We start from the raw sequence: 115,343 nt of genomic DNA on the forward strand, positions 1-115,343 counted from the left end.
GGCGCGACCGCTACCTCGCCGAGATGGACACGGTGCTGGCGCAGGTGGCGGGGATCGTGGGGACGCAGCTGGGCAAGGCCCACGCAGCGGTGGAGCGCGGGCGGAAGCGGATCGCGGACGAGGTGGCGAAGCAGCCCGCCGAGCTGCGGAAGGTGGCCGAGGAGGTGGCGGGCGAGGCGCAGGGCAAGTTCGACAGCCTGGAGCAGACGATCGACGCGAAGCAGCAGGAGCTGGTGGACCACCTGGCGCAGCAGTACACCGAGCAGGTGCAGGCGCTGGACAGCGAGCTGGACGCGATGAAGGCGGCGTCGAAGGGCTGGCTGGCCAAGGCCGGGGACATGATCGGCGGAGTGATCAAGACGATCCAGGAGCTGCGGGCGATGCTGGAGGGGGTGCTGCGCAACGGCGCGGCGGCGATCGGCGCCATCCTCCAAGACCCGATTGGCTTCCTGGGCAACCTGCTGAGCGCGGTGGGCCAGGGCCTGCACCAGTTCGGGGCGAACATCGGCACGCACCTCCAGGCCGGGCTGATCAGCTGGCTGACCGGGACGCTGTCGGCGAGCGGGATCCAGCTGCCCAAGGCCTTCGACCTGGCGGGCATCTTCAACATGGTGCTGCAGATCCTGGGGCTGACGTATCCGCAGGTGCGCACCCAGGTGGTCAAATCGCTGGGGCCGAACGGCGAGGAGATCGTGGGGGCTTTGGAGAAGGGCTGGGAGATCTTCCAGATCATCCGCACCGAGGGCCTCGCAGGCCTCTGGGCCTACATCCAGGATCAGGTGGGCGACCTGAAGGCAATGGTGATCGACCAGATCAAAGAGATGGTGATCGGGCAGGTGATCAAGGCGGGGATCGAGTGGCTGGTGGGCATCCTGGGCGGGCCAGCGGGCGCGTTCATCAAGGCGGTGCAGGGCATCATCCGCGTGGTGACGTGGTTCGCGAACAACGCGGCGCGCTTGGCCTCGCTCATGAACTCGATCTTCAGCTCGATCAGCGCGATTGCGGCGGGCAACATCGGCGGGGCGGCCAACTTCATCGAGCAGTCGCTGGCCACCGCCCTTCCCACCGTGATCTCGTTCCTGGCGGACCTGCTGGGCTTGGGCGGCATCTCCAAGAAGGTCCAGGGCATCATCGAGAAGGTCCAGGCCCCGATCAAGAAGGCCATCGACTGGGTGGTGCAGAAGGCCGTGGCCATGGGCAAGAAGCTCTGGGCCATGATCAAGGGCATCGGCAAGGGCAAGGGTGGGGATGCACCAGACAATCAAGCTGCCAATGCTCCCAAGCAGGAAGAGGATAAAGCGCCTGGAAAGTTAGAAGATGGTGAGGTCGGCGAACGATTAACATTCACGGCTGGAGGTGAGCAGCATTCGCTCTGGATTGCGACCAATGGTGGCAGCGCAGAGGTTATGGTTGCCAGCACTCCATCACCTGTGGAGTCGATGTTGGGTAATGCTGCGGTGACAAAGTGGGCAAAAGCATCGCCTGATAATGCCAAAACAGTAAGTGAGGCTCGTGGCCTTGCCTCAACTTCTAAGGTTGATGCCCAGAATGTCCTTTCGGCGCTGAGCTCTGGAGAACCAGCGGAGAAGATTGATAAAAAAGATCAGACCGTTGAGGGGAAGGAGAAGCAGCTAATATCGCTTATTAAGCGTATCTTTGATGGTATCAGCGAGCAAGAGAAGATTGCTGCAGAGGCTGATCTTTTGAAGAAGGTGTGTGAGACTATTACGAGTCGAGCTGATCGCGTTATGAAGGCATTTAACACGATGAGCGAAAAGGAGCGTACTCAGAAGATGTATGTAAGTGATTATATTGCTGATATTAAAAGGAGGAATGCGGAAAATATAGAGCTGATTGATATCGTTGACTCCAGGAGTGAGTATACTGAGTTACAGGCATCGACTCGGCGTATTGATGAAGAGCTTAAATCTGTAGAACGAGATGTATCTGTTGCTGATCCTGATCAAGATAATCAGGGTAGTGATCTGAAATCATTTAATAAGGTAATTCAGAGTAATACTCTGAGTTTCTATGAACATGGGAAGAAGCATTTTAACGGTCCTGTTTCTGATCGGCAGAGCGCTGCCAGGAAAACCGGGGAAGGCCAGTATAAATTTAATCACCCGGAAGCAATTCAGATGGAGCGAAGCGTAATTAGTGCTGCGCAAGCTGGAAATCACAACCTGGAACCGCATGGAGGCATATTCTTTATTTATGCTCAATATCCGGGTGTAGGATTTGTTGGTGGAACTGGTGAGCTAAATACTATTATTCGTGTTGAAGTCACCGGGAATGGCGTGGTTCATTCGCACCCTGAATAGGAGCAACGGCATATGGTTCTATATCCGCTCATGCCACTGAAGATACCTTCTGGCTGGAAAGTTATCTCGAATACTTTCTATGATATAGATGCTACTGAAGAGTATCGAGAGAGGCGGCTTTTTTCTGAAAATATGCTCATTATTGAGCGAGATATACCATCGGAACGAAAAGACAAATACATTATTGATCTAGGATGGCTACCTTCTCATAGCCCTGATGGTAGATATCGTATCACTGTAGTAGCTGGAGACTTTGAACATGTGCTTAAGCAGTTTGAACATAAGGATAGAGGTGAAATTCAATCGAAGATAGATCTTTACCTGCAGATATTAAGCTCGTTTTTGAGTCTCGAAGAGGTACCAGCCGCTTTAAGTGCTGTATAATATTCTTTTGAGAAGGTTTGCAGCACGATCGTGTGCGGGCAGCGCACTCGCCCCTACTGCAATTCTCTCCAGATCCTACTCGCGGGGCCGCGGCGAACCGCGTGCCCCGCGAGCTTTTGAAAAAGCAGGTGGCCTATGACCCATGGGCTAGGTGGCTTTCCTGCCGGGCGCTTCTTCTGCCGCTTTCTCGCCGCGCGGCCAGCAGATCCCGATGCGCTGATTGATGATCCATTTTGGGGTGAGGATGATCCGCCGCTGCGATTGCGGAATATTGCCGATATGGTAGAGCGCTCGGCCTTGCCGCTGATCGAGCTGCACGGCGCGCCTTTTTCCTCGTGGCTGCTGGCGCGGCTCTGGCTTCTGAGCACTGGTGCGATAGGCGCGGCGCTGGGCGTCGATGGGCTCGGCCGGGGTCTCGCCGACGGTGGGACGTATAGTGGGTTTGCGGCGGTGGAAGATGCGCCCGGCCATGTGGCTGCGGTGCTGGCGCTTGAGGGCAGGCCCGTGTATACCCTTATGGTACTCTCCGCCCGTTCAGCCCAGGCCGACCCCGCCGAGATCATCGATGCCTTGGTTGCGGCAATCTGTGCGCCGCCGCATGCCCTAGCTCTGTGCCATATTGCCATTGCCGACCCCGAGCGACCAGGGCGCGTCTGCGCGTATGGCTGGGATGGCCAGCGCTTGCTGGGCAAGGCATGTGAGGGGCATGATCGAAGGGCTTGGTGAGACAGTCCTTGGCTCTGGGTGTTGACGTGAGGGCTTGCGCTGCGGGGCGGGCGTGCTATGATGCGTAGCAACCTTCCGCTGTGAAAGGAAGCGCGATGCGCCTAGAGACCGCCCGCCTCGTCCTGCGCGATCTCGATGCTGCCGACTGGGAGGCGGTGCTCGCCTACCAGAGCAGCCCGCTGTATCTGCGCTACTACTCGTGGGCCAGCCGCACCCCTGAGGATGTGCAGGAGTTCACCCGCCGCCTGGGCGCGCTTAACCGCGACCGCCCGCGCCGCTGCTACAGCTTCGCCATCACCCTGCCCGAGAGCGACCGCGCCATCGGCCTGGTGAGCCTGCGCCGCCGGGTGGGCGATCCGCATCAGGCCGAGGTCGGCTACGAGCTTGCGCCCGAGCACTGGGGCCAAGGGCTGGCCACCGAGGCGGCCTGCAGGCTGGTAGGCCTGGGCTTTAGCTCGCTGGGGCTGCACCGCATCACCGCCACGTGCGTGGCCGAGAACACCGGCTCGGCGCGGGTGCTGGCCAAGGTGGGCATGAGCCTGGAGGGCCGCCTGCGCGAGAACGAGTATTTTAAGGGCCGCTGGTGGGACACGCTGCTGTACGGCGTGCTGCGGCACGAGTGGGGCGGCGAGCGCTGTGGCCAGGGTACCGCCGCTGTTGCCTCACTGGAGTGAGCTGTGCTGGATGAGCTTGCCGACCTGATCGCCTTTCTGGATGCGCGCGGGCCGACCGCCTTGTGTCGCTGGAGGATGTGGCGTGTGGCTCCGGTAGCTGGCGGTCAAAACAACCGAATCTACCGTGCCACCAGCGACAGCGCCGACTACGCCATCAAGCTGACCATCCGCGACGAGCGCGACCGCGCCGGGCGCGAGCACGCCGCGCTGCGCGCCGTGGCCAGCGTGGGCGGGGCGTTTGCGCCGCGCGCGGTGCGGATGGAGCGCGAGCGCTACCGCCAGCCCATGGTGGTGCAGTCGTGGGTGGATGCGCCGGTGCTCGCGGCCCCGCCAGCATCCGCCGCCGACTGGCGCTGCCTGCTCGACCTGTTCTGCGCCACCCACCAGATCTGCCCCGAATCGACGCCTGTCGAGCTGCCCGAGGCCACGCTCAACGCGGCCTCTGCCGCCGCTGGCCGCGCGCTGATCGACGCGCACCTGGCTATGATCCCGCCCGAGCACTACCCGGAAGGCCTTGCGCCGCTGCTAGAGCGCCTAGCGCGCTGGGATGCGCCCACGTGGCCCGAGCCGCCGCGCGGGCTGTGCCGCGTGGATAGCAACTGGCGCAACTTCCTGCGCGGGTCGCAGGGCTGGGTGGCGATAGACTGGGAGAACGCTGGCTGGGGCGACCCGGCCTTCGAGTGGGCCGAGCTGGCCACCCACCCGGCCTACGCCGTTGTGCGTGCGCCCTGGGCCGAGCTGCTGCCCGCCTATGCCGCGCGCATGGGCGACCAGACCGCGCCGCTGCGGGCGCAGGTCTACACCACGATCATGCGGGCGTGGTGGGCGGTGCGCTGGGCTAGGTATCTCTACGAGGTGCCGCGCGGGCGGGATGCGCGCCTGGTGGAGCGGCCTGCTGGCTGGCTGGATGATGCGCGGCGGATGTATGCGCAAGCTGTTGATGTGGCGATGGCTCAGCTGGATTCGAGCAGTTGCTACCGGTGGTCGTTGGGTGAAGCGACCATCATATCGTTGGGGTAGATTCAACACAACTTTCTGCTATACTCATGCCCAGCAATCGTAGTGTGGAGGCAGAGCATCATGCAGAACCATCTTCCCGACCGCCCTGAACGCGATCTTGCAGCAAGCTGGCTGCTCTTCGCCCCCATCCGCGAGCGCTTTGTGCGCCCCGGCGTCGAGCGCGGCGGCTGCCCCCGCCACGGCCTCACCCCGGTCTACGCCCGCAAGCTCGCTGGCCACGCCGAGGCGATCTTCCCAGGCTTGAACGGCGTGGAGTCCTCCTTCACCGAGCCGCAGCTGCACGCCGTCACCGCGGCCATCGTGGCGCTGCGCCGCCACATGGATGGCCACACCGCCCCGCCGCTGTCGGCGTTGATCGTCAGGCATTTCCAGGGGGGCGCGGGGCCGTCGTTCCTGCGCGCCCTGCTGCGCAGCACCGAGGATCTGCTGGACACCTGCATGCGGGCCGAGCCGCAGCATATCGCCGCGATCGACGCGCTCTTCCGGGTGGCGGGCGGCGAGGGTTTCCGCGACCTCATCCAGCACTACGAGGCCCGCGCGCTGGCCCAGGCCATCGCGGGCGAGGATGTAGTCTTCCCCGACATCCTGGCCTTCGTCAACATGCACGAGCGGCAGGCGCGCGATGCGCAGGGCCAGTGGCGCACCGAGCGCTACGAGGTCTGGTGCCCCGGCTACGATTTTGCCAAAGCCTACCACCAGCAGTGCCGCGCCGCCGCCCGGGAGCTGGCCGCAGGCGGCGTGATAGTCGCGCTGCCGCTGGAAGAGGAGATGCTATACATGCCCGAGAACCTTGTGGCTCACTTCACTCACTTTGCCACGGGGCTGGCCCTCCAGCTGCTATCGGTTGCCCCAAAGGCGCGGCATAATTCATGATATGATGTGCCTATCGATAAGATTCTTCCAGCGTATCTACGAAGGAGCGATATATGGCTACCCGATGCCCTGAGTGCGGCGCGTCGTTCTCATCTGGCGAGACATGCCAAGATCACTTTAACACCACCCAGAGCCTGGAATTTGAGAACCCCGACTACTTCGCGGCCCACCACCTGAGCGTGCCCAGCTACCTGCTGCAGCACCACCACTACACCCGCGAGGGCTGGATCGCCACGCGCAGCCTGCTGCATAGCTTCATCACCCAGGGCGTCAGCGCCGAGGAGGCCCGCAGGCAGACCCAGGATTTCTCGGGTGGCCTGCGCCCCTGGAAGTGGGCCGGGGGCGGCCAGCCGCTGGAGGAGACCCGCAATATCATGTGGTCGCGCACCATGGCCGATGTGCGCTACGACACCCCCGAGCAGTACCTGGCCGACGTGCGGGCCTGGGCCGAGGCCATCCTGGCCGATACTGAGGATCTGGTGCGCTCGTTGGGCGCGAGCTAGCGCCTGCAACTCGCTCGGCGCTGCTGCGTATATGCATGCAGAGCCGTTCAAACGGGGCATGCCCCGAGCGAGGAACCATGTCTGCACCATCGTTTGCTACAAGCGAGCTGGCAGTGCGCGAGGAGCTGGCCGCGCTGCGCGAAGAAGTGGCCGCCTTGCGACAGGAAGTGGCTGCCCTGCGCCAGCGCGCCGACGACCAGGGCCTGCGCCTCGCGGCCCTGCGCACCCAGGTGACGCCGACGGCGCGACGCAGGGCGACCTCGGATGAGCCGCCCGTGCAGCCGCCCCTGCAGCGGCCCATGGACTACTGGGCCGATCACGTGCCCGACTTCGGCGACGACCTGAGCGAGGCCGAGATCCAGCGCCACCTAGCCCGCCCCGTGCGGCAGGCCAAGCCCCCGACCACCCAAGAGCTGCGCGCCAGCATGCCCCGCCCTCGCTCCAAACGTGTGGCCTACCAATGGTCGCGGCGGGATGCTCCGGGGCTTGCCTTGATGCTCTCTTTCCTGATACTGCTAGCCCTTTTTGTATTTGCTGTCTCGGGCAGCCTTTCGTTTCTTTTGCGCTGAGCCTTGTTTCCGTGCTGCTTGAGGCGGCGCGGGATATGGGGTGCTGATTCGCCCATACCCCGTGCCGTCTTCTCGCTGCCCAGCTAGGCCTGGAGCTGCGCGACCAGCGCATCTGGCTCGGTGACGGGCATCTGGCAGGCGTAGCTGCGGCACACGTAGGCCGTTGCGCGGCCCCCGAGCTGCTCGCGCCCATCCAGCAGCGGCGATGCGATGGTGGGCGCGGCCTCGTCGGGGCGGCGTAGCACCAGCACCTTGTTGGGCAAGAAGCGCGTGGCGATCACCTCGCGCAGGGCCTTGGTATCCTCTGCATCGGGGTCGCCCACCAGCGCGATCTCCTGGGTGGGGGCCAGCGCGAACTCGGCGGCGGCTAGGTAGCGGCCAAAACCCGTGGGGTACTGGCCCATCAGCTGGGCCATGCCGCCCAGCACGGCCATAGCCCGCTCGCGATAGCGCGGCTGGTCGTAGATCACGGCCAGCTTGAGCAGCAGCTCGGCGGCGGCGGCGTTGCCGGAGGGCGTGGCGTTGTCGCCGGTGTCGCGCGGGCGGGCGATCAGAGCCTCGTGGCGGGCGGCGGTGTCGTAGAAGCCGCCCAGGTTGTCATCCCAGAACTCGGCCAGCATCACCTCGGCCAGGGCGCGGCACTCGGCCAGCCAGCGCGGGTCGAGCGTGGCCTCGTAGAGCGCCAGCAGGCCGTCGGCCAGCAGCGCGTGATCCTCCAGGAAGCCCGGCGTCGCCCCGGCTTGCCCATCCTTCCAGGCCCGCAGCAGCCGGCCCTCGGCGTCGCGCATGTTCCCCAGCACAAACGCCGCGCAGCGCTCGGCGTGGGCCAGGTAGTCCTCTCGCCCAAACACGCCCGCCGCCTGCGCGAAGGCCCGCAGCGCCATGCCGTTCCAGCTGGCCAGCACCTTGTTGTCCAGCCCTGGGCGGGGCCGCCGCTCGCGCAGCTCGAACAGCGTGCGCCTGCCGCGCCCCAGCAGCGCCGCGATCTCGTGCGGCGGGATGCCCAGCGTGCCCGCCACCTCGTCGGGCTGGCGCAGCACATGCAGGATGTTGCGGCCCTCGAAGTTGCCCTTCTGGGTCACATCGTAGGCCGCCGCGAAGGCCATGGCATCCGGCCCCAGCGCGGCCCGCACCTCATCCAGCCCCCACACGAAAAACGCGCCCTCCTCGGCGTGGCTGGCCTGCGGCGTGGGCAGCGAGTCGGCGTCCTGGGTGGAGTAGAAGCCGCCCTCGGGGTGGCGCAGCTCGCGGGCCACGTAGTCCAGCGTCTGCTCGGCCACCCGGCAGTAGAGCGGGTCGGATGTGGCCTGGTAGGCCTCGGTGTAGACGCGGGCCAGCAGCGCGTTGTCGTAGAGCATCTTCTCGAAGTGCGGCACCAGCCACTGCCCATCCACCGAGTAGCGGTGGAACCCGCCGCCCAGCTGGTCGTAGATGCCGCCCTCGGCCATCTTGTGCAGCGAGAGCGCCAGCATATCCCAGGCCAGCCGCGTGCCGGTGCGCTGGGCGTAGCGCAGCAGGAACTCGTAGGTCATAGGCTGGGGGAACTTGGGGGCGCGGCCAAAGCCGCCCTCGTCCTGGTCGAACTGGCCGTGCAGGCTGGCGTAGGCGTCATCCAGCAGCGCGGGCGTGATCGGCCCCTCGGGCATGCGGGCGGCGGTGGCGCTGCGCAGGTGGTCGGACAGGGCCTGGCTGTTCTGCTCCACCTCGTCGCGGCGGCGCTGCCAGGCGTCGGCCACGCCCAGGATGACCTGGGTGAACGAGGGCATGCCGTAGCGCTCCTCGGGCGGGAAGTAGGTGCCGCCGTAGAACGGTACGCCCTCGGGGGTGAGGAACATGGTCATCGGCCAGCCGCCGCTGCGCGTCATGGCCTGCAGCGCGGTCATGTAGATGCTGTCGATGTCGGGCCGCTCCTCGCGGTCGACCTTGATGTTGATGAAGTGGGCGTTCAGCAGGGCGGCGGTGCGCTCGTCCTCGAACGACTCGTGGGCCAGCACGTGGCACCAGTGGCATGCGGCGTAGCCCACGCTCAGGTGGATGGGCCGATCCTGCTCGCGGGCCAGGGCCAGGGCCTCTGGCCCCCACTCGTGCCAGTCGACCGGATTATGGGCGTGCTGGCGCAGGTAGGGGCTGGCGGCGTGGATGAGGCGGTTGGTATGCCTCGGCGCGGCGTCGCTCTCCATAGTGTCTCTCCTCCTCCTCGCGCCTCGCTGGCGCGCTGGCATGAAAAAGGCGCGCCGCGCGGATATCTCCTCCATCCGCGCGGCGCGCCCGCTTGGCGCTTCGGTAGGGCGCTAGCGCGACCGCTGCAGCCGCGTGACCCCATCCAGCCCAGCGGCGAAGGCCACGCTGGCCATGCCGATGAACAGGCCGTGCTCGACCACGCCGGGGATGGCGTGGATGTCGGCATCCAGCCGCTCGGGGTCGTCGATCTGCTCGAAGCGGCAGTCGAGGATGCTGTTGCCCTCGTCGGTGATGAAGGGCAGGCCGGATGCGTTGCGGCGCAGCACGGGCGCGCAGCCCAGGGCGCGCAGCCGCTGCTCGACGGGCCGCATCCCGAAGCTGATCACCTCTACCGGCACGGGCGTATGCTCGCCCAGGCGGCCCACCACCTTGCTGGTGTCGGCCACGATGCAGAATCGCTGGCCCACCGAGGCCACGATCTTCTCGCGCAGCAGCGCCCCGCCCAGCCCTTTGATCAGGTTGAGCTGCGGGTCGATCTCGTCGGCCCCGTCGATCACCAGATCCAGCTCGTGCTGCTGGTCGAGCGTGGCCAGCGGGATGCCCAGCGAGCCAGCCAGCTTGGCCGTGGCCTCGGATGTGGGCACGCCCACGATGTCGCGCAGCCGCCCGTCGCGCAGGCGGGCCGCCAGGCCCTCCACCACATAGCGGGCTGTGGAGCCTGTGCCCAGGCCTAGCCGCATCCCGCTCTCCACGCCGTCGAGCGCCCGCTCGGCGGCCTGCTGCTTAAATGGCTCTAGATTGTGTGTCATGGTCGTGTCCCCATATGCGAGCGGCCATCGCCCGCAGAAACAGCCCCGTTGCCGTCGATGCGCGCTTGGGGCTTCCTTGCGCGCTCGCCCACCCGCTGGGGCGTAAAACATACCCCATTGTACCAGAAAGCACCTGCCAATTTGCTAGGCGGGCAAAGCGGGCGGGCACGACGAGGGCGCGCGGATGTGAGGGAGTTGGGGGGCGGGCCGACCGGGTGCGGCCTTGAAGATGATGGTGGCGTGTGGATGCTTGGTGCGTGCCCTGCGCGGGCGGCGTCCGGGGGCCAGCCCTCCGGAACCCCCGCCAGGGGCGATGCCCTCAACAGGTGTCACTTTTTTGTTTGGGGCTTCTCAATGCGGCATATGACGAAAGAGCGCGTGCCAAGCTATGCACCGCATGTGAGATTGAGAATCTCATCCACCTGGCCCATGCGGCGAAGGTGCCGGTGATGTTTTGCTGGCCCTATGCACGAACATGAGCTGCTTGATTTCGGCAGAGGAATACTACAAATTGGGGTTCCAAGGGGCTACGCCCCTGGCGGGGTTCCAAGGGCGCGAAGCCCTTGGTGCCGCCCGCACAGGGCATCCACCACCATCCAAGAACACCCACTATTCCACGAAGGCGCACCCAAGCCAAACTGCCGTTTCGCTAAAACGGCCTCGGAACACCCGATAAAGTGACACCTATTGAGGGCATCGCCCCATGGCGGGGTTCACAGGGGCTGGCCCCCGGACGCCGCCCGCGTAGGGCACGCACCCACCAACCAAGAGCTACTATCTTGAATGGCGCACTCCACTAAGCCGACGGGTGCAAAACGAGGATCGACTATTTCAGCCCTGTTCTCGTTCCTCATGAGCGTGGTTGTGTCGATGTCGATGTTCGTCCTGCGCGTGCGGCGCATAGGAGGGGCCAGCTTTCAGCAGGTGTCACGTTTATGTTAGCGCTGGGTCTGTTCCACATAAACGATGGCGGTGGTGCTTGGTTGGTGGGTGGATGCCCTGCGCGGGCGGCGCCTAGGGGCCAGCCCCTCGGAACCCCGCGAGGGGGTATAACCCCCTTCGAAACCCCCAATTTGAAGCATTCCAATGCCGAATGCTGGCGGCTGGTGTTCGTGCATATGGCCAGCTGGCCTGAGCGGCACCTTCGCCGCATGGGCCGGGTGGGTGAAATCGAGAATCTTACATGCGGTGCATGGCCTGGCACGCGTTCTCTCGTCATGTGCCGCATCCGAATGCTCCGCCCAAGAACGTGACACCATGTGAGGGCGTTGCCCCTTCGAATCCCAATTTGGAGCATTCCAATGCTGAATGCTGGCGGCTGGTGTTCGTGAATATGGCCAGTAAGACCTAAGCGACACCTTCGCCGCATGGGCCAGGTGGGTGGGGCTGGCTTGGCACTCTTCTCTAGATCTTTTCTCCCCTTGGAGTCTTAGAGCCTTGGTGGTAAAACATGCTGCCGAACGATCGCGCACTGCCCGCGCCGCTGGCCCCCATCTTGCCCAGCTATGGTATAGTGTACTGCCCGTAGATCGACGAAGTCTGTTCGGGAGGCTCTCTGTGCGAGTTGTAGCAATGCTCCTAGCTGGCGGCGAAGGCACGCGCCTCAGCGTGCTCTCCGAGAAGCGCGCCAAACCATCCGTCCCCTTCGCTGGAAAATATCGGATCATCGACTTCACCCTCTCCAACTGCGTCAACTCCGGCATCTTCGATGTGGCCGTGCTGACGCAGTATCGCCCGCATTCGCTGAACGCCCACATCGGCAATGGCAAGCCGTGGGACATGGACCGCAGCCGGGGCGGTGCGCAGCTGCTGCAGCCCTACCAGGGCCGCCGCGACGAAAGCTGGTACAAAGGCACCGCCGACGCCATCTACCAGAACCTTGACTACATCCGCGCCAGCCGCGCCGACACCGTGCTGATCCTGTCGGGCGACCACATCTACAAGATGGACTACAGCCGCATGCTGGACTACCACCAGCAGCGCGGGGCCGACCTGACGGTGGCCGTGATGCACGTGCCGCTGGATGAGACCGACCGCTTCGGGATCATGACCACCGACGACGAGCAGCGCATTGTCGAGTTCACCGAGAAGCCCAAGGCCCGCGACAAGGGCACGCTGGCCTCCATGGGCATCTACGTGTTCAGCGCCGAGGCCCTGCGCCGCCGCCTGGGCGAGGGCGCGGACGGCAGCTCGCGCGTAGACTTCGGCAAGCACGTCATCCCCGCCATGATCGCCGAGGACCAGGTGTTCGCCTACCCGTTCGAGGGCTACTGGGTGGACGTGGGTACCATCGACTCGTACTGGCAGACCAGCATGGATCTGCTGGACCCCGAGAACGGCCTGAATCTCTACGAGCCGGAGTGGGTCATCCACACCCGCTCCGAGGAGCGCCCCCCGGCCAAGATCGGCCCGCAGGCGCGGGTGGAGCGCAGCATGGTGTGTAACGGCTGCATCGTGCGCGGCCAGGTCGAGCGCTCGGTGCTCTCGCCGGGCGTGTATGTCTCGCCGGGCGCGGTGGTGCGCGACAGCGTGGTGATGAACGACACCTGGATCGGGCCGGGGGCCGTGCTGGACCGCGTGATCGTGGACAAGGATGTGGTGATCGGCGCGGGCGTGCGGCTAGGCCACGGCGACGACCTGACCACCCCCAACAAGGCCCAGCCCGACAAGCTGAACAGCGGGATCACGGTTGTCGGCAAGGGCGCGCATATTGCGAGCGGGATCACGATCGGGCGCAATGTGGTGATCAACGCCGACAGCGACGAGGAGGACTTCACCGGCGATGTCGTAGCCTCGGGCGAGACGATCTGATTGGCAGGAGAGAAACTATGCTGCGCACCCTAGCGCTCATCCTCGCGGGCGGTGAAAGCCCCGCGCTCAGCGTGCTGACCGCCGAGCGGTCGGAGGCGGCGGTGGCCTTCGCGGGGAAGTACCGCATCATCGACTTCACGCTCTCGAACTGCGTGAACTCTGGCATCTACAACGTGGGCGTGCTGACCCAGTACCGCCCGCGCTCGCTGATCGCGCACATCGGTGTGGGCAAGCCGTGGGATCTCGACCGCCGCATCGGCGGCGTGCGCATCCTGCACCCCTACATGACATCCGAGGGCGGCTCGTGGCAGCGCGGCAACGCCGACGCCCTGCGCGCCAACCTCGACTTCATCGCCGAGCAGCCGTGCGACGCCGTGCTGGTGCTGGCGGGCGACCATATCTACAAGATGGACTACCGCCCCATGATCGAGGCCCACCAGGAGCGCGACGCCGATCTGACCTTGGCCGTCCACTCGGTCAGCCCGCACGAGGCCAGCCGCTACGGCATCGTGACGGTGGACTCCGAGGGCACGGTGAACGAGTTCCAGGAGAAGCCGCGCCGCACCCGATCGAGCCTGGCGTCCATGGGCATCTACGTGTTCCGCAAGAGCTTCCTGCTGGATGTGCTGGCCCACTCCACCGAGCAGAACATCGGGCGCGACCTGATGCCCCAGCTAGTGCAGCGCACTCGGGTGCGCTCGTACCACTTCCAGGGCTACTGGGCCGATGTGGGCACGGTGCAGGCCTACTACGAGGCCAACATGGCGCTGCTGACCGAGACCCCCGCGCTGGACATGTACGACCCCGAGTGGGTTATCCACACCAAGAGCGAGGAGCGGGCCGCCCTGGAGATCGGCGGGGCCGCGCGGGTGGCGGGCAACCTGCTGTGCGACGGCTGCCGGATCTACGGCTCGGTCAGCCGCTCGGTGATCGGCCCAGGCGTGGTGGTGCGCGAGGGCGCGGTGGTGCGCGACTCGATCATCCTCACCGACACGGTGATCGAGTCGGGCGCGGTGGTGGACCACTGCATCCTGGACAAGGGCGTGTACGTGGGCGAGAGCACGCAGCTGGGCAGCGGCGAGGACAACACCGCCAACGAGCGCACGCCCGACCTGCTGAACACCGGCCTGACCCTGGTGGGCCGCGACGCCCACATCCCCTCGGGCGCGGTGGTGGGCCGCAATGTGGTCATCCGCCCCCACGTGGGCATGGCGGCCTTCGGCCCCGATGCGGCGGTGGCCAGCGGCGCGACGGTGGAGCTATAGCGCGGGCTGGCGTTGCGCAGCCGAGGTGGGGCCGGGGCAGATGCTGCTCCGGCCCCTGCTGTTTTCTTTGCTCCACGCCCTCGCGTCTTCGTGGAAACCATTTTTTGTCTCCTTGGTGCCTTGGAGTCTTGGTGGTAAAATTTTTCAGAGCGAAAGGGAGAACCTATGCCAAAGAACTACCTGAGCGATATGGATGGCGTGCTGGTGCGCGGGTCGGATCCCGTGCCCGGCGCGAACGAGTTTATCGACCGGCTGCAGGCGGCGGGCGCGAAGTTCCTGCTGCTCACCAACAACTCGATCTACACCCAGCGCGATCTACAGGCTCGGCTGGCCCGGATCGGCCTGAATGTGCCCGCCGAGTCGATCTACACATCCGCCATGGCCACCGCGCGCTTCCTGCACACCCAGCGCCCTGGCGGCAGCGCCTATGTGGTGGGCGAGTCGGGCCTGACCACGGCGCTGCACGACATCGGCTATGTGATCACCGAGCACCAGCCCGACTATGTGGTGGTGGGCGAGACAACCTCGTACAGCTTCGAGCGGATCACCCGCGCCTCGCGGCTGGTGGCGGCGGGCGCGCGCTTCATCGCCACCAACCCCGATGTGTCTGGCCCGGGCGACGGCGGCATGGTGCCCGCCACAGGCGCGGTGGCCGCGCTGATCGCCGCCGCCACGGGGGTGACGCCCTACTTCATTGGCAAGCCCAACCCGCTGATGATGCGCACCGCGCTGCGCGCCATCGACGCCCACTCCGAGGACTCGGTGATGATCGGCGACCGCATGGATACCGATATCATCGGCGGGGTGGAGAGCGGCATGGAGACCATCCTGGTGCTCACGGGCGTCACGCGGCGCGCGGATGTCGAGCGCTTTCCCTATCGCCCCTCGCAGATCGTTGAGTCGGTGGCCGATATTGTGGTGCGCTGATCGGGGCAGATCTGGCCGCCTGGTCCAATTTTTATGCCCATTTGTAAAGATTTGGTAAAGAAAATGTACAATCCGAGGGGGTACAACTTCCTCGGATTTCTTGCTATAGCGATCAGTATAATCTATCTTCTTTCAATTCATTGCAGTACACGTTTTGAAACCGCTCCCGCTTAAACAATTGACGGATGTTAAACAATAGAGTATAGTAACCCCATCCTAGCAATTCATTAAACATCTCCTACTACATCATCTACGACATATGGTTGTTAGGTGACGAGCGCTTCCCTATACCGTCGTATCTTCTGATGGCACTGCGCATTGGCCCCAAAGCGTAGGGAGAGCTGTGTCACGCGTCCGCTAGGCAGCCTCGCCCCGCCGGGCCAGAGAGGAGCACCACCGCGCCCAAAACCCCAGATCGTTGATGCGAATGCGTATCCGTTCCGGCAAAGAAGCCCCCTAACCCTATGAGGAGTAGGTTTCGCATGAGTTCACACGATGAGGTCGAGCATCTCGCCCGCCCCGCCGCACCAGTCGCCCCAGCCTGCGCTATCAACATCGCCGCCACCTTCACCGCCGAGCCGCTTGAGCCGTCGCTGTGCTTCTGGATGCGCGAGCTAGCCATTGCGGCTCGCATCTCCTTTGCCCCGCTCTACCAGGTCTTCCAACAGCTGCTTGACCCCACCGGGTTGCTCGCCACTAATCAGAGCGGTGTCAACATCCTGCTGATCCGCCCCGAGGACTGGCTGCGCTACATCACCGATGTGAGCGACTGGCCCGAGGTTGAGGCCGCCACCGAGCGCACCAGGGCCGATCTATGCCAGATCGTGCGGCAGTTTACGGCGCGCTCGCGGGTGCCGCTGCTGATCGCGCTGTGCCCGGCCTCAGGGCTAGCCCAGGGCGAGCCGCGCCGCGCCGCGCTGCTGGCCCAGCTGGAGGCCGATCTGCTGCGCGATCTGGCCGATCTGCCTGGCGTGGTGCTGCTGCCATCCGCCGAGCTGCTGGAGCTGTACCCCGTGCCGCAGTACGACAACCCCTATGGCGACGAGCTGGGCCAGATCCCCTATACCGAGGAGTTCTTCGCCGCGCTGGGCACGCGGCTGGCGCGGGCGATCCGCGCGCTGCTGGCCCAGCCCTACAAGGTGATCGCGGTGGACTGCGATAACACGCTGTGGGGCGGGGTGTGCGGCGAGGATAGCGCGCAGGGCCTGCAGATCGGGCCGGGCCATCGCGCGCTGCAGGCCTTCCTGGTGGCCCAGCAGCAGGCGGGCATGCTGATCTGCCTGTGCAGCAAAAATAGCGAGGCCGATGTGCAGGCCGTGTTCGATACCCGCGCCGACATGCTGCTGCGGCCCGAGCACCTGAGCCTGCGCTACGTGAACTGGGATGCCAAGTCGCAGAGCCTGCGGGCGATCGCCCAGGCGCTGGGGGTGGGCCTTGATAGCGTGCTCTTCTTGGACGACAGCCCGCTGGAGTGCGCCGAGGTGCGGGCGTCCTGCCCGCAGGTGCTGGCGCTGCAGGTGCCCGCCGAGCCGCAGCTGGCCGCGTTTGTGCGCCACCTGTGGCCCGCCGACCGCATCCGCGTGACCGAGGACGACCGCCAGCGGGCCACGCGCTACCACGAGCAGGCCCAGCGCGAGCGGTTCCGCCAGGAGACGACCAGCCTGGGCGATTTTATCGATGGTCTGGGGCTAGAAGTAACCATACAGCCGCTTGAGGTCGCGCATCTGGATCGGGCGGCGCAGCTGACCCAGCGCACCAACCAGTTCAACCTTACTACCGTCCGGCGCACCTCGGCGGAGCTGGCAAGCCTGCTGCGCGAGGGCGTGGGCGCGCAGGTGGTGCACGTGCGCGACCGCTTTGGCGACTACGGGCTGGTGGGCGTGCTGATCTATGGGGGCGATGGCGACGCGCTGCTGGTCGATACCTTTCTGCTCAGCTGCCGCACCCTGGCGCGGGGCGTGGAGCACCAGATGCTGGCATGGCTTGGGCGCGAGGCCCAGGCGCGCGGCCTGGCCCAGGTGGCGCTGCCCTTCATCCCCACGGCCAAAAACCTGCCCGCGCGGCGCTTCCTGGATGGGCTGGGCGAGGTGGCGTGCGCCCAGGTGGGCGGCGCAGCGCGCTACCAGCTGCCAGCCAGCGCGGCGGCGGCGGCTAGCTACAGCCCCGAGCAGCACGAGACCCCCGCGCCCGCTGACCTCGAGGGTGCGGCCCCCGCGCCGCAGGGCGTGGCGCTGGCCACGTGGGAAGTGTTTCAGCGCATCGCCACGCAGCTGCACGCGGTGGGGCCGATCATGGCGGCCCTCCGCCAGTCCCAGGCCGATCAGGCCCAGGCCCCGCAGCGCTACGTGGCCCCGCGCAGCGAGACCGAGCAAGCGGTGGCCGCCATGTGGGCCGAGCTGCTGGGCGTGGAGCGGGTGAGCGCCGATGCGCAGTTCTTCGATGTGGGCGGGCACTCGCTGCGGCTGGTGCAGTTTATGGTGCGGGTGCGCGATAGATTCGGCGTCGAGCTGCCGATGCAGGTGCTGATCAGCGGGTCGTTCACGATCGTGGATGCCGCGCAGCTGATCGAGCGCTGCCGGATCGAGCAGGCCGACGAGCAGGATCTTGAGGCGCTGCTGACCCAGCTTGATGGCCTTTCGGATGAGGAGATCGCGGCGCTGCTGGCGGAGCAGGGGTAGGCTGGTTGTTGGTTGCAGCGCAGTTAGGTTGAAGATCGCGCCTGGGCATCGCGTTCCAGGCGCAGCACCATCCCAGGTCGCCGCTGGGGGCCACGCGCGCCCCGATCCGCACCGGCGACCAGCGTACTAGGAGAGTTCGCATGTCCAGGATGCTACTGGCGACCCACGGGACCAACGGCGACGTGCTGCCGTTTATCGCCCTCGGGGCCGCCCTCCGCGCACGCGGCCACGATGTCTCCCTCATGACCCACGCCCACTACCAGCGGCCCACGCTCGACGCCGGGCTAGCGTTTCTGCCACTGGATACCGCCGAGCAGTACGAGCGCCAGCTTGACGACTCGCACCTGCTGATGAACCCGCTGCACGACCCGCAGTCGCTGATCCGCTTCTACCAGCGCAACCGCCAGTTCGAGCAGATGCACGAGGAGTTCCAAGCCCTGCGCGCGCTCGTGGTGCCTGGCGACACGGTGATCGTGGCCCGCCACACCTCGGGGCTGGCCGCGCTGATGCTGGGCGAGGCCACCGGCGCACCGGTGGCCTGGGTGGCGCTCTCGCCCAGCCAGCTGATGACCCTGCCGGTGACCAGCTACATGTACGGCCAGGTGCTGTCCGGCGGCATCAACCAGCTGCGCCAGGGCCTGGGGCTGCCGCCGGTGCGCGACTGGCGGCGCTGGCTTGACTCGCCCCAGGTGCAGCTGGGCCTCTGGCCCGAGTGGTTTGCGCCGCCCGAGCCAGAGTGGCCGCGCTCGCTCGCGCCGGTGGGCTTTGTGCTGCACGATGCGGCGGAGGATGGCGAGCTGCCGCCTGAGCTGCGCGAGCTGCTGCAGCGCCACCCCCACCCGGTGCTGATCACGGGCGGCACGGGGCAGCTGCTGCACGCCGAGTTCTACCGCGCCGCCGTGGAGGCCTGCCACCGCGCCGGGCTGCGCGCCCTGCTGGTCACGCGTCACCGCGAGCTGGTGCCCAGCCCGCTGCCAATGAATATACACTGGTTTCCCGCCCTGCCCTTCCGCACCCTGATGCCACAGGTGGGCGCGGTGCTGCACCACGGCGGCATGGGCACGCTGGCCCGCGCCCTGTGGGCTGGCGCGCCCCAGCTGATCCTGGCCGATGGGGCCGACCGCCCCGACAACGCGGCGCGGCTGCACCGGCTGGGGCTGGCCCAGTGGGCCGCGCCCGAGCGCTGGTCCTCGCCCGCTGTGGTCGAGCAGCTGGCCAGCCTGGCCACGCCCGAGGCGCGGCAGCGCTGCGCCAGCTGGGCCAGCCAGATCGCGCCCGCCCAGTCGCTGGCCGCCGCCTGCGAGCACCTAGAGGCGCTGCTGCGCCCCGAGCAGCTGGCCAGGGGTGCGGCCCCGCTCACGCCAAACGACGACCCAGGGCTGCGCGATCGGCTGCGCGGCCTCACCGCCGCGCAGCGGCAGGCGCTGGCCACGCGGCTGCGCCAGGGCGCGGCTAGCGCCCAACCGACCCCCATAGAGGAGCAGCTATGAAGATTCTGCTGGCGCAAAATATGTTCTACGTGCCCGCCCACGGCGGCGCGGTGAAGGCTAATCGCCTGCTGATGGAGGCGCTGGCGGCTAGAGGCCACGAGTGCCGCGCGATCGTGACGATCTCCGGCGGCCAGGGCAGGCGCACCGTCGCCCAGTTTGTGGATGAGCTGGCCGCGCGCGGGATCGCGGCGGATGCGGTGGAGCAGGATGCGGTGCGCTTCCGCCTGATGGGCGTCGAGGTGCACGCGGTGCTGCAGATGGCGCAGCTTGGCCAGCGGATCGCCGCGCAGGGCCGCGAGTTTCAGCCCGATGTGGTGCTGGTGCCCACCGACGAGCCGGGCATGATCACGCTTGCGGCGGCGCTGGAGGCCTGCCCTGGCCGCGTGATCGTTCTGGCCCACACGGTGCAGCACCTGCCGTTTGGCCCGCGCTCGTTTTTGGCCAACGAGACCGGCACGGCGCTGCTGCGGCGCACAGCGGGGATCGTGGCGGCCAGCCGCGCCATCCGCGACGAGATCGCGCGCGGCAGCGGGATGGATGCGGCGGTGCTGCCCTTCCCGGCCTATGGTACTGGCCCCTTCCCCAACCTCGGCTCGTTTGGCGCGGGCTACGTCACGCTGATCAATCCCTGCGCCTACAAGGGCCTGCCGATCTTTCTGGGCCTGGCGCGGGCCATGCCCGATGTGCCGTTCGCCGCCGTGCCAACATGGGGCACCACGCAGGCCGATCTAGATGCGCTGGCGGAGCTGCCAAACGTGGCGGTCCTGCCGCCAGCGGATGCGATCGACGAGATCTTCGAGCAGACACGGGTGCTGCTGGTGCCCTCGCTGTGGGATGAGACCTTCGGCCTAGTGGTGGTGGAGGCCATGCTGCGCGGCATCCCGGTGCTGGCCAGCGATGTGGGCGGCCTGTCCGAGGCGGCGCTGGGCGTGGCTGGGCTGCTGCCGGTGCGCGCGATCGAGCGCTACCAGAGCGGTGTGGATCAGAAGCTGATGCCGCTGCCGGTGGTGCCCGAGCAGGATCTGGGGCCGTGGCAGGAGGCGCTGGGCTGTCTGCTGGCCGACCAGCGGGTGTATGAGCGGACAAGCGAACTTTCTCGTTCAGCCGCCGAACATTTCGTCTCCTCCATCGGCGTCGAGCCGTTCGAGCGCTACTTCCGCGAGCAGGTGCGCCACGCGCCCAGTGTGGATCAGCCGCCTAGCGCGGGCGACCAGAGCGATCTGCGCAGGCGCGTGGATGGCCTCTCGCCCGAGCGCCAGGCGCTGCTGGCCCGCATGCTGAAGCAGAAGGGCGGCGCGGCCCCGCGCGGGCCAGACATCCCGGCCCTGCCGCGCAGCGGCGAGCCGCAGCTCTTCCCGTGCTCGTCGGGCCAGAAGCGGCTCTGGCTCATCCAGCAGCTCGACCCCGAGGGTGTGGCCTACAACTCGGTGATCGCCTACCGCGTGGCGGGCGACCTAGATGTCGGCCTGCTCCAGCGCAGCTTCGACGCCATGATCTGCCGCCACGAGAGCCTGCGCACCACCTTTGTGGAGCGCGACGGCGAGCCGATGCAGCAGGTGAATGCGCCATGGCATATGCACATCCGCACATTCGACCTGCGCGCGCTGCCGCCCGCGCTGCGCGAGGCCGAGGCGGGCCGGATCGCCCGCGAGGTGAACAGCCAGCCCTACGCGCTGGCCGAAGGCCCGCTGACCCGCGCCGCCGTGTTCTCCCTGGCCGAGGCCGAGTGGGTGGTGATGTTTGGCATCCACCACATCGTGAGCGACGGCTGGTCGATGGGCACCTACCAGCGCGAGCTGTGCGAGATCTACAACGCCTACGCCGCCGGTCGCCCGCTGGCCCTGCCGCCGCTGGCGCTGCAGTGCGCCGATATCTCGGTGTGGCAGAACGAGCAGATGCGCAGCCCAGCCATGGAGCCGCACCTCGACTACTGGATGCGCAAGCTGGCAGCGCCCCTGCCCGTGCTGGAGCTGCCCACCGACCGACCGCAGCCCGCGTTTCCCACCCAGCGCGGTGCCTTCCAGCTGCACATGCTGCCGCCCGAGCTGGTGGATGCGGCCCAGCGCCTGAGTCGCCAGGAGGGCGCCACGCCCTTCATGACCTTCCTGGCCGTGTTCAAGCTGCTGCTGGCCCGCTACACCGGCCAGGAGGATCTGGTGGTGGGCACGGTGATGGCGAACCGCACCCACGCCGCGCTAGAGCCGGTGATCGCCTTCTTGGCCAACACGCTGGTGCTGCGCACCGATCTGAGCGGCCAGCCCAGCTTCCGCGAGCTGCTGGCCCGCGTGCGCACCATGGCCAGCGAGGCCTACCAGCATCAGGATGTGCTGTTCGCGCTGCTGGTGGAGAAGCTCAACCCGATGCGCGATATCAACCGCCAGCCCTTGTTTGACGTGACCTTTGGTTTTCATAATGTGCCGACGCAGGATTTCCGCCTGGATGGCATGGATGTGACCCCCTGGGCGGTGCCGATGGAGTCGAGCAGCATGCCGATCTCGTTTGACCTGACGATGACGCCCAACGGCGTGCAGGCGCAGATCGAGTACAGCACCGAGCTGTTCGACGGGGCGACGATCACGCGCCTGTTTGGCCACTACGTGACGCTGCTGGAGGCCGCGCTGGCCGACCCCGACCGCCCGATCGCCGACCTGCCCATGCTGACCGCCGCCGAGCAGGCCACGCTGCGCGGCTGGGCGGGCGAGGCCCCCCGGCTGGCCCCGCTGCCGGTGCACCGCCTGTTCGCGCAGCAGGCCGCCGAGCGACCCGATGCGCCCGCTGTGGCCAGCGGCGACGAGACGCTGAGCTACGCCGCGCTCGACCGCCAGTCGAACCAGCTCGCGCGGCTGCTCCAGCGGCGCGGCGTGGTGCCGGGGGCGCATGTGGGCATCTGCCTGGGCCGCAGCCCGCGCCTGCTGGTGGCGGTGCTGGCGGTGCTGAAGGCGGGCGGCGCGTATGTGCCGCTTGACCCCGAGCAGCCGCCCGAGCGGCTGGCCTTCCTGGCCCAGGATGCGGGGGCGGCCCTGGTGATCGTCGAGCGGGCCACGGCGGGCGCGCTGGCCCTGGCCTCGGCGCGGCTGCTGGGGCTGGATGAGCACGCCGCCGAGCTGGCGGGCCTGCCACCCACGGCGCTGGCCCACAGCGTCGCGCCCGAGGATGCCGCCTACATCATCTACACATCCGGCTCCACCGGCGCTCCCAAGGGCGTGGTGGTGACGCACGGCGGCCTGGCCAACGCCTACCAGGGCTGGGAGCAGGTCTTCCACCTGCGCGAGACCGCCAGTGCTCACCTGCAGATGGCCAGCGCCACCTTCGATGTGTTCACCGGCGACTGGGTGCGGGCGCTCTGCTCGGGGGCGCGGCTGGTGCTGTGCCCGCGCGACCTGCTGCTGGAGCCGCCGCGTCTCTACGCCTACATGCGCCGACACGGCATCGACTGCGCCGAGTTCGTGCCGGTGGTGCTGCGCGAGCTGATGCGCCACCTGCGCGACAGCGGCCAGCGGCTCGACCACATGCGGCTGCTGCTGGTCGGCTCGGATGCCTGGCTGGTGCGCGAGGCCCAGGAGCTGCGCGCGCTCTGCGGCCCCGAGACCCGCGTGGTGAACACCTACGGCCTGACCGAGGCCACGATCGACAGCACCTACTACGAGATCCCACCCTCGGCGGAGCCGACCGAGCGCATGGTGCCGATTGGGCGGCCCTTCCCCGGCACCCAGGTGTATGTGCTGGATGCGATGCTGCGGCCCCAGCCCGCCACGGTGCCCGGCGAGCTGTACGTGGGCGGCGCGGGTCTGGCGCGCGGCTACCTGGGCCGCCCCGACCTCACCGCCGAGCGCTTCATCGCCAGCCCGTTTGGCGCGGCCCCCGACGAGCGGCTGTACCGCACTGGCGACATGGCCCGCTTCCTGGGCGATGGCACGCTGGAGCTGCTGGGCCGCGCCGACCAGCAGGTGAAGCTGCGCGGCTACCGGATCGAGCTAGGCGAGATCGAGGCGGCGCTGCGCCAGCACCCCGACGTGGAGGAAGCGGTGGTGCTAGCCCGCGAGGATGTGCCCGGCGACCTGCGGCTGGTGGCCTACATCACCGCCGCCGCGCCGCCCGCCTGGGGCGAGCTGCGCGCCTTCCTGCGCTCGCGCCTGCCCGAGTACATGATGCCCGCCGCCTGCGTGGCGCTGGCGGCCCTGCCGGTGTCGGCCAACGGCAAGATCGATCGGCGCGCGCTGCCAGCGCCCGATCTCACGCCTCAGGATGCGGCGGAGACCTTTGTCGCGCCGCGCAGCCTAGCCGAGGAGACCGTGGCCGAGATCTGGGGCGAGGTGCTGGGGCGCGAGCAGGTGGGCGTGTACGATAACTTCTTCGCGTTTGGCGGGCACTCGCTGCTGGCCACGCGGCTGATCGTGCGCCTGCGCGACGCCTTCGAGCTGGATCTGCCGCTGCGCATGGTGTTCGAGATGCCCACGCCCGCCGAGCAGGCCGAGGCGATCGAGGGCATCCTGATGGCGGAAATTGGCGATATGGATGAGACCGAGGCCGAGCGGCTCGCAGCTTCTCTTTAAGGAAGGGACCCAACGTGTCACAGCAAGAACTCACCCATCGCGAGCTTTCGACCGCCAAACGGGCGCTGCTGGAGCAGCGCCTGCGCGGGCGCGGCACCCGCGCCCAGCCCGAGGCCATCGCGCCGCGCACTGGCGCTGGCCCCGCGCCGCTCTCGTTTGCCCAGCAGCGCCTGTGGTTCCTCGACCAGCTGATGCCCGGCAGCACCTCCTACCACATGCTAGAGGCGCTGCGCCTAGAGGGCGAGCTGAGCGTCCCCGCGCTGCAGCAGGCCATCGACGGCCTGATCGCCCGCCACGAGAGCCTGCGCACTAGCTTTGCCAGCGTGGATGGCGAGCCAGCCCAGGTGATCGCGCCCGCGCTCGCCCTGCCGCTGGAGCAGCACGCCGCCGCCAGCGAGGAGGAGGCGCGCGCCGTCGCGCTGGGCCTCACCAGCCGCCCCTTCGATCTGGCCAGCGGCCCGCTGCTGCGCGCCGCGCTGGTGCAGATCGCGCCGCAGCTGCACGTGCTGGTGCTGGTGCTGCACCACATCATCGCCGACGGCTGGTCGGTGACGCTGCTGCTGAACGAGTTGGCCGCGCTCTACGCGGCTGCGGCCCAGGGGCGGCCCGCCCCGCTCGCGCCGCCCGCGCTGCAGTATGCCGACTACGCGGCCTGGCAGCGCGGCTGGCTGGATGCCGAGCGCATGGCCGCGCAGCTGGGCTTCTGGCGCGGCCAGCTGGCAGGCGCACCGCCCCTGCTGACTCTACCGACCGACCGACCGCGCCCGCCGATGCAGCGCTTCCACGGCGCGGCCACCGATTTTGTCATCCCGCCCGCCGTGGGCGATGCGCTGCACGCCCTCACGCGCGCCGAGGGTGCGACGCCGTTCATGACCATGCTGGCGGCCTTTGGCCTGCTGCTCGCGCGCCACAGCGGCCAGACCGATGTCTGCATCGGCTCGCCCGTGGCTGGGCGGCAGCGCGCCGAGCTGGAGGGGATCGTCGGGCTGTTTTTGAACACGCTGGTGTTCCGGGTGCGGCTGGGCGAGAACCCCAGCTTCCGCGAGCTGCTGCGCCAGGTGCGCTCGACTGCGCTGGATGGCTACGGCAACCAGGATGTGCCCTTCGAGAAGCTGGTTGAGGAGCTGAAGCCCGAGCGCAACCTCAGCTACTCGCCGCTCTACCAGGCCATGCTCATTTTCATGAACACGCCCGAGGCCACGCTGGACATGCCGGGGCTGAAGGCTAGCTTTGTGGGTGTGGATGTTGGGTCGACCAAGTCGGATCTGTCGGCCTACTTCTACGATGGCGACCACGGCTTTGGCGGGACGCTGGTCTACAACACCGATCTGTTTGACGCCGCGACGGTCGAGTCGCTCAAGGGCCGCTTCCTCACGCTGCTGGCCGACATCGCCGCCCACCCCGACCGGCGGATCGCCGATCTGGCTCTGGTGCGGCCTGCCGAGCGCGAGCAGCTGCTGCATGCCTGGCAGGGCGATACCGTTCAGCCGCCTCAGGCGCAGGGGTTTCACCAGCTGGTGGAGGCCCAGGCCGCCCGCACGCCCGACGCGGTGGCCATCACCTACGGCGCGCAGCAGCTGACCTACCGCGAGCTGAACGAGCGCGCCAACCAGCTGGCCCACGCGCTCACCCGATTTGGCGTGGGGCCAGAGGTGCCGGTCGGCGTCTGCCTAGAGCGCTCGCCCGAGCTGCCGATCGCGCTGCTGGCGGTGCTGAAGGCGGGCGGAGCCTATGTGCCGCTCGACCCCAGCTACCCGACGGTGCGGCTGGCCTTCATGCTCGACCAGACCAAAGCGCCGCTGCTGCTGACGCGCGACGAGCTGCGCGCCCGCTTCCCCGGCTTCGCGGGCGAGGTGCTGGCGCTTGAATCGGGCGGGGCGCAGTTTGCCTCGCTGCCGCGCGAGAATCTGCCCGCGCGCACCATCCCCGATCAGCTGGCCTACATCGTGTTCACATCTGGCTCCACCGGCCAGCCCAAGGGCGTGATGAGCCTGCACCGTGGGGTGATCAACTACCTGGGCTTCCTGGCCCGCGCCTACGGCCTGAGCGCCGCCGACACCGTGCTGCAGGTCGCCTCTAGCTCGTTCGACGCCTCGGTGCGCGACATGATCGGGCCGCTGACGGTGGGCGCGCGCGTGGTGCTGGTGCCATCCGACGCCGCCCGCGAGCCTGCCGAGCTGCTGCGGGTGCTGCGCGACGAGCGCGTGAGCTGCGTGCTGAGCGTGGTGCCCACCATGCTGCGCGCCCTGGCCGAGGTGGGCGAGGGCGGCGCGCATCTGGATGCGCTGCGCCTGATGCTGGTGAGCGGCGAGCGCCTGCCGCTAGAGGACGGCGCGCGGGCCAGGCGGGTGTTTGGGCCGGGCCTGCAGGTGGTGAACCAGTACGGCCCCACCGAGTGCACCATGACATCCAGCTACTACCCGCTGCCCGCCGACGATGCCGCGCGCGGCACCGCGCTGGTCGGTCGGCCGATCGACAACGCCCGCATCTACATCCTGGATGCCCAGCGCCAGCTGGTGCCGCCCGGCGTGGTGGGTGAGGTCTACATCGGCGGGCCTGGGCTGGCGCGCGGCTACTTTGGCCGCCCCGACCTCACCGCCGAGCGCTTCGTGGCCGACCCGTTCGCGGGGGGAGAGCGGGCGCGCATGTACCGCACCGGCGACATGGCCCGCCACCGCGCCGACGGCAGCATCGAGTTTTTGGGCCGTGTTGACCACCAGATCAAGGTGCGCGGCATCCGCGTCGAGCCAGCCGAGATCGAGGCGGCGTTCAGCCGCCTGCCTGCGGTGCGCCAGGCTGTGGTGGTGGCCCGCGAGGACGGCGCGGGCAGCATGGGCCTGGTGGCCTATGTGGTGCCCAGCGGCCCGATGCCCAGCGCCCACGAGCTGCGCACGGCGCTCAAGGAGCACCTGCCCGAGGCCATGATCCCCTCGGCCTTTGTTGCGCTGGAGCAGATCCCGCTCACGCCCAACGGCAAGGTCGACCGCGCAGCGCTGCCCGCGCCCGCCGCGCCCAGCGCCAGCGCCAGCCCATCCAGCGCGCCCCGCACCTCCGTCGAGCAGCGCCTAGCCGAGATCTGGGCCGAGATCCTGGGCCTGCCCGCCGTTGGGATCGACGACAACTTCTTCGACCTGGGCGGCGAGTCGTTCAAGGCCATCCGCATGACCCACCGCTTCGGCCCGCCGCTGCGCGTGATCGACCTGTTCAAGTTCCCCACCATCCGTGGCCTGGCCGAGCACCTGGCGGCGGGCGCGCAGCCCGAGGGCGCGCTGCTGCACGAGCTGACCGCGCCGCAGGCCCAGCGCACGCTCTCGGTGGTGTGCATCCCCTACGGTGGCGGCAGCGCCATCAGCTACCAGCCGCTGGCCAAGGCTATGCCGCCGGGCTGCGCACTCTACGCCGTGGCCCTGCCCGGCCACGACGACGCCAGCGAGCCGCCGCTGCCGCTGGAGCAGGTGGCGCGCATGCTGGTGGATGAGATCAAGCGCAGCATCCAGGGCCCGGTGTCGCTCTACGGCCACTGCTCGGGCAGCGCGCTGGCGGTGGAGACCGCGCGGCTGCTGGAGGTCGAGGGCGTGGCGCTGCGGGCGGTCTACATCGGCGGGGCCTTCCCCAACCCGCGCCTGCCCGGCAAGGTCTCCGACTTCCTGGCCCGCACCGGGGTGATTGACCGGCTGTCGAGCGACCGCACCTTTAAGCTGTTCTTCCGCTCCATGGGCGGCTTCTCCGACGACCTCGACCCCGAGGAGGTGCGCCGCGTGGTGCGCAACCTGCGCCACGACTCGCGCGACGCCGAGGAGTACTTCACGCGCCGCCTGGCCCACGCCGACCACGCCCCATTGGCCGCGCCGATCGTGTGCGTAGTCGGCGAGCGCGACCCGCTGACCGAGTACTACCAGGAGCGCTTCCGCGAGTGGGAGCTGTTCAGCGGCCAGGTGCGGCTAGCCGTGCTGCCGCGCGCCGGGCACTACTTCATCAAGCACCGCGCCGCCGAGCTGGCCCGCATCGTCACGGGCGGCAGGCTCTCCGCGCCGCCCGCCGACGCCGCAGCGTGGCAGCCCGCGCCCCAGGCCAATCGCCAGCCCCGGCCCGGCATCGGCGTGTTCCTGCTGGTGGCGCTCGGCCAGCTCATCTCGCTCACCGGCTCGGCGCTCACCGGCTTCGCGCTGAGCGTGTGGGTCTACACCCAGACCGGCTCGGTCACGCTGTTCGCGCTGCTCTCGGTCTGCTCGGTGCTGCCTGGCCTGCTGCTCGCGCCGCTCTCGGGCGCGCTGATCGACCGCGTGGATCGGCGGCTGGCCATGCTGGTCTCCGATCTCGCGGCGGGCGTCGGCTCGCTCTCGCTGGCGGCGCTGCTCTGGTCGGGCCAGCTTCAGCTCTGGCATGTGTTCGCGTTCATGGCCTGGAATGCGGTCTGCTCCTCGTTCCAGCGCCCAGCCTACAGCTCGGCGGTGCCGCAGCTGGTGCCCAAGCGCTATCTGGTGCAGGCCAACAGCGTGGTGCAGATGGCCGACTCGGCGGGCCAGATGATCGCGCCCATGGTGGCCGCCGCGCTGGTGGTCACGGTCGGCCTGCCCGCTGTGATCCTGATCGATGTGGCCAGCTTTATCTTCGCCGTCACGCTGATGTTCTTCATCCGCTTCCCCAACTCCATGCCCTGGCGGCGGCGCGAGCCGCTGATGGTGGAGATCACGCGGGGCTGGCGCTATGTCACCAGCCGCTTCGGCTTCATGGCGCTGCTCATCCACGCGGCCATCTCCAACCTGCTGCTGGCGATCATGGGCGTGCTGATCACGCCGATGGTGCTGCACGGCGTCGGCGGCCCTGCCGATGTGGCGGTGGTCTCGATCGCGGGCAGCGCGGGCGCGCTGATCGGCGCGCTGTTTATGAGCCTGTGGGGCGGGCCGGACAAGCTGATGCGCGGCATCCTGGGTTTCTCGGTGGTGAATGGGGCCGTGATCGTGATCATGGGCCTTCAGCCGAGCACGCTGTTCGTGGCCGCTGGGATGTTCCTCTACACGCTGACTCTGGCGCTGGGCAACAGCTGCTACACCTCGCTCATCCAGGTGAAGGTGCCGCACTACCTGCACGGTCGCGTGTTCTCGATCAACCAGATGATCGCGTTCTCGACCATGCCGCTGGGCTTCCTGCTGGCCGGGCCGCTCTCCGACCGCGTGTTCGAGCCGCTGATGGCCCAGGGCGGCGCGCTGGCGGGCAGCCTGGGCGCGCTGATCGGCGCGGGGCCAGGGCGCGGCATGGCGCTGCTGATCATTATTATCGGTTTCCTAACTATCCTGATCACGCTGGTGGGCTATGCCTTCCGCCCGCTCTGGAACCTGGAGAGCGACATCCCCGATGCCCAGCCCGACGAGGCGCTGGCCCATGATTCGCTGGATCTGCCCCCGGTTGGGCAGCCGCTGCCATCGCAGGCATGAGGTGATCGATGACGATTTCATGTTCGGTTGAGCGGGGCGGGCGTGCGACCCACGCCCCGTCCCGCCTGGTGTGCGGGCTGTGCGAGCAGCCCGCCGATCCACTGGCATGGCGCTGCGCCGCGTGCGGCGGCCCGCTGGAGCTTGCCAGCACTCCCCATTTTTCCGCCGACGCGCTGCGCCAGGATGGCGGCCTGTGGCGCTACGGCGCGATGCTGCCAGCCTCGCGCCGCGTCTCGCTCGGCGAGGGCGGCACGCCGCTGATCGCGGCCAGCCTGCGCGGCACGGGCTTCCTGGCCAAGCTGGAGTTCCTCGCGCCGACCGCATCGTACAAAGATCGCGGCACCGCTGTGCTGCTCAGCCACCTGCTGGGCCAGGGCGTGCGGGCCGTGGTCGAGGACTCATCCGGCAACGCCGGGGCCTCGCTGGCAGCCTACGCGGCGGCGGCGGGCCTGCAGTCCCGGGTGTATGTGCCCGCCCATGCCTCGGATGCCAAACGGCGGCAGATCGCCTGCTTCGGGGCCGAGCTGCGCCGCGTCGAGGGGCCGCGCTCGGCCACCACCGCCGCCTGCGAGCAGGCAGCCGACGCCGAGCGGCTGGTCTACGCCAGCCACGCCTGGAGCCCCTTCTGCATCGCGGGGCATATGACCTGCGCCTGGGAGATCTGGGAGCAGCTGGGGCGGCGCGCGCCCGACGCGCTGGTCTGCCCGGTGGGCCAGGGCAACCTGTTCCTGGGCCTCGCGCGGGGCTTTGCGGCGCTGCGTCAGGCCGGGCTGATCGCGCGGCTGCCGCGCATGTACGCCGCCCAGGCCGCCGCCTGCGCGCCGCTGGCCCAGGCCTGGGCGGCGGGCCGCGAGCAGCCCCGCCCCGCCGAGGAGCAGGCCACCATCGCCGAGGGCATCCGCATCGCCGCGCCCATCCGTGGCCGCGAGGTGCTGCGCGCCATCCGCGCCACCGGCGGCGCGGCCCTGGCTCTGCCCGAGGCCGAGATCGCCGCCGCCCAGGCCGACCTCCAGCGCAGCGGCCTGCTGGTCGAGCCGACCAGCGCGGTGGCCGCCGCCGCCCTGCCCGCCGTGCGCGAGCTGCTGGGCGCAGCGGCCACGCTAGTCGTGCCGCTCACCGGCAGCGGCCTGAAGTCCATGTCGGGGGGGTAGGGGAGAACCGTTTACCACGAAGACGCGAAGGCACGAAGGGGATAAAAGAGATCCATACCACAGAGACGCGAAGATACGAAGGGATGCAGAAGGACAAGGCAAAATCATCATTCCATCCGGCCCGTATGGCGAAGGTGTCGCTTGATGGCCATATGCATGAACACCAGCCGCCAGGAAACGGCATAGGAACGCCGAATATTGGGGGATCGAAGGGGGGACACCCTCAGCAGGTGCCATCTTTTGAGTAGGTCATTGGGAAGCGGCAAAACGTATCATCCGGTGTGCTAAGCCATGGACAACACGTGAGATCGGGAATCGTACCCACCCTTCCCATGCGGCGAAGGTGTTACTCGTGCTAGCTGGCCATATGTACGAACACCAGCTGTCAGCGATCAGCACAGGAATGCCTCAAATTGGGGGATCGAAGGGGGTGTAACCCCCTCGCGGGGTTCCGAGGGGCTGGCCCCTAGGCGCCGCCCGCGCAGGGCATCCACCCACTCTCCAAGAACGATTATCATCTTGATGGTAGCAGTACGGTCGGCCCGACTTACCAGGAAACGGCACAGGCATGCCGAACATTGGGGGATTGAAGGGGAGTGCATGCCCTGCGCAGGGTATGTACCCTTGATCGCGGCAGTACGATCGGCCCGACGCAGCCCAGCGCCTTGCCCCCAGGCAACGCTCCCCAAAAAAGTGCCATATGTGAGGGCTGGCCCCGAGGGGCCAGCCGTGCCGGGCATGCACCACTAGACAAGTAGCATCGCCCCGATGTGATGATACCACTTGTCAGAAAAGAGCTTTTATTTTGAAAAAGCAGCGATACGCCCGCGTAACGCACTCCTGACGATAGCGGTCTATTGGCGTATTGGCAAAACCGCTACTGTTAGGAGATGCGCCATGCGACTGATCACCCTCTCGCTAGCCTGGCTGATCGGCATCGTGATTGCCGACCTGCTGCATCTTCCGCTGCCGCCGCTCCTGGCGGCGGCGGCTTTATGTGGCCTGGGTGCTGCGATCGCGGGCCGAGCGCCCCGGCTGCGTCTGGCGCTGCTGGCGCTGTGCTGCGCGGCGCTCGGCGGCGCTCGGCTGGCCTCGGCCCAGGTGCAGCCCACGCCCCAGAGCATCTGGCTGCGCAACGGCGCGGGCGAGCTTTCCATCCAGGGCGTTGTAGCCGAAGACCCCAAGCGCACCGACGACGGCCAGAGCGTGCTGGTGCAGGCCGAGATGGTAGCCCTGGGCGGGCGGCGCTCCCCTGCTCAGGGGCTGGTGCTGGTGAAGCTGCCCGCCTACCCCGAGCGCCGCTACGGCGACGTGCTGCTGCTCACCGGCACGCTCAAGACGCCCAACGGCCCCAAGCGCCCCGGCGACTTCGACTACCGCGACTACCTGGCCCGCCGCCAGATCTTCTCGCTGATGGATGCCACCCAGGTGCGCGCGCTCGGGCAGCGCCCGCCCAACGCGCTGCTGGCCGCCCTGCTCGGCCTGCGCGACGCCGCCCGCCGCACCCTGCTGCGCGAGCTGCCCGAGCCGCAGTCGTCGCTGGCGGTGGGCATCCTGCTCGGCATCCAGTCCTCCATCCCCGAGGATGTCTACGAGAGCTTCTCGCTCACCGGCACGAGCCACATACTTGTCATAAGCGGATGGAATATCAGCATCATCGGTGCGGCGCTCTACGCCCTGGCCGAGCGCATGCGGCTCTCGAAGCGCGCGGCGTTCTGGGCCATCCTCACCACGATCTGGCTGTACACCGCGTTTGTCGGCCTCACGCCCACGGTCATCCGCGCGGCGGTGATGGGCAGCATCGTGGTGCTGGGTCAGCGGCTGGAGCGCCCCGCCCACGCCTGGACCACGCTGGCCGCCGCGTGCGCCGCCATGGCGCTGTGGAACCCGCAGGTGCTGTGGGACATGGGCTTCCAGCTGAGCGCGCTGGCCACGGCCTCTCTGTTCGCGTTCGGCAAGGGCACCGAGGCGCTGCTCAACCGCACCTTCCTGCGCGCCGACTGGCTGGGCTGGGCGCGCGAGGCGCTCACCGCTACGCTGGCCGCGCAGATCCTGGCCCTGCCGCTTATCCTCTACGCGTTTGGCAACCTCAGCATCGTCGCGCCGCTGGCCAACGTGGTGCTGTTGCCGGTGGTGCCCTACGCCATGCTGTTCGGCGCGCTGGCTCTGGTGGCCGGGCTGGTCTGGCTGCCGCTGGGCCAGCTGGCGGCGCTGCCCGCCTACCTCTTCCTGGCCTGGCTCACCGAGGGCGCGCGCCTGTTCGCGGCGCTGCCCTACGCCGCCGTGCTGGTGCCGCCCTTCCCGCTGTGGGCGCTGCTGGCCTACTACGCGGCGGTGCTGGGCCTGCGCTTCGGCCCCTGGCCCTGGCGCGCGCCCGAGGCCGCGCCGCTGCACCTGGGCGACACCGCCAGCCCGATCTCCTAACGAGCAGACTGTGCTATGATATGCCTGCTCTCACACTGACTTGCAGTCGCAGGCGCGCCATGCTTCGCAGCCAATTTTCCGCCGCCACGATCCTTTGGCGTTGCGGTACATGCAACACGCACCCCCCAGACTAGCCACAACGTATCCGTGGTTCGTCTAGGGGGTGTTTCATGTTTGGCAGCAAGCAGGCAAAGCAGGCGCGCCTTGAGCGCGAGGTCGAGATCATCCGCGCCGCCTACGAGCTGACCGTCGCCGAGCTGGCCGAGCGCATCGGCGTGCCGCGCAAGACCGTCTACAGCGATCTGGTGGATCTGCATGATCGCGGGGTCATTCTGCAAGAAGCCGAGGGGAAGGTCAGCATGTACGAGCCGTATTAGCCAACGAGTTTTTTTGGTTGTTACCATTTTTCGCACGATGTCATGCTATGCTCAGGGCATCGCCACGCACGAGGAATTGCCATGAATCGCACCTTCGCCCGCTCCGAGCGCTATCTGCAGATCGAGAAGCTGTTGCTCGCCACCAAAGTGCCGCTCTCGCAGGCCGAGATCGCCCGCCGCTGCGGGGTCAGCCCCGCGACGATCTCGCGGATGGTGCAGAGCCTGGCCGACACCGATCTGCCGCTGCGCGTGGATGAGCACGGCTGGCTCTACCTTGAGCGCACGGCGTACATCAGCACGCTGCGCCTGCGGCTGCACGAGGCGATGTCGCTCTTCCTGGCCGGGCGGCTGCTGGCTCGCTACAGCGATAGGCCCAACGCGCATACGGTCGAGGCGCTGGAAAAGCTGGGTCTCTCGCTGCAGGGGGTGATGCCGCACCTCGGCGGGCATATGGTGGCGACGGCGGCGGCGCTGCGCCAGCGCCTGCCCAGGCAGGCCAGCGAGCACCAGCGGGCGCTGGAAAAGCTGACTGAGGCCTGGGCCAACGGGGTGAAGGTGCAGATCTGGTATCGCCCGCTCCACGCCGCGCGGGCCTACCAGCACACCTTCGCGCCCTATTTCCTGGAGCCGTCGGCCATCGGCCACAGCACCTATGTGATCGGCATGGCCGAGCCGCCAGGCAAGCTGCGCACCCGCAAGCTAGAGCGCATCGAGCGGGTGCTGGTGACTGATGAGCCGTTCGACCTGCCCGCCGACTTCGACCCGCAGGCGCTGCTGGCCGGGGCCTGGGGCATCTGGTTTGATGAGGGCGATAAGCCCACGGCGGTGACGCTACGTTTTGCCGACCCGATGGCGGTGCGGCGGGTAGAGGAGACGATCTGGCACCCATCCGAGCGCAAGGAGCGCGACGCGGCTGGCCGCCTGATCTGGCGGGCCGAAGTGGATGAGCTGCAGGAGATGCTGCCCTGGATTCGTGGCTGGGGGGCCGCCTGCGAGGTGATCGAGCCGCGCGGCCTGCGCGAGCAGCAGATCGGCGAGCTGCGGCGGCAGATGCGGATGTATGGCCTGGATCGGCCCGCAGCCGATGGGGATGGGCCAGACCTTGATCTGTTGGGATCGCTGTTTGGAGGGTAGACGATGAACGTTGGAAACGGCCTTGCGCTGCGTCCATTTCAGCAGCGCGTGTTCGAGGCGGTCTGGCGGGGTGAGCGGGTCATCCTTCAGGCCCCGACCGGGGCGGGCAAAACGCGGGCGGCGCTGAACCCCTTTGTGCAGCATCTGGCGGAACATGTGGGCGGCGGGCCAGAGACGCCGCTGCGCATGCCGCTGACCTGCCGCTACGCGGTGCCGCTGCGGGTGCTGGCCAGCCAGTTTTTTGGCGAGTTCGGCTCGCTGGGCGATGCTATCGATCGCCACTGGTCGACGCGGACGAAGGATATCTACCAGACCTTTGGCCAGCAGCTGGTGCAGGTGCAGACCGGCGAGCAGCCGATGGACAGCCAGCTTGAGTCGGCGCTGACCTTCTGCACCATCGACCAGCTGCTGGCCAGCTTCCTCGGCATCCCCTACGGTATAGGGGGGCGGCGGGCCAACCTAAATGTGGGCGCGGTGATCGGCTCGTATCTGGTGCTCGACGAGTTCCACCTCTACCCGCTTGCCCGCGATGGCAAGGGCGCGTGGGGTGCGCGCACCACCGCGCTGCAGATGCTGCAGATGCTCAACGGCCAGGGGAAAAAGCTCACGCCGTTTGTGCTGATGACCGCCACCTTCTCCTCGCAGCTGATCGGGCAGCTGGCGCAGCTGCTGGATGCGACGGTGATATCGGTGGATTCCGCGCCATCGCCCGACGGTGGCCCGAGCGAGCTGGATGCGCTGAATGCCGGGCGCACGCGCCATGTCACTGTTCACGATAGCCCGATGGATGTGCGCTCCATCCTCGATACCCACCAGGGCTGCTCGCTGGTGGTCTGCAACACCGTGCTGCGCGCCCAGCAGGTGTTTGTGGCTCTGCGCGAGGCGCTGGAGGGCAGCCCTACCAGGGTGCTGCTGCTGCACAGCCGCTTTACCGATGATGATCGGCAGCGCAAGCAGGCCGAGCTTGAGCAGCGCCTTGGGAAACAAGCGTGGGATGGCGACATCTACCTGGGCGAGGATGTGATCGTAGTTGGCACGCAGGTGGTCGAGGTTGGCCTCGACATCTCGGTGCGCACGCTGCACAGCGAGGCTGCGCCCGCCAACAGCATCATCCAGCGGGCCGGGCGCTGCGCCCGCTTCGCCCAGCAGCGCGGCCAGGTCCACATCTACCCCGTGCCACCCAACGACGATGGCAAGACCAGCTACCGCCCCTACGACGAGGCCAAGACGCTGGCCACCAGCGTCGCATTCGACCGCCTGCGCGGGCAGCACGTGGGCTTTGCCCAAGAGCAGGAGGTGATCGACGCGGTGCATAGCGAGGAGGATGCCGCCCTGCTCGATACCTTCCGCCGCCAGCAGCCGCTCATCCGCGAGAAGATGTACCGCGGCTGGGCATTCGCCGAGCGTGCAATCGCTACCACGCTCATCCGCGATGTCCAGCAGGTCTCGCTGCTTATCCACCCCGACCCCAACGCTGCTATCACCGAGCGCCCGTGGGACTGGCAGAGCTTCTCGCTCGCCCCGGGGCAGCTGATCGGGCGTTGGGATCGCCTGCACGAGGCGGCGTCCCAGCGGCGCGGCTTCGGCGACGACGGCCCGATCATGTGGGCCGCGCAGATCGAGGAGCCGCCGACCGACGCGGGTGAGCGCGTGCCGCCGCGCTATCGCTGGGAGCCGGTGGCCACCCGTGAGGGAATTGCCAGCGCGCTGATGCTCACCCTCTCGCCCGATATCGCCAGCTACTCGTCCGACATCGGTTTGGTGCTGCGCGATGGCGCGCTGGATACGCACTGGCCGACCCAGCCGTTTGCCAGCAGCAAAGTGCAGGGCCAGGCTACGCGCCAGATCTACGGCGGGTACGACCAAGAGTCCTACGCCGAGCATATCGGCGGGCTGCTGCGGGCCTACCGCGAGTCGCGGCTGGCCGATGATGCGCGCTACATCGCACGGCGGCTGGAGCAGGCGGCTGGTCTAGCCGATGGCGCGGTGGACTGGGCCATCCGCCTAGCCATCGCCTGCCACGACATCGGCAAGCTGGGCCAGGGCTGGCAGGGCTGGGCGCAGGGCTGGCAGGCTACACTGGTTTCCACCTTCCCGGCTAAGGCCGAGGCCTACCAGCCGCGCAAGGCCCCCTTCGCCCACACCGATAGTGAGCCGCACCACCGCGACCTGGAGCGCGCCTTCACGCGGAAGACGCCGCGCCCCCACCACGCCTGCGAGAGCGCGGCGCTGGCGGCAAACCTAATCTTCGAGTCGCTCGGCAATGACTCGCTGGCCCGCGCCACGGTGGCGGCGATCGCGCGGCATCATAGCGCGGCATCGCAGCGCTACGAGCCGATCCAGCTCATCCCCGATGCGCGCCGCTATGTGGCCGAGATGCTCGATGTGGCCCGCCAGGGGACGGCGTGGCCCTACGATATCCAGGAGCTTGATCTGGCGATTGACCACGGCACGGATCTGGACGCCGAATCTATGACCCTGCCGCGCGACCAGCCCGGGCTTGAGCTGGAGATGTGGCTGTACTACGTGATCGTTCGCGCGCTCCGGCTGGCGGATGGGCGGTCGTTCGCGTTTCAGTAGAGGGATTACCTATGCCCTATTCCTACTATGTGGACAAGCGGATCGGCACATCGGCGGACACGCTGCTGGCGGTCGGGTTTGCGACGCTGGTGCAGAAGGTGTTGGCGGCGGCGGGCGGCCAGAGCGATGCGGTCGAGCTGCACGACCGTGGCCACTGCTATGAGGTGACCGCACCTGCGCCGATCAGCGATGAGGATCTGGCGCAGATCGAGGTGCTACCCTTTATCGAGCACCTTGACACACCCTCGCAGGAGAAGGCGCTGGGCGCGCACTATGGCCAGGGGTTCGACTACGAACGCGAGCGCCAGATCCGCGACGCCTACCGCGAGAAGCGTAAGGAGCTGCCGCCCCAGGCCCGCTCGGTCGATGCCTACTTCAACAACGACCCCGCGCTGGCGCTGCTGGAGCAGGCCGTGCCGCCGCCCGACACGCGCTTTCCGCTCTACCTGGTGATCAACCAGATGAAGGTCGCATCATCCTTCAACGAGCCGGTCACGCGCTGGCTGGAGCTGCCGCCGCCGCTGCTGCGCGCTCACATCCGCCTGCTCCTTGACCTGTTCGCGCAGACGCCCAACCCGGTGGAGGCGGCTGAGTCTGAATGGAAGCGGCTGGCCAAGCAGCACGATCTGGGCAAGGGCGAGATGACCATGCTCCAGGTGATCAACCCGACCACCGGCAAGGGGGCCAACCGCACGAAGGCCAACGCGCTCTCGATTGGCGGGCTGGATGCCTTCTGGCTGCTGGAGCTGCTCAAGTTTGCCGGGTTCTTCGCCCTGGCCCACCCGCAGACCATCAGCGACTCAAAGGATCGCAAGACCTATGTGCTGCGCCCGCGCACCATCCAGCTCTCGCTGCTCGATCAATTGATCCGCACGTTCCGCCGCGTGCTCTGGTCGAATACCCCGGCCAAGATGGACGTGATGGCCGTGCTGCAGATGACGCGGGTGCTGGTCGAGCACGAGCGTGCCGCGCTGCTGAAGGATGCGGGCGGGCTGCTGCGCAGGCGGGCGGTGCGCCCCTCCGAGCGCATCCAGGGCTTTGATGTAACCTTCTACAAGGACATGGGCAGCGCCTATGCGGTGATGAACACTTCCACGCTCAACTTGCCCGAGTGGGTGCCGCCCGTAACTAGCGTGGCCGAGGCCGACCGTATTTTGGTGGTATTGAAGGAACATATAAATGTTATCCGTACCATCCAAGCCAAAAAAGGCGAGGAGCGCACCGAGGAGTACGAGCTGCTGCGTCGCTACCGCGATTTTCTCTCGGGCCGCGATATCGAGCCATTTCTGGATTTCGCCGCGAAGTTCGCCCCCTACCTTAGCCACAAGATCGAGCGTAACGAACCGTGTAATCGTTTTTTGGTACAGACCTTAAAGGAGCTGATCGCTATGAGCAAGCAGGACTTTGTTCGCGTGGTTGAAGATCCGGGCTTCCAGCATATTGCCGACGCCATTCGTAGCTCGACGGTGAGCCTGCAGTATGCCAAGGGCATGAAGCAGCCGGTCCAGTTTGACATCCGCTACGGCTTGGCCCACGACCTGGTGCGTAGCGCCAACGACGCCGACGGCTTTGTGCTGGCGCTGAGTGATTTCGTAGCCCGCTACAACAACGAAGCGGCCCAGACTTTCGAGACCAGCAAGAGCAAAATCCGCCGTCGCCGAATCACTGAAAACGACCTAGCCGCCGTGGTGCGCCTGCTGGGCGAGGGCTACCGCCCCAAGACCCTGGCCCAGCTGCTGGTGGCCTTTGGCTCGGCCAAGTCCAGCGAGGAGCCGACCGAACCCAAGGGCGCGCCCGAGGCCGTTGAGGCCGCGCAGGATGAGGCTGGCGAGTAAGTTCAATCTGTTGAGATCTAGCCGATAGAATCAATAAAGAAAGCTAAAGGAGCATCCCATGAGCACACGCACGCTTGGCTCGCTCTCGATCAGCGCCGAGGCGATCATCGATCTGCACGCCCTGAACAATGAGGGCGGCGAGGGCAACCAGATCCAGACCCGCATGGTGGAGGTGGTGACCCGCGATACTGACGGCTCGCCGCGCGTGGAGAGCGTGAACGCCATCTCGGGCGATATGTTTAAGCACATCCAGGCCGACCACCTCTACCACATTGCGCAGGGCGATAGCGGCCTGCCGCTGTGCGCCGGGTGCGCCCGCTTCAACGCCAACCGCATTTCTAGCGACGAGAGCTTCCGCGCCTTCATCAACGGCGAGGACAAGAAGACCGCGCCCAATGCGGTGCAGGTGCTCGACCGGCTGCTCACCAGCTGCACCATCGACGATCTGGAGGGCAACCTGATCACCGAGGGCAAGCAGTCCACCCCGCGCAAGAGCGTGGTCGAGTTTGGCTGGGTGGTGGGCCGCCCCGACGCCACGCGCACCGGCCAGTACTTCCACGTGAAGTACAACCCCGCCCAGCGCGCCCAGGAGGATGACCGCTCCAGCAACCAGGGCCAGGCGATCTTCTACCGCCCGGCCAGCAGCGGCGTCTACGCGCTGGTGTGCCACCTGGAGCTAGGCCGGATCGGCTACAACGACATTAGCCAGCGCTACGCCATCGATGCCGAGCAGCAGCTGGCCCGCCACCAGGCCCTGCTGCGCAGCGTGCTCTACACCTTCATCCGCCCCAGCGGCGCGATGCGCAGCACCCAGCTGCCGCACCTAGTGGACATCCGCGGCGTGGTCTCGTGGAGCGCCGACAGCACGCCCGCGCCCACCTTCAGCGCTCTCAACCCCGATTTCGTCGACCAGAGCGAGCGGGTGATCGCGGCGCTCACGCGCGGTCAGCAGCAGCCTGCCTTGGCTTCAAAGCCCTTCAGCAGCTTCGCCGACCTCAGTGATGTGCTGGCCGAGCTGACCGAGACCAGCCGCCCGCTGCGCTACGCCGAGCGATAGGAGCGCGCCATGTGGATGATTGCCCGCTATCTCTCCACCAGCCTGTTCAGCCTGCGCCCCGCGCTGGCCACCGCCTCGGGCGCGCAGTCGCTGCTGGTGCCCACGGCCTACGCTATCAAGATGGCCCTGGCCGATGTGGCCTGCCGCCGCTACGGTGCGGCGGCGGGCGCGGCGTGGTGGCCGCAGATCCAGGCGCTCCAGGTGGCGCTGGATGTGCCGCCGGTGCTGGTGCTCAACAAGACCTTCATCAAGATCCAGCGGCCCACCCGCCTGAAGAAGAGCGACGAGCAGGAGGTGGCCGCCGCCAAGGCCGAGGGCGTTTTCCCAATGGGGCCGACCATCGCCTTCCGCGAGTTCGTGCAGTTTGGCGGCGAGCTGGGGGTGGCGCTGGGCGGCGCTGCCGACCTGCCGCTGGCCGAGCTGCTGCCGCAGATCAACTACTTCGGCAAGCGCGGCAGCTTCTTCCAGATCCAGGATCTGCCAGCACAGGCCGATGCGCTCGATGGCCGCTGGACGCCTATCAGCCAGCCGAGCGCCAGCTTCCCCCGCAATGGCACGCTGCAGGTGCTGGATGACTGCGGCCCGGGCCTGTCGTGGGAGCACGTCAACGTGTTTACCACCAAGTCGATCGGTCTGGGCGGGAAAGACCGCCTGCTGCACACCGTGGTGCTGCCCTACGAGCTGCGCCGCAGCAGCTATCGCTACACGCTCTACCAGCGGATCGCGCAGGAGGAGCCATGACTCTTACCACCTACCACCTGGAGTTTCGCGCCGTGGCCCGCACGCCGCTGGAGCTGGATGACCAGGCCGGGTCGCAGCTGCGCGGCGCGCTGGTGGGGGCGCTCTGGCAGCGCTTCTGCGCCAACCACCAGGCCCGCACCTGCGCCGAGTGCCCGCTGGCGGCGGCCTGCCCGGTGGCCGCGCTGATCGCCCCTATGCGCGCCGAGGGCGAGCCGGGCGGCGACCAGCGGCCCCGGCCCTACGTCACCCGCCCGCCCCAGGGCGGGCGCTACCGCCCCGGCGACCCGCTGGCCTTCGGGCTGGCGCTGTTCGGCCCCGCCGCCCAGCTCTTCCCCTACGTGGTGATGGCCGCGCAGGGCGTGGAGCAGAGCGGCCTGGGCCGACCGCTGGCGGCCAACGGCGGGCGGCGCGGCCTGATCCAGATCGACGAGATCGCGGCGGTCAGCCCGCTGGATGGGGCGCGGCAGCCGCTGCTGGCCAAGGGCGCGGGCATGGTGGCCAGCCCAGGCCTCGCGGTGGCGGCGGCGGATGTGGCGGCCTTCGCGGCCACGCTGCCCGCCCACGCGCTCACGCTCCAGTTCCTCACGCCGCTGCGCCTGATCGACGGCAAGCAGCTGGTCAAGCGCATCGCGCTGCGCCCGCTGGTGCAGCGCCTGATGCGGCGGCTCGACGACCTGTCGATCGCCTATGGCGCGGGGCCGCTGGGCCTCGACTTCCGCGCGCTGCTGGATGTGGCCGAGCGCGCGGTGGTGATTGAGGACCGCACCCGCTGGGTGGATGTGGCCAGCTACTCGGCGCGGCAGGGTGGCCGCACGCCGATCGGCGGGCTGGTGGGCCAGGCCACCTTCGCGGGCGACCTTGCCCCGCTGCGCGAGCTGCTGGTGTGGGGCAGTCTGGTCCACATCGGCAAGAACGCGGTGAAGGGCGACGGCTGCTACCGCATCCTGGCCGACCAGCGGGCCTTGGCCGCCGCCCACTAGCGGGCGGCGCTGCACCTTAACAACTTGCCTATTCTTTTTACCACGAAGGCGCGAAGGCGGGAGAACCGTTTACCACCAAGAAACCAAGGCACTAAAGAACAAGAAGGCTTGAACGTGTGTGGACCACCCCACCCACCTGGCCCATGCGGCGAAGGTGCCGCTCGTGCCAGCTGGCCATATGCACGAATACCAGCAGCCAGTTTGCAGCATAGGAACGCCCAACATTGGGGGTTCCAAGGGGGCGATGCCCCCTGGCGGGGTTCCGAGGGGCTGGCCCCTCGGCGCCGCCCGCGCAGGGCATCCACCCACCGAACACGTACCACCGCCATGGCTGATAGGAAATACCTCAAAAAAAGAGACCATGTGAGGGGCAACGCCCCCTGGTGGGGTTCCGAGGGGCTGGCCCCTCGGCGCCGCCCGCGCAGGGCATCCACCCACCGAACACGAGGAACCGTTTCGTATGAAGGCGCGAAGGAGGAATGTGCAGCAAGATGCCAAGGGAGGAAAGAATGGCTTGGCCGCTATTTCCGCTGCTCTTCAACCTGTTCATTGCTAATAGCTGGTATTCTTGGTGATTAAGCTTCCGGTGATGGTGATTAAGCTTCCGGCGATGGTGATTAAGCTTCCGGCGATGGTGATTAAGCTTCCGGCGATGGTGATTAAGCTTCCGGCGATGGTGATTAAGCTTCCGGCGATGGTGATTAAGCTTCCGGCGATGGTGATTAAGCTTCCGGTGATGGTGATTAAGCTTCCGGCGATGGTGATGTCCGTTATTCAAAAAGATCCTAGCGTTTTTTGCGATAGCCGGAAAGATCGCGCGGATGCGCGAAAGCAAACCGCAGAAACCCTGCTATCGCAGATCATCCCAGCGGGCTGCTCCCCCGCCGACACGGCCCCACCCGCAGCGGCCCGGCCCCGCCCAGCGCGACGGCCTGCTTTTCCCCCATCCGGCTCCTGACCTTCGGCGCAGGGTTGCGCACGGCCTCCGGCCAACATACAAAGGAGCAAGCGATGTACCTGATCGTCGAGCAGCGCGGCGCGTTCGTGGCCAAGCACCAGGGGCGGCTGCGCGTGACCAAAGACAAGGAGCGGCTGGCCGAGGTGCCGCTGATGCACCTGGAGCAGGTGCTGATCTGTAGCGACGGCGTGGCCCTGAGCAGCGACGTGGTGCGGATCTGCGCCGAGGAGGGCATCCCGCTGCACTTCCTGAACGGGCGCGACGGCAACGACTACGGCACCCTGTTCGCCAGCGGCCTCACCGGCATGGCGCTCACCAAGCGCGCCCAGCTGCGCGCCTACGAGGATGCGCGCGGCCTGGCGCTGGCCAAGGCCTTCGCGCGCGGCAAGATCCAGAGCCAGGCCAACATGCTGCGCTACGCCGCCAAGTACCGCCGCGAGAGCGACCCCGCCGCGCACGCCGCGCTCACCGCCGCCGCCGCCGAGGTGCTCGACACCCTGCCCGCGCTCGACCGCGTGGCGGGCGTGGTGGATGAGGCCACCCGCTCGGCGGTGATGGGGGCCGAGGGCCGCGCGGCGGCGCGCTACTGGGCCGCCGTGGCCCAGCTCATCCCACCCGAGCTGGCCTGGCCCGGGCGCGAAACCCAGGGCGCGACCGACCGCTTCAACCAGGCCCTCAACTACGGCTACGCCGTGCTGCGCGCCCAGGTGCGCGTGGCCCTGCTGCTGGCCGGGCTAGAGCCGAACGCGGGCTTCCTGCACGCCGACCGCCCCGGCAAGCCCAGCCTCAGCCTCGACCTGATCGAGGAGTTCCGCCAGCCGGTGGTGGACCGCACCCTGATCGGGCTGGTGAACCGTGGCGCGGAGCTGGCCCAGCAGGAGGATGGCGGGCTGGACGCGGCCACCCGCCGCCGGATCGCCGAGAAGGTGCTGGAGCGGATGGACAGCAGCGAGCTGTTCGAGGCCAAGCGCCAGCCGCTGCGCCACATCCTGCAGCTGCAGGCGCGGCATATCGCCACCTACGTGCGCGGCGAGCGGGGCGAGTACGCGCCGTTCGTGATGGGGTGGTGAGCCATGCGCTGCCTGCTGATCTACGACATCCCGCACGACGGCCTGCGGCAGAAGGTGGCCGACGCCTGCCTCGACTTCGGCCTGCAGCGCGTGCAGTACAGCGCCTTCCTGGGCGACCTCTCGCGCACGCACCAGCGCGCGCTGTTCCGCGAGATCCAGCGGCGGCTGGGGCGCGGCGCGGCCAACGTGCAGCTCTTCCCGCTGGATGATGCCAGCTGGCAGGCCCGCCGCGTGATCGCCCAGGTTGGGCAGGGGGGCGGCGATGCCTGACATGCTGTGCGAGGTGACCGACCTGAAGCAGTGGAGCTACTGCGCGCGCGTGGTGTTCTACCGCTACTGCATGCCGGATGTGCGCCCGGTCACGGCGCTGATGCGCAGCGGCATCGAGCGCCACCGCGAGGAGGCCACCCGCGAGGAGCGGCGCTCGCTGCGCACCTACGGCCTGTCCGAGGGCGAGCGCCACTACGATCTGGCGCTGCGCTCCGAGTCGCTGGGCCTGAGCGGGCGGCTCGACCTGGCCATCGCCGCGCCGGGGCGAGATGCGCCGGGGGCCGAGGCGCTGGTGGTGGAGTACAAGGACAGCGAGGATGTGCTGCGGCCCCACTTCGCGCTCCAGCTGGCCGCCTACGCGCTGCTGCTGGAGGAGGCCTGGGGGCTGCCGGTGCGGCGCGGCTTCCTCTACAGCATCCCGCTGCGCAAGGCCGAGCCGGTGGCTGTCACGCGGACGCTGCGCGAGAAGGCGCGGCAGGCGGCGCTGGCCATGCGCGCGGCCATCGACGGCGAGCAGACCCCGCCGCCGCCCAAGCGCCGCAGCCCCTGCGTCAGCTGCGAGTTCCGCCGCTTCTGCAACGACGTGGTCTGAGAGGGGCAGAAAGCGCCGCTGTGGCGGGGCGGCTCGCAAACCGCCGCCGTCGCGCCGTTTTATATGGGAGAGCGCTGCGGGCTGTCGGCCTTTCTGCGCAGCTTTACCGCGTGGGGATGGCCGATAGCCTAGCTCGCAACTTGACACGGTTTTGGCGCAAAAGGTGAGTTTCGGAGAGAGGGGAAAAGAAGGCCGTTGATCGTTTGGTGCCGACCTGCTAGAATGGGCCAGGAGCGGCGATCCGGCCCATTTCCGACCTCATCTGTGCCTTGGCCACGAAGAAAAGGCTGGCTTCCCAACCCATCGGCTCACGATTGAGCACTGAAATAGCAACCCCGCCACGGCGGGCTGGGTCGCGCTCACCCTTCCCAACCCATCGGCTCACGATTGAGCACTGAAATCGAAAAAGGGAAAATGCGACAAAGCGTTCTTTTATTTCTTCCCAACCCATCGGCTCACGATTGAGCACTGAAATGGCGGCTACGTCGACGACCTCGACAACCTGGACGACTTCCCAACCCATCGGCTCACGATTGAGCACTGAAATACCGGGGCCACGGCCACATGGAGCCGCGCCTCTGGCTTCCCAACCCATCGGCTCACGATTGAGCACTGAAATTGCGGCAGGACGTGCGGCACATCGGAGATCGGATATCTTCCCAACCCATCGGCTCACGATTGAGCACTGAAATAGCGATCTGGTAGCGGTACTTTTTAATGAGATCGACTTCCCAACCCATCGGCTCACGATTGAGCACTGAAATACTTGCGACTCAGATCCACCCAGCGCTGCGCCGACTTCCCAACCCATCGGCTCACGATTGAGCACTGAAATGCGCTGTGTTGATCAGTCCTTGGCGATGCTGGGATTCTTCCCAACCCATCGGCTCACGATTGAGCACTGAAATTCGTGCTGGTGGGATACGCGCCAGAGTACGACGGCGTCTTCCCAACCCATCGGCTCACGATTGAGCACTGAAATACGCCAGCCGCCAGGCCGCTGGCAAGAACCAAAGACTTCCCAACCCATCGGCTCACGATTGAGCACTGAAATTCGACCGTGGGGGCGATGTGCGTGTACCCGAGGACTTCCCAACCCATCGGCTCACGATTGAGCACTGAAATGGCCAGCATGCCTATCCGAGTCCAATACCGGATCACTTCCCAACCCATCGGCTCACGATTGAGCACTGAAATAGCTGGCCGCTGGCCACGTGCTCCACGCGAGCGGCTTCCCAACCCATCGGCTCACGATTGAGCACTGAAATATGTGGGGGTGATCCGGTTCCCCTGGGGGTCAAACCCTTCCCAACCCATCGGCTCACGATTGAGCACTGAAATAGGTATGATAAATGGATAGAGGAAACACGCGAGGATAACTTCCCAACCCATCGGCTCACGATTGAGCACTGAAATAGGGCTGCCGCGTGGCGAAGGCGAACCGCTGCTGTCTTCCCAACCCATCGGCTCACGATTGAGCACTGAAATCGCTTCAGCTTGCCCCACACGCGGAGGCCGACAGCTTCCCAACCCATCGGCTCACGATTGAGCACTGAAATGGCAGACCGATGCAGACGAGCGGCGGCTGCGCATCGCTTCCCAACCCATCGGCTCACGATTGAGCACTGAAATAGCCTGGCCGAGACGCGCCAGGAGCTGTTCGAGAGCTTCCCAACCCATCGGCTCACGATTGAGCACTGAAATATGAAGACAAGACCGTTCTCTGTTTCTGCAACATCTTCCCAACCCATCGGCTCACGATTGAGCACTGAAATACACGACCCCATCGCCGAACAGGCAGTTATCGGCCTTCCCAACCCATCGGCTCACGATTGAGCACTGAAATTTCCTCGAAGAGCTGCTGCTCGCGCCCTGCGAGGGCTTCCCAACCCATCGGCTCACGATTGAGCACTGAAATTTGGCGGCGCAGCACCTCCGCCACCACCGGTATCTCCTTCCCAACCCATCGGCTCACGATTGAGCACTGAAATAGCGCTGGCCAGGGCCTTTGTCGTCGCAGCGTGGGCCTTCCCAACCCATCGGCTCACGATTGAGCACTGAAATATGGGCTTGGGCGCTGGGTCATCCTGTGCGGGCGGCTCTTCCCAACCCATCGGCTCACGATTGAGCACTGAAATCGCGCCGAATCGCGAACGATCCGGCTAGGTCGGGTCCTTCCCAACCCATCGGCTCACGATTGAGCACTGAAATTCGGCTCCGTCGACCACATAGCGCTCGACCGTGCGGACTTCCCAACCCATCGGCTCACGATTGAGCACTGAAATGCCGAGGGCGCGGGGCCGGGCGCGGGCAACGGGTCGCTTCCCAACCCATCGGCTCACGATTGAGCACTGAAATACACACTACCTGAACCTGATGGGGTCGATCACTCCCACTTCCCAACCCATCGGCTCACGATTGAGCACTGAAATTGGCCCTGGCCCCAGACAGCCGCGCCATCTCGCTGCCTTCCCAACCCATCGGCTCACGATTGAGCACTGAAATCTCGAAGGTGCTCTCGGGCGAGCGGGATGGCGTGTACTTCCCAACCCATCGGCTCACGATTGAGCACTGAAATAGCACAGGGAATATGTATAGGCGGATTGGGGCGCTACTTCCCAACCCATCGGCTCACGATTGAGCACTGAAATTGATGTTGAGCTTCCGGTTTGGCTTCACATTCGGGCTTCCCAACCCATCGGCTCACGATTGAGCACTGAAATGAGCAGCGGCCCGATGGGTCGCCGCTGCAGGTCGGCTTCCCAACCCATCGGCTCACGATTGAGCACTGAAATCCCGGATTCCAGAGAACCAACGGTGCGTCGGGGCCATACTTCCCAACCCATCGGCTCACGATTGAGCACTGAAATAGGCTGCGCAGATCAGCGGGGTCGGTGGCGAGGTCTTCCCAACCCATCGGCTCACGATTGAGCACTGAAATCGGCTGGCCAGACAGCGGGCTTGCTGGGCGGGCTGGCTTCCCAACCCATCGGCTCACGATTGAGCACTGAAATTGATACCGAAGGCAGAGGCAGACCGGCTGTACCAACTTCCCAACCCATCGGCTCACGATTGAGCACTGAAATTCCTCCATCACGTTGTCAATGATGACCGGGATGCGCCTTCCCAACCCATCGGCTCACGATTGAGCACTGAAATACGGCGGAGGATGGCCAGATGCCCGACGAGGTGCCCGCTTCCCAACCCATCGGCTCACGATTGAGCACTGAAATCTAGTGGCGAAGGCTGGCGCGGCCCAGCCCTACGCCCTTCCCAACCCATCGGCTCACGATTGAGCACTGAAATAGGCCGACATCGCCAAGCTGGAGGCGCAGCTTAACTTCCCAACCCATCGGCTCACGATTGAGCACTGAAATCTTGGCATTTTGTCGCTTGGCCCGCCCGTGATCATACTTCCCAACCCATCGGCTCACGATTGAGCACTGAAATGCATGGGCAGCGCCTGCGGCCTAGCCATCGAGCTCTTCCCAACCCATCGGCTCACGATTGAGCACTGAAATTTCCACTGTGATGCGAATGGATCGGCGCGTGTAACCCTTCCCAACCCATCGGCTCACGATTGAGCACTGAAATATGTTCACCGTGAGCGCGACAAGTCAGGCCCGAGCGCTTCCCAACCCATCGGCTCACGATTGAGCACTGAAATGCCGCGACGGCACCGGCGTTCACTCGCAGCCGACCTTCCCAACCCATCGGCTCACGATTGAGCACTGAAATGACAACGCGACGATATAGGCACGCCGCTCCCAACGTCTTCCCAACCCATCGGCTCACGATTGAGCACTGAAATCGGCCACGCCAGCGAGCCAGGCACTCAGCACCGCCGCTTCCCAACCCATCGGCTCACGATTGAGCACTGAAATTTGCTGCTGCCGTACTTGCCCACGCGTCGCTCGCCTTCCCAACCCATCGGCTCACGATTGAGCACTGAAATAGCGGCGGCGCTGCGACTCTTTGCGGTGCGCCGAGAGCTTCCCAACCCATCGGCTCACGATTGAGCACTGAAATTGCTGGGTGATCGCGCTTTCCATGTCGTTAAAGGCTTCCCAACCCATCGGCTCACGATTGAGCACTGAAATAGAAGTGGCGCGGCATGCGCTCGCTTCGTACCTCGCTTCCCAACCCATCGGCTCACGATTGAGCACTGAAATAGGTGATCCACGCGGTGGTCTCATCGACGAACGCCTTCCCAACCCATCGGCTCACGATTGAGCACTGAAATTCGTATAGGCCACACGCTGCCGCTTCAGTTCGGCGCCTTCCCAACCCATCGGCTCACGATTGAGCACTGAAATGGTGCTGCTCACCGGCATGGTCTTCTGTGCGCATTCTTCCCAACCCATCGGCTCACGATTGAGCACTGAAATTCACCAAGACCATGGTGGATGAGCTGATCCACAACATCTTCCCAACCCATCGGCTCACGATTGAGCACTGAAATGCTCTCGGCCAGCAGCTGCGAGAGGGCCACCTCGTCTTCCCAACCCATCGGCTCACGATTGAGCACTGAAATAGGGCGCTCTCGGCGCTCAGATGGGCCACGACCTCGCTTCCCAACCCATCGGCTCACGATTGAGCACTGAAATTCATCTTGTCATCTGTCTCGCACATCTTCACAATCCTTCCCAACCCATCGGCTCACGATTGAGCACTGAAATAGGCGAGTTCGTACCTTATCGACCCAACTGCGTATGCTTCCCAACCCATCGGCTCACGATTGAGCACTGAAATTCAGCATCGCTCACATTTGGTAGCGGCTCTGCAGATACTTCCCAACCCATCGGCTCACGATTGAGCACTGAAATCTGCAGGCTTTCAGCGCGTGGCGCTATGGCCGCGGGCTTCCCAACCCATCGGCTCACGATTGAGCACTGAAATTACGACGCTTTCAAGGCGGCGGCGGGTAGAAGAGCTTCCCAACCCATCGGCTCACGATTGAGCACTGAAATATCGTTTGTGCAAATGATACAGGCCTAGACTGGCTTCCCAACCCATCGGCTCACGATTGAGCACTGAAATGGCGATCTCCAGCGCCAGGGCCTCGGCGTGGTCGTCCTTCCCAACCCATCGGCTCACGATTGAGCACTGAAATATGGCGACTCGGCGTAGGCAGGCAGCGAGACAAGAGTGCTTCCCAACCCATCGGCTCACGATTGAGCACTGAAATCGCTGGGCCAGCCGCATCACGCTGGAGATCGTCGACGTCTTCCCAACCCATCGGCTCACGATTGAGCACTGAAATGAGGAGGAAAACGACCATGGCAGCAACGCAGACCGCTTCCCAACCCATCGGCTCACGATTGAGCACTGAAATAGCACGGCGGCCCGCTGGGCGGCGGTCGGCTGCTGTGCTTCCCAACCCATCGGCTCACGATTGAGCACTGAAATGCCGTAGCCTATCTCGGTCGGCCCGCTCGGGCTATCTTCCCAACCCATCGGCTCACGATTGAGCACTGAAATGCACCGAGGTCGAGCAGATGCGCACCTACTGGGCTTCCCAACCCATCGGCTCACGATTGAGCACTGAAATGACTGGGCATCGGGGTCAACGGCAGCGGCGCGCGCTTCCCAACCCATCGGCTCACGATTGAGCACTGAAATTTGTGTCGCGTGATGAAGCGGAGGGGTTCTACCGTGCTTCCCAACCCATCGGCTCACGATTGAGCACTGAAATACCCAGCAGCCACGATCTGATCAAATACATCTTCCCTTCCCAACCCATCGGCTCACGATTGAGCACTGAAATTGCGCGAGAAGCGCGGCAAGTGGGCGGCGTATGAGCTTCCCAACCCATCGGCTCACGATTGAGCACTGAAATAGATGATCACCGCACCGCCGCCATGGCGCTTGATCGCTTCCCAACCCATCGGCTCACGATTGAGCACTGAAATTCGACCGCATCTTCACCGCCGCTCAGAAGCTGAGCCTTCCCAACCCATCGGCTCACGATTGAGCACTGAAATTCCGCCTGCTGGCCCAGGCATACACCGCGCGGCGGCTTCCCAACCCATCGGCTCACGATTGAGCACTGAAATCGCAAGAGCTATGTGCAGAGACGGGGTGGGATAGCTTCCCAACCCATCGGCTCACGATTGAGCACTGAAATATTTTCGCGCTGATCTGATCAAGCGAGCCAAGAACTTCCCAACCCATCGGCTCACGATTGAGCACTGAAATACGGCGACCGCTCCCGCGCCCACGACCGTCGCCGCCTTCCCAACCCATCGGCTCACGATTGAGCACTGAAATAGTGGGCCACGGGCCTGCAGACCATGAAGCGCAAGCTTCCCAACCCATCGGCTCACGATTGAGCACTGAAATTACGCATGCGGCTTCGGCGTGAACAAGCTGCGCAACTTCCCAACCCATCGGCTCACGATTGAGCACTGAAATAAGCAGCAGAGGTGGCCGAGGCTGCGCGGCAGGCTGACTTCCCAACCCATCGGCTCACGATTGAGCACTGAAATTCATTTTGTGATCTACTTTCTGTCCCAGAAGATGACTTCCCAACCCATCGGCTCACGATTGAGCACTGAAATTGTGATATCTATATTGCTAACGATTGGGGTATCACTTCCCAACCCATCGGCTCACGATTGAGCACTGAAATTATGATGCTTTCAAGGCCGCGTCAGGGCGTAGAGACTTCCCAACCCATCGGCTCACGATTGAGCACTGAAATAGCCAATTGATCAGGCCCGCGCTGTGGGCGATGCCCTTCCCAACCCATCGGCTCACGATTGAGCACTGAAATGTGGTACCAACCACGGGCGTTGTGACCGGCAGAGAGCTTCCCAACCCATCGGCTCACGATTGAGCACTGAAATATGATAAACTGCCAGGCCGCCGACAGGATCGCGCCGCTTCCCAACCCATCGGCTCACGATTGAGCACTGAAATGCCAGGATCGGCGATGTGCTTGGCTAGCTTGATCCCTTCCCAACCCATCGGCTCACGATTGAGCACTGAAATGCCAAGGGCCAGCCGCGCCGCCTAAACCTCACGACTTCCCAACCCATCGGCTCACGATTGAGCACTGAAATTTCTTCAGCTTGCCCCACACGCGGAGGCCGACAGCGACTTCCCAACCCATCGGCTCACGATTGAGCACTGAAATATGGCGCCACAGCCACGCCGCTCGTCGAAACCCAGCTTCCCAACCCATCGGCTCACGATTGAGCACTGAAATGATGGTCACGCCGTAGCGCTCCTCTAGCTCGCGCGTGCTTCCCAACCCATCGGCTCACGATTGAGCACTGAAATCTGGTTTCCTCCAAGATGCGCAGCACCTGGTCGTGCTTCCCAACCCATCGGCTCACGATTGAGCACTGAAATAGGGCGGGCCTGTGGCGCTCGCGGCACGGGCGCTGGCTTCCCAACCCATCGGCTCACGATTGAGCACTGAAATTTGGCGTAGTCGATGCTGACGACCGTGAACGGGTAGCTTCCCAACCCATCGGCTCACGATTGAGCAGTGAAATATGTTTCTGAACATATTCAGATCAGCGTCGGCCCCTTCTTCCCAACCCATCGGCTCACGATTGAGCACTGAAATTCGGGTTGCTGGGGCTGGGGCTGGGGTGCAGGCGCTTCCCAACCCATCGGCTCACGATTGAGCACTGAAATGCCACCGCGTAGAACGCCAACCGGATCAGCTGACTTCCCAACCCATCGGCTCACGATTGAGCACTGAAATAGATCGTAGCAATGGCATGATCAAGCGTATCGGCACTTCCCAACCCATCGGCTCACGATTGAGCACTGAAATGGTTTTTGCCGGGCGATGCATAATGCCTCCTTCGCTTCCCAACCCATCGGCTCACGATTGAGCACTGAAATGCTCGGCGTCGACCTGATCGTGTGGGACGCGGCGCTCTTCCCAACCCATCGGCTCACGATTGAGCACTGAAATTGTTTTCTGTTTCTCAGCAGGGGGGCAGGGCCACTCTTCCCAACCCATCGGCTCACGATTGAGCACTGAAACCGCCTTGCGTACGATCCCATGCCGCGCCGCGTTTGCTATACTCTACGGTACCGTGCCCTCCCATAGCCAAGGTGTACCTGTATGAACAGCCGAGATCTGCTCGACCCCGAGCTGGCACCTATCCTTGATATTCTCCCCGTGGCCCAGCTCACGGCGGAGTCTCTGCCCGCCATCCGCGCGGCCAGCGCCGCCATGCTTGGCAGCATCCCCGTGCCCGATTTCCCCGGCCTGAGCGTGGGCGAGCGGCTGGTGCCCGGCCCCGAGGGTGCCCCCGATGTGCGCGTGCTGGTCTACCGCCCCGAGCAACATGCAGCGCCCACCGCCGGGCTGCTCTGGGTGCACGGCGGCGGCTATGTGAGCGGCAGCGCCGATGCCGAGGACATCCGCGCGCGGGCCATGGCGGCGGCGCTGGGCTGCGTGCTGGTGTCGGTCGACTACCGCCTGGCTCCCGAGGTGCCCCACCCCGGCCCGCTGGAGGACTGCTACGCCGCGCTGCGCTGGCTGCACGCCAGCGCAGCCGACCTGGGCGTCGACCCGGCGCGGCTGGCCGTGGGCGGCGGCAGCGCTGGCGGCGGTCTGGCCGCCGCGCTCGCGCTGCTGGCCCGCGACCGGGGCGAGGTGCCGCTGGTCTTTCAGTGCCTGCTCGCGCCCATGATCGATGACCGCACGGTGACGCTCGACCCGCCGCACCCCTACACGGGCGAGTTCATCTGGACGCGGGAGGCCAACCGCTTCGGCTGGGCCGCGCTGCTGGGCCGCGAGCCGGGCGGCCAGGGCGTGTCGCCCTACGCGGCGGCGGCCCGCGCCGAGGATCTGGCCGGGCTGCCCGCCGCATTCATCGCGGTTGGGGCGCTCGACCTGTTCCTTGAGGAGAATATGGAGTATGCGCGGCGTCTGACCCGCGCCGGTGTGCCCGTGGAGCTGCACGTCTACCCCGGCGTCTACCACGGCTTCCAGATGGTGCAGCAGGCCCAGGCGACCAAGGCCGCCGAGCGTGACCAGTTCAGCGCGCTGCGGCGGGCGCTGGGGCTCTAGCCGCTGCTGCTTTTTTAAACTGACGAGGCCTGCGGCTCATTGCCGCAGGCCTCGTTTGGCATGCGCAGGCGAGCCCGCACCCTCGGGTGGTGGGGCGCTCGCGGTGGTTGAGGGTGTAGGTTGCCGATAAGTGGACGATGATTGTGCTAGAGGTGCTGATCGAGCATGGTGAGCTATGGTTCAGCCGCCTGACTGAGTTTGTTACGGGCATCAGCCAGAAGATGCTGACCAAGACCCTGCGTCAGGTGGAGCGCGATAGGTTGCTGATCCGCACGGTTCATCCGGTCATCCCGCCGCATGTTGAGTATCGCCTAACAGAGTTGGGCGAGAGCCTGGCCGAGGCGTTCTGCGGGGTGTGGGCCGCCCAGCACCACGCCGAGGTCGCGCGGGCGCGGCGTCGTTTCGATGCCCGCGGCGGCCACGCGCCAGCAGATTCGTGAGCTGGCCGGTAGCCGCCGTGCAAGCCGCACCCTGGCGGCATGGGCTGCTACTTGCGGCTGCCCGCATTGCGCTGCAGCTGCAGTTCTAGCCCGGCGCGGTCGATCTGGATCCAGTACTCGGCGATCCGCCCGTTCTCCACGCGGTAGACGGCGCTGGCGATCTCGATCACCGGCAGCCCGGTCGGAGCGTAGCCGTCGACCTCGCCCAGGTGCGCGCCGGTCTGCTGCCAGCGCACATACACCCGGTCGCCCTCGGCGATGCACTCGGTTATCTCAAGCGTGAACGGGCCATAGGCCGCCAGCATCTCGCGCACATGCGCGGCGTACATGGCGGGGGTGCGCTGCACGGTCATGGGCTGCTCGGCGGTCATCTGGTGCGCGAGAACGTGCTCGGCCATATAGTGCTGCACCTGGTCAAGCTGCCTGCCAGATCGGATGTTGGCAAAAAAGCCGAGCACCAGCTCTTTTGGTGTTTGCGGTGACATAACGCTCCCCTTGGTATTCCCTTTTCAGGCTGAAAAGTATATCCGATTTTTTACCACCAAGACTTCAAGACTCTAAGGGAACACGGGAGTGAATAGCCACAACGGCTCGAAGACGCCAGAAAAGTGTGACAAAACCTTCGAGCCTTCGTGGCTTTGTGGTACAGAATTTCCGGTAGGTCGAGAACGCATAGCCCCTGGGCACTTGGTGTGGCTGTGCTTGCCATCCGAGTGGATGGGGTGTATACTAAATATATGCGTGCGCACGCATGTATTTAGCTGGTAGCGCGCTGCCAGAAAAGGAGCACCACGATGGATGCCTACTCGCAGCTTTTCGATCTGATCGCCGCGCTGGCCCGCCGCCGCTATACGGTGGCCGAGCGTTCCTTCGCCACGCTGGGCCTGAACCACACCGAGGCCCGGCTGCTGCGCCTGCTCGCCCAGGCGGGCGACTCGGCCACCCAGGATTCGCTGGCCCAGCAGCTCTTCATCGACCGCAGCAATGCGGGCAGGGCGCTCAAGGCGCTGGAGCACAAGGGCTACATTGCGCGGCAGAAAGATCTGGCCGATAAGCGGGCAAATGTCGTGTGCCTCACTGAAAAGGGCGCGGCCATGGTGATCGAGATCGTGCGGTTGCGCGAAACCATCGCTCAGGCCTTCTTTGGCGATTTGAGCGCCGAAGATGCGGCGCGGGCAGTTGAGATCTTGGAAAGGCTGGCCTATGACGAACCAAACATATGAGGCGCAGGGCACCCAGCCCACTCTCGAGCATACCCGCGCCACTGGCGTCGGGCGCTGGCCGCTGGCCAGCCTAGCGCTGTGCATGCTTCTGCCGTCGCTTGGCTCTAGCGTGGTGAATGTGGCGCTGCCACTGCTGGCGCGCTCGTTTGGCGCACCCTTCGCGGCGGTGCAGTGGGTGGTGCTCTCCTACCTAGTGGCCACCACCTCGCTGCTGGTGGGGGCCGGGCGGCTGGGCGACATGCTGGGCCGCCGTCGGCTGCTGCTGGGGGGCGTCGCTCTGTTCACCGTGGCGTCGGCGCTGTGCGGGGCCGCCCCCACGCTGTGGCTGCTGATCGCGGCGCGTGCGTTCCAGGGTATCGGCGCGGCAGTCATGCTGGCGCTAGTGATGGCCCAGGTGGGTGAGCATGTGCCGCCGGAGCACGTGGGCCGGGCCATGGGCCTGCTGGCCACCATGTCGGCGGTGGGCACAGCGCTTGGCCCCTCGCTTGGCGGCGCGCTGGCCGCATGGGCTGGCTGGCGGGCAATCTTCTTGCTGAATACGCTTTTGGGCGCGTTGGTCTTCTCGCTGGTCTGGCGGTTTCTCGCGGCGGATGGTGGGGAGAAGCGGGGGCAGCCGTTCAGCTTCGATCTGTGGGGCACGGCGCTGCTGGCGGCGCTGCTAGCCTGCTATGCGCTGGCAGTGTCGATTCGCGCTGCCCCGATGCTTAATGTTAGCCTGTTGGTGGCGACTGTGCTTGGTCTTGCGCTGTTTGTGGTGGTGGAGCGGCGTGCGCCTGTACCGATTATAAAGTTAGGCATGCTGCGTGATCTTCGCCTGGGCATCAGCCTTGGCCTGAGCCTGCTGGTCAACACCGTGCTGATGACCACGCTGGTGGTCGGGCCGTTCTACCTAGCTGGCGGCCTTGGCCTACCCACGCCTGCGGTCGGCCTGGCCATGTCGGTGGGGCCGGTGGTCGCGGCGCTGTCGGGCGTGCCTGCAGGCTCCATGGTAGATCGCCTGGGCGCGCAGCGCACCATGACCCTGGGGCTGATCGGCATCGTGCTGGGGGCGGTGCTGCTGGCGCTGTTCCCGCTATCGTCCGGCCTTGCGGGCTACCTCGCGCCGCTGGCTGCGATCACCTCCGGGTTCGCACTTTTTCAGGCCGCCAATAATACGGCGGTGATGGCGAGCGCCCAGCGCGAGCAGCGCGGCGTGGTCTCGGGCATGCTCAATCTCTCGCGCAACCTGGGCCTGATCACGGGCACATCGGTGATGGGCGCGCTGTTCGCGTTTGCCTCTGGCGCTGCCGATGTGGCGCTCGCGCCGCCGAGTGCGGTGTCGCAGGGCATGCGTGCCACCTTCGCTCTCGCGGCAGCGGCGCTGGCGGCGGCGCTGCTTGGCTCGCTGCTGCTGCGCCGTACAAGCTCGATCTAGGCCGCCTGCTGCCGCCTGGCGCGGGGCAGCCAGCCCCGCGCCAGGTCTATCGGCTAGGCATTCTGGGCGTCGATCTTGGCATCCAGCCTGCGCTCGGCGTCTAGGCGCTCCAGATCGTAGGTGTTAAGGTCGACAAAGCGCATGCCCTCGGCCAGCGTCGGGTGCACCTGCTCGATCAGGCGGTAGATCTCCTGCGCGATCGCGCGGTAGGTCGGGTGGCCCTGCGGCGAGGCCCGCAGCTCGGTCAGGTGGTAGGCCTCGCGCAGGTTTAGCGTTACCCGCCAGCGCACACGGAAGGCCAGCGGCACCGCATACTGCGCCGCGCTCGGCAGCGCCGCGCGGATGGCCTCGAAGCTCTCGGCGGCGGAGGCCAGCGCGCGGTCGTAGGCCCCGGCCAGCCGCGCGTCGATCAGCTCGGCGGGTGTGGTGAAGCCGTGCAGCGTGGTGTAGCCCTGGCGCTCCTGCGAGAGCATGCGGTGCCGCTGCAGGTCGCGGTAGGCCCCCAGGTCGGCCAAGATGTCGAAGGTGTAGCTGGCCTCCTCGAAGGCGCGGCCAGGGCGGTGGAAGCGGTTCTCGCGCCGACCCACATACGCCTGCACGATACCGCGCAGCTCGTCCTCTCCCAGCTGGCTGGCCATGGCCTGGGCCTCATCAAGCGGCATGTCGAGGTGCGGGTAGAGGATGGAGGCCGCCACGCGCGCCACGGCGTCGTGGTCGTGGCGCACCAGCGTCACCAGCGACTCGGTGGCGATCGCTACCGGCTTGGCGTAGGCGGTGGCCAGCTCTTGGATACGCTCGCGGTTGGCCCGCAGGTAGCGCTGGTAGGCCTCGCCGCGCTCGTTCTTGGCCCGCTTCACAAACGAAGGGATGAGCGAGTTCAAGGCCTCGTACATCTGGTCGGCGATGGTGTGCAGCTCGGCGTGCTCGGTGGCGTAGAGCTTGGTGAGCAGGTACTCGAAGGCTCGCCCGTTGCCAAACAGCCCCACGTTGGTGTAGGTGGCCATCGGCAGCAGACCGCGCAGCAGGTCGAAGGCCTTGGCGCGGGTGGCGCTGTTGTAGGCCCGCTCGGATGTCTGGCTGTCGCGCGGGGTGCGCTCGCGAACCCAGGCGATCGTCGGCTCCAGCAGCGCGCCGTAGGTGTCGAACAGGCCATCCATGGCCGTGGTGTACAGCTCCTCTAGGCCGTGCTGGGCCAGCTCGGCGGGGCGGTGGTAGCGGTAGCGCCCATCGACCTTGCGGTTGAACACCACGTAGCGCGTGGATTTCTCCAGCGGGCTAAGCCCGATCCGGCTCTCCTCCAGCGCCTTGGCGGCGATGTTGCTCACGCCCTCGCAGGCCAGGTGCGCCCCGCCCAGCTCGGCCACCGAGTCGTCGCCGTAGCCGATCAGCACGCGGTCGTAGAAGGCCTCGGCCTGCTGCACCGCCACCACCTGCTCGGCCCCGTTGGATGCCGCGCTGCCCACGATCTGGGCGAACCCCGACTCGGGTGCCTGAATAAACTCATCCAGCAGGATGCGGCGCAGGCTCTTGTCGGTGCGGCTGTAGCGCGAGAATAGCGCGCCCTTCACCACCTCGGGCAGGTTGCGCAGCCCGAAGATCGGCGCGTCGACATCGGTCACAAAGGGCGCAAGCAGCGCTCGCTCTTCTGGGGTGAAGTGGTCGCCCCAGGGGTCGTTTGTGTTGGTCACGTGGGTTCCTGTCTGTTTTTTAAGCCCCATACTATACCATCATAATGGCTGCATCCAGCAGCAAAACGCCCCTGCCGTGTGAGGGCAGGGGCGTTTTGCCTGACGGAAGCTGGATCTGCCTAGCGCCTGCTGCGGGCGAGCAGAAATGCCACGCCTGCTGCGGCGAAGGCCATCTGGAAGGGGTAGCGCCGCGCCAGCGCGGCCAGATCGTTGGCGAAGCTGGTGTGCTGGGAGTGGGTGGGCGCGGCCAGGGACACCGGCCCAAGCGCCTCGGCGGCGCGCAGCAGCGAGCGCTCATCCAGTATCATCGGCGGCGGATCGTGCACAGGCGTGGTCAGCATGGTCTCAAGCAGCTCATGTTCTCGCTCGGTCATGTCGGCACCTCCTTTATTCAGTCGCTACGGTCAGAAAAGCAGGTTACATACCAGGGCTGCCAGACCTATCGCCCCGCGCAAGAAACTAGGAGGCGGGTTGGTATTTGTGCTCTTAGCGTCTTGGTGGTAAATGCTTCTTTTCCCCTCGTGCCTTCGCGCCTTCGTGGTATTTGCCCTCTTGGCGTCTTGGCGTCTTGGTGGTAGACGCTTCTCCTGCGGGGGAGCGCGCCGTTTCTGTGGTACACTGCCCTTCCCAGAGCGATTTTGGCAGTGAGGAAAGCTGTGAAGACAACCCAAGAGCGAATCGATGATCTGCGCCGCCGCCGTGCGCAGCTGGCCGAGGGCAACCCCGCCGCCGCTCAGAAGCAGCGTGAGCGCGGCAAGCTCACGGCCCGCGAGCGCATAGATGCCCTGCTCGACCCCGGCTCGTTTGTCGAGCTGGATGCCTTTGCCGTGCACCGCTCGGTGGCATTCGGGCTGGAGAGCAACAGGCCGCTGGGCGATGGCGTGATCACAGGCCATGGCACCATCGACGGGCGGGCGGTCTGCGTGTTCGCCCAAGATTTCACCGTGTTTGGTGGCTCGCTGGGCGAGGTGTTCGCCGAGAAGATCTGCAAGGTGATGGATCTGGCCCTGCGCATGGGGGTGCCGATCATCGGCCTGAACGACTCCGGCGGCGCGCGTATTCAGGAGGGCGTGGTCAGCCTGGGCGGCTACGCCGAGATCTTCTACCGCAACGTGATGGCCTCGGGCGTTATCCCCCAGATCTCGCTGATCGCCGGGCCGTGCGCAGGTGGCGCGGTCTACTCGCCTGCCATGACCGACTTCATCCTCATGGTCAAGCAGACATCCCAGATGTTCATCACCGGCCCCGATGTGATCAAAACCGTGACCAACGAGGATGTGGGCTTCGAGGAGCTTGGCGGCGCGATGACCCACAACCAGCGCTCGGGTGTGGCCCACTTCGCCGCCGAGGACGAGGCCGACGCCTTCGAGCAGCTGCGCGCGCTGCTCTCGTATCTGCCGCTCAACAACCTAGATGAGCCGCCCTACATCGCCCCCGCCGATGACCCCGATCGCATGGAGGCCTCGCTGCAGGGCCTCATCCCCGACAGCAGCCGCAAGCCCTACGACATGCACGCCGTGCTCACCGCCGTGCTCGACCACGAGAGCTTCTTCGAGGTGCAGCCCTTCTTTGCCCGCAACATCATCTGCGGCTTCGCGCGGCTCGATGGCTTCCCGGTGGGTGTGGTGGCCAACCAGCCGATGCACCTAGCTGGCGTGCTCGATATTGACTCCTCGGTGAAGGCCGCCCGCTTCGTGCGCTTCTGCGACGCCTTCAACATCCCGCTGCTCACCTTTGTGGATGTGCCCGGCTTCCTGCCCGGCACCCAGCAGGAGTACGGCGGCATTATCCGCCACGGGGCCAAGCTGCTCTACGCCTACTGCGAGGCCACCGTGCCCAAGCTCACCGTGATCACCCGCAAGGCCTACGGCGGCGCGTACGACGTGATGTCCTCCAAGCACATTCGCGCCGACTTCAACTTTGCCTGGCCCACCGCCGAGATCGCAGTGATGGGCGTGGACGCGGCGGTCAAGATCATCTTCCGTAAGGAGCTGGCCCAGGCCGACGACCCGGACGCCCGCCAGGCCGAGCTGGTTGAGGATTACCAGAACCGTTTTGCCAACCCCTACAGCGCCGCCGAGCGCGGCTACATCGATGCCGTGATCGAGCCGCATGAGACCCGCCCAGCCCTGATCAAGGCGCTGCGCCTGGCCCGCACCAAACGCCAGAGCCTGCGGCCCCGCAAGCATGGCAACATCCCGCTGTAGGCATGGATAGCGGTCTTTTTTAGGCTAAAACCTAACGAAATGCTGATAGTTGTCATCGAATCTCAATCTCTGTACCTATTGCGCGGCTGCCATCAGGATGATAATATGAAGGCAGATCGCCGACGGTGTCCGAAAGGGGTTTGCGTGGCGAGATCACGAGTAGCGAAAGCATGACAGTGTCAAACAACGAAACTGGGTCAGCCGAACGCGTGATTGAGCTGCGACTTCCGAGCCGACTCGGGTACGAGAAAGTCGCCATGGATACCGCTGCGTCACTCGCGCGGCGCATGGGGTTTACCGGCGATCGGGTCGAGTCGCTACGCACCGCCGTAGCCGAGGCCGTGACCAATGCGATCGAGCATGGCAACGCCCATGAGCTAGATACCAAGGTATCGGTGGTGCTGACGCTGCGCGCCGATGAGCTCATCATCGATGTGGGCGACCAGGGTCGCAAGCAGCTCGATGCCGACAAGACCACCTCTATACCGCGGATCGAAGACGCGCTCGACCGCCTCGACAAGGGCGGCTGGGGCATCTGGCTGATCCGCGAGCTTATGGATGAAGTAGAGTTTAGTACCGGCCCCAGCGGGGGAAATCAGATCCGCATGGTCATTCACCTCGAACAGTAAGATAGCACATGGAAACATCCTCCCTCCAGCCTTCACTTGAGCTTTCTATCCCCAGCGAGTTTGGGTATGAGAAAATTGCGCGCGAAGCAGTGGCCGCCTTTGCGCGTCGCCTTGGGTTCGACTGTGAGCGGATCGAGGATCTTAAAACAGCGCTAGGTGAGGCCTGCATCAATGCCATCGAGCATGGCAACCAGCGTGGCTCCGGGCTGCGGGTCAGCGTGTCGTGCGTGGTCAATGAGAGCGCCCTGCTGATCGATGTGCAGGATCAGGGGGTTCAGCGCTTTCAGGGATGTGGCGCGCCAGCGACTATCGACAGCAAGCTCGATGGTGCTGCGCCATACCGTGGTATGGGCCTCATGCTCATCCGCGAGCTGGTTGACGAGGCGGAATTTGTTGATACCCCAAATGGTGGGAATCGGTTTCGGCTGATGCTGCGCCGCGCGCGCGCGGTGGCCTCAGCCGCTGTTTGATGCTGCCCCAACCTACCACGAGGCAAGGAGTGTACATAACATGATGCTTGAAGATGAGCTGAGCGTAAGCATCCGCCACCGTGACGGTGTGGCGATCATTGATCTGGTCGGCGATGTGACCACCTTCGCCGAGGAAAAGATCACCAGCGCCTACAACCAAGTGAGCAGCGAGGGCGCAAAGCAGATTCTGCTCAACTTCCGGCAGAACGACTACATCAACAGCGCCGGGATCGCTATTCTGATCGGTGTGGTCACCGAGGTCAACCGCCACGGCCAAAAGCTGGCGGTCAGCGGCCTCTCGCAGCACTTCCAGAAGATCTTCCGCATGGTGGGGCTGGCGCAGTACGCCGAGATCTACCAGGATGAGGAAGAGGCCGTGCGCGGCTTTGTGGCCGCCACCGCCTAGCTCGGCTGTCGGCACGAGAAATCTTCGCCTGTGCCGTAGCGCCTTGCTACAAGCATCTATGCTACAGACTGTAGCAGCGCGCTAGCGGCGGCTGGCCAGCAGCGAGTGCCAGCCAGAGCGATGTACATAAGCCCCCCCGATCGCTCGGGCGGGGCCTTTTGTTGCCAAGATCTGGCCCAAAACCAGTGCCTCTGCGTTCTGTGGCGGCTGGGTCGTGAAGCGTGGGCTTTCTGCACCTCGTGTCTTGATGGTAAAAGAATCTGCGCCCTTGACAGCACCCTATGATGTATGGTATCCTCACACCAGTTTAGAAAACAGAGATAGAAGACATCAATGTTCCGCAGCGCTTTCAGCATTATTATTAGCCTCCTACTAGTAGTCCTTATCCATAAGGGCTTACTTGCGTGCGGGGGCGATGCAAGCTAAGCGAAGCGAACCCGAGATGCGAATGAAGCCCCCCCGGTCACGGGTGGGGCGTTTTGTTTGTAACGGCCCATCACACCAAGCCCCGCTGCCAGCGCTGGCAGCACCACCCGCCGCTTGAGCGGCCACGAGCAACGACGCTCGCCCATCCTGCCGTAAGTCGATACGAAATCGCCCCGCGTGGGGCCAAGCCAGCCACACAAGATCGCTGAGGGGTTGAGCGACCCCCAGTAGGCTTTGCTGTTGCCAAAATTCGGAGGAGCTATGTCGGAACAGAGAACGGGCGCGCAGATCATGTGCGAGGCACTCATCCGCGAGGGTGTTGAGGTGATGTTCGGTATCCCTGGCGGCGCGATCATGCCCTTCTACCACGCGATGTGGGAGTACAAAGACCAGCTGCATCACGTGCTGGTGCGGCACGAGCAGGGCGGCGGCCACGCGGCAGAGGGCTACGCCCGCTCGACCGGGCGGCTGGGCGTGTGCATCGGCACCTCGGGGCCGGGCGCCACCAACCTGGTGACGGCGATCAGCGACGCGATGATGGACTCGACCCCGCTGCTGGCGATCACTGGGCAGGTCTACAGCAGCCTGCTGGGCAAGGATGCCTTCCAGGAGACCGATATCGTGGGCATCACGATGCCGGTGACCAAGCACAACTACCTGGTGAAGGACGTGAATGAGATCGCCTATGTCCTCAAAGAGGCGATCTACCTGGCCACCACGGGCCGCCCCGGCCCGGTGCTGGTGGACATCACCAAGGACGCGATGCAGGCCCGCACCATCCCCAACTGGGACACCAAGCTCAAGCTCCCCGGCTACAAGCCCAACTACCAAGGCAACCAGCGCCAGATCCGCGATGCGGTGAACCTGCTGATGAGCGCCGAGAAGCCGCTGATCATGGCCGGCAACGGCGTGATCATGGGCAACGCCACCGGCGAGCTGCTGGCCTTCGCCGAGCGCACCGGCATCCCCGTCATCACCACGCTGCACGGTATCGGCGCGATCCCCGAGGATCACCCGCTGGCGATCGGCATGCCTGGCATGCACGGCTGGGTGCACGTGAACCGCGCCATCCAGGACTGCGACGTGCTGCTGAACATTGGCAGCCGCTTCGACGACCGCGTGACCGGCAAAGTTAGCACGTTCGCCCCCAAGGCCAAGGTCATCCACGTGGATATCGACCCCTCGGAGATCGGCAAGAACGTGAAGGTCACCATCCCGATCGTGGGCGATGCGCGGCAGGTGCTGACCGCGATGGCGGGCGAGCTGGCCAGCCGGGCCGACCTGGGCAATCTCCAGGGCAAGGCCAGCGACTGGATGGAGCACATCCGCGAGATGCAGCACAAGCACCAGCCCAAGCAGCAGTACCACAGCCGCCCGAAGACCAAGGAGCTGATGCCGCACGACGTGTACGCGGGCCTCTCGGCGGCGCTGAACGCACGCGGCAAGTACCGGCTGGTCTCGGATGTGGGCCAGCACCAGATGTGGGCGGCGCAGCTGATCGACTACCGCCACGGGCCGCGCACCCACATCACCTCGGGCGGCGCGGGCACCATGGGCTTCGCGGTGCCTGCGGCGCTGGGCGTCGCTATGGCCCACCCGGATGAGACGGTCTGGGCGGTCTGCGGCGACGGCGGCTTCCAGATGATGAACCAGGAGATGATCACCTTTATCCAAGAGGGCGTGAAGAACGTCAAGGTGGTGATCATCAACAACGGCTACCTGGGCATGGTGCGCCAGTGGCAGGAGCTGTTCGAGGGGCGGCGCTACAGCGGCACGCCGATGGTCTCGCCCGACTTTGTGAAGCTGGCCGAGGCCTACGGCTGGAAGGGCCTGCGGGTGGATCACGTGAACGATGTGGCCGGGGCGATCGAGGAGGCCTACGCCACCGATGGCCCGGTGCTGATCGAGTTCCGCGTCGAGCAGGAGGTGAACGTGTTCCCGATGGTGCCGCAGGGTGTCAGCATCGGCGAGACGATCACCGACATCCCGAAGGCCTAGCGGCTACCGCGCGGGGGCGGCCAGCGCCGCCCCGCTCACTGAAAGAGACACAGACGTGAACAAGCATACCATTGTGGCCCTGATGCAAGATAAGCCCGGCGCACTGAACCGTACGGTGAGCCTGTTCCGGCGGCGCGGCTTCAATATCGAGAGCCTCTCGGTCGGCCACACCGAGACCGAGGGGGTCAGCCGCATGACCATGGTCGTGGAGTCGGCGGATGTCGAGCAGGTGGTCAAGCAGCTCTACCGCCTGATCGAGGTACTGAAGGTGAGCGATGTCACCGCCGACCCGACGGTTGAGCGCGAGATGGTGGTGGTGAAGATCCACGCGCCCAGCGAAAAGCGCGCCGAGATTGTGGCACTGTCCGAGGTTTTTGGCGCTAAAATTGTCGATGTTGGCGCGAGCACCATGATCCTTGAGATGACCGGCGCACCCTCCAAGGTCGAGAACTTTGTTGATGTCATCCGGCCCTTTGGCGTGAAGGAGATGATGCGCACCGGGCGGATCGCCATGGTGCGCGGCGCTCGCGGGCATGGCGCTCAGGCGTATGAGAACGCCGAGAATGGCCATGTCGCCGAGCCGTCGGCTGCGCTCAACTAGGCCGCTTCCTTTTCTTTTGCTCTGATTACGAGGAACAAACAACACATGGCACAGCTCTACTATGACAACCAGGCCGATCTGGATCGCCTGAAGGGCAAGACCGTCGCTATCATCGGGTTCGGCAGCCAGGGTCACGCGCACGCGCAGAACCTGAAGGACAGCGGCGTAGATGTGGTGGTTGGCCTCTACGACGGCTCGAAGAGCTGGGCCAAGGCCGAGGCGGCTGGCCTGAAGGTGGCCACCGTGGCCGAGGCCACCAAGGCCGCCGACTTTATCATGGTGCTCACGCCCGACACCCAGCAGGCCGAGCTCTACCACAAGGACATCGAGCCGAACCTGGCCCCCGGCAAGACGCTGATGTTCGCGCATGGCTTCAACATCCGCTACGGCCAGATCGTGGCCCCCGAGGGCGTGGACGTGAGCATGGTGGCCCCCAAGGCCCCCGGCCACCGCGTGCGCGGCGTCTACACCCAGGGCGGCGGCGTTCCGGCGCTGGTGGCCGTGCACCAGGATGCCTCGGGCAACGCCTTCGCCAACGCGCTGGCCTACGCCAAGGGCATCGGCTCGACCAAGGCGGGCGTGCTTGAGACGACCTTCTCGGAGGAGACCGAGACCGACCTGTTCGGCGAGCAGGCCGTGCTGTGCGGCGGCGTCTCGGCGCTGGTGAAGGCGGGCTTCGAGACTCTGGTCGAGGCGGGCTACCAGCCCGAGGTGGCCTACTTCGAGTGCATGCACGAGCTGAAGCTGATCGTCGACCTGTTCTACCAGGGCGGCCTGAACTACATGCGCTACTCGGTGTCGGACACCGCCGAGTGGGGCGACTACGTGGCTGGCCCGCAGATCATCAACGAGCAGACCCGCGCGGCCATGAAGCACCTGCTGTCCGACATCCAGTCGGGCGCGTTCGCCGAGACCTGGATCGAGGAGAACCACACCGGCCGACCGACGTTCAACGCCCGCCGCCAGGCCGACGTGAACCACCAGATCGAGCAGGTTGGCCGCGATCTTCGCCGCATGATGACCTTTGTCGAGGCGAAGGAAGTAACGCCGGGCGCTGGCGGGGCCTAGTCACACCGGGCTGCGGGCGGCGGCTGAGATCCTGCTTAGCCGCCACACCGCCGCTCGCAGGAGCAGAAATTCATGGAACCTCAGGGAACAGACTACGTTCGTATCTTTGATACGACGCTGCGGGATGGTGAGCAGGCGCCTGGCTGCACAATGTCGCTCGAGGAGAAGCTCGAGATGGCGCGGCAGCTGCGGCGCCTGGGTGTAGATATTATCGAGGCCGGGTTCCCCGCCGCCTCCCCCGGCGACTGGGCGGCGGTCCACCAGATCGCCCAGGAGGTCGGCACGCCTGACGGTCCCGTGATCGCGGCCCTGGCGCGGGCGGTGAAGGAGGACATCCACAAAGCCTGGACGGCCATCCAGCCCGCCGCCAAGAAGCGCATCCACACCTTTATCAACGCGTCCGACATCCAGATCGAGTACCAGCTGCGCTCCACCCGCGAGGAGGTGCTGAAGCGTGGCCGCGAGATGGTGCGCTACGCCCGCTCGCTCTGCGAGGATGTTGAGTTCTCGCCCATGGACGCCACCCGCGCCGATGTGCCCTTTATGTTCGACCTGCTGGCCGCCGCCATCGAGGAGGGCGCGACCACGCTGAACATCCCCGACACGGTCGGCTACTCCACCCCCGAGGAGTACGCCGCGCTGATCGCTGACATCCGCGCCAAGGTGCCCGGCGCGAAGGACTGTGTCATCTCGGTGCACTGCCACGATGACCTGGGCATGGCCGTGGCCAACAGCCTGGCCGGGGTGCGCGCTGGCGCGCGGCAGATCGAGTGCACGCTGAATGGCATCGGCGAGCGCGCGGGCAACGCCTCCCTGGAGGAGGTGGTGATGGCCCTGCACACCCGCAAGCAGTTCTTCGGCGTCGAGACCCACATCAATACCCGCGAGATCGCCCGATCGAGCAAGCTGCTCTCCACCACCATCGCGCTGCCGGTGCCGCCGAACAAGGCGGTGGTCGGCGCGAACGCCTTCGCCCACGAGTCCGGCATCCATCAGGACGGCGTGCTGAAAAACCGCCTGACCTACGAGATCATGAGCGCCGAGACGGTGGGCCTGGATGGCAACGAGCTGGTGCTGGGCAAGCACAGCGGACGCCACGCCTTCCGCGCCAAGCTGGTGGCCATGGGCCACGAGTTCGAGAGCGAGGACGAGTTCCAGCGGCTGTTCGAGCGCTTCAAGGAGCTGTGCGACCGCAAGAAGCATGTGGATGATCGCGACATCGAGGCGCTGATCTCCAGCGAGGCGCAGCACACCCCCGAGGTCTACAAGCTGACCCACGTGCAGGTGACGAGCGGCACAGGCGTGACGCCGGTGGCCACCGTGACCCTGGTGGGGCCGGATGGCGAGACCAAGATCGACAGCGCGCACGGCGCAGGCCCGGTGGATGCGATCTACCGCGCGATCGACCGCGTGGTGCAGCGCCCCAACGAGCTGATCGAGTTCGCGATCAACGCCATCACCGAGGGCATGGATGCGGTGGCCGAGGTCTCGGTGCGGCTGCGCGACACGCGCCCCGCCGAGCAGCCGCAGGCCGAGCAGCCGGGCGTGTTCAGCAAGCGCCGCGAGCAGGTGTTCAACGGCTACGGCGTCAACACCGACACGCTGGTGGCCGCCGCCGAGGCCTACATGGGCGCGCTGAACAAGATGCTCGCCGCCCGCCAGCAGCGGATCAGCGCCGAGGAGGCGGCCTACGCCGCAGGCTACGATCAGAACTCGCCAAGCTACGCCGTAGACACCTTCGGAGGCAAGTGAGGCTAGTGGAACGCGCGCCAGACGGCGCGCATTCTGCTTTTTCTCCTTTGGAATGCTATGCAGACGATAGCCTACCTTGGCCCGCCCGGCACCTTTAGCGAGATGGCAGCCCTCGCGGTCGGCGACGCCGACACCCAGTATCTGCCGCTGGCCAGCATCCCCGCCGTCGTCACCGCGATCGAGACGGGCGCGGCCACGCTGGGCATGCTGCCGATCGAGAACGTGCTAGAGGGCAGCGTCACCACCACGCTCGACCTGCTGATCCACGAGACCGACCTGCGGATCGCGGGCGAGACGGTCATCCCCATTCGCCACAACCTGGTGAGCCGCGCGGGCGTGGCCCTGCCGCAGATCAAGGTGCTGTACGCCCACCCGCAGTCGCTGGGCCAGTGCCGCCGGTTTGTGGAGCGCTGCCTGCCTGGCGTGGCCACGGTGGCCTCGCTCTCGAACAGCGCTGCCCCCGCCGAGGCTCTGGCCGACGAGCGCCCGGCGGCGGCCATCTCCACTGTGCGCGCCGCCGATCTGGTGGGCGCGCATATCCTGGCCCGCGACATCCAAGATCGCGCCAGCAACGTTACCCGCTTTATCGCGCTGCGCGGCGAGGATGCCCAGCCCAGCGGCGATGACAAGACCAGCTTCTGCTTCGGCTTCGACAAAGAGGACCGGGCGGGGTCGCTGGTGGAGGCGCTGCAGGAGCTGGCGCTGGCGGGCATTAACATGACCAAGCTGGAGTCGCGGCCCTCGAAAGAGGTGCTGGGCCAGTACATCTTCCTTGTGGATATCAACGGCCACCGCGAGGAGCCGCACGTCGCCGCCGCGCTCACGCGGCTGCGGGCGCGCACCGGCTTCTTCAAGGTGCTTGGCAGCTACCCAGTGTGGCGCGACCGCCGCGCCCAGCGCCCAGTGAAGCAATGAGCGAGAGTATGCTTGCAGAACACGAGGTGGTATCGGCAGTAGGGCGCGGCAGCGCAGCCCTGCTGCCTGTGATTTGCACTGTTCGTTAGAATGAGAAGAGCGTGCTGTTTTGGTGTGAAATGGTGAAAGATGAATGGAGAACGAGCAGTGCAAGTCTTTCTGTATGATACGACCCTACGCGACGGTACCCAGCGCGAGGGCCTCTCGCTGTCGGCTGAGGATAAGGTGAAGATCGCCCGCGAGCTTGACGCGTTTGGTATCCACTACATCGAGGGCGGCTGGCCCGGCTCGAACCCCAAGGATGCCGAGTTCTTCCGCCGCATCCGCGAGCGCCCGCTGGCCCACGCCAAGGTGACGGCCTTCGGCAGCACGCGCCACGCCAAGAACACCTGCGAGAGCGACCCCAACATCCAGGCCCTGGTGGAGGCGCAGACGCCGGTGGTGACTCTGGTGGGTAAAAGCTCCACGCTGCACGTCGAGAAGGTGCTGGAGACCACGCTGGATGAGAACCTCAAGATGATCTCGGACAGCGTGGCCTACTTCAAGCAGCTTGGCAAAGAGGTGACGTATGATGCCGAGCACTTCTTCGACGGCTACAAGCTCGACCCCGAGTACACCCTGGCCACTATCGCCGCCGCCGCCCAGGCCGGTGCCGACTGCATCACGCTCTGCGACACCAACGGCGGCACCATGCCCCACGAGGTCAGCGAGATCGTGCGCCACGCCATGGCGGTGGTGGAGGCGCATGGCCGCACGCCGCAGTTTGGCATCCACACCCACAACGATGGCGCGATGGCCGTGGCCAACGCCATCGCGGCGGTGCAGGCGGGCTGCGTGCAGGTGCAGGGCACTATCAACGGCTACGGCGAGCGCTGTGGTAACATGGACCTGATCCCGGTGATCGCCAACCTGCAGCTGAAGCTGGGCTACGAGTGCGTGCCCGAGCAGAACCTGCGGCGGCTCTCCGAGCTTTCGCACTTTGTGGCCGCCGTGGCCAACCTGAACCCCGACACCCACGCGCCCTACGTGGGGCGCAGCGCCTTCGCCCACAAGGGCGGCATCCACGTGGCGGCGATCGCCAAGGTGGCGTCCAGCTACCAGCACATCGAGCCGGAGCTGGTGGGTAACGAGCTGCGGGTGGTGGTCAGCGAGCTTTCCGGGCGCGGCAACGTGCGCATGCGCGCCGAGTCGCTGGGCCTGAAGCTGAACGGCAACGAGCGCGCCGTGCTGCAGCGCATGAAGGATCTGGAGAGCCGGGGCTTCCAGTTCGAGGCCGCCGAAGGCTCGTTCGAGATGCTGGTGCGCCGCGCCTCGGATGACTACCTGGCCCCGTTCGAGCCGCTCGACTTCACGGTGGTGATCGAGAAGCGTGGCGATAGCGAGGTGGTCTCGCAGGCGATCGTCAAGATCCGGGTCAATGGCGAGGTGATGCACACAGTGGCCGAGGGCCACGGCCCGGTGAACGCCATGGATGGCGCGATGCGCAAGGCGCTGCTGCCGCACTACCCCGAGCTGGCCGATGTGCACCTGGTGGACTATAAGGTGCGGATCATCGACGAGCATCTGGGCACGGCGGCCAAGCCGCGTGTGCTGATCGAGTCGGCGCGCGGCGACGAGCGCTGGTCGACCGTGGGCTGCTCGGAGAACATTATTGAGGCCAGCTGGCAGGCGCTCTGGGATAGCCTGGAGCTGCCGCTGCTGCGGGCGCGGCAGGCCGCAGCCCACGTGCAGGAATAGGAGAGACTGAACTATGCCGATGAATGCGACCAAGTATATCTGGTTCAATGGCTCGCTGGTGCCCTGGGAGCAGGCCACAGTGCACGTGATGACCCACGCGCTGCACTACGGCTCCTCGGTGTTCGAGGGCGTGCGGGCCTACAGCACCCCCAGCGGCCCGGCGATCTTTCGGCTGAAGCCGCACACCCGCCGCCTGTTCGACTCGGCCAAGATCTACCGCATGGAGCCAGCCTTCACGCAGGACCAGATCAACGAGGCCTGCAAGACGGTGGTGCGCGAGAACGGCCTGAAGAGCGCCTACCTGCGCCCGCTGATCTGGCGCGGCTACGGCGAGGTGGGCGTGTTCCCGCTGAAGAACCCCGTCGAGGTGATGGTGGCGGCGGTGGAGTGGGGCGCGTACCTGGGCGAGGAGGCGCTGGAGAACGGCGTGGATGTGGGCGTCTCGTCGTGGACGCGGCTGGCCCCCAACACCATCCCCACGATGGCCAAGGCAGGCGGCAACTACCTCTCGTCGCAGCTGATCGTGATGGAGGCCGTGCGCAACGGCTACAGCGAGGGCATCTCGCTCGACATCAACGGCATGATCTCCGAAGGCTCGGGCGAGAACCTGTTCCTCATCCGCGACGGTATCATCTACACCCCGCCGATCACGGCGGCCACGCTGCCCGGCATCACCCGCGACAGCGTGCTGACCCTGGCCAAGCACCTTGGCTACGAGGTGCGCGAGCAGAACCTGCCGCGCGAGCTGCTCTACCTGGCCGACGAGCTGTTCTTCACCGGCACCGCCGCCGAGATCTCGCCCATCCGCTCGGTCGATGGCGTGACCATCGGCGCGGGCAAGCGCGGCCCGATCACCACCGCCCTGCAGCAGGCCTTCTTTGGCCTGTTCAGCGGCGAGACCGAGGACCGCTGGGGCTGGCTGGACTACGTATAACAAACAACGGGAGAATCGAACCATGACCGCACCTCGCACCCTCTTCGAGAAGATATGGGATGCCCACACCGTCCGGGCGCAGACAGCCGAGACCCCGGCGGTGCTCTATATCGACCTGCACCTCATCCACGAGGTCACCTCGCCCCAGGCCTTCACCGAGCTGCGCGCGCGCGGCCTGAAGGTGCGCCGCCCCTCGCAGACCATGGCCACCATGGACCACTCGACGCCGACCACGCCGCGCAACGCCCAGGGTATCATCCCCGTGCTGGATGCGCAGGGCGCGGCCCAGCTGGAGCAGCTGGAGCGCAACTGCCAGGAGTTCGGCATCCCGCTGTACAAGCTGGGCACCCAGAACCAGGGCATCGTGCATGTGATCGGGCCGGAGCAGGGCCTGACTCAGCCGGGCATGACCATTGTCTGCGGCGACTCGCACACCTCCACCCACGGCGCGTTCGGCGCGCTGGCCTTCGGCATCGGCACTTCCGAGGTGGCGCACGTGCTGGCCACCCAGTGCCTCATTCAGTCGAAGCCCAAGACTATGGAGATCCGCGTGGACGGGCGGCTGGCCAAGGGCGTAACGGCCAAGGACATCATCCTGGCGATCATCGCCAAGATCGGCGTGGGCGGCGGCACCGGCTACGTGTTCGAGTACACCGGCGAGGCCATCCGCGCCCTCTCGATGGAGGAGCGCCTGACGATCTGCAACATGTCGATCGAGGGCGGCGCGCGCGCGGGCCTGATCGCCCCCGACGAGACCACCATCGAGTACGTGAAGGGCCGCCCCTTCGCCCCCCAGGGCGAGGAGTGGGAGAAGGCCGTGGCCTACTGGCGCACGCTGCCATCCGACCCGGGCGCGACCTACGATGCCCAGGTGGTGATCGACGCCAACGAGCTGACGCCCATGATTACCTACGGCACCAACCCCGGCATGGGCATGCCGATCACCGGCAGTATCCCCACGGTGGAGGAGCTGAGCGACCCGGCCCAGCGCACCGGCCTGGATAAGGCGCTGCGCTACATGGGCCTGCAGCAGGGCCAGAAGCTGCTGGGCCAGAAGATCAACATGGTCTTCCTCGGCTCGTGCACCAACTCGCGCATCAGCGACCTGCGCGAGGCCGCCAAGCTGCTTAAGGGCCACAAGGTGGCTAGCGGCGTGCGCATGATGGTGGTGCCCGGCTCACAGCAGGTCAAGCGCCAGGCCGAGGCCGAGGGCCTGCACGAGATCTTCCGCGAGGCCGGTGCCGAGTGGCGCGAGGCTGGCTGCAGCGCCTGCCTGGCCATGAACGGCGACATGGTGCCCTCGGGCGAGTACTGCGTCTCGACCTCGAACCGCAACTTCGAGGGCCGCCAAGGCCCCGGCAGCCGCACCTTCCTGGCCAGCCCGGTGACGGCGGTCGCCTCGGCGATCAACGGCGCTGTGACCGACCCGCGCGAGCTTCTGAGCTAGTTTGAACTGCGCCCTGGGCGCTGGGAGTAGACATATGGAATCTATCACGACGTTTGAGGCGAAGATCGCGGCGCTGCCGGTGAGCGACATCGACACCGACCAGATCATCCCCGCCCGCTTCCTGAAGACCACCAACAAGGCTGGCCTGGGCGACGGCCTGTTCTCCGACTGGCGCTACAACGCCGACGGCACGCCCAAGCCCGACTTCGTGCTGAACCGCCCCGATGTGCAGGGCGCGCAGGTGCTGATCGCGGGCAACAACTTCGGCTGCGGCTCCTCGCGCGAGCACGCGCCGTGGGCGCTCACCGGCTATGGCTTCAAGGCTGTGGTCAGCACCTTCTTCGCCGACATCTTCAAGTCCAACGCGCTGAAGAACGGCCTGGTGCCGATCGTGGTCGATGAGGACACGCTCTACCAGCTGTTCAGCCTGTTCGAGGAAGACCCCAGCACCACAGTGGTGGTGGACATCCCCAACCAGGCGCTGGTGCTGCCCGGCGGCCAGACCGTGAAGTTCCCGATCGACCCCTTCGCCAAGCACTGCCTGGTGCACGGCGTGGACCAGATGGGCTTCCTGCTGAACGAGGACTCCGCGATCAGCGAGTTTGAGTCCGCCCGGACGCCACGCGTGCAGACGGTGGCCTAGCAGCTATGGCCGCGCGGAGGCCCCAGGGGCGACCCTGCGGGCCTTCGTGATGCCGAGGAGCAACATGAGTCTATGGTTGGTCGGGTTGTTGGGGCGAGCCGCTACCTGCTGATCGTGGCAGTGATCTGCCTGTTCGCCGCCGCGCTGGCGCTGCTGATCTTCGGTGCGTACGAGACGTACCACCTGCTGAGCGCCCTGCTCACATCCGCCATCGCCTCGGGCGAGGCCAAGAAGCTGATCCTGGCCTGCATCGAGCTGGCCGACCTGTTCCTGCTGGCCACGGTGCTCTATATCACGGCGGCGGGCCTCTACGAGCTGTTCATCGACGACAAGCTGCCGCTGCTGCCATCCTGGCTGGTCATCCACGATCTGGACGACCTGAAGAGCAAGCTGATCGGCGTGGTGGTGGTGGTGCTGGGCGTGCTGTTCCTGGGCCAGGTGGTCTCGTGGGATGGCTCGCGCGACCTGCTGGGCTACGGCGCGGCCATCGCCCTGATGATCGGCGCGCTGACCTACTTCCTCGCGCAGAACCACAAGCACGACGAGGACAAGAAGGCCGAGTGATCTGTGGGCGCGCTGCGCCCTTCTTTTTTGCCCGCGCTGCGGCGCGGCCCTTTGTGAGAATCGAGCGACACTATGCATGCGAATATTGCACTTCTCCCCGGCGACGGCATCGGCCCCGAGGTGGTTGCCGAGGGCGTGCGGGTGCTGGATGCCGTGGCGGCCCGCTTCGGCCATGCCTTCGAGACCCAGAGCGCCCTGATCGGCGGCTGCGCCATCGATGCCCAGGGCACCGCGCTGCCCGCCGAGACCGTGGCGCTCTGCCAGGCCGCCGACGCGGTGCTGCTGGGCGCGGTGGGCGGCCCCAAGTGGGATGACCCCAACGCCAAGGTGCGCCCCGAGCAGGGCCTGCTGGGCATCCGCAAGGCCCTGGGCCTGTTTGCCAACCTGCGCCCGGTGGCCATCCGCCCCGAGCTAGTGGCCGCATCGCCGCTGCGCCCCGAGCGCCTGGCGGGCGTGGACATGCTGGTGGTGCGCGAGCTGACCGGCGGCAGCTACTTTGGCGAGAAGCGCCGCGAGCAGCTGCCCGACGGCAGCGAGTCGGCGCTGGATGCCTGCGTGTACACCACCGCCGAGATCGAGCGCGTGGTGCGCGCCGCCGCCGAGATGGCCCGCGCGCGGCGCGGCAAGCTCACCTCGGTCGATAAGGCCAACGTGATGGAGACCTCGCGCCTGTGGCGCAGCGTGACCACCCGCGTGATGCGCGAGGAGTACCCGGATGTGCAGCTCGACCACATCCTGGTGGATGCCTGCGCGATGTACCTGATCAGCCGCCCGGCCAGTTTCGACGTGATCGTCACCGAGAACATGTTCGGCGACATCCTGACCGACGAGGCATCCATGCTGGCCGGGTCGATGGGCATGCTGCCCTCGGCCTCGCTCGGCTCGGGTAAGCGCACCGGGGCCGACGGCAGCGAGACGGCCATGGGCCTCTACGAGCCGATCCACGGCTCGGCCCCCGACATCGCGGGCAAGGGCATCGCCAACCCGCTGGCCACCATCCTCAGCACCGCGCTGCTGCTGCGCTACTCGCTGGGGCTGGAGGCCGAGGCCAAGGCGGTGGAGGATGCTGTCAACGCCGTGCTGGCCGATGGCGTGGTGACGGGCGATGTGGCCGCGCCAGGGGCCAAGAGCTACAGCACCACCGAGGTGGGCGCTGCGGTGGTGGCCCGCCTGAGCGCGTAGCTGCGCTGAACGGCTCGATCGAACCGAGGTGCCTCTGGCGGCCAGCGCGCGCTGGCCGCCAGAGGCACACGATTGTGTTTAGAAGGGTTTCTCATGAGCGACTCCGCAATCCTGCTTATCTCCTGCCCCGACCGCAAGGGCATCGTCGCGGGCGTGGCCGACTTTCTCTACAGCCACAACGCCAACATCCTGCACGCCGACCAGCACCAGGATGCCGCGCTCGACCTGTTTTTTATGCGCGTCGAGTGGGCGCTGGATGACTTCGCGCTGGATCTGGACGCCTTCCCCGCCCAGTTCGCGCCGCTGGCCGAGCGCTTCCAGATGCGCTGGCGGCTCGCGCGGTCGAGCCAGCCCACCCGCATGGCCCTGTTCGTCTCGCGCTACACCCACTGCCTGGCCGATCTGCTCTACCGCGCCCACAGCGGCGAGCTGAACTGCAGCATCCCGCTGATCATCGGCAACTCGCGCGAGGGCGAGGAGCTGGCCACCTTCTACCGCGTGCCGTTCTTCCACATCCCGGTGACGGCCCAGACCAAGGCCGAGGCCGAGGCGCGCCAGCAGGCCCTGCTGGATGAGCACGGCGTCGACCTGATCGTGCTGGCCCGCTACATGCAGATCCTCTCGCCCGAGTTCGTGGCGCGCTACACACGCCGGATCATCAACGTGCACCACTCGTTTCTGCCGGCGTTCAGCGGGGCCAGGCCCTACCAGCGGGCCTTCGAGCGCGGCGTGAAGCTGATCGGCGCGACCAGCCACTATGTGACCGACGAGCTTGACGAGGGGCCGATTATCGAGCAAGATGTGGCCCGCGTGACCCACCGCAACCAGGTCGAGGATCTAGTGCGCAAGGGCCGCGACCTGGAGAATCTAGTGCTGGCGCGGGCCGTGCGCTGGCACACCGAGCACCGCATCGTGGTGTTCGCCAACAAGACTGTGGTCTTCGACTAGCCTATGCATCTCGCCTCGCTTGCCGACCTGCCGCCCGCCGCGTTTCAGGCCGTGATCATCAATGTGAACACGCGGGCGGTGGCCACCCTGGCCCTGCTCAGCGCGCTGCGCTACGCGGGCATGCCCGTGCTGCTGATCGACTGCGAGTCGACCGACGGTAGCTGGGCGCACTTCAGCGCGCTCATGAGCCAGCATCGCTTCGAAATGCTGTCGGCCCCGCTCAAGGCCCACGGCGACACGCTGAACTGGCTGTTCCAGCACATCCCCGCCCGCCGCGTGCTGCTGATCGACTCCGACCTAGAGCTGCTGGATGCCGAGCTGGTGCGCCAGATGTGCGCGGCGGCCCAGGCCGAGCGCGCCATGGGCAGCGGCAGCATCCAGTGCGGCGTGTGGATGACCGCCCAGCGCCAGCCCTTCGCGTGGTACGAGGAGCGCCCGTGGGTGCCGCTGACGCTGCTGGATGTGGCCGCCATGCGCGAGGCGCTGGCCAGCGGCCTGTCGTTCCGCGCCCGCGTCGAGCTGAACGAGTTCCCGCCCTCGCCGCTGATCTCGCGCCTGCTGATCAAGCGCTTCCGCCTGCCGCTGGTGCGCCGCCTGCGCCTGTCCTGGCTGGATGTGTTCCGCCGCGACTTTGGCGGCAAAAAGCCAGCCTATGTGATGTACGACACCGCCGCCGAGATCTACCAGCACCTGCTGGGGCGCGGCTACACCTTCGCCGATCTCTCCGCCGCGTTCGACCCGCTGCCGGTGCGCCACTACCACGGCGTCACGCGGCTGCTGCTGAACGCCCGCGACCGCAATGGCGCGTCGCTGGCCCAGATCGCGCCCGAGATCGACGCCCGCCTGCGCGATGAGTACGGGGTGGTCTGCTAGATGCCAAGCCTGACGCTGCTCACCCCCTTCCCGCCCAACCCGCCCCACGCTGGCGGCACCGCGCATATCTTCCAGCTCTCGCGGCAGCTGGCCCACGCCTACGATCTGTCGCTCTACACCCTGGCCGATGCGCCCGCCGAGGTGCGCTGGGGGCCGATGGCCCAGTGGTGCGCCGACGCGCGGGCCTTCCCGCGCGGGCGTGGCGCGGCCCCTGGCCTGCGGCCCGCATCCCCCGCCGACCCGCCCGCCGCCCGCCAGGACCGCTCGCCCGCCCTGGCCGCATTTCTGCGCGAGCGCTGGCGGGACGCGCCGCCGGATGTGGTGCAGCTGGAGTTCAGCACCATGGCCCAGTACGCGCCGCTGGCCCGCGCCGCCGGGGCCTTGGCCGTCTGCACCGCGCACAACGTGGCCTTCCTAGCCCAGCTGCGCCGCGCCCGCCAGGAGCGCGACATGCTGCTGCGCATGCGGCGTTTCGCGGGGGCGCTGAGCCTGTGGCAGTACGAGCTGCGCGCGCTGCGCTGGTGCGACCTGGTGCTGACCCTCAGCGAGGTGGACGCCGCCGCGCTGCGCCGCTGGCTGCCGCGCCTGCCGGTGGCCTATGTGCCCTCGGGCATCGACCTGGGCGCGTGGCCGCCCTGCTTCAGCCCGCAGCGCGAGGGCGAGGTGCTGTTCGTGGGCAACTACGCCCACCCGCCCAACGCCGAGGGCGCGCTGTGGCTGGCCCGCGAGGTCTGGCCGCTGGTGCGCCGCGCCTGCCCCGCCGCCCGCCTCACGCTGGCCGGTCGCGCGCCCTCCCCCGCCATCCAGGCCCTGGCCGCCGCCGACGTGCGCGTGCCCGGCACGGTGGACGACCTACGCCCGCTCTACGCCAGCGCCAGTGCGGTGGTGGCCCCGATCTTCTGGGGCAGCGGGGTGCGCATCAAGCTGCTGGAGGCGCTGGCCTGCGGCGTGCCTGTGGTCACCACCGCGCTGGCCGCCGAGGGCATCGCCCTGGCCCACGGCGAGAGCGCGCTGTTCGCCGAGACCCCCGAGGCCTTCGCCGCCGCCATCGTGCGGCTGCTGGCCGACCCGCAGCTGCGCGCCCACATCGGCGCGGGCGGTCGCGCCGTGGCCGAGCGCGACTACGACTGGGCGCAGATCGGGCGGCGGCTGGTTGGCATGTACGCCGCGCTGCGCGGACAGGGCGAGCGCTAACCACGAAAACCTATTAACCACGAAGACACGAAGGCGCGAAGGGGAGAAAGAGGCCAATACCTCGAAGGCGCGAAGGGGAGAAAGAACCGATTTACCACCAAGACACGAAGGCGCAAAGGGGACAAAAGGGGCAGGAAATGGAGTCAACCCTACCCACCCGGCCCATGCGGCGAAGGTGCCGGTATAGTTTTGATGGCCATATGCACGAACACCAGCGGCCAGCGCTCAGCACGGGAACGCTCAAAATTGGGGGTTCGAAGGGGGCATCGCCCCCTCGCGGGGTTCACAGGGGCTGGCCCCTGTGCGCCGCCCGCGTAGGGCATCCACCCACCGAACACGTACCACCGCTATCGCTGATGGGAAACACCTCGAAAAAGTGACACCATGTGAGAGGTACCGCCCCCTCGCGGGGCTCACAGGGGCTGGCCCCCTCACATGGTGTCACTTTTATGGTTTTCTGAGGCATTTTGACGAAAAGGTGCGTTGCCGTTGATTCGTCAGGGTGCGCCTTCGTGGAATAGTGGGTGTTCTTGGATGGTGGTGGATGCCCTGTGCGGGCGGCACCACGGGCTCCGCGCCCTTGGAACCCCGCCAGGGGCATCGCCCCTTGGAACCCCAATTTGTAGCATTCCTATGCCGAAATCAAGCAGCTCATGTTCGTGCATAGGGCCAGCAAAACATCACCGGCACCTTCGCCGCATGGGAGCGGTGGGCTGGTATGCTGCGATCATGGGTTAGCGCGAATGATGCGTAGGGAGCGCTTTTGGAAGATGTGATCCTTTGTGTATAGTCTGGCACGCCATCTTGCTCGCTTTGTCGCATTCAGAAGCCGCGCCTACAAAAGTGACACCATGTGAGGGCTGGCCCCTGTGCGCCGCCCGCGCAGGGCACACACCCAGCGCAAAAGAGGAACCCTCATCATCGAAGCCGCAGCAGGTCAGACCGACCTCCACATAGCCCCCACATGATCGAGTCCGCAGCCAGCCGGACCGATCTGTTTTCCTTTGTGCCCGTGGTAAACAGTACCCTTAGAGCCTTGGTGTCTTGGCGGTGAATTGGTTCCCTTCGCGCCTTCGCCGCCGCCCCGCTGTGGTACAATGCGCCCATCCTGCTAGCTAGAGAGCGACAGAACGTGCCCGCCAACCCCAACCCGCCCGCCGTGGCCGTCGTCATCCCCTCGCTGGATGGCCAGGTCGAGCCGCTGCTGGCCAGCATCCGCGCCCAGACCGTGCAGCCCGCCGAGGTGGTGGTCTCGCAGGGCGTGCGGCCCAACGGCAAGGCCCGCAACCAGGGCGTCGCCCGCACCAGCGCGCCTATCCTCGTGTTCGTCGACGACGACGCCGTGCTGGGCGACCCCCACGTGATCGAGCGGCTGGTCGCCCCGCTGCTGGCCGACCCCACCATCGGCGTCACCGGCGCGTCCAAGCTGCTGCCGCCCGACGCGCCGCCCTTCCAGCGCTGGGCCGCCCGCGAGGTGGCCCGCGTGGTCCACCCCGTGGTCGAGGCACCGCTGGAGACCAACCCCGACCCGCCCTCGTTCTACTCGGAGATCACCACCACCTGCTGCGCCATGCGCCGCGCCGTGTTCGACGAGGCGGGCGGCTTCGACGACGGCCTGCTGCGCGGCGTGGACACCGAGTTCTTCGTGCGGGTGCGGCGGCTGCCCCCGGCCTACCGCTTCGTGCTGGTGCCGCGCTGCTGGGCCTACCACCCTGCCCCGGCCAGCTTCGCCAAGCTCATGCGCAAGCAGTTCCTCTACGGCGTGGGCGCGGCCCAGGAGGTGCGGCGCGACCCCAGCCGCGCGCGCGGGCGCTACTTCCACACCCCGCTGCACGCCCTGGCCTTCCTGCTGCTGCGCACCGCCGTGGTGCTGCCCAACATCTTCCTGCCCTACTCCTACGCCGCGCCCTTGTGGCGGCCCGGCTTCAAGCCGCTCAAGGCGCTCGCCTCCTACGCCAGCGCGCTGGGCTACGTGTGGGGCTGGTACCGCCAGCGCGGCTAAACGTTTACCACCAAGACACCAAGGGAGTAGGGAAGAGAGAGCTGTAGGCAATGCTTCCAGCATTCGCGTCTCTGGCGGTAGTCCTTCTCCTCAGGGCAGGTGCGCTGGGCAGGCCCGCGCTACAGGTAGCTAGATTGTCCCCCTTCGCGCCCTCGCGTCTTCGTGGTATTCGTCTCGTGTGTTCTCTTGGAGCCTTGGAGCCTTGGTGGTAAATGGGTTCTCTTCGCGCCTTCGTGGTAAACGGTCCCCCGCCGTGAAAAAAGAGCGTGATTCTGCTATACTGCCCCCACTATGATACATGCAACTGTGCGCTTCCATGGCGAGCTAAACGACTTCCTGCCGCGCGCCCGCCGCAATGCCGAGATCCCCTACCAGTCCGATGGCAAGGTCTCGATCAAAGACGTCGTCGAGTCGCTGGGCGTGCCGCACACCGAGATCGAGGCACTGGTGGTCGGCGGCCAGTCGGTCGATCTCCAGTTCGTGCTCACCGAGGACACCCGCGCCGAGGTCTACCCGCTGGCGATGGCCCCATCCATCCCGCATGTGCCCCTGCGCCCGCCCATCCCCACGCCGCGCCGCTTCGTGCTGGACACCCACCTGGGCACGCTGGCATCCTACCTGCGCATGTTCGGCTTCGACACGCTCTACCGCAACGACTACGACGACGACGAGCTGGCCCAGGTGGCCGACGAGGAAAACCGCATTCTGCTGACCCGCGACCGTGGCCTGCTGAAGCGCGGGCGCGTGCTGTTCGGCTACTTCGTGCGCGAGACCGACCCGCAGCGCCAGATCGCCGAGATCGTGGGGCGCTACAGCCTGCAGGCCTCGATCGAGACCCTGCGCCGCTGCATCCGCTGCAACGGGCTGCTGCGCCCGGTCAGCAAAGAGTCGATCCTCGACCGACTTGCGCCCAAGACGGCGGCCTACTACAGCGAGTTCAGCCTGTGCGACAGCTGCGACCAGATCTACTGGCGCGGATCGCACTACGAGCACATGCGCAACTTCATCGATACGCTGCTGCGCGGGCAGGCCTAGCCCCTATGCGCATCGCCCTGGATGCCCGCTGCGTGGCCGATCACTTCCCCGGCATTGGCCGCTACGTGTACAACTTGGCCCGCGCCCTGGCCGAGCTGGGCGCGGGCCATCGGCTGCTGCTCATCCACAGCCCGGCCCTGCCTAACACCCGCCACGACATGCGCGCCCTGGCCGCGCTGCCCGGCGTCGAGCTGGTGCCGACCGATGCGCGGCTGTTCCGCCCCGGCGAGCAGCTGGCCATCCCCGCGCTGCTGCGGCGGCTGCGCCCCGACATCTACCACGCGCCCTACTACATCCGGCCCTACGCCCCGCTGCCCTGCCCCAGCGTCACCACGCTCTACGACGCCATCCCGCACATCTTCCCGCGCGAGGTCTCGCCCAGGGCGCGGCTGCTGTTCGGGGCGCTCACGCGGCTGGCCGCCCGCTCCTCGCACCGCATCATCACCATCTCGGCCAGCGCCCGCCACGACCTGTGCGCAGCCTACGGCATCGACCCTAGCCGCATCACCGTCACGCCGCTGGCCGCCGACGCCCGCTTCTGCCCCGACCCGCCGCAGGCCGAGGCCGCGCTGGCCCGCTACGGCCTGCGCCCCGGCTACCTGCTTGCGGTTGGCTCGAACAAGCCCCACAAGAACCTGCCGCTGCTGGTGGAATCCTACGCCACACTGGGCGACGATGCGCCGCCGCTGGTGCTGGCCGGGCATTGGGATGCCCGCTACCCCCAGGCCCGCGAGGCCGCCGCCCGCCTGGGCATTTCCCAGCGTGTGCGCTTCCTCAGCGGTGTGGCCGAGGCCGACCTGCCCGCGCTCTACGCCGGGGCCGCCGTTTTTGCCTTCCCCTCGCGCTACGAGGGCTTCGGCCTGCCCCCGCTGGAGGCCATGGCCTGCGGCACGCCGGTGGTGTGCGGCGCAGTCTCCAGCCTGCCCGAGGTGGTGGGCGATGCGGCCCTCCTTGTGCGCCCGCTTGCCGCCGAGCCGCTGGCCCAGGCCCTGCACGATCTGCTGGCATCCCCCGAGCAGCGCGCCCAGCTGCGCCAGCGCGGGCTCGCCCAGGCCGCCAGCTTCACCTGGGAATCTACCGCCCGCCGCACCCTTGCGCTCTACGAGCAGCTCGCCTAGCCCATTTTGTTGAAATTTAGCCTTCCCGTGCCACCCGCTGACCGCTGGCCATATGCACGGAGGCCAGCGGTCAGCGGGTGGCACCTTCGCTGGATGGGCGGGGCCGCCTCCTGCACCCCTCGCTGCGCGCATCATCTCCATCGCCCCGCCCGTGCGTCGTTACCCATGGTTCCTCGATGGCGTAAGGGCGGATGTCGTGTTCGCCCACAGCCAACCACCCACCTCGCCCCCGCCCGTGATGCATGCCGTGGACACCAGATCGGCCCTTACACCCGGTGTCGAACATTGCGGTCATCGCCCCCGACACGATGACCGCAATGTTCGACACCGTCGATGCCTCCCCACCCGGCCCATGCGGCGAAGGTGCTGCTATAGTTTTGATGGCCATGTGCACAAACACAAGCAGCCAGCGATCAGCACGGGAACGCCCAACATTGGGGGTTCGAAGGGGGCTACGCCCCCTCGTGGGGTTCCTAGGGGCTAGCCCCTAGGCGCCGCCCGCGTAGGGCATCCACCCACCATCCAAGCACCACCGCTATCACTAATGGGAAACACGTCAAAAGACGAAAATGATCTATCTTCCTGAAGCAGCCGCGCTGCAGGCAGAAGCAGCCACGCTGCAGGCAGAAGCAGCCACGCTGCAGGCAGAAGCAGCCGCGCTGCAGGCAGAAGCAGCCACGCTGCAGGCAGAAGCAGCCGCGCTGCAGGCAGAAGCAGCCACGCTGCAGGCAGAAGCAGCCGCGCTGCAGGCAGAAGCAGCCGCGCTGCAGGCAGAAGCAGCCACGCTGCAGGCAGAAGCAGCCACGCTACAGGCGGATAACACCCAGGGAATGCAGCGCTACCCGCCTACAGCGCCAGCCGCTAGGTGCGTCGGCGCTCGGCCACCGCCTGCGCCGCCTCCTCGGCCACCAGGTCGGCGTTGATCACCGCGCCCACCCGCAGCCCCGCCGCAGCCGCCGTGATCACCTGCGCCATCGGGTCGGCCACGTTGCCCGCCACCCACACCCCGGGCACCGCCGTAGCCCCGGTGGTATCGGCAGCGATGTAGCTGCCCAGGGGGTGCCCGCCCATCTCCAGCGGCGTCGGCTCCAGCCCCAGCGCGCCCAGCAGCCCCGCCCGCGCACTGAAGCGCGGCGCGATCACCAGTGCCTGCCGGGCGATACGCTCGCCCGAGCGCATGCGCACGCCCGACAGCCGGTCGTTCACGATTTCCAGCGCGGCCACCTCGCCAGGGATGATCGCCACGCCGCGCGCCTCCAGCTGCTCGCGCTGCTCGTCGGGCAGGGGCGGCGCGGTGTGGGTGAACAGCGCCACGTCGTCGCTCAGCTGGCGGAACAGCAGTGCCTGGTGTGTCGCCTGCGGCCCCGAGGCCACCACGCCGATGGCCTGGTCGCGCACCTCCCAGCCGTGGCAGTAGGGGCAGTGCAGCACGTCGCGGCCCCAGCGCTCGGCCACGCCGGGGATGTCGGGCAGCTCGTCGACTAGGCCGGTGGCCACCAGCAGGCGGCGGGCCTGGGCCACCGCGCCGTCGGCCAGCTCCACCGCGAAGCCCAGCCGCTCGCCATCCAGGCGGCGCACGCCCCGCACCTGCTGGGCGACGAACTGCCCGCCGTAGCCCGCCACCTCTTCCCGCCCGATAGCCAGCAGCTCGCCAGGCGGCAGGCCGTCGCGCGAGAGGTAGTTGTGCATGTGGCTGGCCGGGGCATTGCGCGGCTGGCCGCCATCCACTACCAGCACCGCGCGCCGCGAGCGGGCAAGGGCCAGCGCGCCGCTCAGCCCCGCCGCGCCCCCGCCGATCACGATCACATCGTAGCGTGCCCCATCTACATAAGGCTGTACTCTCTCCATCTCCTACTCCTCCGTCTGATAGTGATAATTATAGACTCTATTTGTCTGTAATTGCGTGAAAAAAAAGCCGTGCGGTGCTACTCACGCTCGGCGAACCAGTCGGCGGCCTTGCCTACCAGCGACGCCAGCTTGCGGTTGCGCAGGTGCTCCTCAAGCTGCTGCTCAGCCTCGTCCATCACCTGCTGGATCAGGCAGGAATCGTGGTGCAGGCCAGCGTCGCAGCGGAACATCGACTCCTGCCCCTCGACCGCGTGGATCACATCGAGGAAAGAGATCTCGTCGCGGCTCTTGGCCAGCCGATAGCCGCCGTTGACGCCGGGCGAGGACTCGATCAGGCCCGCCTTTACCAGCTTGGTGAGGATCTTGGAGAGGTAGGTGGGCGAGAGCTGCTGGCGCGTGGCCAGCTGCTGGACGCCCGTGGTGGTGCCGTGCGGCTGGGCCACGAAGAAGAGCATGGTGTGCAGCGCGTAGTTTGTCGCCTGAGAATATTTCATCGCGTTGTGCTAATTACAGACTCAATGTATCTATGATAGAAGATCGCAAGCGGTTTGTCAAACCAGTGTGCAGGAGATCATTTTTTGCCCGCCCTGGGCTTATTTTCCACCAGTGATGACGATTGTCTTGGCGAGGTGGATGTGCGCCCTGCGCGGGCGGCATGCTGGAGGTTGGCGTGAGCAGCACCCGAGTTGCATTGGAGAGGCGGGATAGGCTGCTTCCCTGATTTCCAACCCTTATTCCATGCTGCCACAGTGAGGTCCCCGCGCCACTATGGCGTGGGGGCCTCGCTGTGGTGCCGCTAGGGCGTGGGTGTCAGCGTGCTCGTGAGCGTGGCTGTGCCTGTCACCTCGGCGGTGCCAGTGATCGCGGCGGTGGCGGTCAAGATCGGCGTTGCCGCCAGCGTGGCCGTGGGCGTCAGCGTGGCCGTCGCGGGCAGCGTCGGCGTCACATCCGATGGCGGCGGCGAGGGGTAGAACATCAGCGACGGCAGCGGCGTGTAGGTGGCCGTCGGGATGGGCGTGTCGGTGGGAATCGGCGTGTTTGTCGGCGTGCTGGTGGGCGACGGCGTGAAGGTCGCCGTGGCCGTGGGCGTCACCGTGGGCAGCGGCGTGAAGGTGGGCGGCACCACCGTGATCGGCGTGGCGGTGCTAGCCGAGGTGGGCGGCGCGGGGGTGGGTGCCGCTGGCGCGCCAGCGCATGCCGCCAGCAGCAGCGCCAGCAGCAGCGCCGCAGGTTGTCGGGTAAAAAAGCGTTTCACAGCAGCTCGTTGGGCTAGAGAGCGTGCTAATCGACCAGCCGCTGGCGCAGCGCGTAGATCGCGGCCTGCGTGCGGTCGGCCAGATGCAGCTTTGAAAGAATATTCGACACGTGCGTCTTCACCGTCTTCTCGCTGATGATCAGTGTGTCGGCAATCTCTTTATTGCTCTTGCCGCGCGCGATCAGGCGCAGCACGTCCATCTCGCGCTCGGTCAGCTGCTCGACGGGGTTCTCGGCGGGGCGGGGTGTGTTGAACTCGGCCATGAGCTTGCTGGCCACCTCGGGGTGCAGCACAGCCTCGTTGCGCTGGGCGGCGCGGATGGCGCGGGCCAGCTCCTCGGGCTGCACGTCCTTCAGCAGGTACGAGATCGCGCCCGCCTTGATGGCGGGGAAGACCTTGTCGCCATCGGCGAAGGATGTGAGCACGATCACGCGGGTGCTGGGGCTGGCCGCCTTGATCTGGCGGGTGGCCTCGACGCCGTCGATGCCGGGCAGCACCAGATCCTGCAGCACCACATCGGGCAGCAGGTCGCGGGCCAGCTGCACGCCCTCCTCGCCGTTCGAGGCCTCGCCCACCACCTCGATATCGTCCTGTAGCTCCAGAAAATCGCGCAGGCCCTGGCGGACAACGCGGTGGTCATCGACAAGAAGCACTCCAATTTTATCCATAGCCGCTCCTCGGTTTGCGGTTTATCCAAACGCTAGGTGTTGTTCTGCTGTCTGCCGGGCACGCGCAGCAGCAGCTCGGTGCCCTGGCCGGGCTGCGAGCGCATGGTGAGTATGCCGCTCAGCTCGGCGGCGCGCTCGCGCATGCTGATCAGGCCCAGGTGGCGACCGCCGCCCTGCGCCGCCTGCTGGATGTCGAAGCCGCGCCCGTCGTCGGCGATGCGCAGCGTGATCTCATAGGGCTGGGCGTCCAGCTCCACATCCACGGCGCACGCCCCGGCGTGGCGCACCACGTTGTTCAGCGCCTCCTGCACGATCCGGTAGATTGTCTGCTCGACGCCGCGGGTGTTGCGCTCCTCGCCGGAGATCCTCAGGTTAATGGTCAGGCCCTCGCGGTGCTGCAGGCCATCCACGTGCTGCTTGAGCGCGGCGACTAGGCCCTGCTCGTTGAGCGCGGGCGGGCGCAGCTGGAAGATCAGCGAGCGCATCTCTTTCAGAGCGGCGTTGGCGGTCTCCTGCAGGCGCTCAAGCTGCGATGCGGCCCGCGCCGGATTTTTCTCCACCTGGGTGCGGGCGGCCTGGGCGGTGAGCGTCATGCTGAAGAGCTGCTGCGAGATCGAGTCGTGCAGGTCTCGGGCGATCCGGCTGCGCTCTTCGAGCACGGCGGCCTCCTGGGCGCGCTGGTAGAGCCGCGCGTTCTCGATCGCGCTGGCCAGCACGTCGGCGGCGGTTTTGAGCACCGCCATGTCCTCCTGCGTGAAGGCGGCCACGTGGCGTGACTCCAGGTTGAGCAGGGCCAGCACCCGCCCGCTCACGCGGATGGGCACGCAGAGCGCGGCGCGGGTCTCCTCCATGCTGTAGCGCATCAGGTCGGGCTGCAGCTGCACATCATCCACGCGCACCGGCTGGCCGCTGTTGAAGGCCTGGCCCAGCGCGCCCTCGTGGATGGGCTGGCGGTGGTCGTTGATGTGGGCCAGTTTGCCCGCCTGGGCCACCAGCTGCAGCTCCTGCAGCTCCTCATCCACAGTGTACATTTCCACATGCCAGTAGCCGAAGCCCTGCTGGATCTGGGCGGTGACCGCCGTGAGGATGCGCTCGAGGTCGAGGGTGGAGACGGCGATGCGGGCGATCGCGTTGAGCACGGTCAGCTGCTCGTTGCGCCGCGCCACCTGCTCGGCCAGGTGCTGGCCCTCTTGGTAGAGCCGCGCGCTGGCGATCGGGCCGCCGATCTGGGCCGCCACCGCCTCCAGCAGGTCGACATCCTCGTAGGTGAAGGCGTGCACCTGGTCGGACTCGACGTTCAGCGTGCCGATGATCTGCCCGCCGCTGCGCAGCGGCACGGCGATGTACGAGCGGATGAATCGGTTGGTGCCGATGTCGCTGGCGGCTGGCTCGATGCGGTGCTCGTTTAGCGTATCGTTGGAGAGGAAGGGCAGGCCGTGCTGGGCAACCCAGCCGCAGATCCCCTGGCCCACGCCCAGCCGCACGTGGCGGGCCTCGGAGTCGATATGGCCGATCGCCGCCACGATCTCTAGCTCGCCCGCGCTGTTCAGCAGGGCCACGCTGCCGCCGTGGAACGCCAGGCCGAGCCGCTCGACCGTGCGCGCCAGGATGATGTCGAGGTCGAGCGTGTTGCCCACGTCGCGGCCAAGCTCGGCCAGCAGCTGCTCCTTGGCCAGCAGGCGTGCGGCGCGGCCCGCCAGGCGGGCGTTCTCCAGCGCTAGGCTGGCCTGCCTGCCCAGCACCTCCAGCAGCTGCAGCCGCGCCGGGTCCAGCCCGCCCACGCGCTCGGGCTGCACGTAGATCGCGCCGATCAGGCGCTCGCCGCGCCCGCGCAGCGGCACCAGCAGCACGCCGTCGCCCACCAGATCGGCGTGGTCGTGGCTCAGCGCGATCATGTCCTCCTCGCCAAAGGGCGCGGGGATGTGGTAGAGGCCGTTGTAGCGGAAGCGGGCCTGGAACAGCGCCTGGTAGTAGGCGGGCGCGGTGGCCTTGTGCTTGAGCTTGGCGATCTGCTCGCTCGGGATGCCGGCGTAGGCGCAGGCCTCAAGGTCGTCGGTGTCGGCGTTGCGCAGCCGCACGCACACCTGGGGGTAGCCCAGCACCATGTGGATGGCGTCGGCCACCTCCTGCAGCAGCGCCTCGGGCGTGATCTCGGCGCTGGTGTGCCCGCCCAGCGCGAGCAGGTCGCCGAGCGGCAGGGCGCGGGCGAGGTCGGCGGTGTAGGCGTCGGCCTTGCCGAGCGGCGGCTCTGGCGGTGGGTTGTTCCTGCGGATGTCCATAGCCATGTATTATACCAGAGCCTTTTGCAGCGGCATACCCACCCTTTGCCCTATCAGCGCCTCTGTGTTCTTGACTCACTGAAGATTTTTTACCACGAAGACGCGAAGGCCCGAAGGCTTGTATCTTTATTGTTTGAATCTTTGAGCCTTCGTGGTCCTTGGCTCCCTTTTCCGTGGTGTCTTGGAGTCTTGGTGGTACAAGAATCGGCGCTCTATCGAGAACGCATACCCGCCTTGCCCTCTGTGGGCCGCTAGGCCGCGCCGATCCCTAGCTCGTGGATGGGGCCTTGCCCCAGGTTCTGGCCGCGCCCCACCATGATCGGCCCGAACAGCTCGCGCTGCTCGACCATGATCGCCCGCCGCTTCAGCAGCTCCAGCACCGTCCACAGCGCCACCACCACCTCCACCCGCGTGGTGGTGATCGAGAGCAGGTCTTCAAAGTCGAGCCACTCGCGCTCGGCCAGCTTGGCCTCGATCCGCGCGGCCATCTCGGGCACGGTGATGATCTTGGGGGCGGGCACGGCCACGGTCGGCTCGTCCAGCGGCAGCACCAGCTGCAGGCGGCGCTGGATGGCGGACAGCATGTCGCCTAGCGTGGCGTCCAGGCGGTCGGGTGTGGGCAGCGCGGGCAGCGCGGGGGCGGCCTGGCGCGTGTAGCTGCGCAGCCCGCTCTCCTGCAGGGTGCGCAGCAGCTCGGCGGCCTGCTTGAAGCGCTGGTACTCGCGCAGCTGGCGCACCAGATCCTCGGCGTCGTCCACCGCCTCGCCGCTGGCCTTGGCGGCGGGGCGCGGCAGCAGCGCCCGCGACTTGATTAGCAGCAGGCGCGCGGCGATCACCAGGAAGGCCGAGAGTGACGCGGGGTTGGGCGCGTCCATGCCGCGCACGTGGGCCAGGTACTGGTCGGCCACCTGCGCCAGCGCGATAGTGGTGATGTCCAGCTCCTCGCGCTCGATCAGGCGCAGCAGCAGATCCAGCGGGCCTTCAAAGCTGCCTGCCTGAAAGGTGTAGTCGATCGGCTCGGTGATAAGCATGGCGCTCTCTCAGCTAGTTGCGGTCGTCGGCCCAGGCCAGCGCGGCGGCGGCGGGCGTGGGCCGGTGCTCGGCGTAGTCGCGCAGGATGGCCACCACCTGCGCATCGCAGCCCGCCGCCTCGGCCAGCTGGGCGCTGCGCCGCTCGTGGCTGCTGTGGGTGGCGAAGGGCCGCAGCGGCCCGCGCCCATACGCGGCGGCGCGGGTGTAGAGCGCGGGCGCGACGCGCTTGAGTATGACAAATAGGCCGTAGTAGAGCAGCGGGATGCCGTGCCCCTGCTCGTCAACCTTGCCCGTATCATGGATGAGCGCCGCGGTCAGCAGCGCCGGGTCGCGGTGTGCGCATGCCACCAGGGTCTGGTAGACATCGAGGCAGTGCCGCTGGTCGAAGCGCGGCATGCGCTCGAAAAGCGCACGCTCGGCAGGGCGGAGCCGCCGCACCAGATCAGCCCGCTCCGCCGAGCTGATCTGCCCGGCGATGGCGCGGCGCAGCTGGTAGATTCGATAGCGGATCTTGGAGAGACCGCGCGCAGAGGGATCGTTCAGGTGCGCCCTCGCTAATGACATAAAAAAAGCGCACAGCCGCGATCATGCAGATCGCAGCCGTGCGCTGGGGCTTCTCTAGTCGAGGTAGCCGCGCAGCTTCTTGCCCAGGTGCGGGTGGCGCAGCTTGCGCAGGGCCACCGCCTCGATCTGGCGGATGCGCTCGCGGGTGATGCCGAACTCCACGCCGACCTCCTCAAGCGTGCGGTAGCGGCCATCCTTCAGGCCGTAGCGCAGCTGGATGATCTTGCGCTCGCGCTCGGGCAGCTTCTGCAGCACCTCCTCGATCTGCTCGCGCAGCATGGTGGCGGCGGCGGCGTCGGCGGGGGCCGAGATGCGGTCGTCCTCGATGAAGTCGCCCATGCGGCCCTCACCCTCCTGCCCCACCGGCATCTCAAGCGAGAGCGGGTGCATCGAGGCCTCCAGGGTGCGGCGCACCTTGCCGGCGTTCACGCCCATGGCCGACGCGATCTCCTCGGGGGTTGGCTCGCGCTGCATCGCCTGCTGGAGCTTGTGCGAGGCGCGCTTCACCTGGCTGATCGCCTCGCCCATGTGCACGGGCAGGCGGATGGTGCGGCTCTGGTCTGCAATGGCGCGGGTGATCGCCTGGCGGATCCACCATGTGGCATAGGTAGAAAATTTATGGCCCTTGGTATAGTCAAATTTCTCAACGGCGCGCATCAGGCCGATATTGCCCTCCTGCACCAGATCCATCATCGTAAGGCCATACGAGGTATATTTTTTCGCAATCGAAACGACAAGTCGCAGGTTTGCCTGGATCAGATGCTGCCGCGCGTCATTTCCGCGCTCGATCGCGGTGCGCAGCATAAACTCTTCCTGGCGCGTTTCAAAGCTGTTGCTATCGAGTTTTTTCTGAGCCTCGTCGCCCGATTCCATCTGTTTGGCCAGCGTCACTTCCTGCTCGGCAGAAAGCAGCGGAACCTGACCGATCTCCTGGAGATACATGCGTACGGGGTCATCGAGGGCAATATCGGTAAAGTCGGGGATCTCGGCGAGGAGATCTTCGTCGCTCACTGTGTTGTCGCTCAGGTCGGCGTCAACATCGGCGGCGTTTTCCACCACGCGGATGCCCTCGGCTTGGAGGGCGGCGTAGAGCTGATCGACATCAGCAACATGGTTTTCTGGCTGTGGGAGCGCTTCGAGGATGTCGTTGTAAGTTAGGTACCCCTGGCTCCTGGCTACGCCTAGCAGTTGCTCAACCATCTGTACCCACTCCTCCTGCGAGGCAGCTCCGCTGGGGAGCACTTTTTCCAGTCCTTTGATCGACATAATGAATGGCCTGCCAACGTTGTAAGTTCGCAAAGGTGTGCGAATGTGCAATTTACAAAAAGGGCTTTTTTTGCGCAACAAGATGGGGCTGAGAGCAGGTGACTCAAAGCCCCTGAGATTGCTCTCTGGATGGGACGCGAGCTTGGCACCCCGCTTGTTCGCAATAAACTATAACATTAGGAAGTAGTTAAAGTCAACCCTTTTTGACGCCATCTTAGGCCAGTATATCGAGATCTCTGGTACTAAAGTACTCAGGGCACGCGGTTCATCAGCCGTGCGTGATCGCATGATGTGCCGATCTGGCGGTTGACAAACCGCCGCTTTCCCCGTACCATCTCCAGCCTGAAAGGAGTCTCCCGTGAGCTTTCAGACACTGCTTGAGTCGGCATCCCGCCGCAGCCAGAGCCTGCTCTGCCTTGGCCTAGATCCCGATGTGGCCCGCCTGCCCCGCCAGTTTGCCACCCAGCCCGACCCCGTCTTCGCCTTCTGCGCCGCCATGATCGACGCCACCGCTGATCTGGTGTGTGTCTACAAACCTAACATCGCTTTTTTCGAGGCGCTCGGCCCCGGCGGTATGGAGACGCTGCACCGCGTGATCCAGCATGTCCCCAAGCATGTGCCGGTCATCCTGGATGCCAAGCGCGGCGACATCGGCTCGACGTCCGAGGCCTACGCCCGCGCCGCCTTCGAGCAGCTCGGCGCACACGCGGTTACGCTCAACCCCTACCTGGGCGGCGACGCGCTGGCCCCGTTCCTGGCCTACGCCGATCGCGGCTGCATTCTGCTCTGCAAGACATCCAACCCCGGCAGCGCCGACCTGCAAGATCTGCCGCTGGCTAGCGGCCAGCCGCTGTATATGGAGGTGGCCCGCCGCGCCCGCGACGACTGGAACGGCAACGCCAACGTCGGGCTGGTGGTGGGGGCCACCCACCCCGGCCAGCTGCGCGCCGTGCGCGAGCTGTGCCCCACCATGCTGCTGCTGCTCCCTGGCATTGGCGCGCAGGGCGGCGATCTGCAGGCCGCCGTCGCCGCCGCGGTGGATGCCCAGGGCGAGGGCATTATCATCAATGCCTCGCGCAGCATCCTCTACGCTTCGGCGGGCGACGACGCCGTGCCCGCCGCCCGCGCCGAGGCGCTGCGCCTGCGCGACGCGATCAACGCGGCCCGCGATAGCTAGGCGAGATCGTGCTTGAGAGGGTGGATTTTACCGCCCTGTCGGCTATAATATCTCCAAGCCGCTAGAAAGATCGATCACGCTCACACGATCTGGCGCTGCTTTTTTTGTGCGAAGTACCTGCTGCCGGGCGCGCTGCTGCGCCTGGCAGGGGCGAGCGAGGAGATATATGGCTGGGAAGCAGAGCGACGCGGTTGTTGCCGATAACCGTAAGGCACGGCACGACTACTTCATCGAGGAGAGCTACGAGGCTGGGCTGGCCCTCACCGGCAGCGAGATTAAGTCCGTGCGTGATGGCCGCATCAACATGCGCGGCGGCTATGCCCGCGTGCAAAATGGTGAGATCATCATGTACGATGTGCATATCTCGCCCTACGAGCAGTCGGGCATTTACTTCAACCACGAGCCGACCAGGGCGCGCAAGCTGCTGCTGCACCGCCGCGAGATCAGCCGGATCGCCGGGCTGGTCGATCGGCAGGGCTACACGCTGGTGCCGCTGCGCATCTACTTCAAAGGGCGCCGCGCCAAGCTTGAGCTGGGGGTCGCCAAGGGCAAGAAGCTCTACGACAAGCGTGAGGATATCGCCAACCGCGAGGCCAAGCGCGACATCGACCGCATGATGAAGGCGCGCCGCTACGAGTAGTGCCGCGCCTATCGAGACAGAGGGGGCCGCAAGGCCCCCTCTGTTGTTATGCGGCCTCCAGCGGGCGAACCGCAGGGGCGCTCTCCTCGAAGCGGTAGCCGATGCCTCGCACGGTGTGGATGAGCGCGGGCGTCGATGGGTCTTTCTCGATCTTCTCGCGCAACCAGCGGATGTGCACATCCACTGTGCGGTGCGACCCCACAAAGCGCTCGCCCCACACCTTCTCCAGCAGGATATCGCGCGAGAGCGCCACCCCCACATGGTGCATCAGGCAAGCCAGCAGGTCGAATTCCTTGTACGAGAGCGAGATCTCGCGATCGTCATACCACACGCGGCGGCTCTCGCGGTCGAGCCGCACCGGCCCCACCTGTAGCAGATCGGGCATGCTGGGCTGGGCGGCGCGTGCACTCCAGCGCAGCAGCGCGCGCACGCGGGCCAGCAGCTCGCCCAGGCTGAACGGCTTGGTGATATAGTCGTTGGCCCCCAGCTCCAGCCCTGCGATGATGTGCGCCTCGTCGTGTAGCGCGGTGACGATGATGATCGGGATGGTGGCCTCCTGGGTGAGGATGCGGCAGACCGAGAAGCCATCGAGGCCGGGAAGCATAATATCCAGCAGGATGAGATCCGGCTTATGGCGTCGTGCCAGATCAAGCCCCTGGATACCATCGGCGGCGACTAGCACCTGGTATCCGGCCTGCTCAAGGTTGTACTGGATGGTCTCTTGAAGGATCTGATCATCCTCCACCACGAGGATCATTGCCATAATCGCTTCGCTATGCTCTAGAGGAAGCGCAGCCATACTGCACTCTGCTGAGCGCCGATTGTAGGGGGCGTATGTTAAATCGATATTATTTGTCCGTTAAAGTTATCTGAACAGGGAATCGTCACGATCCTGTTTGCGTTCCGATACCATCTGGGCTTGACGTCAGAAAAAGCCGGTGGCTATAATAGAAGCGTCTTTCTAAATGTTATGTTAGGCGTTTGCCGATGAACGCCAGCGTGTTGCGAACGGCCATTGTCATTCTCGTCCTCGTGTTTTCAAACATGGGACAGCATCTCCGCCGCCATTGCAGACAGGCTGTATTCGCAGGACAATGGTAGCGAGGAAACCATGGATCCAATTCCGAGCGGTATGTCACTGGCGGTACGCGGGACCGCAAATCCCCTCGATGAGGTTGAGCGCAAGCTTCACAACGCGATTTTTGGGCAAGATCGCGCGATCGAGGCGCTTGTGCGTGTGCTGAATCGCGCCCGCTTTGGCTTCTCTGCCGGGAATGCGCGCCGCCCGCGGGCAACGCTGCTGTTCCTTGGCCCCACTGGCGTTGGCAAGACCGAGACCGCGCGGCGGCTGGCCCAGCTGCTGCGCCCCGATGGCGAGGCCTTCCTGAAGGTCGACTGCTCGCTGTTCAGCCAGGGCCACGAGGTATCGGCGCTCGTCGGTGCCCCGCCCTCATACGTTGGGCGCGATCAGAAGCCGCTGCTCAACCCCGATCTGATCGAGCAGGAAAACAGCGTGGTGCTCTTCGACGAGATCGAGAAGGGCCAGCCCGAGCTGTGGAACCTGCTGCTGCAGATCATGGAAGACGGCGAGATCCTGCTGCTGAACGGCGGGCGGCGGGTGTCGTTCCAGAACAGCATCGTCATCCTCACCACCAACGTTGGCGCGAAAGAGATGGTTGACTTCCTGGATCGGCGCACGATCGGCTTCCGCACAGCGAACAAGGATGTGGAGGCCACCGGCCAGCAGATCTACCAGATCGGCTTCGAGGCGCTGCAGAAGGTCTTCCAGCCCGAGTGGATCAACCGGCTCGATGAGATCATTGCCTTCCGCCCGCTCTCAAGCGACACGCTGCGCGCCGTGTTCGACCGCATGATCGACGAGGCCAACGAGCAGTATGCCCGCCACGGCGTGCAGATCGAGCTGACCCCGGCGGCCAAAGAGTACGTGCTGCACAAGGGCTTCGAGCCGCGATTTGGTGCGCGCCCGCTGCGCCAGCAGCTGCTCAAGCAGATCGAGGCCCCTCTGGCCGATCTGATGGCCTCGGGCGGCGTGCCCGAGGGCAGCCGAGTGCTGGTGTCGTACACTGGCGTGGATGAGCACGCGAAGGCGCTTGAGTTCTACTATGTGGATGCGCCCGAGCTGCTGGCCCAGGCCCAGGAGCTGCGTGCCGCCGAGGTTGGGCGGATGGGCAGCGGCACGAACGATATGCCCCAGCAGCCCAGCGTTGGCCTCTCGGCCGATCGGGGCAACTCGATCGAACACACGGCCAACCCGCTGGGCCGGGGCCCACGGCTGACGCCGGGCGGGCGGCGCAACAGCAGCGACCGCAGCTAGCCAGATGACCCTACCAACCAAGAAGGCCGCCCGATATACTCGGGCGGCCTTCTTGGTTTTTTGCGCGGCGCTGCTAGATGGACAGGCTGAGCAGCCCGCTTGCGCCGATAGCCTCGACGCTGGCCGCCGCGATCCGCGCCGCCTCGTGGGCGGCCTGGATTGGTGGCCTGCCAGCCTGGAGCGCGCAGAACAGCGTGGCCGCAAACACATCGCCCGCGCCGGTGGGGTCGCGCTCCTCGGCGGGGAAGGCGGCAATGTGCACCGGCTGGCCCTCTAGGAACAGCGTGGCACCTTGCGCGCCGTGCGTGAGCGCCACGATCGGGCACTCGGCGGCGTAGTCGGCTACCTGCTGCTCGTCGCCCTGCACATCCTCGATGCTCAGCACTAGGGCGTTGATGCGGCGCAGGAGCGTGGCCGAGGGACTCCAGGGCACGTAGCGGATAGCCGATGGCAGCGGCTGCTGCCAGGTGCGCATCCAGCCCTGCGGGGTGACGCCGAGGAAGGCGCTAGGGAAGCTGAGCGCCAGCGGCTCGGGCACCTCGGCCAGCACCGGGGCCAAGTGGATGATCGGCGCATCCTGCCAGGCGGTGGGCACATCGTGCGGCTGGATGGCCTGGGCCTCGGCGTGCAGCACCTGGCTGCGGCTGCCGCCCGTGTAGCGGTTCTCGAAGGTGGGCGCGGTGGGCGATGCGGTGTGGGCTACAGGGATGCTGCTGGGCCACGCGGCGGGCAGCGGGGCCGCTGCCGAGACCACCCCCACGGCCTTGCCCAGGCGGTGGGCGGTGAGCGCCGCGTAGAGCGAGGTTCCACCTGGGGCGGTGGAGCCATCGGGGAGCAGATCGCGGGTAAGGTGCCCGAGCAGAAGGTATTCAGGTGACATAAGCAAATAAAAACGGGGCGATCAGCCGAGTGTGGCCGTCTCCCCGTTTCCTTTCGTCGCGCGAAAGCGCTATTGCTGCTTGGCAGGGTAGATCACAACCTTGCGGTTCTCGCCCTCGCCAGCGCTCTGGGTATAGACGGACTGATCAGCGCGCAGCGCGAGGTGGACGATCCGTCGCTCGTATGCGCCCATTGGCTCAAGGGTCATTGGGCGACCGCTCTGGCGCACGCGCTCGGCCATGCGGCGGGCCAGGCCCTCCAGCGACTCTTGGCGGCGCTGGCGGTAGTTGCCCACATCCACCACGATCTGGGGCCACTTCTGCACGCGGCGGCTGACCAGCAGGTTGACCATGAACTGCAGCGAGCGCAGGGTCTCGCCGCGCCGCCCGATCAGCAGGCCCATGGCCTCCTCGTCGGCCCCCTCGACGTGCAGGGTGATGGTCTCCTCTGGCTCGCCCTTCTGTCCGGGCACGGTGCTGCGCACTGCGGTGACGTAGGCTTCGATATCCATCCGCTCGAACAGCGCCTCGAGGGTATGGCGGGCAATCTGGTCGACATCGCCGCTATCGGCAGGGGCGGGCGGGGCGGGGCGCGCCTCTTCCTCCTCCTCATCATCGATAGCGGTGACGCGAACCAGCGCCTCCTCCTCTTCGCTGCCCGCCTCAAGAACCTCGATAGCTACCTCGTCACGGTCCTTGCCGAGCTGGGCCAGCGCCAATTGGATCGCTTCGGCGACAGTGCGTGCGCTGATCTCAATACTCTTCATATATTCCTCTGGCTAGCGTCGGGCGTTACGTCGGCGTGGGTTGGGTTGCTGGCCGACGCGACGGCGAATATCAGCATTTGTGGTATCGGTCCCCTCATCGGAGAGAGGCGCCTCGGGTGTAGCTGCGGCGGTCGCCGCGATCGGCTGCTCGGCCAGCGGCGCGAGCACATCCCAGAAGCTGCGCTTGGGCAGATCGTCGGGGTCGATCGCCTGGATCGCCGCCACGTTGGCTGGCTCGTCGATGTGGGTGGTGACCGCCACAGGTGGCAGCAGGCCGCCCGTGGTGGGCAGGAACTTCAGGTAGTTGGCCAGCGAGCCCCACCCTGAGATAACGTAGGTCTGGATGATCGAGATGATGCTGCCGACCACCCAGTAGAGCACCGCGCCGCTTGGGAAGGTGAAGCCGATGTAGCCGAAAACGATAGGCATGATCAGCATCGACTGCATCATAGCCTTCTGCTGTGGGTCTTGGATGCGCGGGGTCGACATCAGCTGGACAATCAGCTGGAGCAGCACCGAGAGCACCGGCAGAATGAAGAGCGGGTCGGGGCGACCAAGATCGTGCAGCCACAGGAAGGATGTGTTCAGGTGGTTGGCATCGAGGCTGGCGGTCATCGTGGTGATGTTCGCCCCTGCGGCGCTGAGGCTGGTGAGCATGGCCCGCGCGCCCGCCTCGGAGGCCGGGGTCTGCGCCAGGTTGATCACGGCCTGGTAGACCGCGAAGAAGATCGGCAGCTGCAGAAACATCGGGAGGCAGCCGCCCGCAGGGTTGACCTTATTCTCGCGATAGAGCTTCAGCGTTTCTTCATTGAGGCGCTGCGGATCCTTGCCATACTTCCGCTGCAGCTCTTTCATCTGCGGCTGCAGCGCCTGCATTTTGCGCGATGAGAGCAGTGACGTGATCGTGAGCGGAAGGATGATCAGCCGGGCTAGGATCGTGAAGATGATCAACGCGATACCGGCATTGCCCGTCCAAGCCTGGAAGGTGAGAATGATCTGCTCAAGGATACCGACAAAAGTGCCCCACGGATTCATAGATGTGATACCTTGCCTAGCTGAGCTGTTGCGGATCGCGCAAGACCCCGGCACGCCCAAGCGCATGTTCGATAGAAGAGGAAAGCTGCTGAAACTCGATATCGGCGAGCAGGGGAGACCGTAGGATGAAGACGAGATCCCACCCTGGCGCTATCTGATGGTAGATGAGCCGAACAGCTTCGCGCATGCGGCGTTTCACGCGGTTGCGGGTGACAGCGATGCCAAGTTTTTTGCTTACAACAAAGCCGCAGCGCGTTGTGCGGCGACGATTGGCAACTGCCTGTAGGGTGAAGCGAGCGTCATCCCATTTTCGGCCATCGCGGCGCGCGCGCTGGAAGTGAGCTGGCTTGCGGAGGCGGTAGGCGCGCTTCATAGTGTGAGAGAAGTGATGCCCGGCGGGACTAGGTCCCTGCCGGGCATACGCGCCTAGCGATGGCCGCGGCGGTTGATGCGGCGCTCATCGCTCACGGTGAGCTTATACCGGCCCTGCAGCCGACGGCGCTTGAGTACCTTGCGCCCGTCGTGGCTCTTCATCCGCTCGAGGAAGCCGTGGGTACGGCGGCGGGGAATTCGCTTCGGCTGCCATGTTCGCTTCGTCATGTTTTTCTGCCTTGATGCTTTCTACAAACCCAAAAGGGCTCACGATCTCACAGAGCCTTGGCTATGTGGTTGCGTGGCCGCAGTAGCGCGATGTTCGCTTTCCCACACAGTAGCTTCGGCTATTATACTCAGGAATGACGGGCACTGTCAAATTAGATGCACACGAAGCCCAAGCGTGGCGCTTGCAGCCTATGCGTATCGCCATAAGGCCCGCTTATATGCGTAAAGAGTTTTCTCGCCGGTGTGCCGATCCGCCAGCGTGCCGCTGTAGCTGCCAGGTGGAATCCACGACACACGAGCGCCTGCCCACAGCGGGTGCTGGGGCAGGCACTACCGGGCCTCGAGAATCTTACTCGTCGTCGCCCATGTGCTGGAGCGTGCGGCGGATGGCGTCGCGCTGGCGGCGGGAGTTGCGGGTGGTGTCCTCCACCTCTTCCTCCTCCTCGTCGAAGCGGCGGCGGCGGTCGCCACGGCGGCTGGTGCCGCCGAACTTGGAGAGCAGATCCTCAAGCGTCGCGTTGACTGGCTCGGCCTCTTCGACCTCGTCGCCACCGCTCACATACGCCTCGCTCGTCGCACCGATCGGCTGCTGATCGGTGCGGTCGCGGCGGCGGACACGCTCCTGGCGCTCCTGGCGATCCTGCAGGCTCGGGAACTCGCGGCGGGCGCGGGGCTGCTCGGGGCGATCGGTGGCGGGCTGCTCCTCGCGGGGCTTGTCCTCAAGCACCATGCTCAGGCTGATGCGCTTCGAGTTGGGGTCCATCTCGAGCACGCGCACTGGCACCTTGTCGCCAACCTTGACCACATCCTCGACCTTGCCCACGCGGTTGTCCGAAAGCTCGGAGATGTGGACGAGGCCGTCGCGGCCCACGCCGATGTCCACAAAGGCACCGAACGGCGCGATGCCGCTGATCGTGCCCTCAAGGATCTGGCCCTTCTCGAGCTCCTGCAGGCGCTGGGCCCGTTGCGCGCGGCGCAGGCTCAGGCTGATGCGGGTGCCCTCGGCATCCACCTCAAGGATCTTGAAGGTGTAGCTCTGGCCCACCTGCACGGCATCCTCGGCCTTCTCGACGCGGCCCTCCGACAGCTCGGAGATATGGACCAGGCCATCCTTGCCCACGCCGATGTCGACGAACACGCCGAACGGCGCGATGCCCGTCACGGTGCCCTCGATGGTCTCGCCCACATGCATACCACCCAGGCGATCGCGGTCCAGGTCGGGCTTCTTGCGACCGCGGCGGCCCTGGCTATCGCTCGAGCGCATAGTCAGGCTGATCCGCCGACCATCTGGCTCGACGCTCTTGACACGCACCTTCACCGTATCGCCGATCTGCACCAGATCGCTCGGCGAGTCGATGCGCGTGTTGCTCATCTCCGAGATGTGGACGAGGCCGTCGCGGCCCACGCCAATATCGACGAAGATGCCATACATCGCGATCGAGGTGACGCGTCCCTCAAGCTCCATGCCGGCCTGAAGATCCTTCACGCGGCGCGGCTTGCTGCCCTCGGCCTCGGCGACAGGCGTGAAGCTTGCCTCCTCGGCCTCGCCAGCTGCGCTTGGCTCCTCTGCGGCATCGCCGACAGCGCGCTCGGCCTGCTCACCCGTGGTCGCCTCGAGCTGCCCGGTGGCGGACTCTACGCGCTCCACGTCGTCTGTGGAGGAGGAGGTGGCGACCTGCTCCGCCGTGTCGGCGTGCTCCTCCTGTGTTTGCTGAGCTGGTAGTTCCTGATCGGCAACAGCAATATTGCTGTCAATCAGCTTCTCCACCTCGTTGTGCTCCTCGACGGGGCGCTCCTGACTCGTCATGACCAACAGCCCTCCTGGTGGCTTGTCCAACTTAACCCTGCGGTTGCTGAATGATGAATGATATTATGATGGAGAAGTAGCCGCTTGCGTTGGCTACACATCACCACATTGATAGTGCGCTATGTTCAGATCCACCCGGATCTGGGCATAGTGTGGGCTAGCGTCGCAGCTCCGCCTTCACCAGCTCGACCAGGCCGCCCTCGCGGAGGTCGTCGAGCCGATAGTAGGAGCCTTTGAGATATTCTGCAAGTTTTCGAGCCAGCCCGCGCTCGAAGACTGGGTGCTCGGTGTCGATGACAACCGAGTAGATTTCCTGTGATGCGATGAACTTGGCCAGCTCGTATGCCTCGGTCTGCGGCGGCAGGTCGCCCATCGCCACGTTGGCCTGGCCATCGGTCAGCAGCACCATCAGCGGAAGCACCTCGGCATCCTGTCGCTTGGCCCGGGCCAGCAGCTCGTAGCCGAGCATCATCCCGCGCGAGAGCGGCGTCTTGCCGCCGGTGGGCATATCGCGAAGCTGCTTCTGGGCAAGCTCGACGCTGTTGGTGAGCGGCAGCAGGAGGGTGGCGTAGTCGCGCTGGAACGAGACAAGGCCAACCTGATCGCGCCGCTGGTAGGCATCGCGAAGGAGGGCAAGCACCGCCGCCTTGGTGGCGCGCATCCGCTCCTCGGCGGCCATGCTCCAGCTTGCGTCAACCACGAAGCAGACTGCGTTACGTGTCTTGCGGACCCTGACCTTCTGCCGCATATCGCTGCGGTGGAGGAGCACCTTGCGGGGCTTTGCCGCATCCTGGCCATCGGCCTCGGCGCGGCGCTGTCGCTGGTAGGGTGCCGCCTCGCGAAGGGTTGCGTCGAGCGCAAGATCGGTCACGGGGTTGGCGCGGCGGCTGGTGATGTATCGTCCCGATTTGCGGTTGGTGCGGGTGCGGGTCCGCTTTCCAGCGGCCTTGCGCAGCATCCGGTCGCGATCACTTTCCAGCCGCTTTGGCTGGTATGGGTTGTCTGGCGTGACATTCTTCTCGCCGCCGCCGGGGTTCTGCCCCGACTGTGCGCCATCCTGGGGTTTCCCCGCAGGCCCGCTGGCGACGGAAGCGCCCTCATCATTTGGCTCCTGGCTGCTCTCCTCGCTGGAGTCAGTTGGGCCTAGTTCCCCTTTTTTTTTACGCCCTCGGCAGAGGCACCGGCCTGGGCTTCAACTGCCTCGGCGGCTCGGTCGAGCACGGCGTTCATCCGCTCTTCATCGAGCTTGACCTCGGTGAAGGGCTGGCGGCGCATGCGGTGCGGCAGCGCTAGCTCGGCGGCGATGCGCAGATCTTCGCGCGAGATGGTGGTGCGCCCCGACCACGCGGCGTGGGTCTTCGCCGTCTCGAGGATGGCGAGATCGGCGCGGTGGCCATCGACCCCAAGCTCCAGTGCCAGCGCCGCGACGGCGGCCATGTCGCTGTGGGTTATCTTTACCGCAGGCACCAGGGCCTGTGCCGACAAGATCTTGTCGGCCAGCTGCTGCTCTTCGGCCTGCCAGGTCTCGCCGAAGGCCGCCGGGTCGCTGTCGAAGGCCATGCGGCGCTCGATCACCTCGACGCGGCCAATGATATCGGTGATACCGCTGATATCGACCACGAGTCCGAAGCGGTCGAGCAGCTGTGGCCGCAGCTCGCCTTCCTCGGGGTTCATGGTGCCCACCAGGATGAAGCGGGCCGGGTGCGTGATGCTGATGCCCTCGCGCTCGACGGTGTTCACGCCCATGGCGGCGGCGTCGAGCAGCACGTCGACGAGGTGGTCATCCAGGAGGTTGACCTCATCGACATAGAGCAGGCCGCGGTTCGCCTGGGCCAGCAGGCCGGGCTGGAAGCGCCGCAGGCCCTCGCTGATGGCATGCTCGAGGTCGAGCGAGCCGACCACGCGGTCCTCGGATGCGGCCACAGGCAGATCGACCAGCGGCGTGGGCCGCCAGGCGACCGGCAGCTCTTCGCCAGCCTCGTAGCGCGCGCGCACCTCGGCGGACATCTGGGTAATATTTGTCGGCGAGCTGTTGTACGGGTCATCTACCACCACATCAATCGGTGGCAGGAGCCGCGCAAGGCTTCGGACGGTGGTTGATTTTGCTGTTCCCTTTTCACCCCGGATGAGGACGCCGCCGACCCGCGGGTTGATAGCGTTGAGGATGAGTGCTCGCTTGAGGCGTTGCTGCCCCACAATGGCGCTGAAGGGATAGATTGGTCGTGCTATGGTCATTTGTTCCACACGCAGCAATAGCTTCTGGCTTCAGTGGGACCAGAAGGCGGGGCAACGCTGCCATTCCGGGGGTGTTCAGACTGGACAACCCACGCAGTCGATAACGACTTTTTCGCTTCTTCTCGTCTCAGACGTGGCTATTTTCGCACAAAGGTATGCAAAAGTCAAATCTTAGTTTCGTTCATTCGGCACAAAAAAGCGTTGGATACCCAACAAAACCGCCGCCCGTTAGGGGTCGGCGGTTTTGTTGGGTGTGAGTTATTTGTCCTTATTGTATGACAAGAGGGAGGAAAAGGCTTTGTTCTGAGCTAACTGGTATGGGTGCCGAAATATTTCCGGCACGATCTCGCAGCCAGATCATCTTCGGTGTGGGCTGTGATCTGACGATAAAAGTTGTCTGAAATGCCTTCCATTCGCTCACACTGCCATCGGCAAGGCCAAACTGCACGGCGTCGATGCCGCTGATCATGTCTTCGGCCTGGATCTGCAGCTGGTTTTGGGCCAGCGTGGCGCTGCCTGCTGGGGCGGTGTGATCAAGCATCACCTGGCGTGTGATGATTGGTAGATCGTAGCCCTGGGCGTCGCGAAGGGCGATATAGATGGTGTGCTGCCCATCGGCGTGGCTGCCGAGGGCATGCGTGTAGCTGCTGGCGGCTGCCTGCCAGGGGCTGTCGCCAAAGCTAAGCGTGTTGCTTGAGCGGATCTGGGTGCCTGGCTGGACCTGAAGATCAAGCGAGATATCGGATGTATTGTGGTAGGCGGAGCTTTCGATGCTGTAGGCTGGCTCGCTGCCAATGCCCTGGATGGATACGGCCTGGCTGATGATCGGCGATGCGATGCCCTGGCGGTTGATCGCGCGTAGCTCGATCTGCTGCACACCATCGTAGAGCGGCAGCTCGACGACGCTTGTTTCGTCGGCGCTATCAAAGGCCCCACCCGGCTGGGGCAGCGGGGTCCAGTCGCCGCCGTTGGTGCGGTACTCGATCCGGCTGATGGTGTTGATGCTGAGGCTGCGCTGCTGCATCGCAGGGAAGGGCTGGTCGGCGGCGTGGGCGGTGACCTCCGGTCGCATCCCTGGCCCGGTGGGCGGCAGGATGGTGGCGCTGAGCGTCGGCTGGGTGTCAAGCGGATCGGGGATATGGTCGCCGTCGCTGTCGCGGTATCCCACCTGCCCGAGTGCCGCGCTGTCGATCGCGCCGATGGGGTAGGCCTTCACAGGGTCGAGCATGATCGATGGCTCGCTGGTGCCGCATTGATTATACTGGCTGTTGGTGCTGGCAACCCCCAGGTAGCCTCCGCGGGTAGCGCATGGCACATTGGCCGACTCATATTGGTCGAGCGCGCCAAAGATATGCCCTAGCTCGTGGCTGATAACCACTGGCAGCCGCTCGAACCCATAGCTGCTTGCGTCGGATGTGAACACCATGAAGGGGCCGCCGACATAGGCATAGGCAAAATAGTTGTCGCTAAAGCGCCCGTCTGGATCGTTTGCACTATTAATGACGAAGATCGTCGTCGCCCAATCGGTGTGCAGCTGGCTACGGATGGCATTATCGGCGGCGTAGGCCTGCTCGAAGTGGTCGCTGCCGCTGAAGCCAAGCGCGTCGAGGGCCTCGCTGGCCCACAGGTGCTCCTCGGCCAGCCCGTGGCTGATCGGCTCGTAGCCGGTGGCGGCGGCCTGGCTCACCAGGGTGAAGCTGGCGTGCGCGTTGGGCACCCGCGCCTCCCACCAGTCGAGCGCGGCCCGCACCTGGCGCTCGACCCCGGCGCGCTGCTCGGCGCTCCAATTTTCGGTGGATGGCTCTTTGCTGCCGTCGCTCTCGACAAAGACCAGACGTACGGCGATGCTGCCTGCCAGAAAGGCGCTGGGCGGGAGATCGGATGCGCCGTCCGCGATGGTGGCCCGGCTGCTGGCCGATGCTGGCGGCGGGGTGAGCGCATCGTGGGCGGGCGGTTCGGGGTCGGCGAGGGGCGGCGCGGCGCTGGTGAGCTGCGCGCCCATAGCGATGCTCAGCATCGCGCCGATGGCTGCGATAGCGGCTATTTTTCTCATAGCATGGTGCCAGTGTGTTATTGTGGCTGATAGGTAGGTTGGGCACACTGGGAGTGGTGCCTGACAAGGGTAACAGTACTCGCTTTTGACGGCTTTTGTTACGGGTGAATGGTCCCGTCACGGCTGGGATTCTCGGCCTTGGCAAGCGGGCTGGGGCTAGGCGCAAGGTACTAGAGGGGAGGGCTTGATCGGCGGTGGCGATGTGCGATTCTGCCCTTCTGGAAGCTATGTGAGAGCTTTTGACAGGACTGCGAGATACTTTGAAGCCTAGGCTATGCTAGGATGAGAATACGCGTTGTTCCCGTACTAGGCTGATTGTCTATCCCGCTGTTGTATCGAAAGGACAGCCACTTCATGACCCCGCACAATTCACGGATAAGCGGTTTCTACCAGCTTAACCCTTTTGAGCGGTTGCAGGCAGTGAAGTCATTTGATGGACTAACTGATGAGGATCTGCGATCACTCCATGGGGGCAATGGTGCCCTTACCGTCGAGCGGGCGGATAAGATGATAGAGAATGTCGTTGGTACATTCAATCTCCCGCTAGGTATTGCGACGAACTTTCAGATCAATGGCCAGGACCGCCTCATCCCCATGGTGGTAGAGGAGCCGTCGATCGTGGCGGGGGCCAGCTACGCGGCTCGGCTCGTGCGCGCAGGCGGCGGCTTTCAGACCAGCTCGACCCTGCCGCTGATGATTGGCCAGATCCAGCTGGTGCAGGTGCCCGACATGGCCCTAGCCCGCGAGCATATCCTGGCTCGCAGCGCCGAGATCCTTGAGGCCGCGAATCGCCAGAGCACCAGCCTGCTGGCGCTGGGCGGCGGCGCGAAGGAGGTCGAGGTGCACCTGTTTGAGCACAGCCCGATGGGGCCGATGCTGGTGGTGCACCTGGTGATTGACTGCCGCGACGCCATGGGCGCGAATGCGATCAACTCCATGGCCGAGGCGGTGGCCCCCCTGCTGGCCGAGATCAGCGGCGGCAGGCCCTACCTGCGCATCCTCTCCAACCTGAGCGACCGGCGACTCTCGCGGGTGCGGGCGGTGGTTCCCCCTGCGGCGCTGGCCCGCGATGGCCTGAGCGGCGAGGAGATCATCGAGGGCATCCTGTGGGCCTACGCCTTCGCGGCGGTGGACCCCTACCGCGCCACCACGCACAACAAGGGCATTATGAATGGCATCGACCCAGTGCTGATCGCCAGCGGTAACGACTGGCGGGCGATCGAGGCTGGGGCGCACGCCTACGCCGCCCGCAGCGGGCGCTACACCTCGCTCTCGGTGTGGAGCCGCGACGAGGATGGTAATCTGGTGGGCGAGATCGAGATGCCGCTGGCTGTGGGTGTGGTGGGCGGCGCGACCAAGGTGCACCCGGCGGCGCAGGCCGCGCTCAAGCTGATGCAGGTGCGGCACGCTAGCGATCTGGCTGAGATCTGCGTGTCGGTGGGCCTCGCGTCCAACCTAGCGGCCATGCGTGCGCTGGCCACCGAGGGCATCCAGAAGGGCCACATGGGCCTGCACGCTCGCCAGATTGCTATGGCGGCTGGCGCGGCTGGCGACGAGGTTGACATGGTCGCGCAGCGGATGGTGGGCGAGCGGCTGATCAAGCCCGCCCGCGCCGCCGAGCTGCTGGCCGAGATCCGCTCGGTCGTATAGAGATACTGCGCGTGGCGCTGGCGCGGGGCACCATGGCCCGCGCCAGCGCCACGCTGCTATTTGAAGGAGCAGAGCATGAGGCCGAACCTGGCAGTGGGCGTTATTGGCTACGGCGCGTATATCCCGCGCTACCGCATTGCGGCGAAAGAGATCGCCCGCATCTGGACGGCGAATAATGGCGGCGTCCCGGTGGACTCGAAGAGCGTGCCGGGGCCAGACGAGGATACGATCACGATGTCGGTGGAGGCGGGGCGCAACGCCCTGGCCCGCGCTGGCATCGGGGCGCAGCAGCTGGCAGCGGTGTGGATCGGTAGCGAGAGCCACCCCTACGCTGTGAAGCCATCCGGCACGGTGGTGGCCGAGGCGCTGGGCACCACGCCCTTCATCAGCGCGGCGGACTACGAGTTCGCGTGCAAGGCGGGCACCGAGGCGATGACTGCTGCGATCGGCATGGTGGGCAGCGGCATGGCCTCCTACGCGCTGGCCATCGGGGCCGATACCGCGCAGGGCCGCCCCGGCGACGCGCTGGAGTACACCGCCGCCGCCGCCGCCGCTGGCCTGGTGCTCGGCCCCGCCGAGTCGGCGCTGGCCACGATCGAGGCGACCTGCTCGTACGTCGATGATACGCCCGACTTCTTCCGCCGCGCCGAGCGCCCCTACCCGGTGCACGGCAACCGCTTCACCGCCGAGCCTGCCTACTTCAGCCATATCCGCGGCGCGGCCAACGCGCTGCTTGAGCAGCTTGGCACCAAGCCCGCCGACTACACCTACGCGGTCTTTCATCAGCCTAACGCCCGCTTTCCGCAGGTGGCCGCCAAGCAACTCGGCTTCACGCCCCAGCAGCTCGCGCCGGGCCTGCTGGCCGGGCGGATCGGCAACAGCTATTCGGCATCGGCGCTGCTTGGCCTCAGCGCCACGCTGGATGTGGCCCAGCCAGGGGACACGATCTTCGTCACCTCGTATGGCTCGGGCGCTGGGTCGGATGCCTTTGTGCTGCACGTGACGGATGCCATCGTGGCGCGGCGCGAGCTGGCCCCGCTAACCAGCGCCTACCTCGACCGCGAGCAGTTTATCGACTACGCCCTCTACGCGAAGTGGCGCGGCAAGCTGGTGCTATAGCAGCCGACAGAATCTGGAGTAAACGATGCAGAATGTGTATATTGCCGGTGTCGGGCAGACACCAGTGGGCGAGCACTGGGAGCTGACCGCCCAGACCCTTGCGGTGCGGGCGCTGCGCCAGGCGCTGGGCGACCTGGCCCCCGAGCGTGTCGGGGCGCTGTATGTGGCCAATGCGTTTGGCGGCGCACTGCATGTGCAGGCCAATATTGGCCCGTCGATCGCGGCGGGCGCTGGCCTGGCGGGCGTCGAGGCGCTCACCGTCGAGGCGAATGGCGCGTCGGGCGGCGTGGCGCTGCGGCAGGCTGCCCTGGCGGTAGCCAGTGGTGCGTATGATGCGGTGGCCGTGGTGGGCGTCGAGAAGGTGACGGATGTGCTGGAGGGCCGCCTAGAGGCTGGCCTCGCGATCTCCACCGATGTCGACTGGGAGGCTATCCACGGTGCGACGCCCACCGCGCTCTGGGCCATGCTGATGCGGCGCTACATGCACCAGTATGGCTACACCGCCGCCGATTTTGCGGCCTTCCCCGTGAACGCCCACGCCAACGCGGTGAAGAATCCCAACGCGCTCTACCGCTTCCCGATCAACCCCGACAAGGTGGGCGGCGGCGCGATGGTGGCCGACCCGCTGAGCCTGCTGGACTGCTCGACCGTGGCCGACGGTGCCGCGGCGGTCATCCTGGTGGGCGCGGGGCTAGCCGAAGAGCTGGGCCTGCCCAAGGTGCGGCTAGCTGGCTCGGCAGTGGCCACCGACACGCTGGCGGTGGCGCACCGCGCCGACCCGCTGTGGCTGGCCGCTGCGGCGCGCAGCTCGCAGGCGGCCCTGCGCGCCGCCCAGCTCTCCACGGGCGACATCCAAGTGCTGGAGCTGACCGACCCGCACGGCATCGCGGCGGCGCTGGCGCTGGAGGCCAACGGCTTCGCCGAGCGCGGCGCTGGCGTGCAGCTTGGCAAAGAGGGCGCGATCACCCCGGCTGGCGCGCTGCCGCTGGCCACAGCGGGCGGCTTCAAAGCGCGCGGCGACGTGGGCGGTGCCAGCGGCGTCTACCAGGTGGTCGAGCTGGTGCGCCAGCTGCGTGGCGAGGCCGAGGCCACCCAGGTGCAGGGGGCCGCGCGCGCCATGGCACAGTCGCTGGGCGGTGTGGGCGCGACCGCCGCAACCCATGTGCTGGTCCGCGAGTAGAAAAATGATTCGGGTCGCAGCTTGGATGGGCGCGGCCCGCTAGCGATAGTGAGGAGCTACGATATGGATCTGGCAAAGCACTGGCGGCTGAATGCCCAGCGCTATCGGCTGGAGGGCCAGCGCCACGCTGCCACGGGCGAGGTGCGCTTCCCTCCCGTGGCCGATGCGGGCGAGGGCTGGGAGCCATATGCGCTGCGCGGCACGGGCACGCTGTTCTCGTTCTCGGTGGTGCGGCAGGCCCCCGAGGGCTACGAGCAGCCCTACTACATCCTGGGCATGATCGCGCTGGATGATGGCCCGGTGGTCACGGCGCAGCTGACCGACTGCAACCCTGAGCAGGCCAGCATCGGTATGCCGGTGGAGATGGTCACGCGCAAGCTGCGCGACCTAGGCGAGGATGGCCTGCTGGTCTACGGCTACAAGTTCCGCCCGCGCCTGGGCCTGTAGCGTGACATAAGAGAAGGGCGTCGGCATATCGCCGACGCCCTTTTTGCATGCCTGGGGAGGGCCTAGAACATCGAGCGGATGACGCCGACCACGCGGCCCTCGATGCGCACGTTGCCGGGGCTGACGTAGATCGGGTCCATCGTCACGTTGGCGGGCTGGAGGCGCACGCGGTTGCCCTCGTTGTAGAAGATCTTGAGGGTGACGGCGTTCTCATCCTGGATGCGGGCGGCGACCATCTGGCCGTTCTCGGCGGTCTCCTGGTAGCGCAGCAGCACGATATCGCCATCGTTGATCAGCGCGTCGATCATGGAGTAGCCGCGCACCTTCAGCGCGTAGACATCCTGCAGGCGCTCGGCGGGGGCCACGGCCTCGGGCACGCTGATCAGCTCGGCCTCGGTGGGGCTGGTGATCTCGGGGTCGGGAAGGGGCTGGCCAGCGGTGATGATACCGAGCAGCGGCACCTGGCCGCCGGTGCGGATCTGCACCGCCGCCGGGGCAAGCTGGGGGATCTTGATGCCGCGCGAGACTTTGCCCTCGCGCTTCAGGTGGCCCTTCTGCTCCAGCGCCTTGAGGTTGTAGGCCACAACCGATGTGGACGAGATCGAAAGCTCGTCCTGGATCTGGCGGATGGCCGGTGGATAGCCATTTTCCTCAACAAAGCTCTGGATATACTGCAGAATTTCAGTCTGTCGCTGCGAAAGGTTGTTGTCCGCCGTGCGCATGGCTGTGTCCTTCATAATGGCCGCAGCGGAGTGCTACGGCAGATTGTTTCTTGGTACATTCTCTTCCCGCATGTATGTTCTCTAGAACTTATGTAGCAATTGGTACAAATTATAAAGAAACAACTGTGCTATGTCAAGAGGCGCAGCACAATCTCTTGATTGGATGTTTGGTAGATGCCTGTTCCTAACTGATCAGTCAGGCATCTGAACAAATAGCATCTTCCACCACCTGCAATGAATTGCCGTTTGTTGATCGAGTTTGGGCGCTATTGCTCTTCTGGCGCTCGTTGCTATGCTGAAAAGGGCTGGGTTTCAAGAAATGTAGCGATGAGCAAGATTTTAGCGATATATGATGGACATATGTGGGAAAGTAGGTAAAATAGACCGATGTTTGTAAAGAGATGGAGGGTGTGATGAGCGCATATGAGGCGAGGGGAAACGTGATCCAGGTGAGCGTCAACCCCGAGGGCGGCGTGCCGAAGCTAGCGGTCGCGTCGGCCATGGTCACATCGGCGGGGGTGCGCGGCGATCGCCAGCGCGACTTGGTCCATCACGGCGGGCCAGATCGGGCGGTGTGCCTCTACGCCCAGGAGCGCATCGCCGCGCTGAATGCCGAGGGCCACGGCATCGCCCCCGGCACCACCGGCGAGAACCTGACGGTGCAGGGGGTGGACTGGGATGCGGTGCAGTTGGGCGACCGGCTACGCATCGGTGCGGGCGTGGTGCTGGAGATCACGGGCTACGCGTCGCCCTGCCAGAACATCGCGGGGTCGTTTAGCGAGGGTGCGTTCACGCGCATCTCGCAGAAGCTCCATCCCGGCTGGAGCAGGCTCTACGCCCGTGTGCTGGCCGAGGGCGAGGTGCGGGCGGGCGACGCGGTGGCGTATGTGCCCGCAGGGGCCTAGCCGCTACTTGGCGGCTGCGGCTGCTGGCGGCTGCTTGCCATCCACCAGCAGCCGGATGGCCCAGGCCAGCTGACTGTCGGCGCAGGTGCTTTGGCCCTCGGTGGGCGCGCGATCGGCCACGCAGGGCGCGGCGTCCGCCGCATCCTCGGTGTAGGGCACCACAAATTGCGGCGTGATACCCACCTTGTGGATGGCGCTCTTGCCGGGCGTGAGCCAGTGGGCGATGGTGACGCGGATGCTGCCGCTATCGCTGAGCGTGTGGATGTTCTGCACCGAGCCTTTGCCGTAGGTCTTCTCGCCCAGCAGGTAGGTTTGGGGCCGCTCGTCGCGCAGCGCCCCGGCCACGATCTCGCTGGCGCTGGCCGAGCCGCCGTTCACCAGCACCACCAGGGGCAGCGCGCCTACCTTCGCGCCGCCGATGGTCGGCAGCTCCTTCAGGCTGCCGTCGCCGCCCTGCTCATACAGCGCTGCGCCATCGTAGAAGCGCCCCAACACCTCTTGCGCGTTCACCAGATAGCCGCCGGGGTTGTTGCGCAGATCGAGGATCATGCGCGTGGGCTGCTGGGGCTGCAGCTCCTTCCAGGTCTCGTCGAAGTCGGCGGTGGTGCTGGATTTGAAGTCGGTGATCTTCATGTAGGCGATGCCACCCGGCAGCATCTGGGCTCTGACGCTGCTGATCACGATCGTGTCGCGGGTGATGGTCACGTCGAAGCTGTCGCCGCCGCGTCGGATGCTGAGTGTGACCTGTGAGCCTTTAGGGCCGCGGATCTTGCTGGCCACCGCCACGTTGGCCTGGTTCACATCCAGCCCCGCCGTGAGCGCGGCGATCTGCTCGCCATCCACCGCCACGATCTCATCGCCCTGCTGCAGCCCGGCCTGAAGCGCCGGCGAGCCTTTGATCGGGCGATCCACAAAGGCCGTGCCCTCGCCGATGCGCAGGTAGATGCCGATGCCCTCCTGGGTGCCCTGCATGTGCTCGGTGGTGAGCGCGGCCAGCTGCGGCTCTTGGTAGATGGTGTAGGGGTCGTCGAGCGCACCCAGCATGCCTTTGATCGCGCCCTGGATCATCTTCTTGCGGTCGAGGTCGCCCTGGCGGTAGAACTCGTTCTCTACGAGGTTCCACGACTCCCAGAAGCTGCTGAACTGATCGCGCAGGGCGGCGGGCGTGGCGCTGTTCGCGCCCATCCCCGGCCCCACCAGCGCTACGATGTCGCCGCCCACCGGCAGCAGCTTGGCGCATAGCCAGCCCCCGGCGAACCCAATGGCCAGCAGCAGGATGGCGAGGGCGGGCCTGCGTAGCGAGGATGCGATTCGCCGCATGGGTGGTGCTCCTTTCGCGTTGACTGTGATGCCCAGGGAAGACAGCGCTGGCGCATACGGGTGCCGCATGCGCCAGGGTCGGTCGGTCGCGGGCTGTGGGGTGGGCCTAGTCCATGTCGCCCAGGTCGTAGAGCACGGCGGCCAGGGCGGCCAGCGGCGCGGTCTCGGCGCGCAGCGTGCGCGGCCCCAGCGTGACGGGAAGCACCCCGCTGGCCTGCGCGGCCTCGCGCTCGTGGTCGGCGAAGCCGCCCTCCGGTCCACTGACCAGTGCGATCTGCTGCGGCTCGGCGGCGCTGCGGGCGGCGGCCAGGGCCTGGCGCAGCGGCTGCGCGCCCGCGCCCTCCCAGAGGAATAGCGCAGTGCCGCCCTGCGCGGCCTGGGCGCAGGCCGTGGCCAGCGGCATGGGCGCGGCCAGATGCGGCACGCGGCCCCGGCGCGACTGCTCGCTGGCCTCGCGGATGATCTTGCGCCAGCGCTCGGCCTTGCGCTCGCTCAGGTCGCCGCTGTCGGCCAGCAGCGTGCGCTCGCTGGTCACCGGTACGATGGCGGCCACGCCCAGCTCGGTGCTCTTCTGCAGCGCCCACTCGAAGCGCTCGGGCCGCATCAGGGCCAGGTAGAGCGTGATCTGCGAGCGCGGCTCGCTTGCCACCAGCGCCCGCTCGCCCACCTCGCCCGCCACTAGGCCGCGCCGCACATCCGACAGGGTCACGCTGTACTGCCAGCCGGTGTTGTCCAGCAGCAGTACCTGGTCGCCCGCGTCCAGCCGCAGCACCGAGCTGATCTGGTGGATCAGCTCGGCGTCGTCGATCTGCACGGCGTCGCCCCGGATGCTCTCGGGCGGCACGAAGAAGCGGTAGGTGTTGCTCTGCAGTGTCTGCCTGCGCCCGCCGTGTGCGTGACGTTTGGCCATGGCTAGGCTTCCGGCTTGCGGTGCACCAGCGCCACCCAGTCGCCCTGCTGCCGCCGCTCTAGGCGCTCGAAGCCCATGGCGGCGTAGGCCAGCGCCACCTCGTCCTCGCGCTCGGCGATGATGCCCGAGCTGATCAGGATGCCGCCGGGCTTCAGCGCGGTGTGCATGTCGGGGGCCACCGCCACCAGCACCTTGGCGATGATGTTGGCCACGATCAGGTCGCAGGTGGCGTCGGGCGTGATGCTGGCGTACTCGTGCTGGCCGGGCACCGCGCTCGCGCCCAGCCAGTGGCCGAAGCTCGCGCCCGCGCCCAGGCTGCCCTCGGCGGCCTGGATCTGCTTCTCGACGCCGTTCACCGTGGCGTTCTGCACCGTGGCCTCCACGGCGATCGGGTCGGTATCTAGGCCCAGCACGGTGTTCGCGCCCATCAGCGCCGCCGCGATGGCCAGGATGCCCGAGCCGCAGCCTAGGTCGAGCACGCTGGTGTCGGGGGTGACGTACTTCTCCATGAACACGATGCAGAGCTGGGTGGTGGGGTGCAGGCCGGTGCCGAAGGCCATGCCGGGGTCGAGCCGCAGCACCACATCGCCCGCCTGCGGCTCGTACTCCAGCCACGAGGGCACGATCACTGTGCGCTCGCCCAGCCGCTGGATCTTGTAGTGCTCCTTCCAGGCGTTGGCCCAGTCCTCCTCCTGCAGCGGCTTGACTCGCAGCTCGCTCACGGGGCGGATCTGGCCTAGGTGCCAAAGGGCCTGCTCGATCCGGCTGCGCTGCTCCTCGTTCCACTGGTCCACCGGGATGAAGGTGCGCAGCGTGACGGGGCGCTGGTCGTCGAAGGTGTACTCGGGGCCATCCACCCCTGGCACAATCGGCTGGTCGAGCACGACCCCGCCGTTGTAGCCGTACTGGGCCAGCAGGTCGCTCACCGGCTCGGCGGCCTCGCGATCGACATCGACAGCAATCTCAATCCAGCTCATGTGTGTTTCTCGTGTGGCGGCTGGCGCGGGCGTGGCCTGCGGCAGCGGCATAGAAGATCGGGTTTTCGGTGCAAAGAGAAGCGCCCCCACCCGCGCCAGAGCTGCGGGCGAGAGCGCGGAATTAGCTAGCGGGATGCTTTCCAGCGGGTGCCCTGCGGGCCATCCTCTAGTGTCACGCCCAGCGCGTCTAGGCGCTGGCGGATGCTGTCGGCGATCTGGTACTGCTTGGCCTTGCGTAGCTCGGCGCGCAGCTCGATCAGCAGCTCGATGAAGGGCGCGCTGTCCTGGCTCTTGCCAGCCTTGGGCTGTAGGCGCAGGCCCAGCACCCCGGCCAGCTCGCGCAGGGTGGCCTGGGCCTGGGCGAACGGCTCGCCGCCCACGCCGCCGTCGCGCGCGGTGTTGATCGCCTTCACCAGCTCGAACAGCACGGCCAGCGCGCCGGAGGTGTTGAAGTCGTCGTCCATCACGTCGGTGAAGCGCTGGGTCGCGCCGCCCGCCACCTCGGCCAGCTGCGCGGCGGCGGGGCCGTCGGTGGCGCTGCCCACCGCAGGCTCCAGCGCGCTCAGCAGGCGGGCCAGCTTGCGCTCCTGGTCGGCCACGATCACCTCGCCAAAGGCCAGCGGGTTGCGGTAGTAGCTGGAGAGCACCACCAGCCGCAGCACGTCGGCGTCGTGCGCATCTAGGAACGAGCGGATCGTCACCACGTTGCCCAGCGACTTCGACATCTTCTCCATCTTGAAGCCGCCCTCGGGCAGCGGCGTCTGGATCTGGAGCATGCCGTTGTGCATCCAGAAGCGCGCGAACGGCTTGTGGGTCAGGCTCTCGGTCTGGGCGATCTCGTTCTCGTGGTGGGGGAACACCAGGTCGTTGCCGCCGCCGTGGATGTCGATCTGCTCGCCCAGGTGCTTGAGGTTCATGGCCGAGCACTCGATGTGCCAGCCGGGCCGCCCGTGGCCCCAGGGGCTTTCCCAGTACGGCTCGCCCTCTTTGGCCGCCTTCCACAGCGCGAAGTCGGCTGCCGACTCCTTGCGCTCGTCCACGTCGAAGCGGGTGCCGCTGATCATGTCGCCCAGGTTGCGTCCTGAGAGCTTGCCGTAGCCCTGGTCCTTGGCCACGCGGAAGTACACGTCGCCGCCCGCCTCGTAGGCGTAGCCCGTGTCGATCAGGCGGCTGATGAAGTCCTGGATCTCCTGCATCGTCTCGGTGGCGCGCGGGTAGAGCGTGGCGCGCTGCACGTTGAGGTTGCCCAGATCCTCCATGAACTCGTCGATGTAGCTCTCGGCCAGCTCCTTGGGGTCGCGCCCCAGCGTGTTGGCGCGGGCGATGATCTTA

At 66.2% G+C, this 115,343-nt stretch carries 86 protein-coding genes, 1 pseudogene and 1 CRISPR repeat array (1 of these 88 running past the window's edge); of the genes and pseudogenes, 59 read left to right on the plus strand and 28 right to left on the minus strand.

The window, feature by feature from the left end:
* The first annotated feature begins 2,333 nt into the window (after positions 1–2,333).
* Positions 2,334–2,705 carry a hypothetical protein gene (locus F8S13_18625; GenBank protein KAB8141422.1) on the plus strand — a complete coding sequence of 124 codons (372 nt, stop codon included), beginning with the start codon at positions 2,334–2,336 and terminating at the stop codon, positions 2,703–2,705.
* A gap of 147 nt (positions 2,706–2,852) precedes the next feature.
* Here the strand turns inward: F8S13_18625 and F8S13_18630 are convergent, their stop codons facing one another.
* On the minus strand, positions 2,853–3,176 hold the full coding sequence (locus tag F8S13_18630; GenBank protein KAB8141423.1) for a hypothetical protein: 324 nt from the start codon (positions 3,174–3,176) through the stop codon (positions 2,853–2,855).
* A gap of 350 nt (positions 3,177–3,526) precedes the next feature.
* On the opposite strand from F8S13_18630, the gene F8S13_18635 reads away from it, so the two are divergent.
* From F8S13_18635 to F8S13_18655, 5 genes are all read left to right on the plus strand, one after another.
* Positions 3,527–4,105, plus strand: coding sequence for a GNAT family N-acetyltransferase (locus F8S13_18635; protein KAB8141424.1), 579 nt, complete (start codon positions 3,527–3,529; stop codon positions 4,103–4,105).
* A gap of 3 nt (positions 4,106–4,108) precedes the next feature.
* Entirely contained in the window at positions 4,109–5,125 is a 1,017-nt protein-coding gene (locus tag F8S13_18640; protein KAB8141425.1) for an aminoglycoside phosphotransferase family protein, read from the plus strand.
* A 60-nt stretch (positions 5,126–5,185) separates the two neighbouring features.
* Positions 5,186–5,998: a hypothetical protein gene (locus F8S13_18645; GenBank protein ID KAB8141426.1), complete on the plus strand. Its 813-nt coding sequence runs from the start codon at positions 5,186–5,188 to the stop codon at positions 5,996–5,998.
* Positions 5,999–6,051: 53 nt separating this feature from the next.
* Entirely contained in the window at positions 6,052–6,501 is a 450-nt protein-coding gene (locus F8S13_18650; protein ID KAB8141427.1) for a hypothetical protein, read from the plus strand.
* Positions 6,502–6,578: 77 nt separating this feature from the next.
* A complete protein-coding gene (locus tag F8S13_18655; GenBank protein KAB8141428.1) occupies positions 6,579–7,070 on the plus strand; it encodes a hypothetical protein in 492 nt (163 codons plus the stop codon).
* 83 nt (positions 7,071–7,153) lie between these two features.
* Here the strand turns inward: F8S13_18655 and F8S13_18660 are convergent, their stop codons facing one another.
* Entirely contained in the window at positions 7,154–9,250 is a 2,097-nt protein-coding gene (locus F8S13_18660; protein ID KAB8141429.1) for a thioredoxin domain-containing protein, read from the minus strand.
* A gap of 111 nt (positions 9,251–9,361) precedes the next feature.
* On the minus strand, positions 9,362–10,060 hold the full coding sequence (rpiA, locus tag F8S13_18665) for a ribose-5-phosphate isomerase RpiA (protein KAB8141430.1): 699 nt from the start codon (positions 10,058–10,060) through the stop codon (positions 9,362–9,364).
* Positions 10,061–11,617: 1,557 nt separating this feature from the next.
* Between rpiA and F8S13_18670 the strand changes: the two genes are divergently transcribed.
* The 22 genes from F8S13_18670 (at position 11,618) to F8S13_18775 (ending at position 53,868) form a co-directional block, all read left to right on the plus strand.
* A complete protein-coding gene (locus F8S13_18670; protein ID KAB8141431.1) occupies positions 11,618–12,871 on the plus strand; it encodes a glucose-1-phosphate adenylyltransferase in 1,254 nt (417 codons plus the stop codon).
* A 17-nt stretch (positions 12,872–12,888) separates the two neighbouring features.
* Positions 12,889–14,136 carry a glucose-1-phosphate adenylyltransferase subunit GlgD gene (gene glgD, locus F8S13_18675; GenBank protein KAB8141432.1) on the plus strand — a complete coding sequence of 416 codons (1,248 nt, stop codon included), beginning with the start codon at positions 12,889–12,891 and terminating at the stop codon, positions 14,134–14,136.
* A gap of 165 nt (positions 14,137–14,301) precedes the next feature.
* A complete protein-coding gene (locus tag F8S13_18680; GenBank protein ID KAB8141433.1) occupies positions 14,302–15,063 on the plus strand; it encodes an HAD family hydrolase in 762 nt (253 codons plus the stop codon).
* A 482-nt stretch (positions 15,064–15,545) separates the two neighbouring features.
* Positions 15,546–17,741, plus strand: a complete 2,196-nt coding sequence (locus F8S13_18685) for an HAD-IIIC family phosphatase (GenBank protein KAB8141434.1) — start codon at positions 15,546–15,548, stop codon at positions 17,739–17,741.
* A gap of 140 nt (positions 17,742–17,881) precedes the next feature.
* A complete protein-coding gene (locus F8S13_18690; GenBank protein ID KAB8141435.1) occupies positions 17,882–19,231 on the plus strand; it encodes a glycosyltransferase family 1 protein in 1,350 nt (449 codons plus the stop codon).
* Positions 19,228–23,784 carry an amino acid adenylation domain-containing protein gene (locus F8S13_18695; GenBank protein KAB8141436.1) on the plus strand — a complete coding sequence of 1,519 codons (4,557 nt, stop codon included), beginning with the start codon at positions 19,228–19,230 and terminating at the stop codon, positions 23,782–23,784. The genes F8S13_18690 and F8S13_18695 overlap by 4 nt, the downstream gene beginning before the upstream one ends.
* A 14-nt stretch (positions 23,785–23,798) precedes the next feature.
* Positions 23,799–29,219, plus strand: a complete 5,421-nt coding sequence (locus F8S13_18700) for an amino acid adenylation domain-containing protein (GenBank protein KAB8141437.1) — start codon at positions 23,799–23,801, stop codon at positions 29,217–29,219.
* 8 nt (positions 29,220–29,227) lie between these two features.
* Positions 29,228–30,370 carry a pyridoxal-phosphate dependent enzyme gene (locus F8S13_18705; protein ID KAB8141438.1) on the plus strand — a complete coding sequence of 381 codons (1,143 nt, stop codon included), beginning with the start codon at positions 29,228–29,230 and terminating at the stop codon, positions 30,368–30,370.
* A gap of 897 nt (positions 30,371–31,267) precedes the next feature.
* A complete protein-coding gene (locus F8S13_18710) occupies positions 31,268–32,794 on the plus strand; it encodes a ComEC family competence protein (protein ID KAB8141439.1) in 1,527 nt (508 codons plus the stop codon).
* Between the two features lie 170 nt (positions 32,795–32,964).
* Entirely contained in the window at positions 32,965–33,171 is a 207-nt protein-coding gene (locus F8S13_18715) for an HTH domain-containing protein (GenBank protein ID KAB8141440.1), read from the plus strand.
* Positions 33,172–33,213: 42 nt separating this feature from the next.
* Entirely contained in the window at positions 33,214–34,305 is a 1,092-nt protein-coding gene (locus F8S13_18720; GenBank protein KAB8141441.1) for a WYL domain-containing protein, read from the plus strand.
* 3 nt (positions 34,306–34,308) lie between these two features.
* Positions 34,309–36,885, plus strand: coding sequence for a CRISPR-associated helicase Cas3' (gene cas3, locus F8S13_18725; GenBank protein ID KAB8141442.1), 2,577 nt, complete (start codon positions 34,309–34,311; stop codon positions 36,883–36,885).
* A gap of 11 nt (positions 36,886–36,896) precedes the next feature.
* Positions 36,897–38,720: a hypothetical protein gene (locus F8S13_18730; protein KAB8141443.1), complete on the plus strand. Its 1,824-nt coding sequence runs from the start codon at positions 36,897–36,899 to the stop codon at positions 38,718–38,720.
* 58 nt (positions 38,721–38,778) lie between these two features.
* Positions 38,779–39,777, plus strand: coding sequence for a DevR family CRISPR-associated autoregulator (locus F8S13_18735; protein KAB8141444.1), 999 nt, complete (start codon positions 38,779–38,781; stop codon positions 39,775–39,777).
* A gap of 9 nt (positions 39,778–39,786) precedes the next feature.
* Positions 39,787–40,518 carry a hypothetical protein gene (locus F8S13_18740; GenBank protein ID KAB8141445.1) on the plus strand — a complete coding sequence of 244 codons (732 nt, stop codon included), beginning with the start codon at positions 39,787–39,789 and terminating at the stop codon, positions 40,516–40,518.
* Positions 40,515–41,498, plus strand: a complete 984-nt coding sequence (locus tag F8S13_18745; protein ID KAB8141446.1) for a CRISPR system precrRNA processing endoribonuclease RAMP protein Cas6 — start codon at positions 40,515–40,517, stop codon at positions 41,496–41,498. The genes F8S13_18740 and F8S13_18745 overlap by 4 nt, the downstream gene beginning before the upstream one ends.
* Before the next feature lie 568 nt (positions 41,499–42,066).
* On the plus strand, positions 42,067–42,456 hold the full coding sequence (locus F8S13_18750; GenBank protein KAB8141447.1) for a hypothetical protein: 390 nt from the start codon (positions 42,067–42,069) through the stop codon (positions 42,454–42,456).
* Positions 42,457–42,509: 53 nt separating this feature from the next.
* Entirely contained in the window at positions 42,510–43,526 is a 1,017-nt protein-coding gene (gene cas1, locus F8S13_18755) for a CRISPR-associated endonuclease Cas1 (GenBank protein ID KAB8141448.1), read from the plus strand.
* 3 nt (positions 43,527–43,529) lie between these two features.
* Entirely contained in the window at positions 43,530–43,796 is a 267-nt protein-coding gene (cas2, locus tag F8S13_18760) for a CRISPR-associated endonuclease Cas2 (GenBank protein ID KAB8141449.1), read from the plus strand.
* Positions 43,789–44,388 (plus strand): CRISPR-associated protein Cas4, encoded by a 600-nt coding sequence (cas4, locus tag F8S13_18765; GenBank protein ID KAB8141450.1) that lies wholly within the window; start codon positions 43,789–43,791, stop codon positions 44,386–44,388. The genes cas2 and cas4 overlap by 8 nt, the downstream gene beginning before the upstream one ends.
* A 291-nt stretch (positions 44,389–44,679) precedes the next feature.
* Positions 44,680–52,393: a CRISPR direct-repeat array (repeat unit 37 nt; unit sequence CTTCCCAACCCATCGGCTCACGATTGAGCACTGAAAT).
* A gap of 81 nt (positions 52,394–52,474) precedes the next feature.
* On the plus strand, positions 52,475–53,428 hold the full coding sequence (locus tag F8S13_18770) for an alpha/beta hydrolase (GenBank protein KAB8141451.1): 954 nt from the start codon (positions 52,475–52,477) through the stop codon (positions 53,426–53,428).
* Positions 53,429–53,565: 137 nt separating this feature from the next.
* Complete coding sequence (locus F8S13_18775; GenBank protein ID KAB8141452.1) at positions 53,566–53,868, plus strand: helix-turn-helix transcriptional regulator; 303 nt, start codon at positions 53,566–53,568, stop codon at positions 53,866–53,868.
* A gap of 47 nt (positions 53,869–53,915) precedes the next feature.
* Here F8S13_18775 and F8S13_18780 read toward each other — a convergent pair whose 3' ends face one another.
* Positions 53,916–54,353, minus strand: coding sequence for an ester cyclase (locus F8S13_18780; GenBank protein ID KAB8141453.1), 438 nt, complete (start codon positions 54,351–54,353; stop codon positions 53,916–53,918).
* Positions 54,354–54,662: 309 nt separating this feature from the next.
* Here F8S13_18780 and F8S13_18785 point away from each other — a divergent pair, with 309 nt between their 5' ends.
* Together F8S13_18785 and F8S13_18790 are read left to right on the plus strand one after the other, a co-directional pair.
* Positions 54,663–55,091 carry a MarR family transcriptional regulator gene (locus tag F8S13_18785; GenBank protein KAB8141454.1) on the plus strand — a complete coding sequence of 143 codons (429 nt, stop codon included), beginning with the start codon at positions 54,663–54,665 and terminating at the stop codon, positions 55,089–55,091.
* The gene (locus F8S13_18790) at positions 55,072–56,505 is read left to right on the plus strand and encodes an MFS transporter (protein ID KAB8141455.1); all 1,434 of its coding nucleotides are present in this window, start codon (positions 55,072–55,074) and stop codon (positions 56,503–56,505) included. Before F8S13_18785 ends, F8S13_18790 begins: the two co-directional genes overlap by 20 nt.
* A 53-nt stretch (positions 56,506–56,558) precedes the next feature.
* Here F8S13_18790 and F8S13_18795 read toward each other — a convergent pair whose 3' ends face one another.
* Together F8S13_18795 and F8S13_18800 are read right to left on the minus strand one after the other, a co-directional pair.
* Entirely contained in the window at positions 56,559–58,223 is a 1,665-nt protein-coding gene (locus F8S13_18795) for a thymidylate synthase (GenBank protein ID KAB8141456.1), read from the minus strand.
* 89 nt (positions 58,224–58,312) lie between these two features.
* Complete coding sequence (locus F8S13_18800; protein KAB8141457.1) at positions 58,313–58,567, minus strand: hypothetical protein; 255 nt, start codon at positions 58,565–58,567, stop codon at positions 58,313–58,315.
* 282 nt (positions 58,568–58,849) lie between these two features.
* Here F8S13_18800 and F8S13_18805 point away from each other — a divergent pair, with 282 nt between their 5' ends.
* The 21 genes from F8S13_18805 (at position 58,850) to F8S13_18905 (ending at position 82,342) form a co-directional block, all read left to right on the plus strand.
* Positions 58,850–60,400 (plus strand): acyl-CoA carboxylase subunit beta, encoded by a 1,551-nt coding sequence (locus F8S13_18805; GenBank protein ID KAB8141458.1) that lies wholly within the window; start codon positions 58,850–58,852, stop codon positions 60,398–60,400.
* A 170-nt stretch (positions 60,401–60,570) separates the two neighbouring features.
* Positions 60,571–61,029 (plus strand): ATP-binding protein, encoded by a 459-nt coding sequence (locus F8S13_18810; protein KAB8141459.1) that lies wholly within the window; start codon positions 60,571–60,573, stop codon positions 61,027–61,029.
* 8 nt (positions 61,030–61,037) lie between these two features.
* Entirely contained in the window at positions 61,038–61,499 is a 462-nt protein-coding gene (locus F8S13_18815) for an ATP-binding protein (GenBank protein ID KAB8141460.1), read from the plus strand.
* 43 nt (positions 61,500–61,542) lie between these two features.
* Positions 61,543–61,905, plus strand: a complete 363-nt coding sequence (locus F8S13_18820; protein KAB8141559.1) for an STAS domain-containing protein — start codon at positions 61,543–61,545, stop codon at positions 61,903–61,905.
* Positions 61,906–62,592: 687 nt separating this feature from the next.
* Positions 62,593–64,329 (plus strand): biosynthetic-type acetolactate synthase large subunit, encoded by a 1,737-nt coding sequence (gene ilvB / locus F8S13_18825; GenBank protein ID KAB8141461.1) that lies wholly within the window; start codon positions 62,593–62,595, stop codon positions 64,327–64,329.
* A gap of 55 nt (positions 64,330–64,384) precedes the next feature.
* Positions 64,385–64,930 (plus strand): acetolactate synthase small subunit, encoded by a 546-nt coding sequence (ilvN, locus tag F8S13_18830; GenBank protein KAB8141462.1) that lies wholly within the window; start codon positions 64,385–64,387, stop codon positions 64,928–64,930.
* Positions 64,931–64,975: 45 nt separating this feature from the next.
* Positions 64,976–65,998 (plus strand): ketol-acid reductoisomerase, encoded by a 1,023-nt coding sequence (gene ilvC, locus F8S13_18835; GenBank protein ID KAB8141463.1) that lies wholly within the window; start codon positions 64,976–64,978, stop codon positions 65,996–65,998.
* 72 nt (positions 65,999–66,070) lie between these two features.
* Entirely contained in the window at positions 66,071–67,750 is a 1,680-nt protein-coding gene (locus tag F8S13_18840; protein KAB8141464.1) for a 2-isopropylmalate synthase, read from the plus strand.
* 57 nt (positions 67,751–67,807) lie between these two features.
* Positions 67,808–68,665, plus strand: a complete 858-nt coding sequence (pheA, locus tag F8S13_18845; GenBank protein KAB8141465.1) for a prephenate dehydratase — start codon at positions 67,808–67,810, stop codon at positions 68,663–68,665.
* Positions 68,666–68,794: 129 nt separating this feature from the next.
* A complete protein-coding gene (locus F8S13_18850) occupies positions 68,795–70,402 on the plus strand; it encodes a citramalate synthase (GenBank protein KAB8141466.1) in 1,608 nt (535 codons plus the stop codon).
* A gap of 13 nt (positions 70,403–70,415) precedes the next feature.
* Positions 70,416–71,336 carry a branched-chain amino acid transaminase gene (locus F8S13_18855; GenBank protein ID KAB8141467.1) on the plus strand — a complete coding sequence of 307 codons (921 nt, stop codon included), beginning with the start codon at positions 70,416–70,418 and terminating at the stop codon, positions 71,334–71,336.
* A 22-nt stretch (positions 71,337–71,358) separates the two neighbouring features.
* Positions 71,359–72,783 (plus strand): 3-isopropylmalate dehydratase large subunit, encoded by a 1,425-nt coding sequence (leuC, locus tag F8S13_18860; protein ID KAB8141468.1) that lies wholly within the window; start codon positions 71,359–71,361, stop codon positions 72,781–72,783.
* A 34-nt stretch (positions 72,784–72,817) separates the two neighbouring features.
* The gene (gene leuD / locus F8S13_18865; GenBank protein ID KAB8141469.1) at positions 72,818–73,426 is read left to right on the plus strand and encodes a 3-isopropylmalate dehydratase small subunit; all 609 of its coding nucleotides are present in this window, start codon (positions 72,818–72,820) and stop codon (positions 73,424–73,426) included.
* A 72-nt stretch (positions 73,427–73,498) separates the two neighbouring features.
* Positions 73,499–73,990 carry a YqhA family protein gene (locus F8S13_18870; protein KAB8141470.1) on the plus strand — a complete coding sequence of 164 codons (492 nt, stop codon included), beginning with the start codon at positions 73,499–73,501 and terminating at the stop codon, positions 73,988–73,990.
* 72 nt (positions 73,991–74,062) lie between these two features.
* Positions 74,063–75,172 (plus strand): 3-isopropylmalate dehydrogenase, encoded by a 1,110-nt coding sequence (gene leuB / locus F8S13_18875; protein KAB8141471.1) that lies wholly within the window; start codon positions 74,063–74,065, stop codon positions 75,170–75,172.
* A gap of 93 nt (positions 75,173–75,265) precedes the next feature.
* The gene (gene purU, locus F8S13_18880) at positions 75,266–76,120 is read left to right on the plus strand and encodes a formyltetrahydrofolate deformylase (protein KAB8141472.1); all 855 of its coding nucleotides are present in this window, start codon (positions 75,266–75,268) and stop codon (positions 76,118–76,120) included.
* A gap of 3 nt (positions 76,121–76,123) precedes the next feature.
* Positions 76,124–76,993, plus strand: coding sequence for a hypothetical protein (locus F8S13_18885; GenBank protein KAB8141473.1), 870 nt, complete (start codon positions 76,124–76,126; stop codon positions 76,991–76,993).
* Positions 76,994–78,187: a glycosyltransferase gene (locus F8S13_18890; GenBank protein ID KAB8141474.1), complete on the plus strand. Its 1,194-nt coding sequence runs from the start codon at positions 76,994–76,996 to the stop codon at positions 78,185–78,187.
* Positions 78,188–79,241: 1,054 nt separating this feature from the next.
* Positions 79,242–80,189 (plus strand): glycosyltransferase, encoded by a 948-nt coding sequence (locus tag F8S13_18895; protein KAB8141475.1) that lies wholly within the window; start codon positions 79,242–79,244, stop codon positions 80,187–80,189.
* A 291-nt stretch (positions 80,190–80,480) separates the two neighbouring features.
* The gene (locus tag F8S13_18900; protein KAB8141476.1) at positions 80,481–81,224 is read left to right on the plus strand and encodes a twitching motility protein PilT; all 744 of its coding nucleotides are present in this window, start codon (positions 80,481–80,483) and stop codon (positions 81,222–81,224) included.
* 5 nt (positions 81,225–81,229) lie between these two features.
* Entirely contained in the window at positions 81,230–82,342 is a 1,113-nt protein-coding gene (locus F8S13_18905) for a glycosyltransferase family 4 protein (protein ID KAB8141477.1), read from the plus strand.
* 861 nt (positions 82,343–83,203) lie between these two features.
* On the opposite strand, the gene F8S13_18910 is transcribed toward F8S13_18905, so the two are convergent.
* The 8 genes from F8S13_18910 to rpoD form a co-directional block, all read right to left on the minus strand.
* Positions 83,204–84,190, minus strand: a complete 987-nt coding sequence (locus F8S13_18910) for an NAD(P)/FAD-dependent oxidoreductase (protein ID KAB8141478.1) — start codon at positions 84,188–84,190, stop codon at positions 83,204–83,206.
* 77 nt (positions 84,191–84,267) lie between these two features.
* Positions 84,268–84,684, minus strand: a complete 417-nt coding sequence (locus F8S13_18915) for an Rrf2 family transcriptional regulator (protein KAB8141479.1) — start codon at positions 84,682–84,684, stop codon at positions 84,268–84,270.
* Between the two features lie 302 nt (positions 84,685–84,986).
* Positions 84,987–85,445, minus strand: a complete 459-nt coding sequence (locus F8S13_18920; GenBank protein ID KAB8141480.1) for a hypothetical protein — start codon at positions 85,443–85,445, stop codon at positions 84,987–84,989.
* 26 nt (positions 85,446–85,471) lie between these two features.
* Positions 85,472–86,113, minus strand: a complete 642-nt coding sequence (locus tag F8S13_18925) for a response regulator transcription factor (protein KAB8141481.1) — start codon at positions 86,111–86,113, stop codon at positions 85,472–85,474.
* A gap of 32 nt (positions 86,114–86,145) precedes the next feature.
* The gene (locus F8S13_18930) at positions 86,146–88,392 is read right to left on the minus strand and encodes a GAF domain-containing protein (GenBank protein ID KAB8141560.1); all 2,247 of its coding nucleotides are present in this window, start codon (positions 88,390–88,392) and stop codon (positions 86,146–86,148) included.
* Between the two features lie 251 nt (positions 88,393–88,643).
* Positions 88,644–89,423 carry a segregation/condensation protein A gene (locus F8S13_18935; GenBank protein KAB8141482.1) on the minus strand — a complete coding sequence of 260 codons (780 nt, stop codon included), beginning with the start codon at positions 89,421–89,423 and terminating at the stop codon, positions 88,644–88,646.
* Between the two features lie 13 nt (positions 89,424–89,436).
* On the minus strand, positions 89,437–89,988 hold the full coding sequence (locus F8S13_18940; GenBank protein KAB8141483.1) for a hypothetical protein: 552 nt from the start codon (positions 89,986–89,988) through the stop codon (positions 89,437–89,439).
* 54 nt (positions 89,989–90,042) lie between these two features.
* Complete coding sequence (rpoD, locus tag F8S13_18945; protein ID KAB8141484.1) at positions 90,043–91,188, minus strand: RNA polymerase sigma factor RpoD; 1,146 nt, start codon at positions 91,186–91,188, stop codon at positions 90,043–90,045.
* 424 nt (positions 91,189–91,612) lie between these two features.
* Here rpoD and pyrF point away from each other — a divergent pair, with 424 nt between their 5' ends.
* Both pyrF and smpB read left to right on the plus strand, forming a co-directional pair.
* Positions 91,613–92,431, plus strand: coding sequence for an orotidine-5'-phosphate decarboxylase (gene pyrF / locus F8S13_18950; protein KAB8141485.1), 819 nt, complete (start codon positions 91,613–91,615; stop codon positions 92,429–92,431).
* 166 nt (positions 92,432–92,597) lie between these two features.
* The gene (gene smpB, locus F8S13_18955) at positions 92,598–93,071 is read left to right on the plus strand and encodes an SsrA-binding protein SmpB (GenBank protein ID KAB8141486.1); all 474 of its coding nucleotides are present in this window, start codon (positions 92,598–92,600) and stop codon (positions 93,069–93,071) included.
* Positions 93,072–93,117: 46 nt separating this feature from the next.
* Here the strand turns inward: smpB and F8S13_18960 are convergent, their stop codons facing one another.
* Positions 93,118–93,834, minus strand: coding sequence for a response regulator transcription factor (locus F8S13_18960; protein ID KAB8141487.1), 717 nt, complete (start codon positions 93,832–93,834; stop codon positions 93,118–93,120).
* A 369-nt stretch (positions 93,835–94,203) separates the two neighbouring features.
* Between F8S13_18960 and F8S13_18965 the strand changes: the two genes are divergently transcribed.
* Positions 94,204–95,406 (plus strand): ATP-dependent Clp protease ATP-binding subunit, encoded by a 1,203-nt coding sequence (locus F8S13_18965; GenBank protein KAB8141561.1) that lies wholly within the window; start codon positions 94,204–94,206, stop codon positions 95,404–95,406.
* A gap of 73 nt (positions 95,407–95,479) precedes the next feature.
* Here the strand turns inward: F8S13_18965 and F8S13_18970 are convergent, their stop codons facing one another.
* The 8 genes and pseudogenes from F8S13_18970 to F8S13_19005 form a co-directional block, all read right to left on the minus strand.
* Positions 95,480–96,286: a ribokinase gene (locus F8S13_18970; GenBank protein ID KAB8141488.1), complete on the minus strand. Its 807-nt coding sequence runs from the start codon at positions 96,284–96,286 to the stop codon at positions 95,480–95,482.
* Between the two features lie 69 nt (positions 96,287–96,355).
* Positions 96,356–97,051 carry a KH domain-containing protein gene (locus F8S13_18975; GenBank protein KAB8141489.1) on the minus strand — a complete coding sequence of 232 codons (696 nt, stop codon included), beginning with the start codon at positions 97,049–97,051 and terminating at the stop codon, positions 96,356–96,358.
* 12 nt (positions 97,052–97,063) lie between these two features.
* Complete coding sequence (locus tag F8S13_18980; protein KAB8141490.1) at positions 97,064–98,086, minus strand: membrane protein insertase YidC; 1,023 nt, start codon at positions 98,084–98,086, stop codon at positions 97,064–97,066.
* A 16-nt stretch (positions 98,087–98,102) separates the two neighbouring features.
* Positions 98,103–98,459, minus strand: coding sequence for a ribonuclease P protein component (rnpA, locus tag F8S13_18985; GenBank protein ID KAB8141491.1), 357 nt, complete (start codon positions 98,457–98,459; stop codon positions 98,103–98,105).
* A gap of 53 nt (positions 98,460–98,512) precedes the next feature.
* Positions 98,513–98,686, minus strand: coding sequence for a 50S ribosomal protein L34 (locus tag F8S13_18990; GenBank protein ID KAB8141492.1), 174 nt, complete (start codon positions 98,684–98,686; stop codon positions 98,513–98,515).
* Positions 98,687–99,035: 349 nt separating this feature from the next.
* On the minus strand, positions 99,036–100,493 hold the full coding sequence (locus F8S13_18995; GenBank protein KAB8141493.1) for a 30S ribosomal protein S1: 1,458 nt from the start codon (positions 100,491–100,493) through the stop codon (positions 99,036–99,038).
* A 157-nt stretch (positions 100,494–100,650) separates the two neighbouring features.
* Positions 100,651–102,728, minus strand: a pseudogene (locus F8S13_19000) (magnesium chelatase subunit D family protein).
* A 268-nt stretch (positions 102,729–102,996) separates the two neighbouring features.
* Positions 102,997–104,781, minus strand: coding sequence for a hypothetical protein (locus tag F8S13_19005; GenBank protein KAB8141494.1), 1,785 nt, complete (start codon positions 104,779–104,781; stop codon positions 102,997–102,999).
* A 354-nt stretch (positions 104,782–105,135) separates the two neighbouring features.
* On the opposite strand from F8S13_19005, the gene F8S13_19010 reads away from it, so the two are divergent.
* From F8S13_19010 to F8S13_19025, 4 genes are all read left to right on the plus strand, one after another.
* Positions 105,136–106,431, plus strand: a complete 1,296-nt coding sequence (locus F8S13_19010) for a hydroxymethylglutaryl-CoA reductase, degradative (GenBank protein ID KAB8141495.1) — start codon at positions 105,136–105,138, stop codon at positions 106,429–106,431.
* A gap of 75 nt (positions 106,432–106,506) precedes the next feature.
* Positions 106,507–107,550, plus strand: coding sequence for a hydroxymethylglutaryl-CoA synthase (locus F8S13_19015; protein ID KAB8141496.1), 1,044 nt, complete (start codon positions 106,507–106,509; stop codon positions 107,548–107,550).
* Positions 107,551–107,575: 25 nt separating this feature from the next.
* Complete coding sequence (locus tag F8S13_19020) at positions 107,576–108,730, plus strand: acetyl-CoA acetyltransferase (GenBank protein ID KAB8141497.1); 1,155 nt, start codon at positions 107,576–107,578, stop codon at positions 108,728–108,730.
* A gap of 63 nt (positions 108,731–108,793) precedes the next feature.
* Entirely contained in the window at positions 108,794–109,177 is a 384-nt protein-coding gene (locus F8S13_19025) for a Zn-ribbon domain-containing OB-fold protein (protein ID KAB8141498.1), read from the plus strand.
* A 62-nt stretch (positions 109,178–109,239) separates the two neighbouring features.
* On the opposite strand, the gene lexA is transcribed toward F8S13_19025, so the two are convergent.
* Entirely contained in the window at positions 109,240–109,899 is a 660-nt protein-coding gene (gene lexA / locus F8S13_19030) for a transcriptional repressor LexA (GenBank protein KAB8141499.1), read from the minus strand.
* A gap of 413 nt (positions 109,900–110,312) precedes the next feature.
* On the opposite strand from lexA, the gene F8S13_19035 reads away from it, so the two are divergent.
* Entirely contained in the window at positions 110,313–110,804 is a 492-nt protein-coding gene (locus tag F8S13_19035) for an MOSC domain-containing protein (protein ID KAB8141500.1), read from the plus strand.
* A 3-nt stretch (positions 110,805–110,807) separates the two neighbouring features.
* On the opposite strand, the gene F8S13_19040 is transcribed toward F8S13_19035, so the two are convergent.
* The 4 genes from F8S13_19040 to F8S13_19055 all read right to left on the minus strand — a co-directional run.
* Complete coding sequence (locus F8S13_19040) at positions 110,808–112,124, minus strand: S41 family peptidase (GenBank protein ID KAB8141501.1); 1,317 nt, start codon at positions 112,122–112,124, stop codon at positions 110,808–110,810.
* Between the two features lie 106 nt (positions 112,125–112,230).
* Complete coding sequence (locus F8S13_19045) at positions 112,231–113,034, minus strand: 16S rRNA (uracil(1498)-N(3))-methyltransferase (protein KAB8141502.1); 804 nt, start codon at positions 113,032–113,034, stop codon at positions 112,231–112,233.
* A 2-nt stretch (positions 113,035–113,036) separates the two neighbouring features.
* Positions 113,037–114,011: a 50S ribosomal protein L11 methyltransferase gene (locus tag F8S13_19050; GenBank protein KAB8141503.1), complete on the minus strand. Its 975-nt coding sequence runs from the start codon at positions 114,009–114,011 to the stop codon at positions 113,037–113,039.
* A 125-nt stretch (positions 114,012–114,136) separates the two neighbouring features.
* A protein-coding gene (locus tag F8S13_19055; protein ID KAB8141504.1) for a cysteine--tRNA ligase crosses the window boundary here: on the minus strand, positions 114,137–115,343 show its 3' portion. The gene runs 218 nt beyond the window's last position; only the last 1,207 of its 1,425 coding nucleotides appear in the window; its start codon lies beyond the right edge, outside the window; it ends in the stop codon at positions 114,137–114,139.

The sequence above is a fragment of the Chloroflexia bacterium SDU3-3 genome, from assembly GCA_009268125.1.
GTDB lineage: Bacteria > Chloroflexota > Chloroflexia > Chloroflexales > Roseiflexaceae > SDU3-3.

Coding starts and splice junctions, on each gene's coding strand:
- F8S13_18625 (KAB8141422.1), top strand. CDS start 2,334: ATGGTTCTATATCCGCTCATGCCACTGAAGATACCTTCTGGCTGGAAA.
- F8S13_18630 (KAB8141423.1), bottom strand. CDS start 3,176: ATGGCCGGGCGCATCTTCCACCGCCGCAAACCCACTATACGTCCCACC.
- F8S13_18635 (KAB8141424.1), top strand. CDS start 3,527: ATGCGCCTAGAGACCGCCCGCCTCGTCCTGCGCGATCTCGATGCTGCC.
- F8S13_18645 (KAB8141426.1), top strand. CDS start 5,186: ATGCAGAACCATCTTCCCGACCGCCCTGAACGCGATCTTGCAGCAAGC.
- F8S13_18650 (KAB8141427.1), top strand. CDS start 6,052: ATGGCTACCCGATGCCCTGAGTGCGGCGCGTCGTTCTCATCTGGCGAG.
- F8S13_18655 (KAB8141428.1), top strand. CDS start 6,579: ATGTCTGCACCATCGTTTGCTACAAGCGAGCTGGCAGTGCGCGAGGAG.
- F8S13_18660 (KAB8141429.1), bottom strand. CDS start 9,250: ATGGAGAGCGACGCCGCGCCGAGGCATACCAACCGCCTCATCCACGCC.
- rpiA (KAB8141430.1), bottom strand. CDS start 10,060: ATGACACACAATCTAGAGCCATTTAAGCAGCAGGCCGCCGAGCGGGCG.
- glgD (KAB8141432.1), top strand. CDS start 12,889: ATGCTGCGCACCCTAGCGCTCATCCTCGCGGGCGGTGAAAGCCCCGCG.
- F8S13_18680 (KAB8141433.1), top strand. CDS start 14,302: ATGCCAAAGAACTACCTGAGCGATATGGATGGCGTGCTGGTGCGCGGG.
- F8S13_18685 (KAB8141434.1), top strand. CDS start 15,546: ATGAGTTCACACGATGAGGTCGAGCATCTCGCCCGCCCCGCCGCACCA.
- F8S13_18690 (KAB8141435.1), top strand. CDS start 17,882: ATGTCCAGGATGCTACTGGCGACCCACGGGACCAACGGCGACGTGCTG.
- F8S13_18695 (KAB8141436.1), top strand. CDS start 19,228: ATGAAGATTCTGCTGGCGCAAAATATGTTCTACGTGCCCGCCCACGGC.
- F8S13_18705 (KAB8141438.1), top strand. CDS start 29,228: ATGACGATTTCATGTTCGGTTGAGCGGGGCGGGCGTGCGACCCACGCC.
- F8S13_18710 (KAB8141439.1), top strand. CDS start 31,268: ATGCGACTGATCACCCTCTCGCTAGCCTGGCTGATCGGCATCGTGATT.
- F8S13_18715 (KAB8141440.1), top strand. CDS start 32,965: ATGTTTGGCAGCAAGCAGGCAAAGCAGGCGCGCCTTGAGCGCGAGGTC.
- F8S13_18720 (KAB8141441.1), top strand. CDS start 33,214: ATGCTATGCTCAGGGCATCGCCACGCACGAGGAATTGCCATGAATCGC.
- cas3 (KAB8141442.1), top strand. CDS start 34,309: ATGAACGTTGGAAACGGCCTTGCGCTGCGTCCATTTCAGCAGCGCGTG.
- F8S13_18730 (KAB8141443.1), top strand. CDS start 36,897: ATGCCCTATTCCTACTATGTGGACAAGCGGATCGGCACATCGGCGGAC.
- F8S13_18735 (KAB8141444.1), top strand. CDS start 38,779: ATGAGCACACGCACGCTTGGCTCGCTCTCGATCAGCGCCGAGGCGATC.
- F8S13_18740 (KAB8141445.1), top strand. CDS start 39,787: ATGTGGATGATTGCCCGCTATCTCTCCACCAGCCTGTTCAGCCTGCGC.
- F8S13_18745 (KAB8141446.1), top strand. CDS start 40,515: ATGACTCTTACCACCTACCACCTGGAGTTTCGCGCCGTGGCCCGCACG.
- cas1 (KAB8141448.1), top strand. CDS start 42,510: ATGTACCTGATCGTCGAGCAGCGCGGCGCGTTCGTGGCCAAGCACCAG.
- cas2 (KAB8141449.1), top strand. CDS start 43,530: ATGCGCTGCCTGCTGATCTACGACATCCCGCACGACGGCCTGCGGCAG.
- cas4 (KAB8141450.1), top strand. CDS start 43,789: ATGCCTGACATGCTGTGCGAGGTGACCGACCTGAAGCAGTGGAGCTAC.
- F8S13_18770 (KAB8141451.1), top strand. CDS start 52,475: ATGAACAGCCGAGATCTGCTCGACCCCGAGCTGGCACCTATCCTTGAT.
- F8S13_18775 (KAB8141452.1), top strand. CDS start 53,566: ATGATTGTGCTAGAGGTGCTGATCGAGCATGGTGAGCTATGGTTCAGC.
- F8S13_18780 (KAB8141453.1), bottom strand. CDS start 54,353: ATGTCACCGCAAACACCAAAAGAGCTGGTGCTCGGCTTTTTTGCCAAC.
- F8S13_18785 (KAB8141454.1), top strand. CDS start 54,663: ATGGATGCCTACTCGCAGCTTTTCGATCTGATCGCCGCGCTGGCCCGC.
- F8S13_18790 (KAB8141455.1), top strand. CDS start 55,072: ATGACGAACCAAACATATGAGGCGCAGGGCACCCAGCCCACTCTCGAG.
- F8S13_18795 (KAB8141456.1), bottom strand. CDS start 58,223: ATGGGGCTTAAAAAACAGACAGGAACCCACGTGACCAACACAAACGAC.
- F8S13_18800 (KAB8141457.1), bottom strand. CDS start 58,567: ATGACCGAGCGAGAACATGAGCTGCTTGAGACCATGCTGACCACGCCT.
- F8S13_18810 (KAB8141459.1), top strand. CDS start 60,571: ATGACAGTGTCAAACAACGAAACTGGGTCAGCCGAACGCGTGATTGAG.
- F8S13_18815 (KAB8141460.1), top strand. CDS start 61,038: ATGGAAACATCCTCCCTCCAGCCTTCACTTGAGCTTTCTATCCCCAGC.
- F8S13_18820 (KAB8141559.1), top strand. CDS start 61,543: ATGCTTGAAGATGAGCTGAGCGTAAGCATCCGCCACCGTGACGGTGTG.
- ilvB (KAB8141461.1), top strand. CDS start 62,593: ATGTCGGAACAGAGAACGGGCGCGCAGATCATGTGCGAGGCACTCATC.
- ilvC (KAB8141463.1), top strand. CDS start 64,976: ATGGCACAGCTCTACTATGACAACCAGGCCGATCTGGATCGCCTGAAG.
- F8S13_18840 (KAB8141464.1), top strand. CDS start 66,071: ATGGAACCTCAGGGAACAGACTACGTTCGTATCTTTGATACGACGCTG.
- pheA (KAB8141465.1), top strand. CDS start 67,808: ATGCAGACGATAGCCTACCTTGGCCCGCCCGGCACCTTTAGCGAGATG.
- F8S13_18850 (KAB8141466.1), top strand. CDS start 68,795: ATGAATGGAGAACGAGCAGTGCAAGTCTTTCTGTATGATACGACCCTA.
- F8S13_18855 (KAB8141467.1), top strand. CDS start 70,416: ATGCCGATGAATGCGACCAAGTATATCTGGTTCAATGGCTCGCTGGTG.
- leuC (KAB8141468.1), top strand. CDS start 71,359: ATGACCGCACCTCGCACCCTCTTCGAGAAGATATGGGATGCCCACACC.
- leuD (KAB8141469.1), top strand. CDS start 72,818: ATGGAATCTATCACGACGTTTGAGGCGAAGATCGCGGCGCTGCCGGTG.
- F8S13_18870 (KAB8141470.1), top strand. CDS start 73,499: ATGGTTGGTCGGGTTGTTGGGGCGAGCCGCTACCTGCTGATCGTGGCA.
- leuB (KAB8141471.1), top strand. CDS start 74,063: ATGCATGCGAATATTGCACTTCTCCCCGGCGACGGCATCGGCCCCGAG.
- purU (KAB8141472.1), top strand. CDS start 75,266: ATGAGCGACTCCGCAATCCTGCTTATCTCCTGCCCCGACCGCAAGGGC.
- F8S13_18885 (KAB8141473.1), top strand. CDS start 76,124: ATGCATCTCGCCTCGCTTGCCGACCTGCCGCCCGCCGCGTTTCAGGCC.
- F8S13_18890 (KAB8141474.1), top strand. CDS start 76,994: ATGCCAAGCCTGACGCTGCTCACCCCCTTCCCGCCCAACCCGCCCCAC.
- F8S13_18900 (KAB8141476.1), top strand. CDS start 80,481: ATGATACATGCAACTGTGCGCTTCCATGGCGAGCTAAACGACTTCCTG.
- F8S13_18905 (KAB8141477.1), top strand. CDS start 81,230: ATGCGCATCGCCCTGGATGCCCGCTGCGTGGCCGATCACTTCCCCGGC.
- F8S13_18910 (KAB8141478.1), bottom strand. CDS start 84,190: ATGGAGAGAGTACAGCCTTATGTAGATGGGGCACGCTACGATGTGATC.
- F8S13_18915 (KAB8141479.1), bottom strand. CDS start 84,684: ATGAAATATTCTCAGGCGACAAACTACGCGCTGCACACCATGCTCTTC.
- F8S13_18925 (KAB8141481.1), bottom strand. CDS start 86,113: ATGGATAAAATTGGAGTGCTTCTTGTCGATGACCACCGCGTTGTCCGC.
- F8S13_18930 (KAB8141560.1), bottom strand. CDS start 88,392: ATGGACATCCGCAGGAACAACCCACCGCCAGAGCCGCCGCTCGGCAAG.
- F8S13_18935 (KAB8141482.1), bottom strand. CDS start 89,423: ATGCTTATCACCGAGCCGATCGACTACACCTTTCAGGCAGGCAGCTTT.
- F8S13_18940 (KAB8141483.1), bottom strand. CDS start 89,988: ATGTCATTAGCGAGGGCGCACCTGAACGATCCCTCTGCGCGCGGTCTC.
- rpoD (KAB8141484.1), bottom strand. CDS start 91,188: ATGGTTGAGCAACTGCTAGGCGTAGCCAGGAGCCAGGGGTACCTAACT.
- smpB (KAB8141486.1), top strand. CDS start 92,598: ATGGCTGGGAAGCAGAGCGACGCGGTTGTTGCCGATAACCGTAAGGCA.
- F8S13_18960 (KAB8141487.1), bottom strand. CDS start 93,834: ATGGCAATGATCCTCGTGGTGGAGGATGATCAGATCCTTCAAGAGACC.
- F8S13_18965 (KAB8141561.1), top strand. CDS start 94,204: ATGTCACTGGCGGTACGCGGGACCGCAAATCCCCTCGATGAGGTTGAG.
- F8S13_18970 (KAB8141488.1), bottom strand. CDS start 96,286: ATGTCACCTGAATACCTTCTGCTCGGGCACCTTACCCGCGATCTGCTC.
- F8S13_18975 (KAB8141489.1), bottom strand. CDS start 97,051: ATGAAGAGTATTGAGATCAGCGCACGCACTGTCGCCGAAGCGATCCAA.
- F8S13_18980 (KAB8141490.1), bottom strand. CDS start 98,086: ATGAATCCGTGGGGCACTTTTGTCGGTATCCTTGAGCAGATCATTCTC.
- rnpA (KAB8141491.1), bottom strand. CDS start 98,459: ATGAAGCGCGCCTACCGCCTCCGCAAGCCAGCTCACTTCCAGCGCGCG.
- F8S13_18990 (KAB8141492.1), bottom strand. CDS start 98,686: ATGACGAAGCGAACATGGCAGCCGAAGCGAATTCCCCGCCGCCGTACC.
- F8S13_18995 (KAB8141493.1), bottom strand. CDS start 100,493: ATGACGAGTCAGGAGCGCCCCGTCGAGGAGCACAACGAGGTGGAGAAG.
- F8S13_19005 (KAB8141494.1), bottom strand. CDS start 104,781: ATGAGAAAAATAGCCGCTATCGCAGCCATCGGCGCGATGCTGAGCATC.
- F8S13_19010 (KAB8141495.1), top strand. CDS start 105,136: ATGACCCCGCACAATTCACGGATAAGCGGTTTCTACCAGCTTAACCCT.
- F8S13_19015 (KAB8141496.1), top strand. CDS start 106,507: ATGAGGCCGAACCTGGCAGTGGGCGTTATTGGCTACGGCGCGTATATC.
- F8S13_19020 (KAB8141497.1), top strand. CDS start 107,576: ATGCAGAATGTGTATATTGCCGGTGTCGGGCAGACACCAGTGGGCGAG.
- F8S13_19025 (KAB8141498.1), top strand. CDS start 108,794: ATGGATCTGGCAAAGCACTGGCGGCTGAATGCCCAGCGCTATCGGCTG.
- lexA (KAB8141499.1), bottom strand. CDS start 109,899: ATGCGCACGGCGGACAACAACCTTTCGCAGCGACAGACTGAAATTCTG.
- F8S13_19035 (KAB8141500.1), top strand. CDS start 110,313: ATGAGCGCATATGAGGCGAGGGGAAACGTGATCCAGGTGAGCGTCAAC.
- F8S13_19040 (KAB8141501.1), bottom strand. CDS start 112,124: ATGCGGCGAATCGCATCCTCGCTACGCAGGCCCGCCCTCGCCATCCTG.
- F8S13_19045 (KAB8141502.1), bottom strand. CDS start 113,034: ATGGCCAAACGTCACGCACACGGCGGGCGCAGGCAGACACTGCAGAGC.
- F8S13_19050 (KAB8141503.1), bottom strand. CDS start 114,011: ATGAGCTGGATTGAGATTGCTGTCGATGTCGATCGCGAGGCCGCCGAG.